Consider the following 99,054-nt stretch of genomic DNA (forward strand, 5'->3'; position numbering starts at 1 on the left):
GGTGTCGGAGTCGGCGTGGGAGTCGGCGTTGGTGTCGGTGTCGGTGTTGGCGTGGGCGTGGGCGTCGGCGTTTCGGTCGTCGGCGTCGACAGCGTAATCGAGCCGGTCGCCGAATCTCCGGTGAGCGATTCGGTGGCGACGATCGGATGCGTCCCGTCGGGAAGCGCGGCCAGCGTCTCGTCGTCGAACGAGACCGAGACGGACCGCGAATCACCGACGGCGAGGCCTTCGAGTCCGGTGACGGTTCGAGTGACCGTTCCCGACCCGACGTCGACGGTCACGTCGAACGGGTCCGATCCATCGGTCTCCCCGACGTTCGTCACCGTCCCCGCGATCGACACCGATCCCGAGTCGGTCCGTTCGTAGGTGTAGTCGGACGGATCGAGCGCCACCGAATACTGCGGCGGCTCGACGATCGTGACCGTCCCGGTCGCACGGTCGTGATCGCCGCGTATCGTGACGGAGCGCTCGTCGCCGGCCGACGCGTTCTCGAGGTCGTGTGTGAGCGTCGTGGTCACCGTCGATCCGGAGTCGACCGTCACCGACTGCGTCTCGACGACCGTCCCGTTGACCAGCAGTTCGATCGTGTCGGTGTACGTCGATCCGCCCGTGTTGGTGAGGTTAACAGACGAATTAAATTGACTGGAAGAAGATACCGATGAAGGAATATTTGATGAGATATTTATACCAGATATAGAATATTTTTGTGGGCCTATATCTGATTCATTTATGAGATCGGTGGATTCAAGCAATTGATTTTCTCCGACTGCAGCATAAACTGTATGATTTATTGAAGGATATGTGTTAATATTGTGGTTATCTAAATTAAGATTAGTATCTGAATCAATTCCGATAGAGAATGAGGTTGTGGTTGATTGAGGATGAATATTTATATGCGCCTGTTCAGATACCTCGTTTTCTTCGGTAACTGCGATTGATACTGGCTCATTGAGATCTGGTCCGTGTTCTATCGTTGGTTGAATATTGTTCTTCTTTTCTGTAAGATCAATATGTCCGGATATGGAGATGGAGTCTATAGAATCGTCTATGATATCAAATTCCTTGCTTTGAACAGCATTACCCGTGCTTGAATCAGGAGAATCAGATGATCCATTTAGATGCGGATTTTGATACGATTTATTAGATTGAAACTCGGCAGCAACATCATATGATAGGTTATCTTTCGAAACAGCATCTTCGAGAGATATGTCCTTCAACGAAAATCCAGTATTAAACCGATCATATTCTGTATATGTTTCTAAGTCTCCTGTAATTTCATATACTAGACTAACCGTTGAATGATTTATTTCCCATTCACCAGTATATTTAACGTCAGAACGTGCGTTATCTATGTTTAATACATACACATCATCAACAGTAGAATCATTAAACTCAACACCAGATGCTACTGAGGGTGTTAAATTATAATAAACTCGAACATATTTCTCGTCTGCATTACCTAGATTGATTTTTGTTGATTCGATTGGTTGTGTATCTGATGAATCATTAGTATATAAGTCACCAATAGAGGGTGATATATCTATTTCCGCGGAAGTTTCCGCAGAAACTGTATTGACCGTTCCACCTGGAACCACACCCGCAGTACCGACGAGCGCGACGAGGAAAACGGTACGAAGCATCGATCGTGTCGGAAACGGCTCTCTTGTCATAGGGGACGAACCCACACCGGAACACGGTATACGCGATCGAGGGGCCGCTCACCATTTCGGCCTCCCCGACGGTATATCACTTCACTCGATAGAGTTCAATTAACTCTATTAGTTAGTTAATAAAGTATATATTCACAACGTCTATATTTGCAAAAAGGTAGCCGTCGGAGCGTCGTCGAATGTCACTCAAAAATGTATTCGTGCGTGAGTGTCCGCGATCCGGCATCGATCGGGACGGCGATGTCGGGTGTGAGAGAGACGCTACTCTCGGTTCAGGATCTCGATCTCGTGGCCGTCCTGATCGGTGGTGAACGCGTACCGGTTGTTGCAGGATTCGGGATCGCGGTCGTCGGCGGCGCCGCGCTCCATCAGCGTCTCCCAGTCGCCCTCGAGGTCGTCGGTCCGGACACAGAGGTGGCCCCAGGCGTCGCCCATCTCGTAGGTGCGACCGTCGTAGTTGTAGGTGAGCTCGACGGACATCGCCTCCTCGGCGGCGTCGGCGGGCTCCATGAAGTAGTTCGCGAACGTGTCGGCCTCCCAGCGGCCCGCGGGCTCGTACTCGAACTTGCGGGTCCAGAAGCCGATCGCCTCGTCGGCGTCCTCGACGCGGATCATCGTGTGGTCGAGGCTCCACTTTGCGCCGTGGTCGCGTTTCACGATCTCGATCTCGTGGCCGTCGGGGTCCGTCACGAACGCGTACCGGTTGTTGCAGGATTCGGGATCGCGGTAGTCGTCGACGCCGTTGGCCAGCAACTCGTCGTAGGCGTCCTGCAGGCCGTCCTCCGGCACACGAACCGCGATGTGGCCCCAGGCGTCGCCCATCTCGTAGGACCGGTCGTCGTGGTTGTAGGTGAGCTCCAGGAGCGCGCCGTCCGCGTGGACGTCCTCCGGACCGAGGTAGACGTTCGTGAACGTGTCGGCCTCCCAGCGGCCCTTCTCCTCGTAGCCGAAGTTGGACTGGTACCACTCGAGGCTCTCCTCGAGATCCTCGACGCGGATCATCACGTGATCGAGTAGGGGATTCATCCGGATCGATGTTGGGCGAAGACGTGGAAAAACGTACCGTCCTCGGCTCTCCCGGCCGTTGGTCGGTCCCGCCACCGATCCGGATCGCGGGCGATGTCGGCAGCTCCCGGAGACGCCTGCCGGCGGCCGAAACGCCTTAGGTATCACCGGGGAAGGAGTGATGTCTCCCGTGTTCCGCCCCCCGAATCCGGTCCGGCTCCTGATCCTGTGGATCGGGCTCGCGCTCGCTCGTGTCGGCCTCATCGATCGCGATCGGGCGGTGCGGACGACCGAGCTCGCGTGGCCACGCGTGGTGACGGGGATCGCCCGGATGTCGAAGAACGCGGTCGACGTCGCGATGGTCGGCATCGCGGTCGGCTCCGCCGCGATCGCGGGCGTCGGGTTCGCCGGCCCCTTCTGGGGGCTCGCGTTCGCGATCGGCGGCGGGATCGCCGGCGGGACGATCGCGCTCGTCTCCCAGCGCTACGGGGCCGACGCCCACGAGGACCTCGGGCAGGCCGTCCGCGGCAGCGTCCTCCTCGTGGTCGTCGTCACGCTCCCGGTCGCGGCGACCTTCTGGCTCGTTCCGACGGACCTGATCGGACTCCTGTCGAGTGACGCCCGGGCGATCGAACTCGGCTCGCGGTATCTCCGGATCGTCGGGGTCGGGATCCCCTTCGCCGCGCTCAACCTCGTCGGCAGTCGCGTTCTCGTCGGCAGCGACGACGCATACACGGCGATGCAGCTCCGTGCCGGCGGCGCGATCGCGAACGTCCTCATCAACGCCGTCCTCATCTTCGGTCTCGACCTCGGCGTCGTCGGCGCGGCGATCGGGACGGTGCTCTCGAATGTCGTGGTCGCGACGGCCTTCGCGGTCGGGCTCGTCCGCGGCGGGTTGCCCGGGATCGGCGCGTTTCCGGTGCGGATCTCGCCGATCGGTGCGTACGCGGACCCGGGAACCCTCGCGGATCTCGTCTCCATCGGCGCGCCGGTCGGCGCGCGTAACCTCGTGTGGACGGCCGCCGAGTTCCCGATGCTCGGGATCCTCGACGTCTTCGGCCGCGACGTCGTCGCCGCGTTCGTCATCGCCAGGCGGATCTGGGGGATCATGAACACGCCCGGCTGGGGCTTCGGGTTGGCTGCCTCGAGTCTGGTCGGCCAGGAGCTCGGAACCGGCGCGGAGGACGCCGCCGAGCGATACGGCCGGGACATCATCCGATTCGCGGTGGCGACGTATCTCGTCTCGGCCGTCCTCGTCGCGGCCTTCGCCGAGCCCATCGTCGGCCTGTTCGTCGACGACCCCGGCGATCCCGCGATCCCGATCGCGGTCACGCTCGTGTACGCCGCCTGCGTCGCGATCGTGTTTCAGGGCGTGGCCGGCGGCGCCGCGGGGCCGCTCGACGCGAGCGGCGACACAACCGTGCCGTTCCTCAGCCAGTTTCTCGGGATGTTCTGCGTCTCGATCCCGCTTGCGTACATCGGGGCGACGACGCCGCTCGGTCTGTGGGGCGTCTACCTCGGGTTCCTCGCGGAGACGGGCGTCCCAGCCGCGATCAACTACTGGCGGTTCGATTCCGGAACCTGGAAGTCGGTCAGCCGGGGCTATCGGCCAGGAAACGAGGCCGGAAGCGACAGCGGGAGCGAGAGCGGACGCACCGATTGATCGTCAACGCTTGTGGAACGGCCACGATTCCCGACAGCGGGTCGTCGCCGGCGGTTCGTCGGCGATGGTTCTCAGCGGCATCCGGCTCATCGGTCGAGAGGTCACCGATCGAGAAGTCCTCGAAGTGGCGGCCCGTACAGGACGGCCGCACACGCCCACGCACAGATGGTCGCGATCGGGACGACCAGGGTGGAGACGGTGGGTCCGGCGAGGCCGTATCGGGACCCGAGTCCGATCGCCACCGAGAGGCTGGCGACCCCGGCAAGCACGAGCAAGCCGCCGGTAACACGGGGATCTTCCCGATCCACGACGACGCCGGCCGCAGCGCTTCCGGCGGCAAGCAGGTGGAACACGAGCGCGACCGGCCACGCCTGGATCGACGACGGAAGCGCCCCGAACGGAAGCGGATGGGCGAGAACGTATCGCCAGATCGGGTAGCCGCTGACGGCGAGATCGCCGCCGGCGCCGGGAACAATGGTGACGAGCCCCCAGAGCGAGACGACGGTATACGTCGCGCCGTCGACGATGACGGTGACGGGAACGACGAGTAAGCCGACGATCACGAGAAGCGCTCGTCGGCCGGCTCTCGACTCCGATCCGGCGGACGTGGCGTTCGGTCCATCGGACCGAGGGCGCGACCGATCGGCGCGGTCGACGGAGGGGCCGGGGGCGTCGGAACGGGGATCGGACCGGTCGGCGGACGCGTCAGTCACGGCGTCACTTCCGGGCGACGATCCGGAGTTCGTCCTCGTCGGCGAGTTCGTGGTCCCGGCCGACCTGCTGTTCGTCGTGTTTCGCGCTCGGTCCGGAGACGCGGGCGAACTTGAAGCGGTCGTCGAACTCGCCGCCGATCTTCTCGCAGGCGTCGTCGACGGTATCCCCCTCGAAGAGGACCAGCGGTTCCTCGTAATCGACGCCGCGGCCCGGTTTGTCCATATAGACCCGGATCAGGCCGAGTTCCTCCCAGACGCGGTCGGTAAAGCCATCGAGGCCACGATCCTCCTCGGCGGAGATGAACACGACCTCCTCGGGATCGAGGTCCCGATCGCGAAGCTCCCGCTTGACCGTCGGGAGGTAGTCAGCATCGATCAGGTCCGCCTTGTTGACGGCGACCATCGAGGGGAGATACACGCGGTTGTCCATCACGCCGTCGACGAGCTCGTCGATGGTGAGGTCGTGTGGGATCGTCACCTGCGCGTTGACGTACCCGTACTCGCGAAGGACCTGCTTGATCGTCTCCTCCTCGAGGCTCACCTCGTCGCTCGTGGTCACCTGGATGCCGTCCTTGTGCGTCTTGCGAACGTTGATGTTGGGTGGCTCGGTGTCGAGTCGGATGTTCGTGTCGTACAACTCCTCGCGGAGCCGGTCGTACTGTTCGATCTCGAACACCGAGAGCAGAAACACGACCAGATCCGCGGTCCGGACGACCGACAGCACCTCCTTGCCGCCGCCGCGCCCGCCCGCGGCGCCCTCGATCAGTCCCGGGACGTCGAGGATCTGTATCTGTGCACCCCGGTACTGGAGCATTCCGGGGTTGACGTCGAGGGTGGTGAACTCGTAGGAGCCGACCTCGCTGTCGGCGTTGGTGAGGGCGTTGATCAGCGTGGACTTCCCGACGCTGGGGAAGCCGACGAGCGCGACGGTGGCATCGCCGTGCTTTTCGACGGCATAGCCGTGACCGCCGCCGGCGGAGGACTGGTTTTCCAGCTTCTCCTTCTTCTCCGCGAGCTTCGCCTTGAGACGACCGATATGGGCCTCGGTGGACTTGTTGTAGGGCGTCTCGGCGATCTCCTCGCGGAGGTCCTCGATCTCCTCTTCCAGTCCCATCAGGGGCAACTCAGCCGCTCAGTTCGTTAAACCTGTTCCTTCGGTGGGCGGGAGGTGTGGGCGCTCGTGGGATCGGCGGAACGGCGTCGACGACGGCGGTGGCAACCCGGATCACGATCCGACGTCCCCAACGGCGGCGACAACCCGGATCACGATCCGACGTCCCCGACGGCGCCGGTACTCGCCAGTTTCGTCACGATTATTTAGGGCCTGTGAGAGGATGCGAGTGTCGAATGCCGGATCCGGCTCGCCTCAGAGACAGCACCCAGATCGTCCTCCCCTGTCGATCGCTCGATGGGATCCGGGACCGTCTGGAGGCGGAGTTCACCGTAACGATCGTCGAATCGGAGGGACAGTGCCGGATCATCGGAAGCCCAGTCGTGATAAAGTCGGTCAGCGAGTTTCTCGGCCGGTCCGGAATCCCGGTCGCGTGACCGGGATGGACCGATGGTGGACGTTGATCAGCCGGCGAAGCCGACGACGAGCTGGATGGCGATGACGAGCATCAGGACCATCCCGAGCGCGATCGACCCGGCGGCGACGCCCTGAGCGTTGCCGAGGCCGCGCTCGCGTGTCGCCGCGTACGCGCCGAGGAACACGAACCCGGCGATGAGGAGGCCGACGAGACCGTAGACGACGTTCAGAATGGTCCCGGGAAGCCCCTCCGGAAGCCCGAAGCTCCCGACCGCAAGCACGGTCAACAGCCCGAGCCCGACCGCGAAGGCGATGAACGTCACGGTCCAGACCGCCGGCGAGTGAGCGATCGCTCGGAGCCGGGAGACGGCTCGATCGTACCGGTCGCCGTCGCCGTCGTCGGCGGCGAACTCCCGCTTGCGGCCGACCCGACCGACAGCGATGAAGGTGGCGATCACGAGCAACCCCATCAGTACCGTGCTCAAAAGCGTTAATGAGACCATAACTGTCTGTGTGTCCTCGTTGTACTGACGGTCCGGTCGTGTATACAAATAGCCTTCGTATATGATCGGGCCCGCCCGGTCGTGTCCCGACGGAGAACCCCCGATCGTCATCCGAACGGCCACCCGCTGACGACCGCGCTACAAAAGAGATAAGTGCGGCATCACCAACTCACAGGCAAGGGCCGAGAAAAGAACATGATAGCGTCAGTATTACTGCAACAGACCGATGGTCTCCGGGCGCAGGCCGAGATCTTCAACGAGATCTTCTCCGTCTTCCTCGGGCTCGGGACGCTCATCGGGATCATTGTCGTCTCGTATATGCTCTGGAACGCATACAAATACCGGGACGACGGAAGCGAACCGAAAGAGAGCTTCGATCCGCCCGTTCTCGGCGAGCTGCCGACCGGGAAGGGTGGTCCGAAGGCCAAGAAACTCTTCCTGTCGTTCGGGCTCAGTGCCATCGTGGTCATCAGCCTCGTCGTCTACGCGTACGGCCTGCTGTTGGTCGTCGAGGAGGGGCCGGAGGCACCGGGTGTCGAGTCGGCGGATATGGAGGTCGAGGTCGTTGGGTACCAGTTCGGCTGGGAGTTCCAGTACCCCAACGGCGTCACCACCCAGAACACGCTGTACGTCCCGGAGGATTCGGCGATCGAGTTACGGGTGACATCACGGGACGTCTGGCACACCTTCGGCGTCCCCGAGTTACGCATCAAATCGGACTCGATCCCCGGCCAATACTCCGAAACGTGGTTCACCACTGAGGGTGGCCTCGATGCCGGCCAGGAGCAAACCTACGAGGTCGAATGCTTCGAGCTGTGCGGGTCCGGTCATTCCTTTATGAACGGTGAGATCGTGGTTATGGACGACACCGAATTCAACGATTGGTACGACGAACAGGCCGCGGCGCTTGCGGAGGAGAACGACTCCGGTGCCGCAGCCGGCAACGCCACCGCAACCGGCAACGCCACCGCGGAGGGTGAGGCATAATGTCCGAACTACCGCCGAAGACCTCAGTCCGCCGCTGGCTGGTGACGACGAACCACAAGGACGTCGGGATCCTGTACACGGTCACGGCGCTGTTCTTCCTGATCATGGGTGGGATGCTCGCGTTGCTCATCCGACTCCAGATGTGGGAACCCGGCGCCCAGGTCCTCTCAGGGATCGCCTACAATGAGGCGGTCACCACGCACGGCCTCATCATGGTCTTCTGGTTCCTCTCGCCGTTCGGGTTCGGGTTCGCAAACTACTTCGTCCCGCTACAGATCGGCGCCGACGATCTCGCGTTCCCGCGGCTGAACGCGCTGTCCTATTGGATGTTCTCCCTCTCCGGGATACTGATGGGAATCAGCTACTTCCAGGGCGGAACGCTCAGCACGGGCTGGACGATGTACGCCCCGCTGAACGTGCCGATGTATACGCCGAGTCTGGGATCCACGGGCGCGATCCTCGCGCTCGCGATGTTCGTGATCGGGATCACCGCCTCGACGGTGAACTTCCTCACGACGATCCACCACTCGCGTGCCGAAGGGATGGGCCTGATGGATATGCCGCTTTTCACCTGGTCCATGCTTGCGACGGTCTACATGATGCTGTTCGCGTTCGCGGCGCTGCTGGCGGTCGCGCTCATCCTGTTGTCCGACCGCATCCTCGGGAGCATCTACTTCTCCGCGACCGAGGGTGGCGCGCTATTGTGGGGACACCTCTTCTGGTTCTTCGGCCATCCGGAGGTGTACATCGTCTTCTTCCCGGCGCTGGGTGTAATGCTCGAGCTGTTCCAGTCGTTCTCCGGCAACCGGCTCGTCGGGCGGAAGTGGGTCATCATCGCGATCTGTCTCATCTCGATCCAGTCGTTCCTGGTGTGGACCCACCACATGTTCCTCACCACGATCAATCTGGAGGTCAAAACGCTGATGATGGCGACGTCGATCGGGATATCGTTACCGTTCGACCTCGTCGTCTTCTCGCTCATCTACACGCTCATCAAGGGGCGGATCAGGTTCACGACGCCGTTCCTGTTCGCCTTCGGCGCGCTGTTGTTGTTCATCCTCGGCGGCATCACCGGCGTCTTCCTGGGTGCGATCGTCCTCGACTACGAGTTCCGCGGCACCTACTGGGTCGTCGCCCACTTCCACTACGTGATGTTCGGCGGCGCGACGGCGCTGTTCGGCGGGATCTACTACTGGTTCCCGAAGATGACCGGAAAGATGTACGACGAGTTCCTCGGAAAGGTTCACTTCGTCGTCTTCTTCATCGGGTTCAACGCGGTGTACTTCTCCATGTTCCTCGCCTGGGAGACGCCGCGGCGCGTCTTCGATTACGACCCGGCCTTCCAGAGCATGCACCGGTTCGGGACGATCGGCGCGTTCGTCCTCGGGCTGTCGTTCTTCATCATGTTCTACAACTTCGCGAAGTCCTACGTGTCCGGGCCCGACGCTCCCGACAACCCGTGGGAGTACACCCGGACCGCCGAATGGGCGGTTCCCTCGCCGCCGCCGCTCGAGAACTGGGGCGGACGCCCCTCCTACGCCTCCGGCAAGCTCGAGTTCGTCTCCGAGGCGCTCACCACGCCCGATGACGATCACGACGGACCGGCCGCGGCGACCGACGGCGGCCACGGTGAGGGCCACGGCGAGGACCACATCGAGAGCTACCCCTACTGGGATAAACACGCGAGCCACGCCAGCATCTGGCCGTTTGCGCTCTCGTTGGCCACGGGGATCTTCTTCTTCGGGCTGTCCGGAGTCGCCTCGTCGTTCGACGTCACGACCGCGGAGACGCTGGCGGGGACCGGCATCACGGTGAGCAATCCGGTGTACCCGATCTTCACCGCCATCGGCCTCGTCGGCCTGATCTGGACGGCCGTGAAGTGGGGTCTCGAGGACTTCTATGCCCCGCCGATGGAGATCGCCGAGCGGTGGCCCTTCGAGGGCGTCGAGAAGGTAAAACTCGGGATGTGGTTCTTCCTGGCCTCCGACGTGATCGTCTTCGGGGCGTTCATCTCCGCCGCGGTCTTCATTCGCGTGGCTGCGGGCTGGTACACCTGGGAGCCGCTGACGGACTCCCTGCCGGGGCTCATCAACACCTTCGTACTGTTGACGTCCTCGTTCACGGTCATCCTCGCGCTCGTGTACGCCCGGCGCAAGAGCCGGGCCGGTCTGATCGCCAATCTGGTCGCGACGATGCTGCTCGGGCTCACCTTCCTGTCGATCAAGCTCTGGGAGTGGCACCACGAGATCTATGACGTCGGCGTCACGCTCACCCAGAACTCCCACGGTGACCCGGTACAGGCGACGATCTACTACGTCACGACGGGGCTCCACGGGATCCACGTCGTGATCGGCCTGCTGATCGCCGGCTTCCTGCTCGTGCGGGCGTGGAACGGCGCCTACCAGGAGGACTCCCGACCGGTCGAGTACTTCGGCCTCTACTGGCACTTCGTCGACATCGTTTGGGTCATCCTCTTCCCGCTGTTCTACCTCTTTTGAGGTTCACGTCTCGTTTTTGACGTTCGGAAATCCGGACACGTCGTCTCGGAAACCCGGACACGTCGTCTCGGAAACCCGGAATACGCCGTCGACGATGAGGCCGCTTGCGCGGATATTTACGTCTCGATAGTCGAGCATCGATATGGTTCCGGACGTGCTCACCGACCCGCGGCTGCTCAGCGGGATCTTCTGGACGCTCGTCGGCGTCTCGTTTTGGGTCGTCGGCCCGTTCGTCGGGTACTACCTGTGGAAACGATGGCGGGGCCCCGACGACGAGGATGGGTAAACCTATAAGGACGCACACCCAGATTTCGCGTGAACAATGGCGTCGGATTCGATCAAGCTCTACGCGCTGGTGTACGTCGCGCTCGTGGGGTTGGCGACCTCGAAGTTCGTCTTCTTCGAGTTCGACCAGTTCTTCACCTACGAGCAGGCGTTCGCCGGCACGATGGGGGCCGCCGCGCTGAAGGGGGCGCTCATCGTCGGCTACTACCAACACCTCAAGTGGGAGAACCGATCGCTGACTTACCTGATGGCCGTCGCGCTGGCGTTCGCCCTCCTGCTGATGGCCGCGGCGACCTACTCCATCACGTAACGCATATCGACGCAGCGGGGTTTCAGACGCTCGCGCAGCCTGGTTCTCTCGACTTCGTGTCGCTTCGACCATCGACGTCGTCGCCGCCATCTCGTACGGACGGGGCGCGTCCGGCCGGAGGGGAAACACCAAAACCCCTCCGACCGTATCGGCGGGTATGTACCACGTACTACTTGCCGTGGACGAGGACGAGGGCCGAAGTACCCGGATCGCCGAGACGATCACGTCGCTCCCGAGCGCGAGCACCGACGTGTTCGTGTCCGTCTTCCACTGTTTCGTCGACAACCCCGCCGGCGCCTCGGCGACGCAGGTTGGCAGCGTCCGGGCGGTCCAGGAGATCCTCGAGGAGGCGGGGATCGACAACCAAGTGCTCGAGGCGAGCGGTGACCCCGCCGACACGATCCTCGAGACCGCGACGGAGGAGCAGGCCGACGCCATCTATCTGGGCGGCCGGAAGCGCTCGCCGGCCGGCAAGGCGCTGTTCGGCAGCGTCACGCAGTCGGTGATCCTCGGAGCGGAACTGCCGGTGACGGTTGCCGGGAAGACGCAGACGACCGCCGAGTAGTCGGGGGAAGCCGTCGGACACGGAGTTGCTGGGAGGTCGCCGAGCACCGAGTACCGGCGGTCAATGGCTGACGGCCGACGGTCGATGGCTGACGGCCGACGGTCGACGGTCAATGCCCCACGACGACGACCGATCCGCCGGCTCGTCGATCACTCCTGCGGGCCGACGTCCCCATCGTCGGTTCGGCTCTTCACCACGAACAGCGACGCGTATCCGACAAGCAATCCCGGCCAGTAGGTCGTCAACCGGAAGAGGATTGCGGCGGTCACGGCGGTCGCCAGCCCGATGGGATAGAACAGCGTCACGAGTCCCGAAAACGCCACCTCGTAGGTTCCGGACCCGCCGGGCGTCGGGGAGACCGTCGCGATGACCGAGAGGTTCACGATGAAATACAACGAGACGAAGTCGGGATCGATCCCGAGCGACCGGAACACGAAGTACAACGAGACGACCTGCGCCAGGATCGCGAGGTGTGAACCGACGGCGGTCGTGAGCAGAAAGGACCGATCACTGCCCGCGGTTTGGAAATGCCCCTCGATCCGCTTGATGCGGTCACGGAGGGACTGAAACACGCCCTCCGCCCGGTCGGTTCGCCGCTCGATCGCGTTCACCGTCCCCACCGCGAGGTCGCCGAGGCGTCCATCGTCGGACCACAGCAGGTACGTCACAGCGCCGCCGATCAACAGGAGCGCTACGGCGACCGCCCCGACGGATCGGAGAAACCCGGTCAGCGATCCCACGACGATGAGATAGCACAGCCCGCCGAGCGTGAACGTGAAGAAGGGAGCCGCGTTTAGGATGTCCGCCGAGACCACGGCCGCAAGCGCCTTCTCGTAGTCCGTCTCGAGGGCGTCCGAGACGACGTAGGCCATGATCGGTTCGCCACCGAACTGGCCGAGCGGGGTGATCGAGTTCAGAAAGTGGCCGGTGAGAAAGAGGGAAACCGTGTCCGTCGGCGTCGGATCCATCCCCATGTGTCGGAAGAACCGGTGCCAGACCCACGCCCACAACAGCAGCGACGAGAACCCGATGGCGAGCGCGACCGCGAAGTGGGACCGGTCCGCCCGCACGAGCGCCGACAGTACCTCCCCGACGTCGGCGAGCGCGAGGAGAGCGACGAACAGCACGCCGGTCACGATGAACCAGATCCACTCCCGTCGCCCGGTCGCGATCGGAACCGTCATCGGTAGCCCAACTGTTCGAGCCGGTCCTCGACGGCGTCGTCGACCGGTCGATCATCGTCGCCCGGACGGTCGTTGGCGGCATCGTCGGCGTCCGCATCGACGTCGCCGATCCCGTCGACGGCAGCCTTGAGGTCGGGCGGGACCGGGATCGGCTCGTCCGCCTCGTGGTCGTACGCCTCGTAGGTCGCATCGCCGTCCTCGGTGACCGACTTGACCACCGTCACCCCGTCACGTTTCGCGTAGCGGTGTTTCCGGTAATACTCGTCCCATCGATCGGTCGGGATGTATCCCGTGAAGTTCTGGGGATACTCACACCCGCCCAGTATCGTTTCCGGGAAGACGTCCTCGTGGGTGGGTTCGGGCGCGATGCCGGCGTAATACGGGACGAGTCGGCTAAGCGATCGGAGCTCGATCGGGTCCGTGACCCTGTCGGCCGCCAGATCCGGATGGGAGACGAACAGGACGGTGTTTGTCACCGGTTCCGCGACGGTGAACTGGTGGCCGAACTCGCCGCCGTTCTCGCCGAGCGCCTGGCCGTGGTCCGAGAGCATCACCACCACGGTGTCCTCGCGGAGGCCGTTGTCCTCGAGCGCGGCGACGATCCGTCCCACGAGGTCGTCGGTGTAGTCGACGGAGGCGTCGTAGACGCGCTCGAGCTGGTCGAAATCGATGTCGTCCATCGTGAAGACGTCCTTTTGCCGGTGGGGGATCGCCGCGTCCGGGGCCACACCGTGCCGATCGGCGTATCGATCCGGAGGCCGGTACGGCTCGTGGGGCTCCATCAGGTTGGTGTACAGGAAGAACGGCCGGTCATCGTCCTCGCGGGACGCGAGATACTCGGTCACGGCGTCGACGGTCTCCTCCGACTGCGTGGAGTCGTCGACGTCGAACAGTCGGAAGACGCGGTCGATCTGTCGCCCGAGGATCCGACGCGGCGTCTCACCGAGGGCGTGATAGAACTTCGCGAACGCCTTCGAGAGGCGAACGCTCAGCCGGTTGTCGGCCGTCCCCAGGAAGTTCTCGACGTGGTCGAAGTCCTCCGTCATCCCCTTGTGGGGGGTGATCCAGACGTTCGGCGTTATCGCGGCTGTCTCGTAGCCCGCATCCCGAAACGCGGAGACGAACGTCTCTCGGTCCTCGTCGAAGTAGCTCTTCGCGTGGGTGGTGCCGTGCTCCCAGGGATACTCCCCGGTGAACATTGAGGCGTGCGACGGCAGCGTCCAGGGTGCCTGCGTGACCGCGTTCTCGAAGACGATCGACGAGTCGGCGAGCTGCTGGATGTGGTCGGTGAACTCGACGTCGGCGTTGTACGCGGACACCCGGTCCGTCCGGAGGGAATCCAGAACCAGAAAGACGACGTTCTTCGTCCCCGAAACGGTGTCCTCCATACCCGCCACCCGGACCGCCCGGCAGTTAGGTACGTCGGTTCCGAACGGCATCGGTGGGCCGGTTTGACTGGACCCAACGAGCCGATCCCCGGATCGTCGGGACGGAGCCAGGACCGATTTATAGGGGACGCGACAACGGGGGGTATGGTCGAGAGCGTGGCGATCGTCTACTGGTGTGACGGGGCCGGACACGCGGCCAGGAGCATCCCGGTCGCCAAGGAGTTCGAGTCACGCGGCATCGACGTGTCGATCGCCGGCGGCGGGCAGGGCGCGCGGTTCGTGGAGATGAACGGTTTCGACCAGCCGGACCTCACGACCGTCTCGGTCGAGGGGAGTACGCCGCGTGCCTTCCTTGAGCACACTCTCTTCGATCTCGCACCCTCCGCAGTGAAACGGACGCGGGAGATCCACCAGTGGCTCAAACGGGAGGATCCGGACGTGCTGGTGACCGACGACGTCTTCGCGGGCCTGTCGGCGGCGGCCCAGGGGATCGATTTCTACCGGATCGACCACCTCACGCCGGATCTGTTCGGCCCGGTTTGGGGGACTCCGCTGCGGATCTACAACGCGGCGTCGTTGCTGTTCGGCGAGGGGATCCTCGTGACGTCCCTGTGGCCGGACGAGCCGGACCCGGCGGGAATCACGCGGGTCGGCCCGCTCGCCCAGGAGGGTGACGCCGATGACGAGATCGACGAGTACGACGTGCTCATCAATCCGGGAACACACGGCGAGGGATTCGACGAGATACGGTCCCGACTGGAGGCGGACGGCTACACGGTCAGGACGGTGGGCGACGACGACTGGGAGACGAAGCCGACGATGACTCCGTATACGGAGGCGGCCGACGTCGTGATCTGTACCGGGTTCTCGTCGATCGCGGACACGGTCGTCGCGGGAACGCCCTGCGTGATCTACCCGTTCCTCCCGTTTCAGAAGGCGATCGCGGAGCGCGCCGAACGCGAGGGCATCGGGGGGATCGCCAGGGCCGCCTCGGTGCCCGACGCCGTCCTGAAAGCGAAACGCTTCTGTGAATCCGATGAAAGTCCCGACTACGAGAACGGTGCCCCCGAGTTCGTGGATGCGGTCCTGGATGCGTAGCCGCCCCGACCGTCGACGTCGGACGGTGATGCCGAAGGGCCGGATCGTGGCCCCGCAGGACGGGAGCGTGACACCGCAGGACCGGCCCGTGAGGCTCGCCTCGGGCGCACGCGTCGATCGGAACGAACGGAGGACGGTATGAGGATCGGGTTCTTTACGGACAGCTACTTCCCCGGGATCGACGGCGTCACGTACACGATCCAGGCCTGGCGCGAGCGTCTCGAGGATCGCGGCCACGAGGTATACGTCGTGTATCCGGCAAGCAGCCACGAGCCGGACGACCACGAGCTCCCGGTCCGGTCGCTCCCGAACCCGTTTTACGAGCAGTATCGGTTACCGACCTATCGACGGCTCTCGACGCTGCCGGAGTTGGACGTCGTCCACTGTCACGGACCGGCGTCGACGGGAATCATGGGCCGGCGATACGCGAAGCAGACGGGGGTACAATCGGTCTATACACACCACACGCCGGTCGAGGACTACCTCGAACGCGGTCTCAAGTTCGAGTCGATCGCCGCGGCCGCGTCGAGGCTCTACGTGGCCTACGAGAACCGGTTCCTCCGGTCGTTCGACTGCGTGACCGCCTCGACCTCGCGGATCCGGCGGGACGTGGAGCCGCGACGGCTCCCCGTCGGCATCGAGATGGACACCTTCCGGCCGCAGTCGGACCGGCTGTTCTCGTATCCGGAGCCGGTCATCGGCTACAGCGGTCGGCTGACCGCCAAGAAGAACGTCGACGAGATCCTCCGGCTGGCGGCCCAGACGCCGGAGTATCGGTTCGTGCTCGTCGGCGAGGGACCCGAACGGGACGCACTGGAGCGGACGGCTCCGGAGAACGTGACCTTCAAGGACTTCCTCCCGCGCGAGGATCTTCCCACGTTCTACTCGTCGATCGACGTCTTCCTCACGGCGTCGACGTGTGACACCCTCGGGCTGTCGACGCTCGAGGCGAACGCCTGCGGCACGCCGGTTGCGGCGGCCGACGTCCCGCCGTTCGATGAGACGATCGGAAAGGCGAACGGGGCGCGGTTCGCGTACGGTGATCTCGAGGAGATGAAACGCGCCGTCGAGGACTGCCTGCGCCACGATCGAGACACCCGAAGCGCGGTCGAGCGGTTCTCGGTGACCGAGACGATCGACGAACTCGAACGGATCTACGGAGTGACCGACCGATGACCGACGCGGGGACCGAGCAATGACCGACGGAGACCGGATGACCGACGGAGACCGGATGACCGACGGAGACCGGATGACCGACGCGGGGATCGACTGATGGGCGCGGACAACGTCGACGTCTTCCAGCGGTTGGTGTTCAGCCTGCCGCCGTTGAAGGCACAGATCCCGGCGCTCGTCGTCTTGAGCCTGGTGTACAGTTTCGGGATGCATCTGGCCTTCACGGTCTTCACGCCGATCCGGCTGACCATCCCGCTCGTGCTCGTTGCGGGATCGCTCGTGTTCCTCCTCCCGTTCCTGTTCGCGGGAGAGCTGTTTCACCAGGTGTTGCCCCGCTATCCGCGCTCGTGGAGCTACTTCCTCGCGTTGGTCAACCAGTTCGTCCTGTTCGTCTACGGGCTCATCCTCTCGGGGGCCGACACCACCGGAAACGCCTGGAGTATCGTCTGGCTGGCGTTCATCACGCTCCACGTCAACAACGTCCTCGTCCTGTTGATCTCGACGGGCATCGAGTACTACAAGCGCATCCTCGTGGTCTCCTCCGCACAGACGGGCATACTCATCGCCGTCTTCTACCTGTTCGTCGGCGGCGCGCTGGGGATCGAGACGTACAGACACGTCTTCAGCCTCGCCTCGGTCGCCATCGCGGCCGTCTTCGTCGTGCTCATCCTGCTGGCGGTCGAGTATCTGATCAAGAGCAACACCGACGTGTCGGCGTTCACGCTCACGGCCGGGCTGCTCAGGAACGACCGCGAGACGCTCGATCTGGGCTTTGAGTCCGAGCCCCACGTCCAGACCCTGTCGATCGACAACGGCGACCGGCTGACGCTTGCGGCACCGTGGATCCATCCGGGTCCGCTCGGCGGGTTCGGGGGCGGACAGCTCAGCGGCACCGTCATCTCCGAGCTGAATGCGGAGGGAACGGGCTTCTTCCTGCACGTTCCCTGCACGCACAAGGAGGACCTCGCGAACCCCGACGACGCGGAGAAGGTCCTCGACGCCGTCGCCGACCCCGAGCGAGTCAGCCGCGCGTCACGTCTCGTGAGTAAGGATTACGGTGAGATCGAGTTCTTCGGCCGTCGGTTCAACGGGAAGACGATCGTGTACCTCCACGCCGAACACATCGACGACTACGACATCGGCGTGTTTATGCGGGACGTCGAGGAGTCGTCGGTGCTCCTCGTCGACCTTCACAAACACGACATCCAGGAGGGCCCCGAGAAGGAGGTCCAGTACGGAACCGCCGAGGCGGACCGGCTGAAAGGACACTTCGACGACTTCCTCGAGACGCTGGAGGCGGCCCCGTTACACGAGTACGAGGCAGGGTTCGACGTGCATCTGGACGATCAGGACCTGTTCGCGATGGTCGAGGTCGTCGACGGCGAGCGCACGCTCCTGCTGGGTACCGACACCAACGGCGTCACGGCGGATATGCGGGACCTCGAGGAGGAGTACCGCGAGGAGTTCGATCACGTCCTGCTGTTCTCGACGGACACGCACGCCTCCATTCACGACCTGGCGAACATGAAGCGCTCGAACGTCACGGCGATGCGACGCGCCGTCGAGAACGCGACCGGGAACGTCGCGCCGGCGACGATCGGCCTGACGAGCCGCACCACGCGGCCACTCGATCTCCTCAAGAACCACTACAACGGGCTGGTCTTCAGCGTCAACATCCTCATCCGACTGACGATCATCTCGTTGTTTCTGTTCTACTTCATCCTGATCGTCTGGATGTTCTGACGGGATGTCCTCGTCACGGCCATCACCATCGTCGGCGCCGCTCGTTTACGCACCATCGCCGTCGATTCCCCGACCCTACTTCGGCACGTCCAGGAGGTCCACGTCGGCCGGCCCCACGGCGTCGAAGGCAGCGACCGCACGATCGAGGCGGTCGGGATCGTTGACTGCGGGCAGTTCGCGGTCGGCGGTACGGCAGGGGGCATCCACGCCGAGCCGGTCACAGACGAGATCGGCGGTCGATTCGGCCATCAGTCGATGCGTCGTCAGCTTCCCCCCGACGACGGTAACGAGGTCGTCCACCCCGTCGTCGGCGTGATCCAGGCGCGTGAACCCGCGCGAGATCCCGCGGCCGCCGCGGTCGGCCTCATCGGGGGCGTACAGCGGGCGAACGCCCCACCAGCGTCGGACGATCGGTCGATCGACGAGGTCGGACACCATCGCGGCGCACTCGTCGATCACCGTCTCGATCTCCTCACGGGGCGTGTCGTAGTCGTCGGGGTCACGAACGGGAACGCTCGTGGTCCCGAGGACCGCCTCGGTCCGGTGTGGAACCACGATATCGCCGTCGGCGGGGCTTCGACAGCGGTTCAAGACGGGGCCGATCCCCTCGCTGTCGACGGACACCATCACGCCGCGCGTGGGCTGCATCGCGACGGTCACGCCGGCCATCGCCGCGACCTCGCCGGCCCACGCACCCGCCGCGTTCACGACGACGTCGGGACGAAACACGTCGTCGAGCCGTCCGCCGACACGGGCGGTCGTCACTCGCCCGCCGCGGACGGTCAGCGACTCGAGCGGTGCGTGTGGGTGGATCGTGGCGCCGTGTCGGTCCGCGTCGAGGGCGGTCGCCGCGATCAGACGAGAGGGGGAGACGACCGCGTCCGGGACCGACATCGCGCGTTCGACGTCTGCCGACAGGCCGGGAGCGCGATCACGTGCAGTCGCGGGATCGACGGTTTCGACCGGGATCCCGACCGAGTCACAGGCGTCCCGTTTCGCGTCGAAATAGGCGTCGTCGTCGCCATCGAGGGCGAGGAACAGGCCGCCGGTCTCGCGGACACAGACGCCGGCGATCCGGCGAAGGATCCGGTTCTCCGCGAGACACTCCGCCGCCCCCTCGGGATCGGTGTCGGCGTAGCGCGCGCCGCTGTGTAACAGGCCGTGGGATCGTCCCGTGGTCCCGCCACAGAGGCCGTCCCGGTCGATGAGGGCCACGTCCACGCCACGCAGCGCGAGGTCGCGTGCGACGCCCACGCCGGTCGCACCACCCCCGATCACGAGTACCTCCGGTTCACGCGCCATACCCGTGGTTCGTGCGGCGACGGATGAATATGTCCGGGTCGTCCGGACGCGATTCGCGCGCGAGGCTTTTTGTGACTGGCCGTGGACCGTGACCGTATGGACCTTCGAGCGGCCACACCGAACGACGTCGAGGCGATCCGGTCGGTCGCACGCGCATCGATGAACGACTCCTACGGCCACGCGGTCTCGGAGTCGGTCCTCTCGGGGTCGATCGACGAGTGGTACGACCCCTCGGAGTTGGCCGCGGACGTCGACTCCAGCCGAACGGTGTTCCCGGTCGCGGTGGACGACGGCGAGGTCGTGGGGTTCGCGGAGAGCTACGTCGTCGACCGCCGGGAGCGTGTCGGGGAGATCGACTGGCTCCACGTGCACCCCGATCACCGCGGTGCCGGGATCGGCCACCGGCTGCTCGCCCGCGTCGAGGAGACGCTCCGGGACCGGGACGTCGACCGGATCGAGGGACGGGTGCTCGCGGCGAACGAGTCCGGGACGCGGTTTTACGAGGAGGAGGGGTACGACCACACCGGAACCGAGGAGATCACGATCGACCGGGAGACGTTCCGTGAGCTGATCTACACGAAACGACTCGACGAGACCCACCCGACCCTCGAGTCGGAACCGTACACCGACGCCGACGGCGAGACGGTGTACGTCGACTTCGAGGACAGCGAGCGTGGATCGACGGGCCCGTTCTTCGCGGCGTATCGCGATCCGGACCACGAGGACCGGTACGGGTACCTCTGTGGGAACTGTGAGGGACTCGACGTCACGGTCGACACGTTGGACCGGCTCGAGTGCGCCGACTGCGGCAACCGGCGCAAACCCACGCGCTGGGACGCCGCCTACCTGTGAATCGCTGCGGTGACCGTGGTGGAACCCGCCGATCGCCGCGAGATCCGGGGCTGTCGTAACGCCTAAGAACGAAACGGCCATGGTCTCGGACAATGAATACCGAATTTCGCGATCGATCTCCGAACCGACGCCGGGGGCCCGACCGTGGGCGTTGAAATAAAGGAATCCCGGGTTCCGGACGACGAGTTCGAGGAGATGGCGGCATTCGTCCACGACTACCTCGCCGCCAGCGTCGAAAGCGAGGACGACGGCGGCCGGATGCGGTGGTATCCCTGGCACTCCGCGGAGTACCGGTTCAACCACATTCTCAACGTCGTCGACCTCGCGACGCAGATCGCCCGAGCGGAGGGCGCCGACCTCGACGTCATTCGCGTGGCGGCGCTGTTTCACGACGTGGCCAAACTCGAGGTCGATCAGGACGTCCACGCCGAGGAGGGTGCCCGGATCGCCCGCGAATACCTCCGGAACCGGGGCGAGTACCCCGAGTCGTTCATCGACGAAGTCGCCCAGTCGATCGTCGACCACTCCTACCAGGGGGACCTCTCGAACGTCTCGTTGGAGTCACGATGTCTGATGGAGGCGGACCTGCTCGACAAGGTCGGCGCGAACGGGGCCGCGCTGATGCTGTTGCGGATGGGCTATGAGGCCCGGACCCATATGGATGCGGCCAAGATGGTTGACCGCGTGCTTGAGCGCGGCCGCGACCACGCCGAGCGCGTGCGGTCGGACACCGCCGAGAGCATCGCCCACCAGCGGCTCAAACGCGTCAAGTGGTTCCGCGAGTGGCTCGAAGCCGAGGTGACGGAGATGGATCCCGAGGGCGTCACCGATCGGTGACGCGTCGATCACGTCGATCGTGTCGAGCGCCTCGATCGGGGCGGACCGGCGCGACGGGGCTTCGGTCGGTTTAAGTCCCGCACGGCGGATCCACGATGTAATGACCGACGACGAGCAGGAACTCGGGATCACCGAGTCCAAATCACACGACACCGGCGACTGGTACGCCGAGGTCGTCCGGAAGGCTGGGCTCGCGAGCTACGGGCCGGAGGGAATGAGCGGATTCATCGTGACGCGACCGCGTGGATACGCGCTCTGGGAGGCGGTTCAGAACGCGCTCGACGCGGAGTTCAAGGACACGGGCGTGCAGAACGCCTACTTCCCGATGTTTATCCCCGAGTCGTACCTCGAGCGCGAGAAGGAGGTCGTCGAGGGGTTCGACCCCGAGGTCGCCTGGGTCACCCAGGGCGGTCACGAGCAGCTCGAGGAACGGCTCGCGGTGCGGCCGACCTCCGAGTCGATCATCGCACCCTACATCGCCCAGTGGGTCCGGAGCCACCGCGACCTGCCGATGCGCGTCAACCAGTGGTGCTCGGTCGTTCGGTGGGAGGCTACCGAGACGAAGCCGTTCTTCCGCACCAAGGAGTTCCTCTGGCAGGAGGGTCACACGGCCCACGAGACGAGTGAGGGGGCGTGGGAGGAGACGATGCTGCGGCTCGACCAGTACGAGTCGCTCTACGAGGACGTCCTCGCGATCCCCGTGTTGCGCGGCCAGAAGCCGCCACACGACACCTTCCCCGGCGCCAAGACGACGACGACCGTCGAGGCGCTGATGCCGGACGGCAAGTCGGTCCAGGGCGCGACCTCCCACCACCTCGGGCAGTCGTTCGCGGAGGCGTTCGACATCACGTTCTCGGACGCCGACGAGGAGGAGCGGGTCGCACACACCACCTCCTGGGGCGTCTCCTGGCGGTGTCTCGGGGCGCTGATTATGACCCACTCGGACGAGCAGGGGCTCGTGTTGCCGCCGACCGTGGCGCCCACGCAGGTCGTGATCGTCCCGATCTGGCAGTCGGACACGCACGAGGAGGTCCTCGAGTACGCCGAGGGCGTCGCCGACGACCTGGAGGACGCCGGGGTCAGCGTCGACCTCGACGATCGGGACGAGCGCAATCCCGGCTTCAAGTTCAACGAACACGAGCTCAACGGCGTCCCGCTCCGGATCGAGATCGGCCCGAACGAGGTCGAGGACGGGGAACTGACGCTCGTTCATCGGCCGGACGGCGAGAGCATCGTCGAGGACCGCGAGGACGTGTCGGACACCGTCGAGAGCCACTTCGACGAGGTCTACGCCAAGCTGTACGCCGCCGCCGAGGAGACCCTCGACGGTGCGGTCCGGGAGGCCGACGACCGCGCGGAGATCCTGGGGACGCTCGGCCGCCACGGTGGCTACGTCGAGACGCCGTGGTGTGGCGAGGAGGACTGCGAGGCGGAGATCAAAGAGCAGATCGCCGCCGAGATCGTGATGGTGCCGTTCGAGGACGACGACGAGCTCCTCGGGACCGACCACGAGGAGACCTGCGGCGTCTGCGGCGATCCCGCCGAGCGGACCGCCTACTTCGCGAAGTCGTACTGATCGCTCCACCCGTCGGACGCACCAGTTCGCCGACCTATCCGTCCGGTCGCCATCGAGGCGGTCGTCGTCGGACGAGAATTTGAAATACGTGTTCCAGAGCGGTTGATTATGGGACATATTTGGTTTAAAAACCCAGTATATGTTTTCCTATTTTGAGAAAATGCAGGTTTATATTGTGATTATAAATCTGTGGTATTGGGTCACAGGCCCTGTAGAATAATGACCTTATATTCCCTAATGGGTGGGTAAGGCACCCTACGTGTATCAGGGTTAGCCCTTTAAGATGGAGACGGGTTCGGTACGGTATGACCAAGCCACACAGTATCACCCCCGAGCCGAGCGATGGCGCGGCGGGCTCCGGGCGAGACGGAGACGAGGAGAACGCCGGCGATGGCCTCGCGGATCCGACCGACGAGCGTTCGAACTGCGGCGTCGGCGCCGTCGTCGATCTCGACGGCACACCGAGCCACGAGACCGTCGCCGATGCCGTCCGTCTGCTCGAGAACCTCGAACACCGGGGAACGACGGGTGCCGAGACGAACACCGGCGACGGCGCGGGCATCATGGTCCAGCGGCCGGACCCGTTCTTCCGATCGGTCGTCGACGTCGATCTCCCCGCGGAGTACGCGGTCGGCTCGCTGTTCCTCCCCCGGAACGACCGTGCTCGCGAGGAGCTGTTCGACGTCGTCGCCGAAACGCTCGCGGAGTACGATCTCGAGGTTCTCACCTGGCGGTCGGTTCCGACCGAGAACGACGACCTCGGCGCGACGGCGCTCGAGTCGGAGCCGGACCACTGGCAGGTCTTCGTGGCGCCGACCGACGAGGCCGCCCTCGCCGACCGGTTCGTGGACGCCGACGCCGATGCCGACGCTGACCGGGACCCGGCGCTGCTCGGGTTCGACCGCGCGCTCTACGTCGCCCGGAAGGCGATCGAGACCGCCGCCGCGGACGTCGATAGGAGCGGCCGATTCTACGTCGCCTCGCTGGATCGCCGCCGCGTCGTTTATAAGGGGCTCCTGAAGGGCGAGCAGCTCGCCGACTACTTCCCGGATCTCAATGACGACCGGTTCGCCTCCCGGGCCGCGCTCGTTCACGCCCGGTTCTCGACGAACACTCTCGGCGCGTGGCATCTGGCCCACCCGTACCGCAACATCGTCCACAACGGCGAGTTCAACACGATCCAGGGGAACATCAACTGGATGCGGGCGCGGGAGACCGACGTCTCCCATCCCGGATTCGGCGCCGACCTCGAGACGGTCAAACCGGTCATCGACGACCCCAACCAATCGGACACCGCCTCCGTCGACAACGCGCTCGAGCTGCTCATCCAGAGCGGTCGGGAACTCCCACACGCCCTCCGAATGCTGATCCCCGAGGCGTTCCGCGACGACCACCTGATGGACGAGGATCGGGCCGACTGGTACGACTACCACGCCTCGCTGGTCGAACCATGGGACGGCCCCGCGCTCGTGCTCGGGTTCGACGGCGACCATGTCGCCGGCGTCCTGGACCGCAACGGCCTCCGCCCGTGTCGCTACGAGGTCACGACCGACGACCGCCTGATCGTCGGCAGCGAGGTCGGCGCGTTGCCGACCGATCCCGCCGACGTCGAGCGGCGCGGTCGGCTCCAGCCCGGCGAGATCTTCGTCGCCGACCTGGAGTCGGGCCGGGTCGTCCCCGACGAGGAGGTCTTCGCGGAGTTGACCGACGACCGCTACGGCGACTGGGTCGCCGAGGAGCAGGTCGACCTCTCGGAGATCCGTGAGACGGACGACCCGACGAGCGCCGGCATCGACGCCGGCGACGAGGAGGCGGCTTCGGACGAGGACGTCGACGCTGGCGGAGACGCGGACGACGTCGAGGGAACCTCGCCGCTGCGCGCCCGCCAGGCGGCCTTCGGCTACACGACCGACTCGATGAACCACCTCGTTGAGCCGATGGCCGAGACCGGGTCCGACCCGGTCGGGTCCATGGGTGACGACACCCCGCTGTCGGTGCTTTCGGACGTCGACCGGCCGCTGTTCACCTACTTCAAGCAGCTGTTCGCGCAGGTGTCGAACCCGCCGATCGACTACATCCGCGAGGAACTCGTCACCTCCCTCGAGACGCGGCTCGGCTTCCAGCGCAACCTGCTCGACGAGTCGCCCGAGCACGCGCGCCAGCTCGTGTCAGAGACGCCGATCCTTACCGACGCCGAGACCGAGGCGATCAAGGCGCTCGGCGAGGAGACGGCCGCCGACGCGGCCGGCACGAACGCCGCGGACGCCGCCCTCGAATCCCGGGTCCTCGATACGACCTTCGAGGCGGGGACGGACCTCGAGAACGCGGTGTCGCGGCTCTGCGACGACGCCGCAGCCGCGATCGAGGACGGTGCGGACGTGATCGTCCTGTCGGATCGCGCGCTCGGACCCGAGCGGATCGCGATCCCAAGCCTGCTCGCGACCGGAGCGGTTCACCATCATCTGGTCCGCAACGGGCTCCGGAACCACGCCGGGCTCGTGGTCGAATCCGGCGAACCGCACGAGGTACACCACGTTGCGACCCTCGTCGGCTACGGCGCGGGCGCGGTAAACCCCTACCTCGCGTACGCCTCCATCGCCGACGTCGTCGCGGGCCCCGACGGCGCCGACGAGGCCAAGGCGATCGCCGCCTATCGCGGCGCGCTCGAGGACGGTCTGCTCAAGACGATGGCGAAGATGGGCATCTCGACGATGGAGAGCTACCAGGGCGCCCAGATCTTCGAGGCGGTCGGCCTCGACTCCGGGTTCGTCGCCGAGTACTTCTCGGGCACGGAGATCCGCACCGAGGGGATCGGCATCGACGAGATCGAGGGAGACGTCCGGACGCGGCACGCGATGGCGTTCGGGGCCGACCCACAGCTGGAGACCGTCGGGGAGTACGAACACCGCTCGTCGGGGATCAAACACGGCTGGAACCCGCAGACGGTGGGGACGCTCCAGCAGGCGGTTCGGTCGGGCGAGTACGACCAGTACCGGGAGTTCGCCGAGGCGGTCAACGACCAGGAAGACTCGCCGCACACGCTGCGGGGACTCCTGGAGTTCGACGCCGACCGCGATCCGGTGCCGATCGACGAGGTGGAGCCGGTCGAGGAGATCGTGAAACGGTTCTCGACCGCGGCGATGTCGCTGGGCAGCATCTCGCCGGAGGCCCACGAGAACAACTCGATCGCGATGAACCGGATCGGCGCGAAATCCAACACCGGCGAGGGCGGCGAGCCGCCCGAGCGATTCGGCACAGAGCGCGAATGCACCGTCAAGCAGGTTGCCTCGGGCCGGTTCGGGGTCACCGCGGAGTACCTCGCCTCGGCTGACGAGCTCCAGATCAAGATGGCACAGGGGTCGAAGCCGGGCGAGGGCGGCCACCTCCCCGGCAAAAAGGTCAACGAGATGATCGCCCACGTCCGGTGCTCGACGCCGGGGGTCGGGCTCATCTCGCCGCCGCCCCAACACGACATCTACTCGATCGAGGACCTCAAACAGCTCATCTACGACCTGAAGTCGGCCAACCCGGACGCGGACATCAACGTCAAGCTCGTCTCGGAGGCGGGCATCGGGACGATCGCGGCCGGCGTCGCGAAGGCGAACGCCGACGTCGTTCACGTCTCGGGCCACTCCGGCGGGACGGGCGCGTCCCCGAAAACGTCGATCAAGAACGCGGGGCTCCCGTGGGAGCTCGGCCTCGCGGAGACGAACCAGATGTTGCGGGCGACCGGGCTGCGCGACCGCATCCGGGTGTCGGCCGACGGCGGGATGCGGACCGGCCGCGACGTCGCCGTCGCCGCTCTGTTGGGCGCCGAGGAGTACGTCTTCGGGACGGCCTCGCTGGTCACCTCCGGCTGCGTGATGGCCCGGCAGTGCCACGAGAACACCTGTCCGGTCGGCGTCGCGACCCAGCGTGAGGACCTGCGACAGCGGTTCCCCGGCGAGCCCGACCACGTCATCAACTACATGACCTTCATCGCCGAGGAACTTCGTGAGATCATGGCCGAACTCGGGTTCCGGACGGTCGAGGAGCTGATCGGCCGCCCGGAGCTGCTCGCACAGCGCGAGACGGACCACGAGAAGGCGAAACACCTCGACCTCTCGGGCGTCATCGCGGAGCCGACCGGGTCGATCCGGACGAAGGTCCGCGCACAGGACCACGGGATCGACGACCGGCTCGACTGGGACCTCATCGACGACGCTGCCGACGCCATCGCCGACGGCGCGCCGGTCTCGATCAACGAGGACGTCACCAACGTCGACCGCGCGGTCGGCGCGACCCTCTCGAACCGCGTCGTGAGCGCACACGGCGGCGAGGGGCTGGCCGACGACACGATCGCCGTCGACTTCGACGGCTACGCCGGCCAGAGCTTCGGCGCGTTCCTCGCGGAGGGCGTCACCTTCTCGCTGACCGGCGCGGCCAACGACTACGTCGGCAAGGGGCTCTCCGGCGGGAAGCTGATCGTGAACACGCCCGCGGATGCGGGCTACGAGGCGAGCGAGAACGTCGTCGTCGGCAACGTCTGTCTGTACGGCGCGACCGCGGGCGAGGTCTACGTCAACGGCGTCGCCGGCGAGCGCTTCGGCGTCCGCAACTCCGGGGCCAGGGCGGTCGTGGAGGGCGTCGGCGACCACGGCTGTGAGTATATGACCGGCGGCGTCGTGGCCGTCCTCGGCGAGACCGGCCGGAACTTCGCGGCCGGGATGTCGGGCGGTGTCGCCTACGTCCACGACCCCGATGGCCGCCTCGCCGAACGGGCCAATACGGGGATGGTGTCGCTCTCACGGGACCTCTCCGAGCGCGACGAGGCAATGTTGCGCCGGCTCGTCGAGAACCACGCGGCCTACACGGAAAGCGACCGGGCCCACGAGCTGCTCGACGACTGGGAGGCGACCTGCGAATCGTTCGTCCGCGTGTTCCCCGACGCCTACGCCGACGTCATCGCGGAGGGAATCGGCGAGGACGTCCGTGACGCACGACCCCCGGCCGCGACGGCGGAGGCGCTTCCGGAGGCGGACGCGAACGCGGTCTCGAGCGACGACTGACCGGCCGCGATGGCCGGTTGATGCGGTAACGGTTCGATCGACGTCCGGGTTCGCGCCTCAGCCATCCACGTCGACGCCGAAGGGGCTCGGCTCCTCGCGCCACGTCCAGCCCGGCAGTCGCGTCTGGAACCCGGCCGCGAGGGCGGCATCGAGATCGTCGAGTCCGGCGGGATCGGCCTCCGCTGCTTCATCGTCCGTGTGAATGTCCGCGAAGTGGAACGTCGCCGCGGCAAGTATGGAAAGCGGCTGCCCGCCGGCGATCGTCTCCGCGAGCGCGCGACCCAGCACCTCGTCGACGACGAACCCGGGATAGTCGTTCGCGACGTCCAGATCCCGGAGGATCGAGACGTAGCCGGCGACGTTGACCGCCATCTCGCCGTCGGCGAAGACGTCGTCGACGGCCCCCCTGTAGGCAGCCGGCGAGACGGACGCGACGTCCGTGTCGAACCGGTCACCCAGAGCATCGCGCGTCTCGTTGATCAGCGCCACGACGGTCGGTTCGCGAGCGCGAACCCACTCGTACTCGGCCGCGACGCGATCGGGCGTGAGTCGCATCGTGGCTCACTACGGTGGCAGCGGGTCAAGTACGTTCCCCCGATCGCCGGCGTATTTTTCCGGTCGCCGGCTTGTTTCCCTGATCGCCGGCTTGTTTCCCCGATCGCCGGTACATCTCCCCGATCGCCGGTCGTGATCGTCATGGAGGGCCGCCATCGGCGGTGCGACGATCGAGGGGTGGTTTGCGAAGGCTTTTATAACGGGTGGCGTCTATGTGCGAATAAGCGGGTTTTCACCGTCTCTTCCCGCAGACGAAGCTACGGACAGTACTCGCCATTATGCCTCCCTCGTCACCACTGACGACACAGCAGTCGTCGGACCTCGAACCCGAACGTCCCCATCCGAGCAGCCGGAGACGGACGTCCTCGGCGTCGGTTACCGCGGGGGATTTGTACCTATGAGCCAAGTCGATACCCAACTCGAAGACATCAGATCCCAGATCGAACAGGAGATCCCCAACGACGTCACGATCACGGACGTAAAATACGAAGGCCCGGAGCTGGTCGTCTACACCCGCGACCCCAAGCGGTTCGCGGGCGACGGCGACCTGATCCGCCGGCTCGCCTCCCAGCTGCGCAAGCGGATCACGGTGCGGCCGGACCCGAGCACGCTGTCGCCGCCCAGCGAGGCCCGCCAGCAGGTCCTCGACGTCGTCCCCGAGGAGGCGGGGATCAGCGACCTCGACTTCCACGCCGACACCGGCGAGGTCGTCATCGAGGCCCAGAAGCCGGGGATGGTGATCGGCCGTCGCGGCTCGACGCTGCGTGAGATAACCCAGGAGGTCGGCTGGACCCCGGAGGTCGTCCGGACCCCGCCGATCGAGTCCTCGACGGTCTCGAACGTCCGCAACTTCCTGAAACAGGAGCGCGAGGAACGTCGCGACATCCTCGAACGTGTGGGGCGACAGATCCACCGCGAGGAGCTCTCCGACGACGAGTGGGTCCGGATCACCACGCTCGGCTGCTGTCGCGAGGTCGGCCGTGCCGCCTTCATCCTCAACACGCCCGAAACGCGGATCCTGATCGACTGTGGCGACAAGCCCGGCGCCGAGGGCGAGGTCCCGTATCTACAGGTGCCGGAGGCGCTCGGCGCGGGCGCACAGAACATCGACGCCGTGGTCCTCACCCACGCACACCTGGACCACTCGGCGCTCATCCCGTTGCTGTTCAAGTACGGCTACGACGGGCCCATCTACACGACCGAGCCCTCGCGGGACCTGATGGGGCTGCTCCAGCTCGACTACCTCGACGTCGCCGCCAAGGAGGGTCGCACGCCACCCTACGAGTCGGCGCAGGTCCGGGAGGCGATCAAACACACGATCCCGCTGGAGTACGGCGACGTCACCGACATCGCGCCCGACGTGAAGATCACCTTCCACAACGCGGGCCACATCCTGGGGTCGGCGGTCACGCACTTCCACATCGGCGACGGCCTCTACAACGTCGCCTTCTCCGGCGACATCCACTACGACGACACCCGGCTGTTCAACGGGGCGGTCAACGACTTCCCGCGCGTGGAGACGCTGGTGTTGGAGTCCACCTACGGCGGTCGCAACGACTACCAGACGGACCAGGAGGACTCCGAACAAAAGCTCAAGGAGGTCATCAACGAGACCTACGACCGCGGCGGCAAGGTCGTGATTCCGGCCTTCGCGGTGGGTCGCTCCCAGGAGCTGATGCTCGTCCTGGAGGAGGCGATGCGGAACGGCGATATTCCGGAGATGCCGGTCCACCTCGACGGGATGATCTGGGAGGCGACGGCGATCCACACGACCTACCCCGAGTATCTGCGCGACGACCTCCGTGACCGGATCTTCCACGAGGACGAGAACCCGTTCCTCGCGGACCAGTTCAACCACATCGACGGCGGCGAGGACGAACGACAGGAGGTCGCCGACGGCGACCAGTGCATCATCCTGTCAACCTCCGGGATGATCGAGGGTGGACCCATTATGTCGTGGCTGCGCCACATCGGTCCCGAGTCGGACTCGACGCTGACCTTCGTCGGCTACCAGGCGCAGGGGACGCTCGGTCGACGGATCCAGAACGGCTGGGACGAGATCCCGGTCGACGGCTGGGGCGGCGGCGGGCGCGGCGACACGCTCACGCTGAACATGCAGACCGAAACCGTCGACGGGTTCTCCGGGCACGCCGACAGACAGGGGCTCGAGAACTTCGTGAAGACGATGAACCCCCGTCCAGAGAAGGTGCTCTGTGTCCACGGCGACGAGAGCTCGGTTCAGGACCTCTCCTCGGCGCTGTATCACGACTACAACATGCGGACGTTCGCGCCGAAGAACCTCGAAACGTTCCGGTTTAAGTGACACACCCGTCGGTCCATCGTCGTCGACGACGCCTCCGCTCCCCGAATGGGAATCAGTCACACACGCGTCTGACACACATTTATACGTCTCGGCCGACCGAACACACGTATGAGTAATCGGGTGACGGAACTCGAACGCCAGGTCTCGGAGCTTCAGGCGGCGGTCAACGGACTCACCGAGGAGCTCGTCGAGACCAAAGAACGCGTTCGACAGCTGGAGGCGGGTGACGCGTCCGGGTCGACCGGGACGACGGCCGACGAGACGTCAGAAACGGCCGCGAACCGCAGCGGGAGCGACCAGCCGGGTGCCGGACCGACGCCGGAGGCTCCCGAACCGACGGAACGGACGACGAAGAGCGACGATCACGTGAACGTGGTCGAGCAGACCGAGTCGGACGGGGACGCCGATGCAACCGCTGCAGCCGCGGAAGCGGCGGAAGCCGCAGCCGACGCGGCGGCGGACGACGCCGACGCGGACACGGACGAAGACACGACGGGCGGCCTCGAGGAAAGCGACATCATCGTCGCGTAAGCTCGCGGCCCCCTCGCGAGCCCACCAATGCACATCACAGAAGTCGTTCTGGACGATTTCAAGAGCTTCGGGCGGACGACGAGGATCCCCTTCTACGAGGATTTCACGGTCATCACGGGTCCGAACGGGTCCGGAAAGTCGAACATCATCGACGGGATCCTCTTCGCGCTCGGGCTCGCACGGACCCGCGGGATCCGCGCGGAGAAGCTGACCGACCTGATCTACAACCCCGGCCACGACGGCGCGGAGTCCGGCGACGGTCCCGACGAGGCCGCCGTCACGGTCGTGCTCGATAACGCTGACGGCACCCTCGATCGCGGACAGGTCGTCTCGGCGGCCGGCTCCGAGAACGTCGGCGACGTCGAGGAGATAACGGTCAAGCGACGCGTCAAGCGAACCGACGACAACTACTACTCCTACTACTACCTCAACGGCCGCTCCGTCAACCTCTCGGACATCCAGGACCTGCTCGCGCAGGCCGGGGTCACGCCGGAGGGATACAACGTCGTGATGCAGGGCGACGTCACGGAGATCATCAACATGACGGCCTACCAGCGCCGTGGGATCATCGACGAGATCGCCGGCGTGGCCGAGTTCGACGACAAGAAGGAGGCCGCCTTCGAGGAACTGGAAGCCGTCGAGGACCGGATCGGGGAGGCCGACCTCCGGATCGGGGAGAAGGAGGACCGCCTCGACCGACTCGCCGACGAGCGCGAGACCGCCCTGGAGTACCAGTCCTACCGCGAGGAGCAGGAGGAGTACCGCGGCTACCGCAAGGCCGCCGAACTCGAGGAGAAGCGCGACACCCGCGAGGAGGTACTCACGGAGATCGATGAGACCGAGGCCGAACTGGCCGACCGGCAGGCTGAACTCGACACGCGCCAGGGGCGCGTCACGCGTCTCGAGTCGGATCTGTCGGACCTCAACGACGAGATCGAGCGGACGGGCGAGGACGAACAGCTCGCGATCAAAGCCGAGATCGAGGAGATCAAAGGCGACATCTCGCGTCTCGAGGGACAGATCGAGAACGCCGAGAGTCGCCTGGAGGAGGCCGAGACCGACCGCCGCGACGCGTTCGTCCAGATCGACCGCAAACAGGAGACGATCGACGACCTCGAGGCGGACGCCAAGGAGATCAAAGTCGAGAAGGCATCGGTCAAAGCCGACGTCGCCGACAAGCGGTCGGAACTCGCGGAGATCGAAGCGGAGATCGACGGGATCGACACCCAGTACGACGAACTCAAGGCCGATCTCGCCGAGAACAAAGAGCGGCTCGAGGAGCTCAAGGCCGACAAAAACGACGTCCAGCGCGAGAAGGACCGGCTGCTCGATGAGGCGCGGCGACGATCGAACGAGATCAGCGAGGCGCAGTCCGATCTGGAGGAGGCCCACGAGCGGATCCCGGACCTGAAAGCCCGGATCTCGGAGCTGCACGGCGAACTCGACACGGCGGAGACGAACCGCGACGCGATCGAGGAGACGATCGCGGACCTGTTCGCCGAGAAGACGGAGCGACAGGAGCGGCTCGACGCCCTCGAGGACGACCTCCGGGAGAAGCAAAGCGAATACGCCACCCTCGAGGCGGACGCGAAGAACCGCGGCGACACCTCCTGGCCGCGAGCGGTGACGACGATCCGAAACGCCGGCATCGACGGGGTCCACGGCCCGGTCGGCGAACTGGCGTCGGTGGACCCGACGTACGCGGAGGCGTGTGAGACCGCGGCCGGCGGCCGGATCGCGAACGTCGTCGTCGACGACGACGGGGTCGGCGAGACGTGCATCGATCACCTCAAGAGCCGCAACGCGGGCCGGGCGACGTTCCTGCCGATCACGGAGCTCGACGACCGCGGCCTCCCGAACGCGCCGACGATGCCGGGCGTGGTCGACTTCGCGCGGAACCTCGTCGAGTACGACGCCCGCTACGATCCGGTCTTCTCGTACGTTCTCGGGTCGACACTCGTCGTCGAGGACATGGCGACGGCTCGCGATCTGATGGGCGACTACCGGATGGTGACCCTGGAGGGCGACCTCGTCGAAACCTCGGGCGCGATGACCGGCGGCTCCGGCGGCGGATCCAGATACTCCTTCAGCACCGCCGGCGGCGGCAAGCTCCAGCGGCTGGCCGAGGAGATCGAGGAGCTCGAGGACGACCGACAGTCTCTCGAGTCCGAGATCGACGAGCTCGACGCGGAGATCGACGACGCACGCGAGCGAAAGGCCGACGCGGAGGAGCGCGTCCGGTCGGTTGAAGCCGACATCGACCGGGCCGAAACGGAGCTGGACGACCAGCACGACCGGATCGAGGAGCTGGAGTCGACGCTGGAGACGCTCCGCACCGAGCGCGAGGAGGTCGACGAGCGGATGACCGAGCTCGACGCGGAGATCGAGGAGTTGGCGGGCGAGCAGGCGGCGGTCGAGGACCGGATCGCGGAGATCGAGGCCGAGCTCGCGGACTCACGGATCCCGGAGCTGACGAGTCGGGCCGACGACGTGCGCGAGGAGATCGAGGACCTCGAGTCGCGGATGGATGACCTCGACGGCCGACTCAACGAGGTGCAACTCGAGAAGGAGTACGCCGAGGACGCCGTCGAGGAGCTCCACGACCGCATCGAGGCGGCCCAGAACAAGAAGGCCGAGGCCGAGGAGACGATCGCCGACCACGAGGCCGCCATCGAGGAGAAGCGGGAACTGCTCGCCGAGAAGCGCGAGGCGATCGAGGACCTCGAGGAGGAACTGGCCGAGCTCAAGGCGGAGCGGTCGGAGCTCCGGGAGACGCTGTCGGCCGCGACCGAGGAGCGCGACGAGCAGCGGCAGCGCGTCTCCGAGGTGGAATCGACGCTCTCGGACCTGCGCGACCGGTCGGAGCGGCTGGAGTGGGAGATCGACGAACTCGAGTCGCAGGTCGGCGACTACGACCCCGAGTCGATCCCCGACCACGACGAGGTGGAGCGTCGCATCGAGGAGCTCGACGCCGAGATGGAGGCGTTGGAGCCGGTCAACATGCGCGCGATCGACGAGTACGACGAGGTCGAAGCAGCGCTCGACCAGCTTCAGGAACGGCGTGACGTCCTCGTGACCGAACGCGACGGGATCGAGGAGCGAATCACGGAGTACGAGTCACAGAAGAAACGGACGTTCATGGACGCCTTCGAGTCGATCAACGACCACTTCGAGGACATCTTCGAGCGCCTCTCCGCCGGGACCGGCGAACTCGTCTTAGAGAACCCCGAGGACCCCTTCGAGGAGGGACTCACGATGAAGGCCCAGCCGGCCGACAAGCCGGTCCAGCGGCTCGACGCGATGTCCGGCGGCGAGAAGTCGCTGACCGCGCTGGCGTTCATCTTCGCCATCCAGCGACACAACCCGGCACCCTTCTACGCACTCGACGAGGTCGACGCCTTCCTCGACGCGGTCAACGCCGAACGGGTCGGCGAGATGGTCCACGACCTGGCCGGCGAGGCGCAGTTCGTCGTGGTCTCACACCGCTCGGCCCTCCTCGAGCGCTCCGAGCGGGCGATCGGCGTGACGATGCAGGAGGACAACGTCTCCGCGGTGACGGGGATGCAGTTCGGCGCCGAGGGCGAGGAAGCCGACGGGGACGAGGAGGTGCCCGCGGATGACTGACGACGAGGAGGAAACCGACGGCGGATACGTCCCCGAGATCGACCTCGCCGGCGGAGCCGATGTTGACACGTCCGTGGCTGGACCGCCCACGGTCGGCGACGGGACGTCATTGGCCAACGACGCCACGGACGCCACGGACGGCGACGCCACGACCGGCGACGCCACGGACGACGAGGTCGAACCGGTGGAGCTGCTCGTCCAGCTGGCCGAGGAGGGCGAGATCGAGCCGTGGGACATCGACATCGTGCAGGTGACGGACGCGTTCCTGGCCGAACTCGACGCCCGGGACCTGCGGACGACCGGACGAGCGCTGTTCTACGCCAGCGTTCTGTTGCGGATGAAAAGCGACGCGATGCTCTCCGACGACGAGGAGGACGACGCCGACGAGCCGGAGTTGGAGCCCTGGGAGGCCGCGATGCGCGGCGAGGGACGCCCGGGCGTCGACGCCGGCGACGGGGACGGGGATCCGACCGACGGCGACGGGTTCGATCCGGTCGACCACCTCGAGGCGGAGATGGACCGCCGGCTGGATCGCAAGAACACCCGGGGGTCGCCCGAGACGCTCGACGAGCTGGTCCGCGAGCTCCGGGAGGCCGAGCGCGGCTCGTGGTGGAAGCGATCGCGGGAGTACGACACCTCGGAATCGCCGCGAGGGCACGACCGCGGGACGCAGACGCTCGACTACCGCGCCGCCGGCGACGTCCGCCGGGAGGGCGAGCCGACCGAGGGCGACGTCACCGGTGGGACCCACGACGAGGACATCGAGGAGGTCATCGACGACGTCCGGGCCGCAGTGCGGACCCAGTACGACCAGGGCCGCACGGAGGTGCTGTTCGCGGAGATCGAGACGATCGGCGGGCGGCCCTTCATGACCTACCTCGCGCTGTTGTTCCTCGCGCACCGCGGCGGCGTCCGGCTCCAGCAGGACGACCTCTTCGGTGACCTGTGGATCCGGGACCCGACCGCGGCCACCGTCGAGGCGGAAGCGATCGCGGACTAACTGCGACCGTCGAACGCCGCCATCGGCAGCACCTCGGCGCCGTCACGCGGGATCGTCGTGATCGCGGGCCGTGACGTATCGATCGTGGATGCGGTCGAGAAGGGCACGCCCCGTCTCCGTCGACACGCTTCGACGAGCCGTCACGAAGAACTCGTCGAGCGCGTCGTACTCGGCGAACGCGTCCGCCGTCGGAGCGCCCGCCGCCGGATCGTCCGTCGTCGGATCGGCGGCCGATGAGTCGGCCTGGTCGTATCGATCCGCACGCTCGTAGACGAGCGCTTGGAGGCACATGTCCACCACGTCGAGATCCTTGACGACCCGCGCCTCGGGACGGTCCCGGCGTTCGTAGGTTTCCCAGTCCGAACGGAGTCGCTCGGCGGCGTCGAGGGACGCGGTCAGGTCGGTCACCGCATCGCGTTCGGCGGCCGCCTGCTCGTCCGCGTCGGGAAGCGATTCGGCGGCTTCGGGATCGGCGCGGGTGGGGACGTCGCCGGTTTCGGCCTCGCCGAGGTCGTGGACCACCGCCATTCGGAGGGCGGCATCGAGGTCCAGATCGGGGAACTCGTCGGTGAATGTCTCGCCGATCGCGACGACGAGATAGGCGACTCCCCACGAGTGGGCAGCGACCGACTCCGGATCGTGGACGCCCCGCAGTGCCCAGCCCGTTCGCGTCTCGTCCTTCAGCGCGAGCGCGTCACACAGCGCCTCGATCGCCGATTCGCTGACCGTCGTCGCCCGAGAGTCATCGGCGTCGAAGTCGGTATCGGCGTCGGCGTCGAGGTCGCCATCGGCCGCGGGGTCGTCCGTCATCGGATCACTGGACCAGCCGCCACTCGCCGTCGCCCGCCATCTCGATCACGTCCCGACGCTCCATCTCGGTGAGCACTTCCGCGAGGCGGTCGGGTTGGGCGATCTCCATCTCGATGCGGTCGATCCCGTGGTACTCGGCGAGCACGGCGCGGACGTCGGCCTCGGAGAACGTCGTCTCCGGAGCACGCTCCATCGCGCCGGCGATCAGGTCGATCATGTCCTCGATGAAGTTCCACGGGTAGACGACCCACGTCCACTCCGCGAGGCGCTCGCCGACGAAGTCGGGATCGAACTCCGAGGTGCCGAGCAGCTGGAGGGTCGCCGTTCGGACGGTTCCGGCGTCGCGGTCGGTGACGTACTCCTCGGCACGTCGGATGGATCCGCCGGTGTCGGCGATGTCGTCGATGATCAGCACGTCCTTGTTCGCGACGCTGCCCTCCGGCATCGGGTAGCGGACCTGTGGTTCGTCGGCCTTCTCGCCGGTGCCGACGTAATGTTCCATCTTCAGGCTGGTGAGGTCGTCGAGCCCGAGGAAATCGCAGGTACACCGGCCGGCGAACCAGCCGCCGCGGGCGAGCGCGACGACGACGTCCGGCTCGAAGGACGCGCGTTTGACCTGGTTCGAGACGGTCCGACAGAGCCCGTAGATGTACTCCCAGTTGGTGATCGTGCAGTCGAAATCGTCCGGGAGGTCGCTCATTCGTGTGCGGAACTGGCGGGCCGGTCCTCATAAGCGTATCCGACGAGTCGCGGCAGTCGTCGACGGGTGATCCCATCCCCCGATCGCTTTTCGGGCGGGACCGCGAACGACGGTCGATGACCGACGCTGATGACCACGCGGATGGGATCGCTCCCGAGAGATCCGGGAGCGATTCGGCCGGGACCGACGCATCCGAACCCGATACATCCGAACTCGATACGTTCGATCACGAGACGCATCTCCGTCGGGCGATCGAGCTGGCCCGGGTGGCTGCCGACCGCGGCGACGAGCCGTTCGGATCGGTGCTCGTCCGCGACGACCGGATCGTCGCCGAGGCGTCGAACCGGGTCCACACTGCCGACGACGTCCGACGCCATCCCGAACTCGATCTCGCCGCGCGCGCCGTCCGCGACGCCACGCCGGCCGAACGCGCACGGACCGTGATGTACACGAGTACCGAACCCTGTCCGATGTGCTCGGGCGGGATCCGGTCGGCGGGGCTCGGTCGCGTCGTCTACGCCGTCGGGAGCGATGAGATCGCCGAGTTTCAGGGTGAACCGATGCCGCCAGTTCGGTCACGGGACGTGCTCGCAGGCGTCACCGAGGTCGTCGGACCGGTGTCGAACGCGGCCGGCCGCGCCGTCCATACGGAATACGGGTGGGACGGCCGGCGTGACGACTAGCGGGATCGGCGGCTGATCGAAGGGAAAAAGACGGCTCGAAAACACGGGACCGCCGGAACGCCTGAACGCGGGACCGCCGGAACGTGCGACCGCCGGGTCGCTGAACTACTCGATGTGGCCTTCGCGGCGGAGCTGGTCGGCCGCCGAGTCGTCGTAGCGCCACTCGATGTTCGCCTTCTCGTCCTGGAAGCTCCAGGGCTCGGCGAGGACGACGTCGTCCCGGTTGATCCAGTTTCGGTACTTCATTCGACCCGGAATCCGTCCCATCCGCTCGACACCGTCGGCGCATCGCAGCCGCACGCGGCTGTGGCCGAGCATCTCGGTCACAACGGCGAATACCTGATCGTCGTTGGGCATTCGGAGGTCCCGACGCCCGCTTTGTTCGCTCACACACTTGATACGCTCCGGTCACGTATAAGGGGTTGGATCGTGAGACCGACTGCCACGTGCTTCGTCGGGTGGATATTCGGGCCGAACACGGCGACCGCGAGAACCGACACGACGGTGACACGATCGGCTATTCCGGCGTAAAAAACGCGATCTCGAGAAACGATTGGGAGTAGCGGGAAGTGGATTTGAACCACCGATCTCCGGGTTATGAGCCCGGCGGAATCTCCTGGCTATCCCATCCCGCTACTGGAACGAAAACGAGTCCAACGGTTAAGGGTTGTGATTCGACTGCCGTATGCGAGTTAACCGCGTGCGAAACGTCCCATCATTTATAAATGGTTCGTGCGGCTGAAACGGTCGTCTCACCGGGTAGCGGCCACGCGCCAGGTGAACAGGCTCTCGGTGACGTAGTTGACGACGAAGGAGACGCCGATGGCGATGGGCATCGTCACCACCGCCCAGACGTCGGTGCCCGCCACGAGCACTTCGACGTCGAGGCCGGTCAGCGACCACACGACGAGGAACTGCACGGCGAGTCCCCCGGATCGGACGACGTTCGACCGGATCAGCCGGCGGAGCTTCGCGGCGCGGCCGGGTGCGCCCTGGCCGTCGAAGGTCCAGGCATCGTTTATCAGGAACATCACGATGATCGCGAACTCGGTTCCGACCACCTTCGCCCACTGCGGCTCCAGCAGGGCCGTGAGGGTGAGCGCCGAGCTGATCGGGAGGTCGATCATCGCGCCGAGCGCACCCACCGAGAGGAACCTCCCGAACCGGGCGCCGGTCGCGAGCTCGTCGAGGGCGTCCTCGAGCAGACTCACGTCGGATCCCTCCGTCCATCGCGTCCGGCCGCCCCGTGCAGCCGGTCCAACAGTGACGGTCCGGGATCGATCGGGAGCAGTCGGTGGAGCCGGCTCCCGGAGACGACCGCGGACCGATGGTGGGCCACCGCGAGCCCGCGAAACATCCGGACGGTGTCACGGACCGGATCGACCGTCGATCCGGGCTGGTCCTCCCAGCTGATCGGGACCTCACGGATACGGGCGCCGTACGCGCCCGCAAGCGCGACGAGTTCGATGTCCCAGGCGAATCCCGGTTCGTAGACGTCGTCCCGCACTCGACGCCACGTCTCGGCGGTCATCGCCTTCGCGCCACACTGGTAGTCGTACAGCGATGGACCGAGAACGCGGCGGGCGAGCCACGCGAACCCGTCGCCGAGCGCACGCCGGAGCACGGTCTGGTGGGACTGAACGACCGCCTCCGGGTGTCGCCTGGAGCCGACCGCGAGGTCGGCCGTGCCGTCGAGAACGGGATCGATGACGGCTGCGGCCGCGTCGGCGTCGGTCGCCCCGTCGGCGTCGAAAAAGGCGAGGACGTCGGTCTCGAGCGCCTCGAACCCCGCCGTTATCGCGGTGCCCTTCCCGCGGCGACGATCGACGGCGTTGACGTGGGCGGGGAGGTCGGATGCGTCCTGAAGCGCGTCGCGAACGGCCGGCTCGGGATCGTCGAGTTCGATCCGGATCGTCTCCGGGTCGAGCCCGTCGTCGAGCGACCGGACGTACGCCATCAGTCGGTCGACGTCGGGGCGAAACGCGGGGACGACGATCCCGAGCGTCGCGGACATACCGGTCGATACCCGGCCACCGCTAAAAAACGCCGTGACTCGTCACGCGGACACGCAACCACGCCGGGCGGCGTGAACCGTCGTGGGATCACGGGTACCACACCGGCCCGACCCGAAACCACACCGGCCCGACCCGAAGGGATTACACCGTGGCCGGGTCTTCCCGGGATATGGAGGTCCTGCTGGTCGGACGGTGGCTTCTCACGGTCGCGGTCCTCGCGGTGCTTGCGACCCCGATCGCGAGGCGGCTGTTTCGGTGGACGCCCGGCCGTGGCATCGGGCTCGCGCCGATCCTCGCGGTCGCCATCCTCACGACCATTGGCTATTGGGTCGGTCGGGTCAGCTTCGGCGTCGAGGCCCTTGCCGCCGGACTCCTCGTCCTCGGCGTCGGCTCGTTGGGTGCGACGATCGACCTCGAGGCGGCTCGGCGGGGATCGCTCGCGCTTTCGGCCGATGCGTTCCCGTCCGACCGGCGAGCAGCCGGATCTGCGATCGTCGTGTTTCTCTGTGCGTTCGCGCTCGTTCTGCTCATCCGTGCTGCGGACCCGGCGGTCGTCGCCGTCGGCGGGGAGAAGTTCCTCGACTACAGCCTGCTGCGGAGCCTGCTCAGGGCCGAGACGCTGCCGCCGCTTGACCCCTGGTTCGCCGGCGAGACGGTGAACTACTACTACGGCGGTCATCTCGCCGTCGCGCTCGTGACGATGCTCTCGGGAGTGGCGCCCGCGTACGCGTACAACCTCGCGCTGGCGACCGTCTACGCCTGTCTGATCGCCGCCGTCTTCGAGCTCGCCCGCGGGATCGCCGCGGACCGGATCGACGCCGACCCGGCAACCGATCGGAACACCGACGGTCCGGAGGCAACCGACCGGATCGCCACCGGTGCCGGCGTCGCCGCGGCCGTGGCCGTCGGGCTGGCAAGCAATCTCGCCACGGTGCGGTCGCTGCTCGCACGCGTTGCTTCGGGAGCGACCGCCGAGGCGGAGCCGTTCCACTACTGGGACGCGAGCCGGGTCATCGAGGGAACGATAAACGAGTTCCCGTTCTTCGCGTTCCTCAACGGCGACCTTCACGCACACATGATGGGCGCACCGTTCCTCGTGTTCGGGGCGGCGCTCGCCTACGCCTATTGGCGGACCCCCGAATCGGCGCTGCGCCGTCGCCGACTGCTCGTCTTCGGCGCGATCCCCGTCCTCGGCGGGACCATCGCGGTGGTTCACACCTGGGACCTGGCGACGCTTTTCGGCGTCCTCTGGCTGGCCGTGACGTTCGCGCCCGCCCGCCCGCTCACGCTGTTTCCGGTCGGCGACGTCCTGCCGACCGGCGATGGTCCACCGATCGGCGACGTCTCCCCGGATGGCGCCGAATCCGGCGTCGGTGTTGGGCTCCCTCGGTCAGTTCTCCGGACCGAGGTCGAACGAACCGGCGGCGCGATCGCGGTGACGGTGGTCGCAGCCGGGATCGCCGGAGTCCTCGCCGCACCGTTCCTGCTCGGCGCGAGCAGCGGCCAGGAGCCGGCGCTCGTTCCTCCCGATCAGCGATCGGGACTCGGGGGGCTGCTCACGGTCCACGGCGCGTTTCTCGCGGCGTTTCTCGCGTTCCTCGTCGGCCGCCTGATCGGCGCTGGGGCGGCGGCGCGAACGAGGGTGTTGACGGCCGGTGACGCTCCCTCGCGGTTGGCCGGGTGCGGCCCGCTCCTCGTCGGGGTCGTCGCGGTCGCGGCGATCGGCCTCCTCATCGGCGTTCCCGCGATCGCGGTCGTCGCACCACTGCTCGTTCTCGGCTGGGTCGCGCTGCGGGCTGACCGCGGTGCGAGCTTCGAAACGGTCCTGATCGTCGGCGGCGCCGGGCTCGTCGGGCTCGTCGAGATCGTCCATCTGGCCGAACAGGCCGGACCGGGACGGCTCAACACCGTGTTCAAGACGTACTTTCAGGTCTGGACGCTGTGGGGGATCGCCGCCGGCGTCGTCCTTGCGGACCTCTGGGCGGGCGGGATCGCCGGGGTCGAGCGCGTCCGGAAGGCGGGCGAGCGCGAGGGACGCAGCCGCGAAACGAGCGTCCGCCGGACGGCGTCCGCGATCCTGCCCCGGGGGCGTACCCTCGCGCGCGTTCTCGTCGCCCTGCTCGTCGTCTCGACGCTTCCGTACGCCGCGCTCGCGCTCGACGCACACTTCGACCGGCACGACGTCGGGACCCTCGACGCGACCGCCTTCGTCGCCACCGAACACCCAGAGGAAGCACCGGCGATCGCGTGGCTCGATGAGCACGCGACGCGCGAGGACGTGCTGTTGGAGGCACCTGGAACGACGCGGTCGCCGGAGGGCCTCGCGCGAGCGGCCGAACCCGGGATGTACACCTGGCGGGCGAATCCGGCCTCCTCGTTGACCGGGATTCCGACCGTCGCCGGGTGGGACCACGAGGTCGGTTACCGCGGCGTCGAGCCCTACGAGCGCCGCGTTGCGGTCGTCGACCGGGCGTATGCCGGGACGACGGTCGAGCGCGTCCGAACGCTCGACGCCTACAATGTGACCTACGTGTGGGTTGGGCCAACGGAGCGCGAGCGGTACGGGGAGGACGTCGCGTTCGACCACCTCGAGGGCGTCTCGGTCGCCACCGAGACCGATCGCGTGACGGTCTACCGGGTCGATCAGGACGCGTTGCCGGGGTGAACCGGCAGGGAAGTCCGCGGGAGTGACGTGTATCCACCGCGCCGTCACCATTCGGACACCGATCGACTTCGAACCGTTCAACCCGGCGCGGCGGATCGGGATCGGTATGGGAACCAGACGGGAGACGCGCGAGGCGCAGGCCCGCGAGGTGATCGACCGGCTCGAGGAGGAGTACCCCGACTCGACGATCTCGCTCCGATATTCGAACCGGCTCGAGCTGTTGATCGCGGTCGTGTTGTCGGCGCAGTGTACCGACGAACGCGTCAACACGGTCTGTGCGGACCTCTTCGAGAAGTACGAGACGGCCGAGGACTACGCGGCCGCCGACCAGGAGGAACTGGCCGAGGACATCTCCTCGATCACCTACTACAACAACAAGGCGAAATACATCCGGTCGGCCGCACGGGACATCATCGAGAAGCACGACGGCGAGGTTCCCGACACGATGGACGAGCTGACGGAGCTGGCCGGCGTCGGCCGGAAAACGGCCAACGTCGTCCTTCAACACGGTCACGACGTCGTCGAGGGAATCGTCGTCGATACCCACGTTCAGCGCCTCTCCAGACGGCTCGGGCTGACCGAGGAAACGTCCCCGAAGCGGATCGAGGCGGACCTGACCGGGATCGTTCCGCAAGCGAAGTGGCAGGAGTTCACACACTTGTTCATCGACCACGGACGAGCGACCTGCACCGCGCGGAACCCGGACTGTGGGGACTGCGTGCTCGAGGGCGTCTGTCCGTCCTCGAAGGCGGATCACGACGTCGATCTGGCCAGCGGCGAATCCTGGGAGTAACGATCACGCCACGACGTCGGTCGGACGATCCCGACACCGGCTTACAGTAAGTGTAGGTTCAGCAGCCGGTAGAGCCCGGTGAGCCACGCGAGGATCCACAGGATCGTGTAGCCGAACACGCCGACGCGAAGTCGCGTTCGCCAGTGGCCCATGTCCTCGTGTAGCTCGTCGATGTCGACGTCCTGGTCGGGGTCCTGATAGAGGTCGGCGTTTCGCTTCGCCCGGAGGATGTGGACGATGCCGGTGAGCGCGAAGGTCAACAGCGCGTACGCCTGGACCCCGAAGAAGGCGTGCACGACGGCAGTTCCCGACAGCTGGTTGAACAGTCGAGGGATCATCCAGCCGACCATCGGGACCGTGGTCAACACGAGCCCGACGCCGACGAACTTCAAGTGGTAGACGAGAAGCTCCCACGTGACGATCTCGGCGTCGATCATCACCCACGCGCCGTAGAGGAAACACGGGAGGCTCGCCGTGACCGTGATGGCGACCGCGATCGCCACGAGTGACTCCTCGACCATACCGTTCGTTCGACGTACGGCGCGTAAAGGTTCCCGATCCGCCGACGGCGACCGCGTCACGATCGATCCCCATCGTTGCTGCGATCGGCATTGACGACGCGGGTCCCGTCCGTTTCGAGGGGTCGATCGACGCCTGGGACGAAAGCGGTAACATCCCCGGCGACCGTACCGATCGACGATGACGGAGCCTGCCGGTCCGATCGACGAGGGACCCGACGAGAGCTCGTCCGCGGACCCGGAGACCCACGCGGACGGGACGACCCTCCGTGAGGAGGTCGAACGGAAGTACGACTTCGACAACTTCGGGCCGGCGGATATGGCGAAGATGACCGTCGAGGAGTGGGAGGCGGCCTTCGACCCCGAGACGTGGATCACCGGTAGCGAACTGCTCGACCGCGTCGAGGCCGAACTCAAAAACCGGATCGCGAGCCGCGACGTCTTCGCGACGTTTGAGCGGGACGTCGTGGACGGATCCGAACGCCTCGTTGTCTACTCCGATGAGGGTTACGCGGTCGTCTCCGAATCCGGCGACGTGCGGGGGCGGGGGACGGTGCTTCGCGACCTCGAGCCGATCGTCGCGCTCTGCTCGATGGACGACTATGACGTTCCTGAGCCGCCGGCGAACTGGGCGCTTCCGGACCCCGAGGACGTCTCGGAGGGCTCGAACGAGCTCGGGAACCTGATGATGCAGGTCGTCGCGGGTGTCCAGTTGGTCGCCGGATTCGCCCTGTTGGGCGCGTGGATATTTGCCGGCGTCGAAACGCTCGTGGCGCCCGCACTGGGAGTTCTCTTTCTGCTCGGGTCACTGTTCTTCTTCTCGACGGTCGCGAACGCCCGACTCTCGGACCGATTCCGGTCGGCGGAGTACCGTGATCGACTCCGCGCGCTGCAGGCAGCGCGAACCCGACCCGACGTGCCGCCGGCCGCGGACGATGCGGAGACCGACGACGCCGGGACCGACGAGGCGGTGGTCGACGAGGCGGTGGTCGACGACGCGTCGGCCGGTGACGAATCGGTTGGCGACTCGATGACCACGAGTGGAACGGCCGCTGATACGAACGGGAGCGACGCCGCCGATCCGGGCGAGAACGCCCGATGAACCGCCGAACACGCGCTCCAGCCGATCGACGATAGTCGGTGGGTTTAAGCGCGCGCCGATCCGACTCGGATCCGTATGAAACGGCGGGAGTTTATGCGTACGGCCGGCGGGTCAGCGGCCGCGGTCGCCGCCACGAGCGCGGCGGCCGGCACGGCCGCGGCCCAGGAGGTGCGACCCGTGTGGCCCTCCGAGGTCGAGGGGAACGTGAACAGCTACACGGACGCCCGCGGACAGGACGAGGTAACGATCTCGGTCGGCGCGGGCGACGGCCTCGCGTTCGACCCCACGAAGGTCTGGGTCGACCCCGGAACCACCATCGTCTGGGAGTGGACGGGTAACGGCGGCGACCACAACGTCCACGCGGTCGACGGCCCCGCCTCCTTCGAAACCGAGATCACCGGCGAGGAAGGGTTCACCTTCGAGTACGAAACCTCCGAGGAGGACGCCGGCATCACCCACTACCAATGTGACCCACACGCCCAGGTCGGTATGCACGGTGGCCTCGCCGTCGGCGAGGACATCGAAACCGAGGAGGTCGGTGGAGCGAACACGGGCTGGCCGGAGAACGTCCACGACATCGGCGTGCCGCTGCACGCACACTGGGTCGGGCTGATCACCGCTGTCGGCATCACGTTGACGTGTATCTTCACGTTCTACGTACTCAAGTACGGTGAGTCCGCACACACGGGACACGGTGACCGATAATGAGCTCGAGTGAATCCTCCTACGGCGACATTCACCGATACGAACCGGCACGCGAGAGCACCGCGGCCGCGATCGCGATCGTCCTCTTGACGATCATCGAGGTCGTGTTCGTGTTCCTGTTCGTCTACGGGTTGATGTTCGGCTGGGCGACGACCGAAACTGGGAACATGTTCCTCGGTGCCCTGCTCGCGCTGGTGTTCATCGACCTCGCGTTCATCCTCGCGCTGTATCGAAAGGAGTTCCTCCCGGACGTGATGGTCGTCAAGAAGCGCCGGCGGAAGTGGGAGGACCTGTACGTGCGTGAGGAGGATATGGAGGGCGAATCCTTCGCGGACCCGGAGGACGCCTGGGAAACGGTGAAACGCGCCGTCTACCCCTACTACAAGCGGTAACTACGAACAATGAGCCTCGAAAAGAAAGACGAATTCGACCACGACGCCTGGCTCAAACGGAAGGACCTGACTGCGGTTGAGACGGTCTTTCTGACCACGTTGATCTGGATCGACAAACGGCTCCGGATCGTGGATTATCTGGAGCTGCTGGAGACGCTGTATTACCGGATCAACCTCCAGATGCCGAAGAGCCACACCGAGCAGTACGACCTCGACAACAAGTTCTGGTACTGGTACCCCCTCTACTCGCTGGGGTCATTGTCCGTCATCGCGTACCTCGTGGCCGCAGTCTCGGGCGCGCTGTTGGGCTTTTATTACTCCCCATCGACCGCCGGCGCCGCAGCGACCGGCGATCCGACGGCCGCGTGGCTATCCATCGAGATGATCATCAAGGACCTCCAGTTCGGGTTTATGCTGCGGTCGATCCACCGCTGGGCGGCGCAGTTCATGATGGCGGCCGTCTTCCTCCATATGCTCCGGGTCTACTTCACCGGGGCGTATAAGGAACCGCGCGAGGGCAACTGGATCCTCGGCGTCATTCTCATCCTGTTGACGCTGCTGTTCGGATACTCCGGATACGTCCTCCCCTGGAAGCAGCTGTCCTTCTGGGCGGCACAGATCGGCGTCGAGATGGCGCTTGCGACCCCGATCGTCGGGGAGTGGGCGGCACAGCTTATGTTCGGCGGGTTCACCCTCGGACAGGCGACGCTCGTTCGGATGTACATACTGCACGTGTTCCTGTTGCCCTTCGTGGTAACGGCGCTCATCGCCTTGCACATCGGCATCGTGTGGGTACAGGGCATCGCGGAGCCACACTAGTCCAGACCAATGACCACCCAGCACACATCCACAGACCGAACCGACGACACCGATCGCAAACCGATGACCGACGGCGGCACCGACGATGCGGCACGAACCGACGGCGGCCCGCCGGCGACGATTCCGCCGGACGACGAGACGCCGACGTGGAGCGAGCGGAAGGAACGGAGTCAGGGCCTCTCACGGCTGACCTACGAGTACTTCGAGCGGGCGCGCCGTGAGGATCAGGACCTCCGACAGGAGTCGACGTACGTCGAACGCGACGTGCTCGGGTTCCCGGCCTGGCCCCACGAAACGATCCGCAACCTGGCCATCACCAGCTTCTTCGTCGGGATCATCATCCTCATCTCGGCGACGATCCCGATGTACTTCGAGAATCCGGCCAACCCCAGTTCGACGCCGTCGATCATCCTCCCGGACTGGTACCTCTACTGGTCGTTCGGCCTGCTGAAGCTCAACCCGATCAATCCGGAGCTGTCGGTTCTGGGCGGCAACCTCGTGGTCTCCCACGAGTTCTACGGCGTGCTCGCACACGGCCTCATCATCGGCGTGGTCGCGCTCGTGCCGTTCCTCAACAAGGGGAACGCACGTCGCCCCGTCGAGCAGCCGTTCTGGTCCGCCGTCGGCGTGATGGGCGTTCTGTTGTCCATCACGCTGGCCGCGCTGGCGATCCAGAACTTCTTCCCCTTCGAGCTGGAGCTGCTGTTCAGTATGTCGTTCCTTCTGCCCGCCCTCGGCGGCGCCGTCACCTACGCCGTCCTGAAGACGATGCGGGAGGGCTATATGTACGACCTGAACAAGCGGTACTACCGGCTTCGGCCGCCGAAGTAACGTTTCTCCGGGCCCGTCCCCGATCGACTTCGAACCACCTGCGGGGGAGCAGGCCTGCCGTATCCGCACCATCACCGATGACTGTCATAAACCACGATTCCGCCGACGCATCGGATGCCGATCCACGCAGCGATCGATACCGAACCGACGGCGGTGGTCCCGACGACGACCGGCCCGAGAGCGGCCGGGACGTGGATTCGACAGGTGATGCCGTTCCGAAAGCTGATCGGGAGCCGGAGACCGCTCCCGAGCCAACGGGACCGACGCAGGGACCTGGCGGCCGCGAGATCGTCGTCCCGTTGCGGTTGTACAAAACCGTCATCGTGTTCTCGACCCTGATCGCGATCGTCACGTTCGTCGGCGGATTCGTGCTCATCGATGCCGCAACGCTACAGGTGAGCCTCCTCCGGTCGGCGGTGACGAGCCTTCTCCGGGGCATCGGGATCACGCCGGACCCCGACGTGCTCACCGCGGTATTGGCGCTTGCCGGGCTGGCGTCGATCGTGTTCGGTTCGACCGTCTACGTCTATGGAACCCGGTTCCGGGCGCAGGGAATGGGAAAGTCTCAAGAGGACTCCGACGAAGGATGAACCAATGGCCGACGAGTTCATCAAAGGACTGGCTCTGTCGATGGTCGGCGCCCTCGGGTGGTTCATTTTCGGCGGCTGGTATCGAACCCCCGGCTACTACGTCATCGAACAGTTGACCGCGGCAGCACCCGAACCGAGCAACGTCTATCACGCGGTCGGCATCTTCGCCGGCGACGTCTCCTACTGGTTGATGCTGCTCGGTCCGTTCGTGTACTGGGTCGTGATCCCCGCATTGCGGGAACTCGGTCGAAGCGCCACCGAATCAGCGAACTGACGCATCTGCGTTTCTCTTTTTCGCCCGGTTGGTACGTCGAGCCACTCGTCTGTACCGAGATCGGTGGTTCCGTCTGTCGGGTGCAGAACGGAAACACCGAACCGCCAGCCGGATTGCTGGACGCGTGACGGTCGTGAGTGCCCTCGTGGCTCCGGGACTCACGAACGGGACGAGGACGCAGAAAGCGATCGGAGACGACACGTTCCGTCGGCAGTGCGGAGGTGGGACAGCCGTGAGCGATCGAGCGCCGAGCGGACGGCGCGGCGGCCGGGCACCACGACGAGGTCAAACGAGCGCTCGAAACGGCTCAGGCGAAGAGCCCGGACCAGAACGTCGCATCGAGCGCGACCAGCGAGTAATACAGCGCAAAGACGATGACGATCGGGACGATCGCGATCGAACTCTTCGGCCGTTCGATCTCGAGTTCGTTACGTGCCTCGACGTTACGCGCCTCGAACTCGAAGGCGTCGGTGAGAAGCACCGTCGCAGCAACCATCGAGATGATCGCGCCGCCGGTCGGCTGGACGAGGGTAAACAGGAAGCTCACCAACACGAGACCGATCGTCGTGAAGACGTGTGGGAAATACCGGTCGACGCTGTCGCCGTCGGCCGCCTGTTCGACGTGTTTGGTGTGCGCTCGACGGCGCGTCGCGACGTTGGCCAGCGACAACACGAGGATGGCGAACGGAAGCGCCGGTCCCACGACGGCGAGCCAGTCCAGGGGAACGAGGAACTGCAGTGGGTCCATACACGTACCTGGGAACACGACTCATTAGAGTTTTTCCAATCGGGCGCGGTTTCGATGTCGTTTCGTGGTCGAGGAGACGGTGGGTTCGACGTCACGTCGGGGTCGGCGTCACTTCGGGGCCGACGATCGACGGTGAAGTGGTGACACGACCGACGCGTGGTCGACGACCGAGATCTCGATCGGCGCGTGTGCCGGAACGGGCCCCCGGTCGTTCCCGTCGACGACGATCGAGACGGGTTCATCGTCGCGTTCGACGGAGAGCGTCACCGAGTCGGGAAGGACCACGGTGTCAGTGTGGGTGGTAAACGGCGCGATCGGAACGACGACCAGACCCGTGCCCGGGCGCACGACCGGGCCGCCGGCAGCGCGAGCGTATCCGGTACTCCCAGCCGGCGTCGCGACCGTGACGGCGTCCGCACGAAACGTTTGCAGCGTTTCGCCGCCGTGTGTGACCCCGTACTCGGAGATCCGTGCCGGTTCACTCGTGAGGAGGGTGACGTCCAGCAGGGCCAGGTCGCGCCGGTCGCCGTCCACCGTCACCGCGACGATCGGATGATCGATGACGCGCGAGCGGTCGATATGGGCAGGGTGGTCGGCGTCGGACGAGGTATCGACGGGCGACGGTCGATCGGTTTCGGGTGCGGAGAGAAGGGCCTGAATCGCCACCTCGGCGTCCTCGAACGCGACGGCATAGTACGCGTCGGGGACGCCGACGACGAGTATGGGGACCGTCGAGTCCCCCCGGGCGGCGTCCCGAAAGGCGTCCTCGCCGACGGCGACGACGAGGTCGGCCGCGGCGGGTTCGACGACCGATCCGCCGAGCCGGCGGACGGTTTCAGGCAGCCCCCGATCCGCCCCGACGATCGCCACCTCTCGACCCGTTCGGCTCATACCACCGGTTGGGAGAGGCGGCGGCAAAAACCCCCCGACACGGTCGGGCGGCTCGACGTGCTCGCGGGGAGGGAGCGCCGGCAGCCCCGTCCGGGATACGATCGCTTTTCCCGGTCGCGGCAAACCGTGTGTTCGAATGTCGACGCTGTATTTCGAGGACCTCGAGAACGGGGCCGAACGCGATCTGGGAACGTACACGGTCCCCCGATCGGAGATGGTCGAGTTCGCACGGCAGTACGACCCACAGCCGATTCACGTCGACGAGGCCGTCGCCGAGGAGACGATCTACGACGGGCTGATCGCCAGCGGCTGGTACACCGCCGGCGTCTGTATGCGACTGCTCGTCGACGGCTTCCTGAACGAGACCGCGAGCATCGGGTCGTTCGGGCTCGAGGAGCTCCGCTGGCGGACGCCCGTCCGCGCCGGCGACACGATCCACGCGTACCACCGGATCGCCGAGAAGACCCCCTCGAGCTCGCGGGACGATCGCGGTTACATCGAGAACGAGGTCCGGGCGGAAAACGACGACGGCGAGGAGGTCGTCTTCTGGCAGGCGACGAACATCTTCGCGCGGAAACCGTCGGACGGCTAACGACGAGCCGATCGACGGCGGTCGGCCCGTGTCCGTCAGTACGTATACGAATAGACGTGGTTCAACAGGAGGTACGTGATGACCCCAAGCACCAGCGAGAGGAGCCACGACCCGGCGGCGATCCGACCGACGCGGGCGTGTGGGGTCTCGGTGCGGAGCTCACGCTCGGAGTGTGTGAGCCCCAACACGATGGCGTAGAGGACGATCGGAACCGCGAGTATCGATAGTAGGATGTGGACCGCAAGCATCACGAAGTAGGCATAGGTGACGAGCTCGGGGCCCTCGAAATGCTTCGTGCCGCCGCCGGCGACTCGGGGGACGTAGATCCCGAGGAACGTCACGATCAGGACGAAGGAGGTCCCCATCGCCGCTCGGTGTTTCTCGACGTCGCCGGTTCGGATGAAGTACCACCCGAGCGCCAGCGTCACGATCGTGACCGAGTTCACCACGGCGATCGCGTGGGTGAGGAGGTCGATCGTCGATCGTGAGAGGTCCGGGAACAGTGCCTGAAACGACGGGACGAGAAAGACGCCGAGGACGACGCCGTACCCGACGACGGAGAGGATCCCGGTGAGGGCTGCCGGGTGGCGCTTCGCCCACTGACGGAGACCGTCGGCTACCATACGTGGTGGTTGGGACACGCGCGTAATGCGTCCTTTGGTTCCCAGCCCGCGGGGGATTTGGTTCCCGGCCGGAGGGAGGGGTCGTCGACGTCGAGGATTCGCGCGCGTGGGTTGTGTCCGCCGTTCGCGTCCGGACTAGATCACGTCGGTCGCGGTCGCGACCTCGATCGCCGCCGCCTCGGTAATTCCCCCGGCGAGGATCGTGTAGCGGTCGCGGATCTCGTGGGCGGTGGTGAGCGCCCGGATCAGCTCCTCGTCGTCGATGCCGAGCCCGGCCGCCGTCGTCGGCGCGTCGATGCTCGCGAGCGCGTCGCGGATGGACCGCCATTCCCCGTCCTCGCCGCTGTGGAGATACTCAGTCAGGATCGAGCCGACGCCGACCTGGTGGCCGTGGAGCGCCTTGCCGGGGGCGATCCGGTCGAGCTGGTGGGAGATGAGGTGTTCGGCGCCCGAGGCCGGCCGCGAGGACCCGGCGATCGACATCGCGACGCCCGAGGAGACGAGTGCCTTCGCGACGAGCCAGGAGGACTCCTCGAGACCCGGTTTGATCGAGTCGGCGCTCGCGACGAGCAGCTCGGCGGTCATCTCCGAGAGCGCGCCCGCGTATTCGGAGTATTCGACGTTCCGCAGCCGGCGCGCGAGCCGCCAGTCCTTGACCGCGGTGTAGTTGGAGATGATGTCCGCACAGCCGGCGGTGGTCAGTTCCCAGGGGGCGTCGGCGAGGAGTTCGGTGTCCGCCACGACCGCAAGCGGCGGGTCGGCCGCCACCGAGTGGCGCGTGTCACCCTCGGGGATCGACGACCGGCCGGAGACGATGCCGTCGTGGGAGGCCGCGGTCGGCACCGAGACGAACCCGACGCCGAGCCGATGGGCGGCCATCTTCGCGGTGTCGATCGGCTTGCCGCCGCCGAGCGCGACGAGATAGCCGGGATCGACCGCCTCGGCGACGTCGACGACCTCCTCGACGGCCGAGAAGGAGGCGTCGTCCACGACGGCCGTCTCGGGATCCGTCAGCTGTGCGCGGACCCGGTCGCCGGCCAACTCGTTCGGTGTCGGGCTCGTGACGACGAGCGGTCGGCCGGTGAGATACAGGTCCTCGAGGGCCGCACCGAGGTCCGCGAGGACGCCGTGGCCGAGCAACACGTTCCGCGGAAGCGTGATCCACGTCGACTTCTCGAACATACCGGACGTCTCACGGCCGAGTCCAAAGGCGTTGCCGCTTCGGTGTGGGTCGTCGACGGTGGAAGGCGGTCGACGGAACGGCCCTCCGCGAGGCTCACGCGATCGCCGCGTACACGAACGATCCGGCGTCGTACAGGAAGTAGACCCCGAAGCCGGCCAGCACGACCGCCGAAAGGGCGGCGATGACCGGAGCGAACCTCTCGATCCGGCGCTCCGCGAGGACGATCGATGCCGGGAAGCCGGCGATCCAGACGCCGATCCCGGCGAAGAAGCCGACGATGAGCGCCGGCGAGCCGGTGGCCACGACGAACGTCCCCGCCAGGTCGGCGCCGACGAGCGGGACCCACGAGAGGACGTCGAGCGTGCCCGGGCGCAGCAGTCCGACTCCGACGGTGAGCCAGAAGAGGACCTGATACGGGTTCGTCAACGCGAGCACGAACGCCTTGCGAAAGCCCTTGCTCTTCTCGGCGACGGCGCGCGAGCCGCTGCCCGGCCGGAAGGACGCCCGAACGCCGTTCGCGGCGCCGTAGGCGAAATAGAGCATCAGGACGCCCCCGATTCCCACCATCGTAGCCCGCAGCGCGGGTCGCGACTCGACCATCGAGACGACGCCGAGGTACGCGAGGACGAAGAAGACGGCGTCGGCGCTCGCCGCACCCAGTCCCGCGACGAGCCCCGCGAGCCAGCCGCGCCAGGCGGCCTCCTCGGCGATGATCGCGTTCATCGGGCCGGGCGGCGCCGCAAGCGCCAGCCCGAACACCACGCCCGCCAGGAGACTCACGAGGCCGTTCACGGCGAATGGGACGCCGGCTGCCGTGAAAAGTTCGACGATGGCGGCCGGTCGGCCGCGCGCCAGCCGCCGACGGTGACCGCTGTCGAACGATGAACCGTCACGTCTTATTGGGCCCGTCGCGTCGATCCGGCAATGACCGTTCCCTGCGTCGGCGTGGATCGCGAGCGCGGCGAGGCCGTTCGCCGCCGGTTGGCGGAGGCGGACGCGCTCGCGGGCGAGTACGATATTGACGTCGATGACGGCACGATCTACCTGCCGGTGACCGATCGAGACGCCGTTCCGGAGCCGCTGCGTGAGTCGGTCGTGGATCGGGACCCGGAGCCGCGGGAAACGCCGACGACGCCGGCGGACCTGCTCGGGTATGACCCCTCGATCGAGCGGCTCGGCGACGTGGTCATCGTCGACGAGGCGGACGCCGACCGTGCCGCCGAGATCGCCGAGGCGGTGATGAACTCGGACGTTCCCTGCGAGACGGTGGTAAACCGTGCCTCGCCGATCGAGGGCGAACTCCGGGTCCGCCGGTGGGACGTCCTCACCGGGGACGGGACCGAGACGGTCCACCGGGAGTACGGCCACGAGTTCCTGCTCGACATCGCCGAGGTCTACTTCTCCCCGCGGCTGGCGACCGAACGGCACCGCGTCGTCGAGCAGGTGGAGCCGGACGAACACGCGTTCGATATGTTCGCCGGTGTCGGGCCCTACGCGGTCCCGATGGCCGATGCCGGCGCCGCGGTCGTCGCCTGCGACCTGAACGAGCGTGCGATCGAGTACCTCCGGGAAAACGCGCGACGAAACGGCGTCGATGACCGGATCACCGCCATCCACGGCGACGTCCGCGAGGTCGGGGACGACTGGGCCGGCTGGGCCGATCGGATCGTGATGAACCTCCCGCACTCGGCCGACGAGTTCCTCGAGACGGCGGTGGCGATCGCCGGCGACGACTGCGTGATCCACTACTATGACATTCAACACGAGGACGACCCCTTCGGCCCCGGTCGAACCGCGATCGAGCGTGCGGCCGGCGACGCCTACGACGTGACCGTCGAGACGGAGCGAGTCGTTCGGTCGTACGCGCCCCACGAACTGAACGTCTGTCTCGACGTCCGGCTCACGAGCCGGTGAGCCGGAGCATCGTTGCAGCCACGGCGTGTGGGACGTGCTCTCCCGCGCCGTCGTGGTGCGGTTTCGGAAGTCTTATTTCCTTCATCCGGGTAGACGGGAGTGCACGCGCCGGAGTAGCTCAGCTGGCAGAGCGATTCCTTCGTAAGGAATAGGTCGAGGGTTCAAATCCCTCCTCCGGCTTGCAGTCGCCGCAACGTCGTAATTCGCTAGTTCTGTTTGCTTTAACCAGGGTTTTTTCCTGTCGTACTAGCGTTGGAGAAAGGTGTAATCCCGCTGTGAGGGGAATACACATACGCCTGTATAGTCCCAGTTCACGGTTCTAGATGATCGTACTCGTGGTAGGCGTACTCGCCCTTCTGAACCACCCAGTACTTCGAGTCCGCTTCGAGGATGAGGTCTCACTTAAGCCTGCCTCGAGTAGCTTCTGTGTCCAATCCGGAGCGATTCTCTTCCCATCTACGATGTCCGCAAGGGCGTCAGCTGTACGCCAGGGTGCTCGACGACCAGCTTGTGGGTGCGGTGGATCTATCCTCTCGTGAAGCGGACTGAAGAGCGGCGGGACTGAGAACGAGATACATCGAGGCTACCAACAAACAAAAAATGACCTCGATCGAGTGGTTGAACCGGAGTCTCTTCTCGTGTTGATAACCTTTAGTAATTAGTAAGCATTTTCAACGAGTACCACGAAGTACCGCTTGCAAAGGGTGCGCCACGCATCACCACCACCCCACCTTGCCTCGCCGCTGTAACGGCGAGTAAGCCAGCTCCTGTGAGGGAGCTAAATCCCAGACTATCCATCCTTTCACTGCAAATGAGTAGTGCCACCAGCGATTAGCTGGCGGCCTTTTTCAGTTCACGTATGACCACGCGATGAGTCCGGCGAGGGCGAACCCCGCTCCGACCATCACGGCGCCTCCGTGAACGAGCCATGCTCCTGCAAGAACTGCAAACCCTGGTGCTGTAACACCGGGTAGAAGCGAAATCCCAGACATAAATCCATCCTCTGCGTGGTGTTTCATCCACACAGATCGCCGGTCTACGCCGACTTGCGATCGCTTTGACACGACCGCTATTACCGGAAAAACGAGGAGAAAGCCCCGTGCTTTAGCGCGGGGATGAATCCGACAAACCCTACGCAACCGACATTATCAAGTAGCCCGGCGTCGTATCGTGCGGTAAGACAACTCGCGTAAACTCTCAATCGGAAGAACCGGGGTCGCTTCCCGCTGATACGGACGGTTCCACGCCCACCACCGGCAAACCCGGTGGGGAGTACGTGGTTGAGATTCGTTCGCCGTCCTCACAGTACCCCTACCCGTCACTGGAGACGGTCGGCAACGACCGCGCAAACGAGGGGGCGACAGCATACCAAAACACGCCCCGTTCGCGGTTGCACTCCGCCCTTGTCGGCGGAGTACGGTCGATGGCACGACCCGTGTCCGCCCACTGTCCAAAGGTGGGTGGTTGCCCGGTATTCGGACGCCTCGGTGCGATGGGCGGTATCGGGTACGGCACAAGCGGATACCGCGTCCACCTCGGACGCCGAATACGCCATACCCTCGTTTCGGGGGCCGACGTGTAGCGCACGAACCCGGTACTCATCCGCCGTGGATGGGGAAGTTGCCTTCGGGGTAGCGTCGGACGGCCCGACGCCCCACGAAGGAATCCTCGCGCTTCAGCGCGGGGAGGATGTCAATGGACTGGACGTAATATGTTAAAAAGGGCCGTCATTCGATAGATCTTGACCGAGAGATGGTTCGGATGGATCGTTTTCGATCATCCGTCATAGGCCCGTCTCAAGCCTGTGCTGACGCCGCTCAACCTTTTAGTACTGGAATCCGGAGTTGATCGACGACCTCCGTGAGCAGGCCGTCGTCGATCGCGTCGCGGTCGCCGACGGCCTCGGACAGCTCCTCGCCGACGAGTCGCTGATCCAGATGCCGGCAGGAACAGCGGTGCTCGATGACGCAGCCTGAGCTCGACACGCGATCACCCGTCGATGCCGTCCGGACGCAGCACGGCAGGTTTATACACCGTAATGTGGTACCAGTACACATATGTCGACGACCGATGTCCACCTGTACTGGGCGACCGGCTGTACCAGCTGTCTGCGGGCCAAGGAGTTTCTGGAGCGAAACGACGTCCCGTTCGTCTCCCACAACGTGGTGCAAAGCGACGAGTCGAACGCGGACCCCGCCGATCCAGGTCGGATCGGGGTGCAGGGTGCGGATCCGGCGATGATCGACGAGATGGCCGAGTTGGGACTTCCGGATCACGTGCCCATCGTGCGGGTCGACGACGACCACGCCGACGCGAAGGACCTGCAGGCGGTCGCGGACCTCGTGGGAATCGACCACGCGGCCGACCCGCTTCCGGTCGAGGAGCTGTACGACCGGCTGGGGACCATTCTCGAGGCGACTCAGGAGTACCTACAGCTGATCCCGGAGTCGGAACTCGACACCGACATCCCGAACCGGCCGCGGAGTTACGCGGAACTCGTTCGACACGTCTTCGCGCTGCCGGACGTCTTTTTGATGCGTGAAGCCGGGACGCCGATGGATAGCGTGCCGCGGATGGAACACGACTGGGACCCGAACTCGACGGTCGCGCTCGCGACGTACGGCGCCTCCGTGCAGGGGCGATTCGACGATTGGTTCGCGGCGGCTGCGGACACGACGGACTGGTCGGCGACGGTCTCCGTCTTCTGGGGACAGCCCACGAGACACGAGTTCTTCGAGCGAACGGTCTGGCACGCCGGCCAGCACACGCGACAGCTCGAGTGGATCCTCGAACACGAACTCGGCGAGGACATCGATCCGATCGACTCCGCCGTGTGGGAGGGCCTGCCGATGCCCGAAAAGGTCTGGAACGAGTGATCGGCGGCGTCGCCGGACGCCGGCCGGGGTGAGAAGTTGTGTGGGCGATGGCGACGCTGGGTGTCGTGTTCGTGTGTTCGGTCAGTCGTCGCCATCCTCATCGTGATCATCGCCACTGTCGTCGTCACTATCGCCGTCACCATCGTCGTCCGCCGGGGATTCGCCGCCGACCGTGTTACCCTCGATCGTGACCTCGCCGCCGCCGAGAACCTGGGCGGTCGTAGCGTCGATATCGCTTCCGACGTCGTTCTCGCTGATCGTAAGGCCGCTGTTGAGCGCTCCGATCGTCGCCAGAACGTCGTCGCTCACGTCGTTCTCGCTGACCGTCACGTCACCGTTCGTCGTTCCGTCCACGGTCACGTCCACGGAGCCGTCGACTTCGGACCCCTCGACGGTGATATCGCCGTTGCTGTTCCCAGCGATAGCGACCTCAATGTCACCGCTCACGTCGACGTCCTCGATCGACAGGTCGTCGTTCAAGTTTCCGTCGATCACGATCCGGAGATCCCCGTTCACCGTCGTCTCGGACAGCTTGACGCTGTGGGCGTTCGATCCGATCCGGATCTCGGTATCGCCCCCGAACGTCGACGATTCAACCGAGACATCGCCGTTGAGGTTGCGCCCGGCCTCGATCGTCGTCGGGCCGCCGAACGAGGTTGACTCAATATCGACCGACTGCACGTTGTTCTGAACCAAGACGGTCGTCACGCCGCCGATGTCGCTTTCTGAGACGGCGAACGTGCGATGACCGTTTGCCGTGAGGTCGAAGTCACCGGCGATCGTGGTCTCCTCTAGTCCGACTCGATACTGGTTTGCGTCGATCTCGATCGAACATTCGAAGAACTCCTCCTCGACTATGAACTCCCGGTCGCCGATACGGTCGTCATCACTCGGGGTACAGACCGGACCGCCGGTGGCACAGTCGATGGAGATCGGTCGGGTGAGTTCGACGCTGCCGAAGGACCCCTCGGCGGTGATAGCGATCACGACCGTCCCGCTCGACTGCGGGCCACAGACGATGCGGCCGTGGACGTCAGCGGATTCGCCGGGGGCTAGCGAGTCCGGCGTTCCGGCGATCCGTACCCGATTGAACCCGCCATCGTCGGCGACCTGCACCGAGAGGGACTCTATGTCGGTGTCGAACCGGTTCGTGAGAGTAGCAAGCACGACCTCCTGGTTGGTTCGGATCGACCGGTCTTCGATATCGATGCCGAGCAGGGCGGACTCGTCGCTCGCCGCGTCGATCTCGCCGATCCGGTCGGCGGTCACGGCGGAGAAGGCGCCGGTTCCGAACACGATGGCCGAGAGGCTGGTGACGATCACCAGGAGACTCAGCCATTTGACCAGTGTTGGCATTGGTTGAACTTTTTCGGGGATCGCCCGAAATTATGTAACCCCGTTTACACTACACGATCATACAAACGGCCCCGATCGGCTTGAGCGTATCGGTCGGAACGACACGTGGCTGTAGCGCCCGACGATCGGGACGAAACGGTCAAGACACGACGCACGAGGATCGACGTGGAGGGACGGACGCTCAGAGGACCCCGATCGCGATGATCCAGAGGTTCCAGATCGTCACGAGAACACCCAGTGTGCAGAGCCCGAGGGGAATCCCGGTGTTGTGGGGTCGCGGGACGCAGACCCACAGGGCGAAAAAGTACGCGATCAGAAGCACCTTGATCGGGGCGATCGACCACAACCCGAGGGACCGAACGATTCGAACCCCGACGGGGCTCGCCTCGACCACGGTGGGGAGATACAACCCGATCAACGTCGTGAGGACGTCCCCGGCCCCGAAGAAGGCGAGCGCGCCGCCCCACCACCACGGCGTCATCCCGGTGAGAACGTCGATCGATCTCGGCGACGCGGTCGTTCGGGGCGTCGGCGTCGCTTCCGACAGCCGATCGTCGGTCCGTGTTCGGGGACCCGAAGCATCCCCCGTCATACGCGAACATATATATTGTAGCTATAATTAATTAATTGAAGTATTCGGAGGGGTTACAGGTAAACGGTGCGACGGGACACGCCAGCAGTTCGGGGGAACACCTTCATCCGCGACGAACGCGTATCGAACACCGAAACGCCGCCCGTGAGATAGATGAACCCGACACGCCTCCTGACCGGTCTCCTCACGATCATTGCCGTGCTCATCGCCGTCTCGATACTGGCGGGTGCGGTCCTCGGGCAGCCGATCGGCATCAGTTACGTGGAAACCGGCAGCATGTCGCCGACGCTGGAGCCCGGGGACGGGTTCATCGCCGTTCCGACGGCGGTGGCGGGGCCGATCGAACCCGGCGACGTGATCGTCTTCGACGCGGTCAACATCCACGACGGGGGGCTCGTGACACACCGGGTGGTCGGCGAGACCGAGTCGGGATACATCACCCGCGGCGACGCGAACCCGGTCACCGACCAGGACGGCGAGGAACCGCCGGTCGATCCGGGGCGGGTCGAAGCGACGGCGCTTCAGGTCGGCGGCGACGTCGTCGTGATCCCGGGCTTCGGCACCGTGGTTTCGGGCGCAAGCGGACTGATCGAGTCCCTGCAGCAGTTCCTGGCGTCCACGCTCGGAACGCGAGCGCTCCTGGGTACCCAGGGCGCCGCCTATCTCGTGTTCGGCTTCGGCGTGGTCACCTACGTGCTCGCCTCGCTGGCGGAGACGGCCGGGTCACGGCGCCGCGATCGACGGACCTCACGGTGGTCGGGGTACGTCACTCCACAGACCGTTATTGGGGCGATGGCGGTCGTGTTGATCCTCGCGGTGACCGCCAGTATGGTCGTTCCCGCCGGCGTCCACACCTTCCAGTTCGTGAGCTCCGAGGTCGCCTCCGGGAACCCGAGCGTCATTCAACAGGGAACGGCGTCGAACGTCACCTACGTCGTGCCCTCGAACGGACCGATCCCGGTCGTGGGGGTGATCGAGCCGGCAAGTAGCGGGGTGTCGGTGTCCCCGCAAACCGTCACCGTTCCCGGCGGCGAGACGGCGAACGTCACCGTCACGATCCAGGCGCCGCCCGAAACCGGCGTGTACACCGAATCCATTCGTGAACACCGATACCTCGCGCTGCTCCCGACCGGCGTCATTCTGACGCTGTACGCCGTTCACCCCTGGCTCCCGATCGTGGTCACCGACGTCCTCCTCGGGGTCGGATTCATCGTGGTCGCGGTCGCGCTGATCGGGATCGACCCGATCCGACTCGACCGACGACGGCGAGCCCCGCTCCGCGTCCGGATCCGCCGCTGGTTCAAGTGAGCGGGGGCCTCACCGACGGGAGACCTACCGACGGGAGACTATCGACCGGAGTCCCACCGACGGGAGTACCGATCGGAGTCCCGCCGGTCGGAGTCCCACCGGTGGTCCGACCGCCGTCGCCATCACTGACTCCCCGAGAGCCCGACCCAGGAGTCGATCTGTGTGGGATCGGCGGCGTGATAGTAGATCAGGTCGTCGTCGACGACGCTGTAGGTCTCCAGGTCGGGATCGTAGATGACGCGTTTGTTCGTGTCGATCGCGACGTCGACGAGGTCCTCGAGGGTCGTGATGTAGATGTACTGCTTGTCGGAGTCCGCCGGGAACTCCCCGGTCGAGATCCACTCGTCGTACTTCGATCGGACGATCTCCATCTCCAGCTCGTGCACGTCCTGTCCCCGGACGTTCCAGACGATGAGTCCCGTCCCCACCAGGATGAGGACGACCCCGATCCCGAGACCGCCGTAGACCGTCGACATATCGGGTGATAGCTGGCGCGTTCCTCGCTGTCTCGTTCGACTCTCGGTCGTCGTCGCCGAGAGGTCGCCGTCGAGCCAGTAGGCGTCGTTGCCGACCTCGAAGGGAACCGTCCCGGAGAGCGATCCCTCGTAGGTTTCCCCGCCCTGGGCCGGGGCGGCGTAGGTCGTCTCCAGCCGAAGCTCCGTCGAGACGCTGCCCACGCCGGCCATCGCGCTCTCGTAGGCGGTCACCCGCTCGACGACGTCGGGAACGTCGACCGACGCCGTCGTCTCGTGTGTGCCGTCGGATATCGACGCCTCCTCGGCGATCACCGTCTCCTCGCGTTCCCACACCACGTCGTCGTTGAACGTTCCCCGATGAACGAGGACGAGCCGGTGGGTGAGGTCGACGGTGCGGTCGTCCGGAACGCTCGTCTCGACCGTGAGGTCGAGTTCCGGCGTCGAGTTGGTGAAGTACACCGGCTTGTTCTCGATCGTCTCTCCCTCCGCGTACAGCGGCGTCTCTCCGGTGACCGTCGCGGCGTGGGTAACCGTCACGCCGAACTCCTGCACGTCGTACTCCTCGGGTGGAAGGTCCTCGACCGGCGGGTTGGTGTAGGCGTATCCCGCGCCGCCGACGGCGAGCAGTCCAGCAAGGACGAGCGCGATACCGAGTATCCCGCCGTATATCGCGAGCTCACGTTTGATCCGGGCGGTCGTGGACATCGTTAGGTGCCGTCGCGGGGAAGCGGTCGACCGGTGGCGGTCGACGTGTTGGGTGCCCCGAACCGTCTCCCGATCGTCGTGGGTGGTTCCACGACGCGTCGATCGGCGGTTCGATTCGAACGACCGATGGCCATCCGCATCACTGTTCAGGCGGTGACCCGCGAGTCTCTTAACAGTTTGTGGTGCCGGCTCGTTCGGACCGGTGGCCGGTCCCGCGCGTTTCGAGTACCCGCGATCGGAACCAGTGGTTCACATGTTTCACTGAACATGGTGAAATGACCGGAGGCAAAACCACCGTCGGCCGATATCGACCGTTCCATCCCGGCGACGCGTTCCGTCCACCGATCAGCTTATGGTTCTGCCTCGTAACCTCTCGGCCGATGCGCGAAATATTCACGATGTGGCGCGACACACGGATGATCATGCTCGTCGCCGTGGTCGCGGCGGTGTACGCGGCGGTGCTCATCCCGTTTCAGGCCTTTCAGATCATTCCCGGCATCACCAGCATCAGGCCGGCGAACGTCTTCCCGGTCATCTTCGGGATCATGTTCGGCCCCGCGGCGGCGTGGGGATCGGCGATCGGCAACCTGATCGGCGACATCTTCGGCGGCACCTTCGGTCCCGGGAGCGTCGGCGGGTTCGTCGGAAACTTCACGTTCGGCCTGGTCGGTTACAAGCTGTGGGGGAACCTCTCCCCGCTGTCCTCGCGAGTGGAACCCGACTTCCGCGAGAACGCCGGCGTCCAGCTGGCCGAATACGTTGTTATCGCGGTCGCCGCCTCCGCGGCGTGTGCAGTCATCATCGCGTGGGTCGTGGACCTTCTGGGGCTGGTTCCCTTCGCCGTCCTGGGTCCGACGATCCTGATCAACAACTCGATCGCGGCGGTCGTGCTCGGCCCGCCGCTGTTGTACCTGACGTACCCGCGGCTCAAGGAGATGGGTCTGCTCTATCCCGATCTGCTCCGCGCTGAGGACCTCTCGAGCGCCGGTTCGAACCTGAACCCCATCGCGGCGTGGGGACTGGTCGTGGTTCCGCTGGTCTGGCTCGGTGTCGGGTTCTTCCTCAGCACCGGCGCCGGCGCCGGCCTCACGAGCGTCACCGCACTCGGGGCCGTCGGCATCGTGATCCTTGCCGCCTGCGCGGTCATCGTCGGCGAGCGCCTCTCGTCGATCGTCGGTCGCGTCTGATTCGGACGCCATCGAGAGCCCGATCACCACGAGTCGAAACAGCTACCCGGGCGGCCTCGTTTTGGACAGATATCCAATGACGGACGAGGAAGACGGTATCGCGGCCCGACTCCGAAACGTCGTCTTCTCCTACGATCGGGACGAGACGCTGCCCAACCCCGAGACCCTCGAGACCACCGACGTCGATCCCGACGATCGCGAGGGGCCCGTCCTCCGGGGCGTCGATCTGGACGTCCCCGCCGGCTCCTTCACCGTCGTGATGGGCGCCTCCGGCGGCGGCAAGTCGACGCTGCTCCGGACGCTCAACGCGATCATCCCGGACTTCATCACCGGTTCCTTCGACGGCGAGGTCGACGTGCTCGAGCGCGACGCCACCGCCACGCGCGTCAGCGAGATGGCCACCGACGTCGGGATGCTCCTCCAGGACTACGAGGCCCAACTGTTCGGCACCAGCGTCGCCGCCGAAGTGGCCTTCGGTCCCGAGAACCTCGCGGTCCCGCCCGCGGAGATCGGCGACCGGATCGACGACACGCTCCGGCTTGCCGGTCTCGAGTCGCTCGACCGCCGACGGGAGCCATCCGGACTGTCGGGCGGCCAGAAACAGCGGCTCGTCTTCGCGGGCGTGGCGGCGATGCACCCGCGACTGCTGGTCCTCGACGAGCCGACGAGCGATCTCGACCCCTCCGGCACCCGCGAGCTGCTCTCGGCGATCGGCTCGCTGGCCGGCGCGAACCTCGACCGAAGTCCCGGTGCCTCCGAGACGGCCGTCGCCGCCGAGGCGGACTGGGACGGCCCCGAGACGATCGTGATGGTGACCCACAAGATCGAGGAGGCGCTGCTCGCCGACCACGCGGTCCTCCTCCAGGGTGGCACCGTCTACCGGGAGGGGCCGGCCCGCGAGGTGTTCACCGACGTCGAATCGCTGCGTGCCTCGCGGGTGGCGATCCCCCCGCTCGTGGAGGCGTTCGATCGCCTCGGCGTGTCGAACGAGGACCTCCCGCTGGTCCCCGAGGAGGTCCCCGCGGCCGCCGACGAGCACGGCTTGCGGTGGACGCCGCCGGGGCGGGTCGATACGGAGCAATCCGAATCCGGTAGTCCGGGAGCCCCGGCCGACACGGGGACGGATCTCGGCGGCCCCGTCTTCGAGCTCGAGGACGTGGTGTACGAGTACGACACCGACCGGGGGCCGGTCCGCGCCGTCGACGGGATCTCGCTGACGGTCCGGGAGGGTGAGGTGCTCGCGCTCGTGGGCCACAACGGATCGGGGAAGACGACGCTGGCGAAACACTTCAACGGGCTCCACGAGCCCGACACCGGCAGCGTCCGGTACGACGGCCGGGAGGTCGCGGACTACTCGATGTCCGGGATCGGCCGCGACGTCGGCTACGTCTTCCAGAACCCCGACCACCAGATCTTCGCGGACACGGTGCGCGAGGAGGTCGCCTTCGGTCCGGAGAACTTCGGGCTCGAGGGCGAGGAGCTCGATCGACGCGTCCGCGAGGCGCTCGAGACCGTCGAGCTCGACGGGCTCGAGGACGCCGACCCGTTCGCGTTCTCGAAGGGCCAGCGCCAGCGGGTCGCGCTCGCGGGCATCCTCGCGACTGATCCCGAGGTGATCGTCTTCGACGAGCCGACGACCGGCCTCGATGCGACCCAGCAGGAGCGATTCATGCAGCTCGTCGCGACACTCAATCGCGAGGAGTCGGTCACCGTCGTGATGGTCACCCACTCGATGGACACGGTCGCGCGGTACGCGCCGCGCACCGCCGTCCTCAAGAACGGGCAGGTCGTCTTCGACGGGAGCACGCGCGAGCTGTTCGCCGACGCCGATATGTTGGCCGACAACGACCTCCAGCCGCCCCACGTCGTCGAGGCCTCCCACGAACTGGCGGCCGCGGCCGGGATCGATGACGCGCTGCCCGCGCTGTCGATCGATGAGCTCGTGGCCGGGTTGGGTACCGAGACAGAGACGAACTCGGAGGCGGATGTGGGTTTGGTGGCGGATGCAGATGCGGACGCGGACGCAGATGCGGACGCGGAGGTGGACCGATGAGCGCGACCTCGCTGTACGTCGACCGCGGGACGTGGATCCACCGGTTGGACGCGCGCAGCACCCTCGCGTTCGTGCTGGCGATCTTCGTCTCGGGGTACATCTTCGACGACCCGCGATTTGCCGCGGTCCCGCTCGTCATCGCCTTCGTCTCCCTGCTCGCCGTCGGCGGGTGGCCCAACTTCAAGCGGCTCTCGCCGATCGTCGCCGCGCTGTTCGTCGTCGGACTGGTCGTCTGGCCGCTGTTCACCGGGCCGGGCGGCCCGACCGTGATCGACGTCGGTCCGCTCGTGCTCTCCGAGCGCGAGCTGCTGTTCGCGCTCGGGCGCTCCGAGCGCATCGCCGTCTTCATCGTCGGCGGGCTGCTGTTCGTGACGACGACGTCGAACGAGGAGATCGTCAGCGGGATGCGCCAGGTCGGGATCCCGTTCGCGTTCTGTTTCGCGGTCGGGACCGCGCTCCGGCTGTTCCCGACGTTCATCGACGCCGCCGGGACGGTCAAACAGGCCCAGGAGGCCCGCGGGCTCGACCTCTCGGACGGCAACCTGATCGAACGGCTCCGCAGCTTCGTTCCCCTGCTCGTGCCGGTGTTTATGACCGCCTTCCGGAACGTCAACACCCAGTCGATGGCGCTCGAGGCCCGGGGCTTCGACACCCGCCGCGACCGGACCTTCTACGGTGCCAGCTCGATGGGTGGCGTCGACTGGGCGGTCACGGTCGCCTCCCTGGTCGTGATCGTCGGCGTCGTCGGGCTACGGCTCGCCGGCTACGGCACCCTTTAAACGCGATCCCCGGATTCGGGGTCCGACTCGGCCGGTTCGTCCGCGGTTTCCTCCCCGGTCGTCGTCTCCTGCGGGAGCTCGTGCCGCCGGGAGAGGTATACCGGGATAACGATCAGGCCGCCGGTCGGGATCAGGATCCCCAGCCAGTATGTCTCGGGGTTCTTCAGCCCGAGTCGGCGGGCATCCAGGTAGACGATCGCCGCGATCGGGATCTGCACGGCGAGGAGGGCGACGAGGATGAGGGGGACGAGGTCGGGCATACCCGGAAAGAGGGGTTCGAGGCTCAAAACGTCGGGCGTCGATCCCGAAGCACCGACCGCTGGGTGAGACCATCGTGTCACTGCGTGTCGTGGGATTCGGGTGTTTTCGTATCAAGCCGATCGAGCGTTCCATAGAGCTCTTCGTTTTGGATATGCGTACAGAACTGTGCACAGAGTCGACAGCAATCCTCGGCGTCGGTGAACGTTCGAACGCTCGCGTCCCAGCGCGCGTTCACCGCACCGAGCATTGCGCTTCGAACCGTCGGCTCGGACGCGACCATCATTCGGCGTGCACGTGACGGCGGCGTTGCGTCGGGTGCTGATTTCATCATCCCAGGAGTGGAGTATACGTCCTCGAGGACGCTTCCGATCTCGATTCCGACACCGAGGTTATCTCCGACCTGTGGCGCGATGAATACGGTCACGTTGCTTGCCTTCGCGAAGGCGATGCTTTGGGTTGCTGCGTCCATCTCCTCGAGATCGATTCCGACATCGATCGCGAGGAACGCATTGAACCCTCGTTTTCGGAGACAGTCACGCGTCTCCTCCAACAGACGGAGCACGTCGTCCTCGGCATACTCCCCGGCTGATGCGTCCCAGGTTGCAAACGAGGGGACGTCCGACTCGACGTCGGCATCGTCTCCAACCAGAGCCGAGACGTCGAACGTTCGATACGGTCCCATCAGATACACGAGAAACCGCTCCCGACGGACTTCGGGGAGAGCTGTCGAGTTCCCCACGGATCGTGGAAGCATTTCGATGATCCGGTCTCGCATTCCGCACGTCAGTTTCGTATATTAGTATATAAATACTGGCGTTATTGAGAATCATCTAGTAGAGAACAGCTAAGTACGTCGCACCCTGATCCTCGGACGAGGAACGCCATATGGTTGAAGCCGATCGTCACACCGCGACGGACGTTCGACGACCCGATCCGCCGCTCCCTGAGGAAAGCGGGCTCACGCTTGAGGAGTACCTCGCGATGCAGCAAGCGATCGGCCATCCGACACGGTTTCGAATTCTCCGAACGCTGCAAGCCAACGAGGAACTGAGCACCAGCGATCTGAAGGAGGCGGTCGACGTCGAGGCGCATAACCTCCATTACCATCTGGATGAGCTCGTCGATGTGGGTCTCGTCGATAAACGCCAGCGACGAACTGCCGATAGCCAGGGGTTTTATACCTACTATCGGCCAACCGCGATGGGACGAGGAATACTCAACTATGGGGTCGAAGAGCTGATGCGACGGGAACGGGAGTTCTCCGAGGCGTACTCGCGGTCGTCCCGTTCGTGAGTTTCAGTTCGAGAGCGTCCGGCGTTCGATCGCCTCAGAAGCTGCTGCCCTCGTGGCGCCAGTCGGTGGCGTACTCGCGCTGGGACTCGATCATCTCGTCGATCGAGACGTCGAGCGTCTCGAGTTTGCGCTCGGCGACCTCCCGATCGAGGCGGTCCGGGATCGCGTAGGCGCCGGGCGTGAGGTCGCGGTTCTCGACGATCAGGTCGTAGGCGGCGACGAACATCATCGAGTGGGTCGTGTCGATCACCTCGGCGGGATGACCCTGGCTGTAGGGGCCGGTGAGGTTCACGAGCCGGCCGTCCGCGAGCAGGTTGATGTCGCGGCCGTCGGGCAGGTGGTACCGGGTGACGCCCTCCTTGGGTGTCGAGGTATCGCTCGCGAGGCTTTCGAGCGCGTCGACGTCGATCTCGACGTCGAAGTGACCGGCGTTGGCGAGCTGGACGCCGTCGGCCATCGCCTCGAAGTGCTCCTCGCGGATGACGTCGCGGTTGCCGGTCGTCGTGATGAACAGGTCGCCGACCTCGGCGGCCTCGGCCATCGACATCACGCGGTGGCCGTCCATGTGCGCCTCGAGGGCCTTTCGCGGGTCGACCTCGGTAACGATCGTCTGTGCGCCCATCCCGCGCGCCTTGCGCGCGATTCCGCGGCCGCAGTAGCCGTAGCCGGCGACGACGACGTCCTTGCCCGAAATGATCGTGTTCGAGGTGATGGCGATGTTCGTGAGCGCGGACTCGCCGGTCCCGTGGACGTTATCGAAGAAGTGCTTCATCGGCGTGTCGTTCACGGTGTAGACCGGGAACTCCAAAACGCCCTCCTCCTCCATCGCCTCCACTCGGGTGATGCCCGCGGTCGTCTGCTCGCCGCCGCCGATCACGTTCGCCGCGACGTCGGGATGGTCGGCGTGGGCCTTCGAGATGAGCTCACAGCCGTCGTCGAGGATGAAGTCGGGCTCGTTCTCGAGCAGCTCGTGTTGTTGGGCGTCGAACTCCTCGTCGCTCATTCCCTCCCAGGCGAAGGCGGTGACGCCGTCGATCGCGTCGAGCGCCTCGACGACGTCGCCGTGGGTCGACTGGGGCTCGCTGGGTGCAAAGAGCACGTCCGCGCCCGCTTCGTGCAGCGTCTCGATCAGGATCCCGCTCTTCGCCTCGAGGTGTGTCGCGACGGCCACGGTGTGGCCCGCGAGGGGCTCCTCGTCGCCGTACTCGTCCTGAAACGATCGGAGGATCGGACAGTAATCGCGCGCCCACGTCAGGGGGTCGGTCTCCTGGCTCATACCCGAGCCATTCGCGCCGGCGGGCAAATAGCTGGCCACTCTCGGCGGCAGGTCACTCCCCGGCGAGGTCATCCTCGCCGCGGGATCACTCCTGGTCGGCCCATTCCTCGGCGGCGTCGACGACCTCGTAGCTCACGTTGCTCTCGCGGAGCTCGTCCGTGTGTGCCGACAGACGCGGGGCCGTGGCTACGAGCAGTACGTCGAGGCCCTTGGTGGCGGCCTCCCGGACCGCCGCCGTGCTCCCGAACCTGACGTCGGGATCGAGATTCGCGTCGGTTGCGGCGACGAACGCCTCCACGCCGGCGACGGCGAGTAGGTCGTGGTCGGCGGCGACCCGCCGAAGCCGGTCGGGATCGACCGCCCGACTCCCGCCGTCGCGGACGTGCGGGACCGAGACGGCGGTGACGGTGCCCAGATCGTACTCCACGACCCCCTGGAAGTTCGTGATCCCGACGTCGCTGCCGGCCTCGGCGTCGGTCACCGCGACCGCCGTCGCGCCGCCGGTGTCGCCGGCCATCGCCCGGAGCACGCCCTCCCGCATCGTCAACGAAACCGTCTCGCCCTCCGCGATGGCGGTGGTCGCGAGGGCCGTCTCCACCTCGACCTGTCCGATCACGTCCTCGGAGACGTGCGTGATGATCCCACGGAGTTCCTCGGTTCGCGAGATCAACCAGTCGACGCCCTCCTTGGTGACCTCATAGCGTCCCCGACCGTGCTTCTCGACGTAACCCTGCTCGATCAGGTCACGGAGGTAGTCGCTGACCGCCTGCGCGGTGACGCCGATCGCGTCGGCGATCTCCCGCTGGTTGACCGCCGGCTGGCGCTCGGCGATCTCCACCAGGATCTGATACCGGGTGGCATCGCGCTTGCTCCGGAGGACGCCGAACGCCTCGGACTCGTCCGCGTTTCCCGCCATTACCGAATCTGTGACCGTGCAACTCAAATACCTTTGGCTTACTCCGCCGTGAGTTGTGCTGTCTCGGCGGAAACGCGGCATTTAGACAATTCAATTGGCACTAATTCAACCAAAATTGTTTTAGGTCCTACGCGAGTTGTTCACCTCGATGGCGAACGTCTCGCTTCCCCACGACGCGAAGGCCGGGCCGACGAAACCCGAGGTTCGGGCCGTCCTGTTGTCGAAACTCGACCTCGACCGGTCCGATCACTTCGTGGAGGTCGGATCCTGTACCGGCGCGGTCACGATCGAGGCGGCCCGCCGGGCCGGCCGCGTGACCGCGATCGAACGGAAACCCGATCGACTGACCGTGACCGAGCGCAACCTCGCGGCCAACGGGATCGGCGTTGACGACCGTTCCGGGCTCGCAGCCGCGGATCCGACGGATTCGGTGGATCCGGCGTCTCCGGTGACTCCGGTGGATCTGGGAAGTTCCACGGACGGCGGTCGTGGCCCGGCCACGGTCACCCTCCGGGAGGCTGAAGCGCCCGCGGGGCTCCCCGACGACGCCGACGCGCTGTTCCTCGGCGGCAGCCGCAACTACGAGGCGGTGCTCGACCACGCCGCCGCGACCGGCGTGGATCGCGTGGTGATGAACGTCTCCCGGCTGGAGGTCGCCGGCGCCGCGACCAAGGCGTTCCGCGATCGCGATCTCCTCGAGGACGTCGTGCAGTTCCAGGTCAGCCACGGCTACGAGCTGGCCGGCGCGACGAGCTTCGACTCGGACAATCCGGTGTACATGCTCGTCGGCGGCGTCGACGGGGAGGACGACGATCCGGCGCCCGCCGAGGATGCCGACCGCGCGGAGGCTGCCCGATGACCCTCTACGGCGTCGGACTCGGTCCGGGCGAGGCCGACCTCGTGACCGTCCGTGGGTGGGAGGTCCTCGAGGCCGCGGACGTGGTCTACTCCCCCGGCCGGCTCTCGCGGTCGGTCGCGACCGAACACGTCCCGGACTCGCGAATCGGCGACCTCGAGTTCCCGATGACCCGCGACGAGGACGAACTCCGGGACGCCTGGCGGGATGCGGCCGCCGAGATCGCGCCGCGAGCACGCGACGGGACGGCCGCGTTCGTCACGCTCGGCGACCCCAACGTCTACTCGACGTTCGGACACCTCCGGCGAACGCTCGCGGCGTTTCACCCCGACGTCGACCTCGAGGTGGTGCCCGGCGTGAGCGCCGTCACCGCCTTCACGACCGCGCTCGGGGTCGAGGTGGCCGCGGGCTCGAGCCTGGCGCTTCGGGAGGCCGCCCGCGGCGCAGCCCCGACCGGCCCCGACCGGATGGTGCTGTTCAAGGTCACCGACGTCGAGGCGACCCACGGTAAACTGGCCGATGCGGGCTACGACGTCGTCTACGGTCGGCGCCTCTTCATGGAACAGGGCGAGACCGTCGTCACCGACGATCCCGCGGAACTCGCCGACCGGGATTACTACACGCTCGCGTACGCGGAACGACGCGACGCCGATTTCGACCAACCGGCGACCGCGGCCTTCGAGTCGACGCCTGACGCCGTCTCCGCGGACGGGATGGCGACCGACGGTGGCGTCGACGCCCTCGCACGTACCGAACTGGCGGAGGGAGAGGCCTGCGGCGACCGCCCGGTGGAAGCGTCCGGGTTCGGCCGGGATGGCGGTTCGGCCGACGTCGCTGGGGGAACCGGAGAGACCGGCGGAACCGGAGGGACTGGACAGAACGGGGGGACTGGACAGAACGGGGGGACTGGACGGTCCGGAGAGGCCGGAGGGGCTGGAGGGGACCGTCGATGACCGATCCGCAGACGGAGACCGATCCGCAGACGGAGACTGGCCCACAGGCGGGGACCGACCCGCAGGACGCGATCGACGCGGCGGCCGCCGCGTCGGAGACCGATCGTGACCCCCGCATTCACGAGCGGACAGCCGGCGAGGTCCCCGATCCCGGCGACGCCATCCCCTTCATCGGAGCCGGTCCGGGCGATCCGGGGCTGCTCACGGTAACCGGTCGCGAGCTCGTCGAGGCCGCCGACCTCGTCGTCCACGCGGGGTCGCTCGTCAACAGCGAGCTGCTTGAGGCGTACTGCGCCGACGCCGAACGGGTCTCGAGCGTGGGCAAGGACCTCGAGGAGCTGGTCCCGTTGATGCGGGACGCCCACGAGGCGGGCCGGAACGTGGTCCGGCTCCACAGCGGCGATCCGGCGATCTACGGCGCGGCGCTCGAACAGATGGATGCCCTCGAACACGAGGGCGTCCCGACCACCATCGTGCCGGGCGTCACGTCGGCGTTCGCGGCCAGCGCGACCCTCCGGACCCAGCTGACGCTCAACGGCGTGGCCAACCACGTCGCGTTCACGCGCCCGCAGGGAACGACCCTCGATCCCGAGGACGACCACATCGGCGAGTTCGTCGGGATGGGCGACGTGACGACCTGCATCTACCTCGGGACGCACGCGATCCCCGAGACGATGGACCGACTGCTCGAGGACGGACACGACCCCGAAACGCCCGTGACGGTCGTCTACCACGCCTCCTGGCCCGACGAGGACGTGATCGAGGGCACGATCGCGACGATCGGCGAGGCGGTCACGGACGCGGGCTACCGCGCCTCGGCGCTCGTGGTCATCGGCGACGCGGCCCGGAAGACCGGGTACGAGCGGTCCTACCTCTACGGCGACTGGGCAAACCGCGGCGCTGCCGGCGATGAGTCCCCCGAGGTCGACGCGGGCGAGGCGGACGACTAGTTCGACTGATTCGACTGACCCACTGATGAGCACCGACACCGACGCCACACCGGACGACGCATCGACCGACGCAAACACCGACGCAGCGACCGATTCCGGCGGCCACTGTTCGACGCCCGATTCGGACGGCGAGGTCGCCGAGGAGATCGCGATCGTGAGCTTCGAGCGGAAGCTCGATACCGCCGAGGAGATCGTCGCGGAACTCACGGACGACTACGAGCGCATCGACGTCCTCGAGTACCACGGCGACGTCTTCGCGGAGCACTGGGGCGAGTACGACTGCTTCCTGGGGCTCATGGCCTCGGGGATCGCGATGCGCAAGACCGCCCCCTTGCTCGACGACAAGTGGGACGACCCCGCGATCGTCGTCGTCGACGAGGCGCTCACCTGGGCGATCCCGATCACGGGGGGCCACCACGGCGCGAACCAGGTCGCCCACGACCTCTCGCGGCTGGGTGCGGTCCCGGCGATGACCACCGCCAGCGAGGCCGCCGGCAAGCAGGGCGTCGAGAGCCAGGCGAAGGCGCTCGACAGCCACGTCGTCAACGGCGACTCGACGGTGGCGACCAACCTGGCCGTCCTGAACGACGAGCTGGGGCCGGTCGCCCGCCTCGACGGGCCGGCGGCGGTCCTCGTCGACGACGGCGTGACCGTCCTCAAGCGGAACGGCGGGAGCCACTCCGACGCGAACGAGTCGGCCGATCGCGTCGTCCTCGGCACCGGAACCGTCTCGGGCGTCCGGACGGAGCAGGTCCTCGAGGCCTGGGAGACCGCCCTCGACGACCTCGATCTGACGGTCGACGACGTCGACTTCGTCGCGACCGGGACCCGAAAGGAGGACGAGGAGGGACTCTACGAGGCCGCGAAGGCGATCGACGCCGGCGTCGTCCTCTTCGAGAAGGAGACGCTCCTGGAGTTCGAGGGCCCCTCCCCGTCCCGCTCGAAGGAGCTGATCGGCTGGCCGGGGATCGCGGAGGCATCCGCGATCGCCGGCGGCCGCGAGCACGAGCTCGCCCGCGAGAAGGAGCGGTTCGACGACGCCGTGACCGTGGCGGTGGGTCGGTAGGATGGCGGGTGCCGACTCCGGCTCCGCGCCGGCTGTTCCGGACGCCGAGACGACCGATCCCGAGACGTCCGCAGCGGAGACGACCGACGCCGAGACGACCGACTACGGAACCCTCTACGTCGTGGGGATCGGCCCCGGCCTGCCGCACGCGATGACCCAGCGGGCCCGGGACGTGATCGCCACCGCCGACTGCGTGATCGCCTCGAACCTCTACCAGGAGTTCCTGCGCCGTGACGGCACCCTCCCGCCGGAGAGCGCGGCGGTCGAGGAGACGGAGGCGGGGGCGGGGGCCGAGACGGAGGCGGGAACGGAGGCTGAAACGGAGACGGGAGCGGGGACCGGGACGGAGGCGGCGGACTCAACGGTCACCGACGGCGGCGCTGCGACCGAGGACTCCGGGACCGTCCTGGAGCGCCCGAACGGGAGTCGCCAGACACTCGTCCGGTCCTCGATGGGCCGACAGGTCGAGTTGGCTCGCGAGGCCTTCGAGCGCGTCCGCGCCGGCCAGGACGTCGCACACGTCTCCGGCGGCGACCCCAACGTCTACGGGAAAAGCGACCTCCTGTACACGATGGCCGACGCCGACGACGCCCGCGACGTGCCGATCGAGATCATCCCCGGCGTGACCGCGGCGCTCGGCTGTGCGGCCAACCTCGGTGCGCCCCTCTCGAACGACTTCTGTACGATCTCTCTGTCCGACAAGTGGCGCGGGTGGGATGAGATCGCGGAGAAGCTGCGCGCGGCCGCGATCAGCGGCTTCGTGATCGTCTTATACAACTGCTGGCGCGATTACGAGCGCGCGATCGCGGTGATCCGCGAGGAGCGGTCCGACGACGTCCCGGTCGGCATCGTCAACGACGCCGGCCGCGGCGACGCGGGACGCAACCTGGAGGACGAGACGCACACGATCACCACCCTCGGCGAGGCGACCGACCACGACGAGGAGGTCGGCGGGATGGGGACCTCCATCCTCGTCGGCACCCACGAGACGACCGTCTGGGAGAACGACCAGGGCGCCCACCTCGTCACCCCGCGCGGCGGGCGTGACGTCGACGACTTCTAACCACACCAATGAGCACGAACGACACCACCGAGACGACGGAATCGAACGCCACGACCACCGAGACGAACGCCACCGCCGAAACGGCTGACGCTGTCGAGGCAAACGCCACCGAGACGAACGCTGCCGCCGAAACGACCGACGCGACCGAATCGGACGCGGTCGCCGACACGACGGCGTCGGCGTCGAGTTCCGCCTGCGGCGCCGGGAGTTCCGTGGACGACTCGGCGGCGGACGGAAGCTCCGGACGGAGCTGTGGCGGCTCCGAAACGGACGCCGCGGCGGCCAAGAAGGCCGCGACCGACGAGCAGGTCGGATCGACCGCCGACGACTTCGCGGCCGACCCCGGCCGCCTCGTCGCGGTGGGGCTCGGGCCGGGCCAACCGGACGGAATGACCGCGCGCGCTCGCGCGGCCCTCGCCGACGCCGAACACATCGTGGGGTACACGACCTACGTCGAGCTGCTTCCCGGGGAGATCACCGACTCGGCCGAGGAGATCTACGACACGCCGATGTGCGGGGAGGTCTCCCGCACCGAGGAGGCGATCGACCGGGCGCTTTCGGGCAACGACGTCGCGATCATCGGCAGCGGCGACCCGAACGTCTACGCGCTCTCGGGGCTGGCGCTGGAGATCCTCGAATCGAAGGGCGCGACCGCCGAGGCCGTCGACTTCGAGGTAGTTCCCGGAGTGCCCGCCGCCCAGTCCTGTGGCGCCCGTCTGGGCGCGCCGCTGGTCAACGACACCGTCAGCGTCTCCCTCTCGGACCACCTCACGCCGATGGACGAGATCGAGTCCCGGCTCCACGCGGTCGCACCCGAGGGATTCACGATCGCGATCTACAACCCCTGGAGCCGCAAGCGCCGCGAGAACTTCGAGACCTGCTGTGAAATTCTGCTTGAACACCGCGACCCCGAGACGCCGGTTGGGATCGTCCACGCGGCGGGTCGGGAGGACGAACGCGTCGAGATCGTCGACCTCGGCGAGCTCGCGGACCTCGGCGAGACCGATCTGATAGACATGACGACCACGATCCTGGTCGGCAACGAGGAGACGTACGTCTGGGACGACCGGATGGTGACGCCGCGGGGGTACGAGTCCAAGTATGACTACTGACTCCGCCCACGGTGACGGGGCCTACCGGGTGACCCTCGACCGGGACGCCTGTGAGGGCGTCTTCGCCTGCCTCGTTCGCGACGAGCGGTTTCGGGAGGCCGCGGACGGACTGGCGACGATCGACGATGGAGGGGCCGACCACGCTGGCGCGCCATCGGCGGGGGAACCCGGTGACGGGGACGTTCCTGGTGACGGGGACGTTCCTGGTGACGCGGACGTCCTGGTTGCCCGGTTCGACGATGACCGGATCGCGGAGGCTCGCCAGGCGGCCACGGCCTGTCCGGTGGACGCGATCACGGTCGAGTCGGAGGTGGCTCCCGATGAGTGATGCGGCCCCGAACCACGAGACCGGGATCGAACCCGCGGCCGACCTGCTCGATGCGACTCCGGAAACGGCGTACTTCTGGGGCCGCGTGGCGGGCGACGGCGAGGTGACGGCGGACGGCGTCACGACCCGCGCCGGCGACGAGACGGCCGCCGAGGCGCTCGCGGCGATCGCGGGCACGAGCCGGACCGGGACCGACCATCGGGTCGAAGCTCGCGAGTCGGCACACGACGCCTCGATCGTCCGGTTCGAGGACGAGTACGAGATCCAGGTGATCGGCGCGCCGGCCGAGCGCGCGAGCGCGGCCTTCGGCCTCCCGATCGACGGCCAGCCGGGGGGCTACCGGTTCGACGCGTTCTCGGACCACCGCGTCCAACTGATCCGCGGGCTGCTTGAGGCCTGCGGGACGGTCTGTTTCCGGGAGTCGGCCGGCTCCGTCGGCGTCTCGTTCGTCCACGAGGACCGCGCGCTGCTCGACACGATCCGCTCGCAGCTGTCGGCGGCCACGCCCCACGTCCCGACTGACGACCTCGCCGAGACGTCGTCGGGCGGCTACTGGTTCGGGCTCGCGGACGACGCCGACGTTGCCACGTTCGCCGAGTGGGTCTACGCCGGCAGCGCGGCGTCCGGCCTCTATGCGGACGACCGACGCGCGAAGCTCCGGCGGAGTGTGGAGCGAGCGACCGGCGCCGACGTGGGCACGCTGGAGGGCGAGTGATGGCGGGAGCGGAATCGCCGGGGACGGCGGACGCGGTTCCGACCACGCTCGACGACGAGGCGGTGCTGTTGGTCGGCCACGGCTCCCGCCGTGAGCGGTCGAACGAGCAGGTTCGCGAGCTGGCGGCCGGGCTCGAGGACCGACTCGGGATCCCGGTCGACGCCGGCTTCATCGAGCTGGCGTCACCGTCGATCGACGAGGCGATCGCCGGGCTCGCGGCGTCGGTCTCGCGGGTCACCGTCGTCCAGCTCTCGCTGTTTGCCGCCAGCCACGTGAAGGCGGACGTCCCGCTCGCGGTCCAAGAGGCTCGGTCGGCACACCCCGAGCTCACGATCCACAACGGCTCGCATCTGGGGATCCATCCGGCCATCCTCGACCTGCTCGAGGACCGGGCGGCGACCGTCGAGGCCGAGTTGGACGTTGATCGGGAGACGGACGACGTCGCGGTCGTGCTCTGTGCCCGCGGGTCGAGCGACCCGGACGCCAACGGCGACGTCCACAAGCTCGCTCGGCTGCTTCAGGAGGGGCGCGTCTTCGACCGCGTCGCGGCGTCGTTCATCGGCGTCACGGAGCCGCGGCTTGCGGAGACGCTCCACCGGATCGCGACCGACCGACCGGACGCCGTGGTCGTGCTCCCGTACATGCTCGGCGACGGCGTCCTGACGGAGCGGATCCGCGAGGGGGCCGCGACCTTCGACGCGGAGTACCCCTACGTCGACGCCGCGGCGGGGGATCCGCTCGGAACCGATCCACGGCTGCTCGACGTCCTCAGTGATCGCTGGCAGGAGGCCCGAACCGACAGCGTGGAGATGTCCTGTGACACCTGCACGTACAAGGTCGAACTGGACGGCTACGAGGAGGACGTCGGCGGCGCCAGGGCGATGTTGCGCGCGCTCACCCACCGCGAGTCACACGCCGACCGCGACGACGTCGACGACGAGCCCCATACTCACGACGCGCCGGCCCACCACGTGGCCGTCTGCACGAATCGGACCTGCGCGGCGGACGGCTCCGCGGCAGTTCTCGAGCGGCTGCGGCAGGCCGCCCGGGACTCCGAGGCCTGCGACGCGCGCATCACGCGGTCGTCGTGTCTCGGTCGCTGTGGCGACGGGCCGATGGTGGCCGTCTCCCCCGACGGCGTCTGGTACGGCGACGTCGACGAGGCCGACGCCGAACGCATCGTCTCGTCCCACCTCGACCGCGGCCGGATCGTCTCCGACCTCGTCGACGTCACGCTGTGATCCCACTGGTGACTGGCCGATCATCGGTCGACCCGACTCGAACCGCTCGACCCGAACCGACTCGAATCGAACCGAACCAGACACACCCGAACGATACCCAACACCACACGATCCACGATGAGCTGTCACGAACTCGAAGCGCTCCGACTCGCGCTGTTGAACGTCCTCGGAACCGGGGACCGAACCGCCCGCGAACACGCCGAGGCCGAACTCGAGGGCCACCTCGAGGGGCCGATCGCGGCGCTCGCGAACGCCGAGACGCTCGACGCGATCGAGCGTCACCTCGACGCCGCGCTCGTTGACCTGGAGGCCGAGGTCGCCGCGACCGACGCCGATGACCCCGAATACGACTACCTCCGCGGTCGTCTGGTCGCCGTTCGCGACGCCGAACGTGCGGTGCACCGACTGACCGCCCAGGGCGAGAGCGTCCTCGACGGGCTCGCGGACGCCCACGACGTGCTCCACGAGACGTTCCCGGTCGAGGGGTGATCGATAGCGAGTCCCGTGGTATCGCACCACGGGATAGGTAGACTTTTGTTCCACATCTCGTCTGTACGAACGTGACAGATATCCACACACACTCGGCGACCCGGATCGCGCGGGAGATCCGCGCCGGTGACCGGTCGCCGGTCGACGTCGTCGACGCGACGCTCGACCGAATCGAGGAGCGAAACGACCGCACGAACGCCTTCGTGACCGTCACCGCCGATGCCGCCCGCGAGGCCGCCCGCGAGGCCGAACGGGCCGTCGAGCGGGGCGACGATCTCGGACCGCTGCACGGCGTCCCCGTCGCGATCAAGGACCTCGACGACGTCGCGGGCGTCAAAACGACCTTCGGGTCGAAGCTGTTCGCGGACAACGTCGCCGACGCCGACGACGAGTTCGTCCGTCGGCTCAAAGCAGCCGGCGCCATCGTGGTCGGCAAGACGAACACGCCGGAGTTCGGCCTCGGGTGTACCACGGACAACCGCGTTGCGGGGCCGACCGGGACGCCGTTCGATCCGGACCGGATCTCCGGTGGCTCCTCGGGCGGCGCCGGCGCCGCGCTCGGGGACCGGCTCGTGCCGATCGCGCAGGGCTCGGATACGGGCGGATCGATCCGAACTCCGTCCTCGTGTTGTCACGTGTTCGGGCTCAAACCCTCATTCGGACGCGTTCCGCGCGTGGACCGTCCGAACGCCTTCTCGGACCAGACGCCGTTCTCCCACACCGGTCCGATGGCCCGCACCGTCGCGGACGCGGCGCTGATGCTCGAGGTGATGGCGGGACCGGACCCGGGCGATCCCTTCAGCCTACCGGCCGACGACACGGACTACCTGGCGGCGACCGATCGGCCCGTGGACGACCTCCGGGTCGCCTATAGTCCCGACCTGGACACTTATCCCGTCGAGCCAACCGTCCGGGCGGTCGTCGACGACGCGGTCGACGCCTTCGAGGACGCCGGCGCGACGGTCGAGCGTGCCGATCCCGATCTCGGTCACGACCAGGGTGAGATCCTGGGTGCGTACTACACGATGGCCAAGATCCTCTGGGAATCGCTCTTCGACGGTCTCGAGCGTGATCACGGGCTCGACCCGCGCGGGGCGGACCGCGACCGACTCCGTCCCGTGACCGTCGAGACGATCCTCGAGGCTGCCGACGTCTCCACGCGGGAGTACACGCGGGCACAGATGGTCCGGAGCGACGTCTACGACGGGATCGTCGACCTCCTGGCGGAGTACGACGTTCTCGTGACCCCGACGCTGGGCGTCACCCCGTTCGAACACGGTGAGCACCCCGAATCGGTCGACGGAACGCCGGTCGACCGGCTGCGCGGCTGGCTCCTCACGCAGCCGTTCAACTTTTCGGGCCATCCCGTCGGGGCGGTCCCGGCCGGACTCACTGATGAAGGGCTCCCCGTCGGGATGCAGGTGGTCGGGCGGCGCCACGCCGACGACGTCGTGCTGGCCGCCAGCGCCGCGGTCGAACGGGAGCGACCGTGGCACGACGCGTATCCCGCCTGACGGCGTCGGTCCGGAGTCCGATTCGGTTCCAGCGGCGATCGGTTGGAGCGGCGATCGGTTGGAGCGGCGGTCGACTCTCGTCGGCGCCGCCGCCACGTGTGGTTCACTATCAAACCGGTAGCGTCTAGAGTGTATACTACTAACCCCCGCTATTCGATCCGATCCCCGTGATTGCGGGACGATCACACCGTTGCCACCTATGACACCCACTACAGCACCCCTCGATTCGGCTCACGTCGTGGTCGCCGGCGACACCGCGGCGATCGATGACTACGCCGACGCGCTGGCCGCCGCGGGCGCCGACGTGCGGCGTCCCGACACTGTGGCCGCGGCCCTTGAGACCGTTCGATCGGAACCGATCGACTGCCTCGTGACCGAGATCACCCTCACGGACGCGACCGCCGTCGAGATCCTCGAGGGAGTCCGGAACGAGTCGTCGACGCTGCCCGTGATCGCCGCCACCGCCGATGGCGACGAGGCGGTCGCGAGCGAGTTGATCGGCGCCGGCGTCACGGACTATCTGGCGCTTCCCGGACCGGACGCGGGATCGGACGCACGGGACGGTCGACTGAAGGAGTCCATCGAGCGGTCGGTCGAGGAGCTGGTGGACCGCACCGAGCGCGCCATCGAGAGGGTGCAACGGGCCGAGACGCGCCGCGAACGGGCCCGGCGGTTCGACGCCGTTCTCGAGGACACGCGAACCGCGACGTGGGTGCTCGACGCCGACGGCACCCTCGAGCGCGCCAATCGGACGGCGCGGGACCTGATCGACGACGACGTCGACGTGCTCGTCGGCGATCCCTTCTGGACGCTCCCCTGGTGGTCGGCCGCCGAGGGGACGATGGCCGACGTACGCCGACTCGTGGAGATGGCGCAGTCGGGATCGTTCGGCAACGCGGTCGTCTCGCGATCGGCGTCGCTGGCGGATCCCGACGTCATCGACCTGTCGGTCCGGCCCGTCCGGGACGACGGCGGGACGGTCACCTCGATCGTCGTCGAGGGGGTCGACATCACCGACCGCGTCTCACTCGAGCGCGACCTCCGTCGGTCCGAGGAGCTGCATCGGGTCACGCTCAACAACATGACCGATACCGTCCTCATCACGAACGAGGCGGGCGAGTACACCTACGTCTGCCCGAACGTCCACTTCATCTTCGGATACACCGCCGCGGAGATCGAGGACCTGGGGACGATCGACGACCTCCTCGGCGCGGACCTCTTCGACCGCGAGGAGCTGGCCGAGAACGGCGTCCTCAAGAACATCGAGTGCACCGCGACCGACAAGGCGGGACGGGAACACACCCTGCTCGTCAACGTCCGCGAGGTCGCGATCCAGGACGGAACGCTGCTGTACAGCTGCCGGGACGTCACGAAGCGGAAACAGCGCGAAGAGGCGCTGGCGACCCTGCAGGAGACCGCGCGTGATTTCCTCTACGCGGAGACCCACGAGGAGATCGCGAGCCACGTCGTCGACGACACGCCGGGCGTGCTCGATCTGGACGCGAGCGCGGTCTACCTGTTCGACGACGACGCCACCGAGCTGCGCCCGGCTGCGCGTTCACGGCGGATGCGGGATCGACACGGACCGCTGCCGGCCGTCGGCGCCGACGACACGACGCTCGTGGGTCACAGCTTCGTCGCGGACGACGCGCTGTTCCTCGACGACGCCCACGGTGACGACCGGCTCGGAAACCGGGCGAGCGACCTCCGAAGCATGGCGGCCATTCCGCTCGGATCACACGGCGTCTTCCTCATCGGGTCCACGACGGTCGGCGCCTTCGACGCCGTCACCCGGGAGCTTGCGGACCTGCTTGCTGCGACCGCGGAGGCGGCGCTCGACCGCGTCTCCCGTGAATCACGACTCCGGAAACAGGAGCGGACGCTCCAGCGTCGCAACGAGGAGTTGACCGAACTGAACCGGGTCAACGAGACCATTCGGGCGATCGACCGGGCCGTCGTCCGCGCTGAGACGGGCGAGGAGATCGACCACTCCGTCTGTGAGCATCTCACCGACGACGACCGGTTCCGGTTCGCGTGGATCGGAACGATCGACGAGCGATCCGGCACGGTCGAACCGCGGGCGTGGGCGGGTGAGGCACACGGCTACCTGGACGCACGACCGTTCACGATCGACGCCGACGGGGGCGATCCGGCCGGCCGAGCCGCGGCGACCGGGGAGACGACGGTCGTCGAGAACGTCGCCGAGAGGGTGCGTGAGGAGTCCTGGCGCCGGGATGCCCTCTCCCGAGAGTACCGATCCGCGGTGAGCATTCCGCTCGTGTACAACGACCTCTCTCACGGGATCCTCACGGTGTATACGACGACCCGGAACGCCGTCGACGACACGACGCGGGCGGTTCTGGGCGAACTGGGGGAGACGATCGCCGCCGGACTCAGCGCCAACGAGCGCAAGAAGGCGCTGCTCACGACCTCGCTGACCCGCGTCGAGTTCGCGGTCGACGACCCGACGTTCGTCCTGTCGCGGCTCGCCCGCCGGGCGGACTGTACGATCGCCTACCACGGCGGCGTTCGACAGACCGACGAGGGACGATACGTGTTCGTCACCGTCCAGGACGCGCCGCTCGATGCGGTGGCGGACGCGGCCGCCGATCTCGTCGCGATCGACGACGTCCGCCGGATCAACGGGGGACGCTCGAACGGCGCCGGAACTTCCGGTGATGCCGACGGTGCTGCCGGGACGGGCGGCGTGTTGCGGCTCCGTCTCACCAGTCCCTTCCTCGCGTTGGACCTCGCCGACCACGGCGCCGTCGTTCGAGAGGCGACCGCCGATCCCGATTCGGCGACGCTCGTGGTGGCGGTTCCCGACGGGATCGGCCTCCGGCGGGTCACGGAACTCGTGCGGGAGACGTTTTCGGACGTCGAACTTCGGTCCAAGCGAACCCTGGATCGATCGCCCGACCACGACCGGTCCGCGCGCGTGCTTGCGGACGTGACCGACCGCCAGCTGGAGGTCGTGCAGACGGCCTACTACAGCGGCTTCTTCGAGTCACCCCGAGAACACACCGGGGAGGAGGTCGCGGACACGCTTGACATCTCCCCGCCGGCGTTCTACCGACACGTTCGGACGGTTCAACGGAAGGTGTTCACGGCGCTCTTTGAGGAAGGAACCGTCCCGCTCGCTGCTCGCGAGTAGGTTTTCGGGCACGACGACGCCGGGTTGCAGCCGTCCGCTCTCGAAGGTGGTTACATAACGAACACCCTTCCCAGGGCTATGTTCACTACTTAATGATCACTCATACCCTTATACGCCTATTATCCCCTGGTAGAGCGTGCTGCGGACGACGCTCACGAACCCATGAAGGACGCAACCCTATCCACCGAGGACCGAACGCAGTACGAGTGTTTCGAGTGCGGAACGACCGTTGTGGCCGCTGATCCGCCGGGAGAATGTTCCGAGTGTGGCGGCGAGCTCCGGAACCGCGGGACACCGATCGAATAATGGCGGCGGGATCGGACGCAGATCACGTCGTCGACGCCACCGATACCGACGCCGTCGACGACGTCGCTGACGTCGATGCCGACGCGGAACCGGAACCGGAATCCGCCCTGGAGACGGCGCGCCGCCAGCTGCATCACGCCGCCGATCGGCTCGACATCGACCCGAACATCGTCGAGCGACTCGCCCATCCCAAGGCGGTCCACGAGGTGACGGTTCCGGTCGAACGTGACGACGGGAGCGTCGAGGTGTTCACCGGCTATCGCGCCCAGCACGACAGCGTCCGCGGACCGTACAAGGGCGGGCTGCGGTATCACCCCGAGGTCACCCGCGACGAGTGCGTCGGGCTCGGGATGTGGATGACCTGGAAGTGCGCCGTGATGGACCTGCCCTTCGGCGGGGCCAAGGGCGGCGTCGCGGTGAACCCCAAGGACCTGAGCGAGGCCGAGACGGAGCGGCTGACCCGCCGGTTCGCCGGGGAGATCCGCGACGAGATCGGCCCGACGATCGACATTCCGGCCCCCGACATGGGGACCGACCCGCAGACGATGGCGTGGCTGATGGACGCCTACTCGATGCAGGAGGGCGAGACAGTTCCCGGCGTGGTCACCGGCAAGCCGCCCGTGATCGGCGGGAGCAAGGGCCGCGCCGAGGCGCCCGGTCGTAGCGTCGCGATCATCGCCAGAGAGGCGATCGACTACTACGGGAAGCCGATCGACGAGACGTCGGTCGCGATCCAGGGGTACGGCAGCGTCGGCGCGAACGCCGCCCGACTGCTCGACGACTGGGGCGCCAACGTGGTCGCGGTCAGCGACGTCAACGGCGCCGTCTACGACGTGAACGGTCTGGACACGCACGCGATCCCCGCCCACGAGGAGGAGCCCGAGGCCGTGATGGACCACGCCGCCCCCGAGACGCTCACGAACGACGAGCTGCTCGAGCTCGACGTCGACGTCCTGATCCCCGCCGCGCTCGGAAACGTGCTCACCGCCGAGAACGCCGGGCGCGTTTCGGCGGATATGGTCGTCGAGGGCGCGAACGGCCCGACGACGAGTGCCGCCGATCGGATCCTCGCGGACCGGGACGTCCCCGTCATCCCCGACATCCTTGCGAACGCCGGCGGCGTCACCGTCTCCTACTTCGAGTGGCTCCAGGACATCAACCGCCGGTCGTGGTCGCTCGAGCGGGTTCGCGGGGAACTCGAGGACGAGATGCTCGAGGCCTGGAACGCCGTCCGAAGCGAACACGAGTCGCGCGGGGTGACCTGGCGGGATGCCGCCTACGTCGTCGCCCTCTCGCGCGTCGCCGAGGCGCACGACGCCCGCGGACTCTGGCCGTAGTTCGAGAGAGTTCTCCCTCGTCCGAGATATCTGACCCTCGCTCGTGGCTTCCGCCGACGAAACCGATCCTGACGATCGATACCTCCGTATCCCCGCCGCCCGAATACGTCGTCGATGACCGACCGGACCATCCGATCGAAGTGGGAGCGGCGGTTTCGCGAGGGATCGTACCCGACGAATCCCGACCCGTCGCCGGTGCTGCGTCGATATATGTCCGCGGCGCCCGACGGGCGGGCGCTCGACGTCGCAACCGGAACCGGCCGCAACGCGATCGCCCTCGCCGAGGCGGGATACACGGTCGACGCGGTCGATCTGGCGCGGACCGGCCTCGCGATCGCCCGGGGAAACGCGGCCGACGTCGGGGTCGACGACCGGATCAACTGGATACAGGGCGACCTGTCGACCTACGGACTCCCGGCCGAGCGGTACGCACTGGTGACGGTGAGCTTCTTCCGGTGTCTCGACCGCTTTACGGACCTGATCGAGGCGATCACGCCCGGCGGCTACCTCTTCGTCGAACATCACCTGCGGTCGACCGATCCGACGCCGGGCGGGTCGAGCGATCCACGCTATCGACTGGCCGCGAACGAGCTGCTCCGGGCGTCGCTCGGGTTGACCGTCCTCCACTACGACGAGGGAACCGAGCGGCCGCCGGACGGGAAGTCACGCGCGACCGCCCGCGTCGTTGCGCGAAAGTCGACCGGATCGCGGCAGTCATACCCCACCCGAACCGTCGGCGTCGACGCGGACGACGAGGGCACGGGACCGAGTCGACGCGGCGGCGAGCGCTCGTGATCGGGATGGCCGGCGAACACGTTCCCCCGAGACGGTATCCGCGGAGCCCCCGAACCACGGATCGATCCCTCCCGTGACCGGACGCTCGCGCGGTTTGCGTCGGTGGACCCCTGCTCGGCGTTCGGTTCCTGCAGGACTAGTTCTCGTCCGAACCTGTGCCCGGGCCCTCGTCGACGTCCTCCGGTCCGAACTCCCGGGACAGCAGTTCGGGAACGTCCTCGGGCGTCACGTCCGCGTACCATCGTCCGCGCGGATGGATCACGACTGCCGCCCCGTCCGCGCTACAGAGCCCGAGACAGCTCGTCTCGGCGACGGCGACGCCGGACCAGAACAGGTCACGATCGCGGAGCCACGTCCGGACAGCGTCCAGCACCGCCTCGCCGCCCGCACCGGCACAACAGGCGTATTCCGAATCGCGATCGTGTGTACAGACGAGCACGTGGTCCGTGAGGCCGCGATCGCGGACCGCGTCGGTTCGATCGCGCATTAGTCCGCGCTCCGCGGGCGGTTCGATCCCGTCCCCGGATCGTCATCGAGGGTGCGTCCGGCGTCAGCCTCGCTGTTGACCGCGTCGATTGGCCGACCGGTTCCGCGTCGCCGACGCACCAGCCACGCGTGTGCACCGGCCAGGGTCGCCCACAGCAGGAGCTGCCCGAAGACGGTTATTCCGACGACCCCGGTCGAGAGGCTCGCGGGGAGCGTGCTCTCGATCGCGGCGGTCGGGGCGAGGAACGCCGCGACGCCGAGGAGTCCGAACGGCGCCAGCGCACCGGCCGCCGCCAGCGCGAGCGAGCGACCGTGTCCGTCACGTCCGTCGTCGTCGACACGCCCGTCGACATCGGCGCGTGCGGCGACGCCGGCACTCTCGGCGGGACGAAGCCGATCGAACGTCCACAGCGCGAGCAGGCCGCAGATCGCGCCCAGAACCATCATCCCGCCGTACAGCCACAGACGCGTCGGGATGGCCAGCGACGCCTCGACGCCCGGCGGCCGTGGCGGCAGAACGAGCCAGGGCGCACCCGAGACGGTGATGAACCCGATCCCGGCCAGGACCGCCTGTTTGATCCCCGACCCCGGTGCGCCGGGGAGCAGCGGCTCGAGCAGGTAGAACCCGGCCCCGAAGATGACGGCGCCGAGGAGCACCCCCCAGAGCGCGCTCGAGGCGATGCTCACCACGGTCGTGACCGGTCCGGAGACGGCGGCGTCGTGGGTATCGCCGCCGTCCTCAGCGTGGGCCTGGCCGCCATCGTCTCCGTGAGTATGGTCGCCGTCCTCTCCGTGCGTGTGGTCTCCCTCGTCGTCGGCGTGATCGGCCCCCGTCGCGTCCGTGCCACCTGCCTCGATCACGGCGTCGTCGTGGCCGAGTTCGTCGGCGAACGCGACGGTCGGCGCCGCGACGAGCGCGACGAACAGGCCGAACACGAGGCCCGCGACGGCACCGGCCTTCACGCCGCGGGTGAGGTACTCGGCGAGCATCCTCAGTGGCAGGTGACGCCGGCGGCGTGTCGGAAGTGGTGAAGCGAGTCGTGGACCATCGGTTCCTGCACGAACAGCAGCGCGAACCCGAGCGCCGCGACGAGCGCGAACGCGGTCGCGATCTGCGCCGGCGTCGCCTCCCGTCGCGCGATATCGAGCCGCCCCTGTACGGTGTCCCCCGCGTTTCCGGTCGGGATCGTCGGTGCACTATCGGCCGTGACGTCGGTGGTCGGCGCCATTGTAAATACAAATTGTATAAAATCAAGTTAAGTTGTAAAACTTACGGGTGGGGTCGACTCCGTCAGTTCGGTCGAACTGATCACCCCGATCGAACCGATCAAGTCGGATCGGCTACGATATATAAATCCCACCGGACACCGGCCGCTAGAGCTTATAAACTATCGGATGGTGTCGTCGTGATGGCTTATAAACACGACGTGACGTCGGCGACGGCGGTCAGTCCCGATCGACCCGTGCGACCTGCCCGTCGATCCGGTCCGCCGACAGCGCCGACAGCGGGATCCGCTCGCCGCCGGTCGTCCGGAGGAGGGGGCCGATGAGGCTCGACCGGTTTCGGTCCGAACGACGACTCCCGCCGCCACGGTCCGACCCCGACGGCTTCTCTGCACCGTCGTATCCGGGGTCGCCGCGTCCGGGATCGCCGTGTCCGGAGCCGCCGTTTTCGGGCTCGGCCCCGGCGTCGACGACCACCACGTGCGCGCCCGTCTCAGCGAGCTCCCGGCCCGCGGCGCGCGTCTCCGCGCTCGGACTCCCGTCGGCGACGTTCGCGCGCCCGTCGGTGACGACCACGACGACGCCGGCTGCGGGATCGGCCCGCCGAACGACCGTCGCCGCGGTCCGCAGGCCGGCGGGCAGCGGCGTCCGGTCGCCCGTCGGGAGGTCCTTTAAGTGCCGAGCCGCCATCCCGACGCTGTCCGTCGGCGGGAGCAGCACGTCGGCGTCCGTCCCGGCGAAAGCGACGAACGCCACCTCCTCCCGGCCCTCGTAGGCGTCCCGCAGCAGCTCCAGCACGACCCCTTTGGCTGCCCGCATCGCCGGCCGCATCGAGGCGCTGGCGTCGACGACGAAGGTCACGAGCGTGTCGGCGTCCCCGCGCCGCACCGACCGCCTGAGGTCCCGTGATTCGATCGACGATGCCCCCCGACGTGTCGCCGCACGGAGGGACGCGCCGACGTCGACGTCCGCGCTCGCCGCGGTCGTGTCGGCCCGCTCCGACCGGACGCGGGGTCCGGCCACGTCGCCCTCCGCGGACGGCCGCGTCCCGGATCCGGACCGGAGGTCGGCTGCGTCGTGTGCGTCCGGACCGGCGTCCTTGGCGTCCGGGACCGAGATCTCGGGCGCACGGCTCCGGCCGACGGAGGCGCGTGACTGGCCGGGAACGATCGGGGTTCGCTCCTCCCGATCGCTGTTATTTGCGTCTCCGTCGATCGCGTCCCCGTCGGTTGCATCGTCTCCATTCGCATCGTCTCCGTCCGTCTCCCCCTCGTTCGCCCCACCTTCGTTCATCGCTCCCTCGTTCACATCGTCCTCGTCCGTGTCACCCTCGTCGTCCGCATGCTCGCCAGCCGGTTCCGGATCGCTGCCGCGACCGGGTGCATCGCGATCGACCTCGGACCCGGCTTCGGTGTCCGCGTCGCGTTCGACGCCGTCCGCGGGCTCCGCGTCCGCGCCGTCGGCGCCCTCCGGATCGCCGGCCGTGGCGTTCGGCGTCGCGCCCCCGTTGCGCCGACCGTCCTCATCCTCCGATGTTGCACCCTCCGTGTCCTCCGGAACGTCCCCGTCGCCGTCGGACGCGAAGTGCTCGTCGATGCGATCCTCCGGTTCGGGGGCCGAGTCGAACGGGTCCGACCGCAGCCGGTGGGCGAGCGCGAACGACGCGGCCTCGCGGACGTCCGACTCGAGCACGCGCCCGCGGTCCTCCAGGGCGGCGAAGGTACGCGCGGCGCGGGCGGTCGCGATGTCGCCACGGTGGCCCTCCACGCCGGCGTCGCGGCACAGCTCGGCGATCTCCTCGCGGAACGACCGCGGCAGCGTGACGTCCGGGAGGCGCCGACGGGCCCGCCGAAGGCGCTCGCGATACGCGTCCGTGTCGGGGTCGTTCGCGTTCGCTTCCCCCTGTCCGTCCTCCCGTCCCCGCTCCTCCCCGTCATCACCGAGCGCGCGATCGATGATCGCCACTCGGTCGTCGATCGAGTCACAGCCCGTCACGGTCGTTTGGAGGGCGAACCGGTCGCGCAGCTGTGGTCGGAGGTCGCCCTCCTCCGGGTTCATCGTTCCGACGAGGGTGAACGACGCCGGGTGGGTGACGCTCACGCCGTCGCGCTCGACGCGATTGACGCCGCTTGCGGCGGCGTCCAACAGCGTATCGACCAGGTGGTCCCCGAGGAGGTTCACCTCGTCGACGTAGAGGATCCCCCGGTTGGCCCGCGCGAGCACGCCGGGATCGAACTCGTACTCGCCCGCCAGCGCGTCGGCCACCGAGAGCGTTCCGACCACGCGCTCGCGGGTCGCGCTCAGCGGGAGCGTGACCACCGGCACCGGCCGTTCGGTCGTCTCAATCTCCGCCGCCGGACGGGATCGGCAGTCCGCACACTGCCGGCCGGGATCGTCCGGCGGACAGCCGTACGGACACCCCTCGACCACGGTCTGGGTCGGCAGCAGGCCGGCGAGGCCACGCACCGCCGTGGACTTCGCCGTCCCCTTCGCGCCGCGTATCAGGAGCCCGTCGAGATCGTCGTTGGCCGCGACGGCGAGGAGCCCCCGTTTGAGGTCATCCTGGCCGACGATCGCCCCGAACGGGAGCGCTCCCTCCCGCTCGCGTCCACGAGCTACCTCCCGGTCTCGTTCCCGATCGCTCCCCCGGCCGCGTTCCCGAGCGTCCCCCCGGCCGCGTTCCTGCTCCGATCTCCGAGACCGCTCCGCCCCTCGATCGTGCGAAGCCTTTTTGTCCGATCCTAATTCAACCATACTTGTCTTAGACACAAGGAGATTTAACAACCTTATGCCAACCATCGGGATCTACACCGCGACCGAGAACGAACTGGGGGCGATCCAGCGCGCGGCGGCCGACGTCGACGCCGAGCTGGTCGTCCGGTCCGCGAGCGACCTCGACGACGAGGCCGACGCCGCCGCGTTCGTCGACGAGCTGACCGACGTGACCGCCGTGATCTGCTGGCTGCACGGCTCCGAGGCGAGTATGCCGGGCTACGAGCCGGCGGTCGACCGGCTGACCGAGGCGGGCGTCCCGCTGGTGGTGAAATCGACCGGCGACGCCTACGCGCTCGAGGACACGACCGTCGACGCCGCCGTCCGCGATCGCGTGTACGAGTACCTCGATCGGGGCGGCACCGTCAACGTGGCCAACTGCCTCCGCTTCCTCGCGCACGAATACGGCGGCACGAATGGAGGGGAAGAGTCGCCGGACGAGGACGTGTCCCCTGACGACCCAACCTCGGACGACCGTCCGTACGACGACCCCGTCGCCCTGCCAACCGAGGGCGTCTACCACCCGGACCATCCGGGCGCGAGTTACGAGGAGCTGTTGGCGACCCTCGATCCCGACGCGCCGACGGTCGCCGTCTGGTTCTACGAGTCCCACTGGACCCACGAGAACCTCCGGTACGTCGACGCGCAGGTCCGGGCGATCGAGGCCCAGGGGGCGAACGCGCTGCCCGTCTTCTGCAACCCGGCCTCCGAGGAAGACGGCGGCTGGGACGCCGAGCGCGTCACCGACGAGTGGCTCACCGACGCGTCGGGGGAGCCGATCGTCGACGCCGTCTGCTCGTCGTTCATGTTCTCCCTCTCGATGGACGAGCGGGGCCGCGAGGCGAGCGACGAGGGCGAGTCGGCCGAGGACGTCTTCCTCGATCGCCTCGGCGTGCCCGTCATCCAGACCGTCACCACGATGCGCTCGCGGTCGCGGTACGCCGCCAGCGACACGGGCGTGATGGGCTTCGAACTCGCCCTCTCGGTCGCACTCCCGGAGTTCGACGGCAACGTGATCACGCACCCGATAAGCGGGAAGGAGCGGACCGACGACGACGCCGACATCGGCACCGCGCCCAAGCAGCACTTCCCGATCGACGACCGCGTCGACCACGCGGCCCGGCTCGCGGTCAACTGGGCCCGGCTCCGACACATCCCCAATCCCGACACGCGCGTCGCGGTCGTCCTGCACAACTACCCGCCGAGCGACGACGGGATCGGAACCGCCTTCGGACTCGATACGCCCGCGAGCACCGTCAACCTCCTGGAGGAGTTGGCCGACCGCGGCTACGACCTCGGCACCGGCGCGGGAGCCGACGACCCGTCGACTCAGGGCTCCCCGGTCGACGACCCCTCCACCGGGGGCCCACCGGTCGACGGCGCCGACCTGATCGATCAGCTGACGAGCCAGCTGACGCTCGACGACCGGTGGGTCGTGCCCGAGGACGTCCGCGAGGCGAGCGTCGACGTCGTCGAGCCCGACCGGTATCGCGAGTGGTTCGATGCGCTCGACGACGACCTCGTCGAGGCCGTGCGTGAGGAGTGGGGCGATCCGCCGGACCGGCCGTTCGCGATCCCCGGCGTCGAGTTCGGGAACGTCCTCGTCACCGTCCAGCCGCCCCGCGGGTTCGGGATGGATCCCTCGAAGGTGTATCACGACTCCGATCTCCAGCCGCCACACGACTACGTGGCCTTCTACGCCTGGCTGCGAAACACCTTCGCGGCGGATGCGGTCGTTCACCTCGGCACCCACGGGAGCCTCGAGTGGCTCCCCGGGAAGACGGTCGGACTCGACGGGTCGAGCGCGCCGGACGGGTTGGTGGACGATCTCCCGAACGTCTATCCCTACATCATCAACAATCCCGGCGAGGGGACGCAGGCGAAGCGTCGCTCGTACGCGGCGATCGTCGACCATCTCACGCCCGTGATGGGCACCGCCGGCACCTACGACGAGCTCGCCGAGCTGGAGGAGCTCGCCGACCGCTATCGCGAGGCCGGGATGGCGGACGCCCGGACCGACGACGGCGAACGCCTCGAGCGGCAGCTTCGCGAGACGGTCGACGACCTCGATCTGGCGGTCGAACTCGGGATCGAGGGCGCGATCGACGAGCGCGCCGACGTTCGCGGTCCCGACGCGGCGGGGTCCACGCTGGCCGAGGGAGACGTCGAGGGCGACGTCGTCGGCGTCGACGAGCTGGTCGAACGCGTTCACGAGTACCTCACGGACGTGAAGACGACACAGATCCGGTACGGCCTCCACACGATGGGCGAGCCGCCGGCCGACGATCGGCTCGTGCAGTACCTCGTGGCGCTCACGCGCCTCGAGAACCCCGGCGGCCCGAGCCTGCGGGAGAGCGTCGCCGGCGTCCTCGGCGTCGACCACGACCGGATGGTGAACGAGCCCGGCGTCTACGACGAGGACCTCGGGATGACGCTGTCGGCGGCGGCCGACGTCGTCCACGAGACGAGCCTGGAGCTCGTCACCGCCCTCGCCGAGCACGACTTCGACGTGCCGGCGTCCGAACTCGCCGACCCCGACAGCGAGGTGAATATGAACCTCCTCGTGGTCGACCTCGACCCGATCGGCGACGCACGCGCGCAACCGGGCGCCCACGAGGACCTGCGGGAGGCGCTCGCGTTCGTCTGCGAGGAGGCTGCGCCCCGCGTCCGGGGCGCCAGCGAGGAGATCCCCAGAACGGCCGACGCGCTGGCAGGGGAGTACGTCCCGCCGGGCGGTAGCGGCGCGCCCACGCGCGGCGGCGTCGACCTGCTGCCGACCGGGCGCAACTTCTACACGCTCGATCCCCGGAAGGTGCCGGCCAGGAGCGCCTGGGCGGTCGGCCGGGAGGTCGCAGCGGGCGTCGCCGAACGCCACCGTGACGAGCACGGCGAGTATCCCGAGGAGATCGGCGTCGTCGCCTGGGGGACCCCGACCGTCCGCACCCGAGGGGAGACGATCGCGCAGGTTCTCGCGCTGATGGGCGTCGAGCCGGAGTGGACCGACGCCGGTCGGGTGGACGGCGTGGATCCGGTCCCGCTCGAGGAGCTCGGTCGGCCCCGGATCGACGTGACGACGCGCGTCTCGGGGCTCTTCCGCGACGCGTTCCCGCAGGCGGCCGGCGTGATCCACGACGCGGTCGAGGCGGTCGTCGCGCTCGACGAGCCGCACGACCGGAACTACGTGAAGAAACACGTCGAGGCGGAGACCGACCGCCTCCGCGAGGCCGGCCTTGAGGACCCCGAGGCGGCCGCGACCCATCGCGTGTTCACGACGAAACCGGGCGGCTACGGCGCCGGCACGAACAAGGCCGTCGACGAGGGGAACTGGGAGGACCGCTCCGACCTCGCCGACGTCTACACCCAGTGGGGCGGCTACGCGCTGGGGTCGCGGGGCCGGGTGACCGAGGCCCACGAGGCCTTCGAGCGCCGGCTCGGGAGCGTCGAGGCGACCGTGAAGATCGAGGACACCGCCGAGCAGGACGAGTTCGACAGCTCCGACTGGTACGCCTTCCACGGCGGGTTCATCACCGCCGTCACGGAGATCGCGGGCGAGGAGCCGGCGTCCTACGTCGGCGACTCGAGCGACCCGGACGCGGTCTCGGTGTACACGAACGAGCAGAAGGTCCGGAAGGCGATGCGCGCCCGCGTGCTCAACCCCGAATGGATCGACAGCATGACCGAGCACGGCTACAAGGGTGCCGGCGACCTCTCCACCACGGTCGACGTCGTTCTCGGGTGGGACGCGACGACCGGCGTCGTGAGCGACGCCCTCTGGAGCGAGGTCGCCGGGAAGTACGCCCTGGATGCGGACCGCCGCGAGTGGCTCCGCGAGGTGAACCCTTGGGCGCTCGAGAGCATCGCCGACACCCTGCTCGAGGCGATCGACCGCGGTCTGTGGGACGCCGACGCCGCCGTCGAGGACCGGCTTCGCGACGTTCTCCTGCAGGCCGACGGCGACCTGGAGGCCCGGGCCGGCGACTCGGAGACACGTGCCGGCGACCGGCGGGTTTCGGAGGTGTCGAGCGATGACGACTGAGAACGCCGCCGATACTGACGGTCCGGATCAGGAGTACGCCGACCTCGGCGCCACCACCGAGAACGCGATGGCGATCGCCGAGACGAGCATGGACCGGGTCCGCGAGATCGTCCCCCACGAGACGCTCGCCGACCGGATCCGGGGGAAGTCCGTCCACGCGACCGGCGACCCGGAGTTCCAGCACCTGATCCGGTTTACGGGCGCAACTGATGACGACGGACCGACCGCCGACGAGGGGAGTGACGACGGACTGACCCACGAAGACGACGAACCGGTCCGTGCCGGCGCGCGCGCGGTCCTCGACTCGCGGCCGATCGTGACCGACATCACGATGGTGAAGGCCGGGATCACCGGCCGCGGCCACGACTGTCCGGTTCGAAAGGCGATCGGGAACGGATCCGAGCTGGCCGAGCAAACCGGGATGACCCGCACCGCGGCCTCGGTCCTCGAACTCGATCGGGATGGCGTCTACGACGACGCGATCGCGGTGGTCGGAAACGCGCCGACCGCCGCGCTCGCGCTCGCCGACTGCATTGAAGACGGGACTCGCCCTGCGGTCGTCGTCGCCACGCCGGTCGGGTTCGTCAAGGCCGCCGAGAGTCGGGCCCGCCTGCGCGAGGTCGCCGCCGAACACGGTGTTCCGACGATCACGAACGTCGGGCGCCGCGGCGGCAGCGGGCTCGCCGCCGGCCTCACGAACGAGCTGATCCACGTCGCGAGCGACGTCCGCCAGGGGGAGATCGACGCCGAGTGGGTGCCGGAGTCGCCGGGGTCATCGTGAGCGATACGTACGACCTCGAGACCGGTCCGGATCCGGCGGCGCTGGCGGCTGCCGAACCGGAGTCCGACGGGGCCGACGGGGCCGACATCCCCCCGGTCTACGCCGTCGGGATCGGTCCGGGAAATCCGGAGTACCTGACCCCCCGAGCGCGCCGAGCGGTCCGGGAGGCCGACGTCGTCGTCGGCTTCGAAACGGTCTGTTCGTTCCTGACCGACGCGATGTCGGTCGACGCCGAGGTCCTGGCCTGCGGCTACCGCGACGAGGCCGACACGCTGGCAGCGTTCGCCGATCGCGTCGCCGACGGTGCGGCCGGAACGGCCGTCCTGATGGGCGATCCGAACCACTCCGGCTACCAGTTCGTCGGGAAGGTCCAGTCGGCCGTCGATCGACCGGTGCGGGTGATCCCCGGGATCTCCTCGTTGCAGGTCGCGGCGAGTCGGGCACGGACGCCGATGGAGACGACGACGTTCGTGACGCTACACAAGAGCGGCGACGTTGACGATGATCTCGCGCGGTTGCGGGACGACGTCGGCGACCGACATCTGCTGGTGCTTCCCCGCCCGTTCGATCTGATGCCCGAGGACGTTGCGGCGGACCTCCTCGAGACGACCGACGCCGATCCGTCGCTTGAGGCTCTCGTCCTCGAGCGACTCACGCACGAGGACGAGCAGATCACTCGATCGACGCTCGGGGAACTCGCCGCCGCCCGAACTGATGGGAGCGCAGCGAGTGAAACCGGGGAGGAGGGAAGCGCCACCTCCACGTTCTCCGATCTCTCCGTCCTCGCGGTCCGGGCGCCGATCCAGTGATGGCCTCCTTCGAGCGTGGACCGTCGTCCGGTTGATCCGTTCGGTCACCCCGTCCGGCTGACCGGTCCGGCCGATCTGCTCGGCGCGACCACAACCTATTTGGGATCCGTGACCCTCGCCTTTAGCAAGTTAAATTGGTGTAGATAAAGTGAGTTTGTAGAAACCAATGAGATCTGAAACACTCCTGCTCATCGGTCGTGACACACGCGGCGCCCGCGAGACCTTCCACGTGCACGCCGATCGGCTCGCCGATCGCACCGGTATCGACGTCGAGATCGCCCGTTACGCCGAGGAACCCGGGCGGGAACTCCGCGATCGGTTTCGCGACATCGACGCCGACGTCACGTACGCGGTCCCGATGTGTGCCGCTCACGGCTACGACACCGTCGACGCCATCCCGGCGGCGCTGTCCGCGATCCCCGGCGACGTGAGGTACTGTGACCCCGTCGGAACGAGCTCGGCGACGACGGACGTGATCGCGGCGCGCGCCGACGCGGCACGATCGCGGGCGGGGGCATCGACCGCTGCAGGTCGCGGTTCCACGGACGCGGATTCGGACGCGGATGCGGACCCGGACGTCTCGCTGGTGCTCGTGGCGTTCGGCAGCAGCTCGAAGCCGCACGGACGCCGGATGGCGGAGTATCACGCGGACCGACTCCGCTCCCGGTCGGCGTACGCCGAGGTCGTTCCCTGCTACCTCCTGCAGAACCCCGCCGTCGAGTGCGTGCGGTACGCCGTGACCGGCGACCGCATCGTCGCCGTCCCGCTGTTCGTGAGCCGGTCGGCAGCGACCGAGGACCGGATCCCGGCCGAGCTCGAACTCGATCGCGGCGGGATCGACTACGGCGACCCCTTCGGCGACCATTCCCGACTCACCGACGCGATCCACGCCGAGGTCGAGAGACAGCGCGCGCTCACGGCGCAGGACTCGGACGAAGAGTCCACCGACCACCCTACCACCGAGCCCAACGGATCGTCGCTGCCCCGATCCTCGACGCCGAAACGGGCGATCGTCACCGACGGTGAGGGTACACGGGACTCCCGAACGGGCTCCGACTCCGGAGCATCATCGCGTTCCGGACCGGTCGATCGACGGTAACGGTCGTCGCGGGCGTCGCGGTCGTCGCGCTCCGGATCCAGCTGGGGCATTCATAGGGTCGACATCGAGGAGCGGCTAGAGAGCGCCCTCGCCGCCGCCGACGCGGAACGGCCGTACTTCCTGAACCTGACCGCGCGGCTGCTCGACGGCTCCGACGTGACGCGAACCGGCGCCGTGTACTCCTGGATGGCAGCCGACGGACGTCGGTAACCGGCGCCGGCGAGGTGGCGGTCCTGCCGGTGCCGACGTCGTCTCTGGAGGGCACCAACCACCAAGTCGCACGTGGTTGACCCGGAAAGGAACGTCGTATAGTCTCGGATGCTACAGGGAGAGACGGTCACCGAGGCCACGGTAGCGGTCCCCAGCCACCACGGAGGGATATCACGTCGGTGCTGTGGCGTTCCGACGTCACCCTCCTGTGCGCCGGCGTATAAGGAGTCCCGCGATGAGGAGCGACAGCACCCCCACGCCGACACCGAACCCGGGAACGCCGCTGGCGCTGGACGCCTGTCGAAGGACGAGGGTGACCTCCGATCCACTCCGCGAGCGGTTCTCGACGGTGTAGGTGTCACTGATTTCGAACGTGGGACGACCCGCGATCTCGATCCGGGTTGTGTTCCCGACTTCGAGCCGTCCGTTCGCGGTGGTCTCGCCGCGGAGGGTCACCCCGTCGCTCCCGACGTTGACCGCGATATCGCTGACCGGGGCGCCGGTGGTGTTGACTACCGTAACGGTCACGCGATCCGCATTCGGAACGGTAACGCGTCCGATAGAGCGGTTGTCGGGAACGGTGACGTTCTCGAGACCCGCGGCGTCCGGGACGCCGTCGCGCGGACTGCCAGTCTGGACGACGCCAAGCACGTAGGTGTTGCTCGGGAGGTCGGAGTCCCCTTGCCAAGACGTGAACGCGAACCCGCCGGTCGCGTTCAGCGGCTCCCGCGTGTGGTTCCCGTCGGGGCCGACGAGCACCGCCGACGCGTTCGTCACGGGAGTGCCGTCGCCGCGAACGAGCCGGCCAATGACGGCCGGCCGGAGAACAGTCAGATTGAGCCGATACGTCTTCGAAAGATAGGTGCTCCCTTGTCGGTCGTACCTGAAGTCCATCTCGAGGGGGTGAGAAGTCTCCGGGGCGGCCGACGCCGACGCGTTGACGGTGAACGTCAGGTTCCGTGTCTCTCCAGGGGCCAACGAATCGAGACGGGCCGTGTCGTTGCTCGCGTCGAACGGATCATCGATGAACAGTTTGGCAGCCACGTTTCGGACCGGCTCGTTGCCGTGGTTCGTCACGTGAATCGTGACATCTCGCTCGGCTCCTTGGGTGATCGCCCCTCCTTCGACGATCGAGACGGAGAAACGGTCGGGATTCGATTGCTGTGGCGTATCAGACACATTCGTCGGTGCCGGGATCGTTTGGCCCCCCTCAATAGCGATACCGTTCCCGGCGGCTGCTCCAGTCGCTCCAGTACCCGCTCCGATCCCGGTGAGCGAACTCAAGACGACGAGCACAGCAACCCCGAGTACGCGACGCCACGCCGTCACTATCTCCGAACCCTCCCGCCTTTCGCCACGTGATGACAGACAGAGGACAGAAATCATCATTCGGTAGTCAAGAGTAAACCTGTTATTGGTTACGGTAGATTAGCTCTGTTGAAATCCTATCCAACAGACATAATCGGCGCTGGGACGGCGAGTCTCGGATTCACAGACTCAGAATGACATCAGAGCCGTGCTTGCGTCTGTTTTTGACATCGGTTCCGGGTACACAAATGACGGCTCCCTCGACTGTCGCTCCGAACCCGTAGCAGATGGCTGGTGACTACGCGAGTGACAGCAACCAGATGAGACCCACTACGGCTCCGGCAGTGACTGTTGCTGTACCGCTTGTCAATCTCTGTTTGCGCTGGAGTCCGAACCGGTGAACTACCCCACCCTACTCACTCGCCGCTGACGCGGCTCGTTCCTTGAGGGTGGGGCTTCCTGTTTCCACGACGCGCTTTGCAGATACGGGTGTATCCACAGGGAGCGCAGTCTCCACAGGCGTTGCTTCGGAGTGTCCCACTCCTAGTTTGGAGAGTCCGCGA

Annotated in this window: 87 protein-coding genes, 2 tRNA genes and 2 pseudogenes; 57 read left to right on the top strand and 34 right to left on the bottom strand. The window is 66.9% G+C overall.

The window, feature by feature from the left end; all coding sequences use genetic code 11:
* Together OQF70_RS08620 and OQF70_RS08625 are read right to left on the bottom strand one after the other, a co-directional pair.
* On the bottom strand, nt 1-1,670 hold a 1,670-nt coding region (locus tag OQF70_RS08620), incomplete at its 3' end, for a hypothetical protein (protein ID WP_280537025.1).
* A gap of 261 nt (nt 1,671-1,931) precedes the next feature.
* Nucleotides 1,932-2,696: a VOC family protein gene (locus OQF70_RS08625; RefSeq protein ID WP_280537027.1), complete on the bottom strand. Its 765-nt coding sequence runs from the start codon at nt 2,694-2,696 to the stop codon at nt 1,932-1,934.
* A gap of 169 nt (nt 2,697-2,865) precedes the next feature.
* Between OQF70_RS08625 and OQF70_RS08630 the strand changes: the two genes are divergently transcribed.
* Nucleotides 2,866-4,338 (top strand): MATE family efflux transporter, encoded by a 1,473-nt coding sequence (locus tag OQF70_RS08630; RefSeq protein ID WP_280537135.1) that lies wholly within the window; start codon nt 2,866-2,868, stop codon nt 4,336-4,338.
* 101 nt (nt 4,339-4,439) lie between these two features.
* Here the strand turns inward: OQF70_RS08630 and OQF70_RS08635 are convergent, their stop codons facing one another.
* Together OQF70_RS08635 and OQF70_RS08640 are read right to left on the bottom strand one after the other, a co-directional pair.
* A complete protein-coding gene (locus tag OQF70_RS08635) occupies nt 4,440-5,051 on the bottom strand; it encodes a TIGR04206 family protein (RefSeq protein WP_280537028.1) in 612 nt (203 codons plus the stop codon).
* 4 nt (nt 5,052-5,055) lie between these two features.
* Nucleotides 5,056-6,165: a GTPase gene (locus OQF70_RS08640; protein ID WP_280537029.1), complete on the bottom strand. Its 1,110-nt coding sequence runs from the start codon at nt 6,163-6,165 to the stop codon at nt 5,056-5,058.
* 233 nt (nt 6,166-6,398) lie between these two features.
* On the opposite strand from OQF70_RS08640, the gene OQF70_RS08645 reads away from it, so the two are divergent.
* A complete protein-coding gene (locus OQF70_RS08645) occupies nt 6,399-6,599 on the top strand; it encodes a hypothetical protein (RefSeq protein WP_280537031.1) in 201 nt (66 codons plus the stop codon).
* 27 nt (nt 6,600-6,626) lie between these two features.
* Here OQF70_RS08645 and OQF70_RS08650 read toward each other — a convergent pair whose 3' ends face one another.
* Nucleotides 6,627-7,049: a hypothetical protein gene (locus OQF70_RS08650; RefSeq protein WP_280537032.1), complete on the bottom strand. Its 423-nt coding sequence runs from the start codon at nt 7,047-7,049 to the stop codon at nt 6,627-6,629.
* Between the two features lie 228 nt (nt 7,050-7,277).
* Between OQF70_RS08650 and coxB the strand changes: the two genes are divergently transcribed.
* From coxB to OQF70_RS08675, 5 genes are all read left to right on the top strand, one after another.
* Entirely contained in the window at nt 7,278-8,069 is a 792-nt protein-coding gene (coxB, locus tag OQF70_RS08655; protein WP_280537034.1) for a cytochrome c oxidase subunit II, read from the top strand.
* Nucleotides 8,069-10,567, top strand: a complete 2,499-nt coding sequence (locus OQF70_RS08660) for a cbb3-type cytochrome c oxidase subunit I (protein ID WP_280537035.1) — start codon at nt 8,069-8,071, stop codon at nt 10,565-10,567. Before coxB ends, OQF70_RS08660 begins: the two co-directional genes overlap by 1 nt.
* 142 nt (nt 10,568-10,709) lie before the next feature.
* Nucleotides 10,710-10,853 (top strand): hypothetical protein, encoded by a 144-nt coding sequence (locus tag OQF70_RS08665; RefSeq protein WP_021074467.1) that lies wholly within the window; start codon nt 10,710-10,712, stop codon nt 10,851-10,853.
* A 36-nt stretch (nt 10,854-10,889) separates the two neighbouring features.
* Nucleotides 10,890-11,162, top strand: coding sequence for a cytochrome C oxidase subunit IV family protein (locus OQF70_RS08670; RefSeq protein ID WP_021074466.1), 273 nt, complete (start codon nt 10,890-10,892; stop codon nt 11,160-11,162).
* A 157-nt stretch (nt 11,163-11,319) separates the two neighbouring features.
* Complete coding sequence (locus OQF70_RS08675) at nt 11,320-11,727, top strand: universal stress protein (protein ID WP_280537036.1); 408 nt, start codon at nt 11,320-11,322, stop codon at nt 11,725-11,727.
* Nucleotides 11,728-11,876: 149 nt separating this feature from the next.
* Here OQF70_RS08675 and OQF70_RS08680 read toward each other — a convergent pair whose 3' ends face one another.
* Both OQF70_RS08680 and OQF70_RS08685 read right to left on the bottom strand, forming a co-directional pair.
* Entirely contained in the window at nt 11,877-12,911 is a 1,035-nt protein-coding gene (locus tag OQF70_RS08680) for a lysylphosphatidylglycerol synthase transmembrane domain-containing protein (protein ID WP_280537037.1), read from the bottom strand.
* Nucleotides 12,908-14,299 (bottom strand): sulfatase, encoded by a 1,392-nt coding sequence (locus OQF70_RS08685; protein WP_280537038.1) that lies wholly within the window; start codon nt 14,297-14,299, stop codon nt 12,908-12,910. Before OQF70_RS08685 ends, OQF70_RS08680 begins: the two co-directional genes overlap by 4 nt.
* Before the next feature lie 144 nt (nt 14,300-14,443).
* On the opposite strand from OQF70_RS08685, the gene OQF70_RS08690 reads away from it, so the two are divergent.
* From OQF70_RS08690 to OQF70_RS08700, 3 genes are all read left to right on the top strand, one after another.
* The gene (locus OQF70_RS08690; protein ID WP_280537039.1) at nt 14,444-15,397 is read left to right on the top strand and encodes a hypothetical protein; all 954 of its coding nucleotides are present in this window, start codon (nt 14,444-14,446) and stop codon (nt 15,395-15,397) included.
* A gap of 138 nt (nt 15,398-15,535) precedes the next feature.
* Nucleotides 15,536-16,573, top strand: a complete 1,038-nt coding sequence (locus OQF70_RS08695) for a glycosyltransferase (protein ID WP_280537040.1) — start codon at nt 15,536-15,538, stop codon at nt 16,571-16,573.
* A 96-nt stretch (nt 16,574-16,669) separates the two neighbouring features.
* Nucleotides 16,670-18,313 carry a DUF2070 family protein gene (locus OQF70_RS08700; protein WP_280537041.1) on the top strand — a complete coding sequence of 548 codons (1,644 nt, stop codon included), beginning with the start codon at nt 16,670-16,672 and terminating at the stop codon, nt 18,311-18,313.
* 75 nt (nt 18,314-18,388) lie between these two features.
* Here OQF70_RS08700 and OQF70_RS08705 read toward each other — a convergent pair whose 3' ends face one another.
* Nucleotides 18,389-19,615 (bottom strand): FAD-dependent oxidoreductase, encoded by a 1,227-nt coding sequence (locus tag OQF70_RS08705; protein ID WP_280537043.1) that lies wholly within the window; start codon nt 19,613-19,615, stop codon nt 18,389-18,391.
* A gap of 96 nt (nt 19,616-19,711) precedes the next feature.
* Here OQF70_RS08705 and OQF70_RS08710 point away from each other — a divergent pair, with 96 nt between their 5' ends.
* The 4 genes from OQF70_RS08710 to gltB all read left to right on the top strand — a co-directional run bounded on the left by OQF70_RS08710 (nt 19,712) and on the right by gltB (nt 27,928).
* Nucleotides 19,712-20,467 (top strand): GNAT family N-acetyltransferase, encoded by a 756-nt coding sequence (locus OQF70_RS08710; protein ID WP_280537044.1) that lies wholly within the window; start codon nt 19,712-19,714, stop codon nt 20,465-20,467.
* Between the two features lie 144 nt (nt 20,468-20,611).
* Nucleotides 20,612-21,304: an HD domain-containing protein gene (locus OQF70_RS08715; protein ID WP_280537045.1), complete on the top strand. Its 693-nt coding sequence runs from the start codon at nt 20,612-20,614 to the stop codon at nt 21,302-21,304.
* Between the two features lie 100 nt (nt 21,305-21,404).
* Nucleotides 21,405-22,880: a proline--tRNA ligase gene (gene proS / locus OQF70_RS08720; RefSeq protein ID WP_280537046.1), complete on the top strand. Its 1,476-nt coding sequence runs from the start codon at nt 21,405-21,407 to the stop codon at nt 22,878-22,880.
* A 305-nt stretch (nt 22,881-23,185) separates the two neighbouring features.
* A complete protein-coding gene (gene gltB, locus OQF70_RS08725; protein WP_280537047.1) occupies nt 23,186-27,928 on the top strand; it encodes a glutamate synthase large subunit in 4,743 nt (1,580 codons plus the stop codon).
* A 57-nt stretch (nt 27,929-27,985) separates the two neighbouring features.
* Here gltB and OQF70_RS08730 read toward each other — a convergent pair whose 3' ends face one another.
* Nucleotides 27,986-28,483: a hypothetical protein gene (locus OQF70_RS08730; RefSeq protein WP_280537049.1), complete on the bottom strand. Its 498-nt coding sequence runs from the start codon at nt 28,481-28,483 to the stop codon at nt 27,986-27,988.
* A gap of 397 nt (nt 28,484-28,880) precedes the next feature.
* On the opposite strand from OQF70_RS08730, the gene OQF70_RS08735 reads away from it, so the two are divergent.
* The 4 genes from OQF70_RS08735 (at nt 28,881) to OQF70_RS08750 (ending at nt 35,961) form a co-directional block, all read left to right on the top strand.
* Complete coding sequence (locus OQF70_RS08735; RefSeq protein ID WP_280537051.1) at nt 28,881-30,806, top strand: beta-CASP ribonuclease aCPSF1; 1,926 nt, start codon at nt 28,881-28,883, stop codon at nt 30,804-30,806.
* A 108-nt stretch (nt 30,807-30,914) separates the two neighbouring features.
* On the top strand, nt 30,915-31,337 hold the full coding sequence (locus OQF70_RS08740) for a bZIP transcription factor (protein WP_280537053.1): 423 nt from the start codon (nt 30,915-30,917) through the stop codon (nt 31,335-31,337).
* A 27-nt stretch (nt 31,338-31,364) separates the two neighbouring features.
* Entirely contained in the window at nt 31,365-34,961 is a 3,597-nt protein-coding gene (gene smc, locus OQF70_RS08745; protein WP_280537055.1) for a chromosome segregation protein SMC, read from the top strand.
* On the top strand, nt 34,954-35,961 hold the full coding sequence (locus OQF70_RS08750; RefSeq protein ID WP_280537057.1) for a ScpA family protein: 1,008 nt from the start codon (nt 34,954-34,956) through the stop codon (nt 35,959-35,961). Before smc ends, OQF70_RS08750 begins: the two co-directional genes overlap by 8 nt.
* Before the next feature lie 42 nt (nt 35,962-36,003).
* On the opposite strand, the gene OQF70_RS08755 is transcribed toward OQF70_RS08750, so the two are convergent.
* Together OQF70_RS08755 and OQF70_RS08760 are read right to left on the bottom strand one after the other, a co-directional pair.
* Nucleotides 36,004-36,771 (bottom strand): HD domain-containing protein, encoded by a 768-nt coding sequence (locus OQF70_RS08755; RefSeq protein ID WP_280537059.1) that lies wholly within the window; start codon nt 36,769-36,771, stop codon nt 36,004-36,006.
* 4 nt (nt 36,772-36,775) lie between these two features.
* Nucleotides 36,776-37,471 carry a phosphoribosyltransferase gene (locus OQF70_RS08760; protein WP_280537061.1) on the bottom strand — a complete coding sequence of 232 codons (696 nt, stop codon included), beginning with the start codon at nt 37,469-37,471 and terminating at the stop codon, nt 36,776-36,778.
* 116 nt (nt 37,472-37,587) lie between these two features.
* Between OQF70_RS08760 and OQF70_RS08765 the strand changes: the two genes are divergently transcribed.
* The gene (locus OQF70_RS08765; protein WP_303651062.1) at nt 37,588-38,154 is read left to right on the top strand and encodes a nucleoside deaminase; all 567 of its coding nucleotides are present in this window, start codon (nt 37,588-37,590) and stop codon (nt 38,152-38,154) included.
* Nucleotides 38,155-38,259: 105 nt separating this feature from the next.
* Here the strand turns inward: OQF70_RS08765 and eif1A are convergent, their stop codons facing one another.
* From eif1A to OQF70_RS08785, 4 genes are all read right to left on the bottom strand, one after another.
* Nucleotides 38,260-38,544 (bottom strand): translation initiation factor eIF-1A, encoded by a 285-nt coding sequence (gene eif1A / locus OQF70_RS08770; RefSeq protein ID WP_092813984.1) that lies wholly within the window; start codon nt 38,542-38,544, stop codon nt 38,260-38,262.
* A gap of 170 nt (nt 38,545-38,714) precedes the next feature.
* Nucleotides 38,715-38,789 (bottom strand) — tRNA-Met (locus tag OQF70_RS08775).
* Between the two features lie 117 nt (nt 38,790-38,906).
* Nucleotides 38,907-39,365 carry a GtrA family protein gene (locus OQF70_RS08780; RefSeq protein ID WP_280537063.1) on the bottom strand — a complete coding sequence of 153 codons (459 nt, stop codon included), beginning with the start codon at nt 39,363-39,365 and terminating at the stop codon, nt 38,907-38,909.
* The gene (locus tag OQF70_RS08785) at nt 39,362-40,168 is read right to left on the bottom strand and encodes a glycosyltransferase (protein WP_280537065.1); all 807 of its coding nucleotides are present in this window, start codon (nt 40,166-40,168) and stop codon (nt 39,362-39,364) included. The genes OQF70_RS08780 and OQF70_RS08785 overlap by 4 nt, the downstream gene beginning before the upstream one ends.
* 170 nt (nt 40,169-40,338) lie before the next feature.
* On the opposite strand from OQF70_RS08785, the gene OQF70_RS08790 reads away from it, so the two are divergent.
* A complete protein-coding gene (locus tag OQF70_RS08790; RefSeq protein WP_280537067.1) occupies nt 40,339-42,834 on the top strand; it encodes a DUF2298 domain-containing protein in 2,496 nt (831 codons plus the stop codon).
* Nucleotides 42,835-42,940: 106 nt separating this feature from the next.
* Entirely contained in the window at nt 42,941-43,627 is a 687-nt protein-coding gene (nth, locus tag OQF70_RS08795) for an endonuclease III (RefSeq protein ID WP_280537068.1), read from the top strand.
* Nucleotides 43,628-43,668: 41 nt separating this feature from the next.
* Here nth and OQF70_RS08800 read toward each other — a convergent pair whose 3' ends face one another.
* Nucleotides 43,669-44,148, bottom strand: a complete 480-nt coding sequence (locus OQF70_RS08800) for a hypothetical protein (protein ID WP_280537069.1) — start codon at nt 44,146-44,148, stop codon at nt 43,669-43,671.
* Nucleotides 44,149-44,326: 178 nt separating this feature from the next.
* Here OQF70_RS08800 and OQF70_RS08805 point away from each other — a divergent pair, with 178 nt between their 5' ends.
* The 7 genes from OQF70_RS08805 (at nt 44,327) to OQF70_RS08835 (ending at nt 48,858) form a co-directional block, all read left to right on the top strand.
* Nucleotides 44,327-45,247, top strand: coding sequence for a hypothetical protein (locus OQF70_RS08805; RefSeq protein WP_280537071.1), 921 nt, complete (start codon nt 44,327-44,329; stop codon nt 45,245-45,247).
* A gap of 75 nt (nt 45,248-45,322) precedes the next feature.
* On the top strand, nt 45,323-45,952 hold the full coding sequence (locus tag OQF70_RS08810; protein WP_280537073.1) for a halocyanin domain-containing protein: 630 nt from the start codon (nt 45,323-45,325) through the stop codon (nt 45,950-45,952).
* A complete protein-coding gene (locus OQF70_RS08815; RefSeq protein WP_092814000.1) occupies nt 45,952-46,344 on the top strand; it encodes a hypothetical protein in 393 nt (130 codons plus the stop codon). The genes OQF70_RS08810 and OQF70_RS08815 overlap by 1 nt, the downstream gene beginning before the upstream one ends.
* Before the next feature lie 9 nt (nt 46,345-46,353).
* A complete protein-coding gene (locus OQF70_RS08820; RefSeq protein ID WP_092814002.1) occupies nt 46,354-47,163 on the top strand; it encodes a cytochrome bc complex cytochrome b subunit in 810 nt (269 codons plus the stop codon).
* 63 nt (nt 47,164-47,226) lie between these two features.
* A complete protein-coding gene (locus tag OQF70_RS08825; RefSeq protein ID WP_280537137.1) occupies nt 47,227-47,994 on the top strand; it encodes a cytochrome bc complex cytochrome b subunit in 768 nt (255 codons plus the stop codon).
* A gap of 77 nt (nt 47,995-48,071) precedes the next feature.
* Complete coding sequence (locus OQF70_RS08830; RefSeq protein WP_303651063.1) at nt 48,072-48,584, top strand: hypothetical protein; 513 nt, start codon at nt 48,072-48,074, stop codon at nt 48,582-48,584.
* 4 nt (nt 48,585-48,588) lie between these two features.
* Nucleotides 48,589-48,858, top strand: a complete 270-nt coding sequence (locus OQF70_RS08835; protein WP_280537076.1) for a hypothetical protein — start codon at nt 48,589-48,591, stop codon at nt 48,856-48,858.
* A gap of 307 nt (nt 48,859-49,165) precedes the next feature.
* Here the strand turns inward: OQF70_RS08835 and OQF70_RS08840 are convergent, their stop codons facing one another.
* Both OQF70_RS08840 and OQF70_RS08845 read right to left on the bottom strand, forming a co-directional pair.
* Nucleotides 49,166-49,606 carry a hypothetical protein gene (locus tag OQF70_RS08840; RefSeq protein WP_280537077.1) on the bottom strand — a complete coding sequence of 147 codons (441 nt, stop codon included), beginning with the start codon at nt 49,604-49,606 and terminating at the stop codon, nt 49,166-49,168.
* A gap of 108 nt (nt 49,607-49,714) precedes the next feature.
* Entirely contained in the window at nt 49,715-50,497 is a 783-nt protein-coding gene (locus tag OQF70_RS08845; protein WP_280537078.1) for a hypothetical protein, read from the bottom strand.
* A gap of 136 nt (nt 50,498-50,633) precedes the next feature.
* On the opposite strand from OQF70_RS08845, the gene OQF70_RS08850 reads away from it, so the two are divergent.
* A complete protein-coding gene (locus tag OQF70_RS08850) occupies nt 50,634-51,089 on the top strand; it encodes a MaoC family dehydratase (RefSeq protein WP_280537079.1) in 456 nt (151 codons plus the stop codon).
* Nucleotides 51,090-51,124: 35 nt separating this feature from the next.
* On the opposite strand, the gene OQF70_RS08855 is transcribed toward OQF70_RS08850, so the two are convergent.
* The 3 genes from OQF70_RS08855 to OQF70_RS08865 form a co-directional block, all read right to left on the bottom strand.
* Nucleotides 51,125-51,712, bottom strand: coding sequence for a DUF420 domain-containing protein (locus tag OQF70_RS08855; protein WP_280537080.1), 588 nt, complete (start codon nt 51,710-51,712; stop codon nt 51,125-51,127).
* A 135-nt stretch (nt 51,713-51,847) separates the two neighbouring features.
* Nucleotides 51,848-52,894, bottom strand: a complete 1,047-nt coding sequence (locus OQF70_RS08860; RefSeq protein ID WP_280537082.1) for an NAD(P)-dependent glycerol-1-phosphate dehydrogenase — start codon at nt 52,892-52,894, stop codon at nt 51,848-51,850.
* A gap of 94 nt (nt 52,895-52,988) precedes the next feature.
* A complete protein-coding gene (locus OQF70_RS08865; protein ID WP_280537083.1) occupies nt 52,989-53,687 on the bottom strand; it encodes a LysE family translocator in 699 nt (232 codons plus the stop codon).
* Between the two features lie 132 nt (nt 53,688-53,819).
* Here OQF70_RS08865 and OQF70_RS08870 point away from each other — a divergent pair, with 132 nt between their 5' ends.
* From OQF70_RS08870 to OQF70_RS08885, 4 genes are all read left to right on the top strand, one after another.
* Nucleotides 53,820-54,809 carry a class I SAM-dependent methyltransferase family protein gene (locus OQF70_RS08870; RefSeq protein ID WP_280537084.1) on the top strand — a complete coding sequence of 330 codons (990 nt, stop codon included), beginning with the start codon at nt 53,820-53,822 and terminating at the stop codon, nt 54,807-54,809.
* 107 nt (nt 54,810-54,916) lie between these two features.
* Nucleotides 54,917-54,989 (top strand) — tRNA-Thr (locus tag OQF70_RS08875).
* Between the two features lie 1,664 nt (nt 54,990-56,653).
* A complete protein-coding gene (locus OQF70_RS08880) occupies nt 56,654-56,785 on the top strand; it encodes a hypothetical protein (RefSeq protein ID WP_280537086.1) in 132 nt (43 codons plus the stop codon).
* An 81-nt stretch (nt 56,786-56,866) separates the two neighbouring features.
* Nucleotides 56,867-57,685, top strand: a complete 819-nt coding sequence (locus OQF70_RS08885; protein ID WP_092814031.1) for a DinB family protein — start codon at nt 56,867-56,869, stop codon at nt 57,683-57,685.
* Nucleotides 57,686-57,766: 81 nt separating this feature from the next.
* Here OQF70_RS08885 and OQF70_RS08890 read toward each other — a convergent pair whose 3' ends face one another.
* Nucleotides 57,767-59,041 (bottom strand): hypothetical protein, encoded by a 1,275-nt coding sequence (locus OQF70_RS08890; RefSeq protein ID WP_280537087.1) that lies wholly within the window; start codon nt 59,039-59,041, stop codon nt 57,767-57,769.
* 181 nt (nt 59,042-59,222) lie between these two features.
* Nucleotides 59,223-59,633, bottom strand: a complete 411-nt coding sequence (locus OQF70_RS08895) for a hypothetical protein (protein WP_092814035.1) — start codon at nt 59,631-59,633, stop codon at nt 59,223-59,225.
* 153 nt (nt 59,634-59,786) lie between these two features.
* Here OQF70_RS08895 and OQF70_RS08900 point away from each other — a divergent pair, with 153 nt between their 5' ends.
* On the top strand, nt 59,787-60,941 hold the full coding sequence (locus tag OQF70_RS08900; RefSeq protein ID WP_280537089.1) for a signal peptidase I: 1,155 nt from the start codon (nt 59,787-59,789) through the stop codon (nt 60,939-60,941).
* Between the two features lie 122 nt (nt 60,942-61,063).
* Here the strand turns inward: OQF70_RS08900 and OQF70_RS08905 are convergent, their stop codons facing one another.
* The gene (locus tag OQF70_RS08905; protein ID WP_280537090.1) at nt 61,064-62,122 is read right to left on the bottom strand and encodes a DUF5305 domain-containing protein; all 1,059 of its coding nucleotides are present in this window, start codon (nt 62,120-62,122) and stop codon (nt 61,064-61,066) included.
* 380 nt (nt 62,123-62,502) lie between these two features.
* On the opposite strand from OQF70_RS08905, the gene OQF70_RS08910 reads away from it, so the two are divergent.
* The 3 genes from OQF70_RS08910 to OQF70_RS08920 all read left to right on the top strand — a co-directional run bounded on the left by OQF70_RS08910 (nt 62,503) and on the right by OQF70_RS08920 (nt 66,141).
* Complete coding sequence (locus tag OQF70_RS08910; RefSeq protein ID WP_280537093.1) at nt 62,503-63,309, top strand: QueT transporter family protein; 807 nt, start codon at nt 62,503-62,505, stop codon at nt 63,307-63,309.
* A 76-nt stretch (nt 63,310-63,385) separates the two neighbouring features.
* On the top strand, nt 63,386-65,362 hold the full coding sequence (locus OQF70_RS08915; RefSeq protein ID WP_280537094.1) for an energy-coupling factor transporter ATPase: 1,977 nt from the start codon (nt 63,386-63,388) through the stop codon (nt 65,360-65,362).
* Complete coding sequence (locus OQF70_RS08920; RefSeq protein ID WP_280537095.1) at nt 65,359-66,141, top strand: energy-coupling factor transporter transmembrane component T; 783 nt, start codon at nt 65,359-65,361, stop codon at nt 66,139-66,141. The genes OQF70_RS08915 and OQF70_RS08920 overlap by 4 nt, the downstream gene beginning before the upstream one ends.
* Here the strand turns inward: OQF70_RS08920 and OQF70_RS08925 are convergent.
* Together OQF70_RS08925 and OQF70_RS08930 are read right to left on the bottom strand one after the other, a co-directional pair.
* Nucleotides 66,138-66,401: a hypothetical protein gene (locus OQF70_RS08925; protein WP_280537096.1), complete on the bottom strand. Its 264-nt coding sequence runs from the start codon at nt 66,399-66,401 to the stop codon at nt 66,138-66,140. The two genes, OQF70_RS08920 and OQF70_RS08925, sit on opposite strands and share 4 nt — an antisense overlap.
* 77 nt (nt 66,402-66,478) lie before the next feature.
* The gene (locus OQF70_RS08930) at nt 66,479-67,084 is read right to left on the bottom strand and encodes a hypothetical protein (RefSeq protein WP_280537098.1); all 606 of its coding nucleotides are present in this window, start codon (nt 67,082-67,084) and stop codon (nt 66,479-66,481) included.
* Between the two features lie 203 nt (nt 67,085-67,287).
* On the opposite strand from OQF70_RS08930, the gene OQF70_RS08935 reads away from it, so the two are divergent.
* A complete protein-coding gene (locus OQF70_RS08935; protein ID WP_280537099.1) occupies nt 67,288-67,695 on the top strand; it encodes a helix-turn-helix domain-containing protein in 408 nt (135 codons plus the stop codon).
* Nucleotides 67,696-67,729: 34 nt separating this feature from the next.
* On the opposite strand, the gene OQF70_RS08940 is transcribed toward OQF70_RS08935, so the two are convergent.
* The gene (locus OQF70_RS08940) at nt 67,730-68,971 is read right to left on the bottom strand and encodes an adenosylhomocysteinase (RefSeq protein WP_280537101.1); all 1,242 of its coding nucleotides are present in this window, start codon (nt 68,969-68,971) and stop codon (nt 67,730-67,732) included.
* Nucleotides 68,972-69,056: 85 nt separating this feature from the next.
* Entirely contained in the window at nt 69,057-69,887 is an 831-nt protein-coding gene (locus tag OQF70_RS08945) for a MarR family transcriptional regulator (protein WP_280537103.1), read from the bottom strand.
* Between the two features lie 148 nt (nt 69,888-70,035).
* Between OQF70_RS08945 and OQF70_RS08950 the strand changes: the two genes are divergently transcribed.
* The 15 genes and pseudogenes from OQF70_RS08950 to OQF70_RS09020 all read left to right on the top strand — a co-directional run bounded on the left by OQF70_RS08950 (nt 70,036) and on the right by OQF70_RS09020 (nt 85,766).
* A complete protein-coding gene (locus OQF70_RS08950; RefSeq protein WP_280537104.1) occupies nt 70,036-70,746 on the top strand; it encodes a precorrin-6Y C5,15-methyltransferase (decarboxylating) subunit CbiT in 711 nt (236 codons plus the stop codon).
* Nucleotides 70,743-71,426: pseudogene (locus tag OQF70_RS08955) on the top strand (cobalt-factor II C(20)-methyltransferase); the annotation flags it as partial. The gene OQF70_RS08950 and the pseudogene OQF70_RS08955, both read left to right, overlap by 4 nt.
* Before the next feature lie 266 nt (nt 71,427-71,692).
* Entirely contained in the window at nt 71,693-72,646 is a 954-nt protein-coding gene (locus tag OQF70_RS08960; RefSeq protein WP_280537106.1) for a cobalt-precorrin-4/precorrin-4 C(11)-methyltransferase, read from the top strand.
* 25 nt (nt 72,647-72,671) lie between these two features.
* On the top strand, nt 72,672-73,712 hold the full coding sequence (gene cbiG / locus OQF70_RS08965; RefSeq protein ID WP_280537108.1) for a cobalt-precorrin 5A hydrolase: 1,041 nt from the start codon (nt 72,672-72,674) through the stop codon (nt 73,710-73,712).
* Nucleotide 73,713: 1 nt separating this feature from the next.
* A complete protein-coding gene (locus OQF70_RS08970; RefSeq protein WP_280537110.1) occupies nt 73,714-74,775 on the top strand; it encodes an SAM-dependent methyltransferase in 1,062 nt (353 codons plus the stop codon).
* Nucleotides 74,776-74,783: 8 nt separating this feature from the next.
* Nucleotides 74,784-75,887 carry a precorrin-3B C(17)-methyltransferase gene (cobJ, locus tag OQF70_RS08975; protein WP_280537111.1) on the top strand — a complete coding sequence of 368 codons (1,104 nt, stop codon included), beginning with the start codon at nt 74,784-74,786 and terminating at the stop codon, nt 75,885-75,887.
* Nucleotides 75,877-76,215 (top strand): ferredoxin, encoded by a 339-nt coding sequence (locus tag OQF70_RS08980; protein WP_280537112.1) that lies wholly within the window; start codon nt 75,877-75,879, stop codon nt 76,213-76,215. Before cobJ ends, OQF70_RS08980 begins: the two co-directional genes overlap by 11 nt.
* Entirely contained in the window at nt 76,208-76,930 is a 723-nt protein-coding gene (locus tag OQF70_RS08985) for a cobalamin biosynthesis protein (protein ID WP_280537113.1), read from the top strand. Before OQF70_RS08980 ends, OQF70_RS08985 begins: the two co-directional genes overlap by 8 nt.
* Nucleotides 76,930-78,171: a CbiX/SirB N-terminal domain-containing protein gene (locus OQF70_RS08990; RefSeq protein ID WP_280537114.1), complete on the top strand. Its 1,242-nt coding sequence runs from the start codon at nt 76,930-76,932 to the stop codon at nt 78,169-78,171. Before OQF70_RS08985 ends, OQF70_RS08990 begins: the two co-directional genes overlap by 1 nt.
* A 117-nt stretch (nt 78,172-78,288) precedes the next feature.
* Complete coding sequence (locus OQF70_RS08995) at nt 78,289-78,660, top strand: DUF3209 family protein (RefSeq protein ID WP_280537116.1); 372 nt, start codon at nt 78,289-78,291, stop codon at nt 78,658-78,660.
* A gap of 71 nt (nt 78,661-78,731) precedes the next feature.
* Nucleotides 78,732-80,174, top strand: coding sequence for an amidase (locus tag OQF70_RS09000; RefSeq protein WP_280537117.1), 1,443 nt, complete (start codon nt 78,732-78,734; stop codon nt 80,172-80,174).
* 199 nt (nt 80,175-80,373) lie between these two features.
* On the top strand, nt 80,374-83,328 hold the full coding sequence (locus tag OQF70_RS09005; protein WP_280537119.1) for a bacterio-opsin activator domain-containing protein: 2,955 nt from the start codon (nt 80,374-80,376) through the stop codon (nt 83,326-83,328).
* Between the two features lie 162 nt (nt 83,329-83,490).
* Nucleotides 83,491-83,634, top strand: coding sequence for a rubrerythrin-like domain-containing protein (locus OQF70_RS09010; protein ID WP_280537121.1), 144 nt, complete (start codon nt 83,491-83,493; stop codon nt 83,632-83,634).
* Nucleotides 83,634-84,971 (top strand): glutamate dehydrogenase GdhB, encoded by a 1,338-nt coding sequence (gdhB, locus tag OQF70_RS09015; RefSeq protein ID WP_280537123.1) that lies wholly within the window; start codon nt 83,634-83,636, stop codon nt 84,969-84,971. Before OQF70_RS09010 ends, gdhB begins: the two co-directional genes overlap by 1 nt.
* 114 nt (nt 84,972-85,085) lie before the next feature.
* Nucleotides 85,086-85,766, top strand: coding sequence for a class I SAM-dependent methyltransferase (locus OQF70_RS09020; protein WP_280537124.1), 681 nt, complete (start codon nt 85,086-85,088; stop codon nt 85,764-85,766).
* 136 nt (nt 85,767-85,902) lie between these two features.
* Here OQF70_RS09020 and OQF70_RS09025 read toward each other — a convergent pair whose 3' ends face one another.
* The 4 genes from OQF70_RS09025 to OQF70_RS09040 form a co-directional block, all read right to left on the bottom strand.
* A complete protein-coding gene (locus OQF70_RS09025) occupies nt 85,903-86,253 on the bottom strand; it encodes a (2Fe-2S) ferredoxin domain-containing protein (RefSeq protein ID WP_280537125.1) in 351 nt (116 codons plus the stop codon).
* On the bottom strand, nt 86,253-87,242 hold the full coding sequence (locus OQF70_RS09030; protein WP_280537126.1) for a CbtA family protein: 990 nt from the start codon (nt 87,240-87,242) through the stop codon (nt 86,253-86,255). Before OQF70_RS09030 ends, OQF70_RS09025 begins: the two co-directional genes overlap by 1 nt.
* A 2-nt stretch (nt 87,243-87,244) precedes the next feature.
* Nucleotides 87,245-87,394: a CbtB domain-containing protein gene (locus OQF70_RS13445; RefSeq protein ID WP_321169494.1), complete on the bottom strand. Its 150-nt coding sequence runs from the start codon at nt 87,392-87,394 to the stop codon at nt 87,245-87,247.
* 304 nt (nt 87,395-87,698) lie between these two features.
* Nucleotides 87,699-90,230, bottom strand: a complete 2,532-nt coding sequence (locus OQF70_RS09040; protein ID WP_280537128.1) for a VWA domain-containing protein — start codon at nt 90,228-90,230, stop codon at nt 87,699-87,701.
* 34 nt (nt 90,231-90,264) lie between these two features.
* Between OQF70_RS09040 and cobN the strand changes: the two genes are divergently transcribed.
* From cobN to OQF70_RS09060, 4 genes are all read left to right on the top strand, one after another.
* Nucleotides 90,265-94,284, top strand: a complete 4,020-nt coding sequence (cobN, locus tag OQF70_RS09045; protein WP_280537129.1) for a cobaltochelatase subunit CobN — start codon at nt 90,265-90,267, stop codon at nt 94,282-94,284.
* Complete coding sequence (locus tag OQF70_RS09050) at nt 94,274-95,065, top strand: precorrin-8X methylmutase (RefSeq protein ID WP_280537130.1); 792 nt, start codon at nt 94,274-94,276, stop codon at nt 95,063-95,065. The genes cobN and OQF70_RS09050 overlap by 11 nt, the downstream gene beginning before the upstream one ends.
* Complete coding sequence (locus tag OQF70_RS09055) at nt 95,062-95,874, top strand: cobalt-precorrin-7 (C(5))-methyltransferase (protein ID WP_280537131.1); 813 nt, start codon at nt 95,062-95,064, stop codon at nt 95,872-95,874. Before OQF70_RS09050 ends, OQF70_RS09055 begins: the two co-directional genes overlap by 4 nt.
* A gap of 166 nt (nt 95,875-96,040) precedes the next feature.
* Nucleotides 96,041-96,973 carry a CbiX/SirB N-terminal domain-containing protein gene (locus OQF70_RS09060; RefSeq protein ID WP_280537132.1) on the top strand — a complete coding sequence of 311 codons (933 nt, stop codon included), beginning with the start codon at nt 96,041-96,043 and terminating at the stop codon, nt 96,971-96,973.
* Nucleotides 96,974-97,381: 408 nt separating this feature from the next.
* Here OQF70_RS09060 and OQF70_RS09065 read toward each other — a convergent pair whose 3' ends face one another.
* Nucleotides 97,382-98,572: a CARDB domain-containing protein gene (locus OQF70_RS09065; protein WP_321169493.1), complete on the bottom strand. Its 1,191-nt coding sequence runs from the start codon at nt 98,570-98,572 to the stop codon at nt 97,382-97,384.
* Between the two features lie 331 nt (nt 98,573-98,903).
* Nucleotides 98,904-99,054 (bottom strand): annotated as a pseudogene (locus OQF70_RS09070) (RNA-guided endonuclease TnpB family protein); the annotation flags it as partial.

The organism is Halopenitus sp. POP-27, assembly GCF_029889855.1.
GTDB lineage: Archaea > Halobacteriota > Halobacteria > Halobacteriales > Haloferacaceae > Halopenitus > Halopenitus malekzadehii.

Coding starts and splice junctions, on each gene's coding strand:
- gdhB (WP_280537123.1), top strand. CDS start 83,634: ATGGCGGCGGGATCGGACGCAGATCACGTCGTCGACGCCACCGATACC.
- OQF70_RS08660 (WP_280537035.1), top strand. CDS start 8,069: ATGTCCGAACTACCGCCGAAGACCTCAGTCCGCCGCTGGCTGGTGACG.
- OQF70_RS08850 (WP_280537079.1), top strand. CDS start 50,634: ATGTCGACGCTGTATTTCGAGGACCTCGAGAACGGGGCCGAACGCGAT.
- OQF70_RS08740 (WP_280537053.1), top strand. CDS start 30,915: ATGAGTAATCGGGTGACGGAACTCGAACGCCAGGTCTCGGAGCTTCAG.
- OQF70_RS08700 (WP_280537041.1), top strand. CDS start 16,670: ATGGGCGCGGACAACGTCGACGTCTTCCAGCGGTTGGTGTTCAGCCTG.
- OQF70_RS08980 (WP_280537112.1), top strand. CDS start 75,877: ATGACTACTGACTCCGCCCACGGTGACGGGGCCTACCGGGTGACCCTC.
- OQF70_RS08650 (WP_280537032.1), bottom strand. CDS start 7,049: ATGGGGTTGCTCGTGATCGCCACCTTCATCGCTGTCGGTCGGGTCGGC.
- OQF70_RS08870 (WP_280537084.1), top strand. CDS start 53,820: ATGACCGTTCCCTGCGTCGGCGTGGATCGCGAGCGCGGCGAGGCCGTT.
- OQF70_RS08830 (WP_303651063.1), top strand. CDS start 48,072: ATGACTGTCATAAACCACGATTCCGCCGACGCATCGGATGCCGATCCA.
- OQF70_RS08730 (WP_280537049.1), bottom strand. CDS start 28,483: ATGCGACTCACGCCCGATCGCGTCGCGGCCGAGTACGAGTGGGTTCGC.
- nth (WP_280537068.1), top strand. CDS start 42,941: ATGGGAACCAGACGGGAGACGCGCGAGGCGCAGGCCCGCGAGGTGATC.
- OQF70_RS09040 (WP_280537128.1), bottom strand. CDS start 90,230: ATGGTTGAATTAGGATCGGACAAAAAGGCTTCGCACGATCGAGGGGCG.
- OQF70_RS09010 (WP_280537121.1), top strand. CDS start 83,491: ATGAAGGACGCAACCCTATCCACCGAGGACCGAACGCAGTACGAGTGT.
- OQF70_RS08665 (WP_021074467.1), top strand. CDS start 10,710: ATGGTTCCGGACGTGCTCACCGACCCGCGGCTGCTCAGCGGGATCTTC.
- OQF70_RS08680 (WP_280537037.1), bottom strand. CDS start 12,911: ATGACGGTTCCGATCGCGACCGGGCGACGGGAGTGGATCTGGTTCATC.
- OQF70_RS08710 (WP_280537044.1), top strand. CDS start 19,712: ATGGACCTTCGAGCGGCCACACCGAACGACGTCGAGGCGATCCGGTCG.
- OQF70_RS08885 (WP_092814031.1), top strand. CDS start 56,867: ATGTCGACGACCGATGTCCACCTGTACTGGGCGACCGGCTGTACCAGC.
- OQF70_RS09020 (WP_280537124.1), top strand. CDS start 85,086: ATGACCGACCGGACCATCCGATCGAAGTGGGAGCGGCGGTTTCGCGAG.
- OQF70_RS08825 (WP_280537137.1), top strand. CDS start 47,227: ATGACCGACGGCGGCACCGACGATGCGGCACGAACCGACGGCGGCCCG.
- OQF70_RS08760 (WP_280537061.1), bottom strand. CDS start 37,471: ATGAGCGACCTCCCGGACGATTTCGACTGCACGATCACCAACTGGGAG.
- OQF70_RS08800 (WP_280537069.1), bottom strand. CDS start 44,148: ATGGTCGAGGAGTCACTCGTGGCGATCGCGGTCGCCATCACGGTCACG.
- OQF70_RS08910 (WP_280537093.1), top strand. CDS start 62,503: ATGCGCGAAATATTCACGATGTGGCGCGACACACGGATGATCATGCTC.
- OQF70_RS08820 (WP_092814002.1), top strand. CDS start 46,354: ATGAGCCTCGAAAAGAAAGACGAATTCGACCACGACGCCTGGCTCAAA.
- cobN (WP_280537129.1), top strand. CDS start 90,265: ATGCCAACCATCGGGATCTACACCGCGACCGAGAACGAACTGGGGGCG.
- OQF70_RS08845 (WP_280537078.1), bottom strand. CDS start 50,497: ATGAGCCGAACGGGTCGAGAGGTGGCGATCGTCGGGGCGGATCGGGGG.
- OQF70_RS09065 (WP_321169493.1), bottom strand. CDS start 98,572: ATGATGATTTCTGTCCTCTGTCTGTCATCACGTGGCGAAAGGCGGGAG.
- OQF70_RS08755 (WP_280537059.1), bottom strand. CDS start 36,771: ATGACGGACGACCCCGCGGCCGATGGCGACCTCGACGCCGACGCCGAT.
- OQF70_RS08735 (WP_280537051.1), top strand. CDS start 28,881: ATGAGCCAAGTCGATACCCAACTCGAAGACATCAGATCCCAGATCGAA.
- OQF70_RS08990 (WP_280537114.1), top strand. CDS start 76,930: ATGGCGGGAGCGGAATCGCCGGGGACGGCGGACGCGGTTCCGACCACG.
- OQF70_RS08920 (WP_280537095.1), top strand. CDS start 65,359: ATGAGCGCGACCTCGCTGTACGTCGACCGCGGGACGTGGATCCACCGG.
- OQF70_RS08855 (WP_280537080.1), bottom strand. CDS start 51,712: ATGGTAGCCGACGGTCTCCGTCAGTGGGCGAAGCGCCACCCGGCAGCC.
- OQF70_RS08750 (WP_280537057.1), top strand. CDS start 34,954: ATGACTGACGACGAGGAGGAAACCGACGGCGGATACGTCCCCGAGATC.
- OQF70_RS09060 (WP_280537132.1), top strand. CDS start 96,041: ATGAGATCTGAAACACTCCTGCTCATCGGTCGTGACACACGCGGCGCC.
- OQF70_RS08860 (WP_280537082.1), bottom strand. CDS start 52,894: ATGTTCGAGAAGTCGACGTGGATCACGCTTCCGCGGAACGTGTTGCTC.
- OQF70_RS08835 (WP_280537076.1), top strand. CDS start 48,589: ATGGCCGACGAGTTCATCAAAGGACTGGCTCTGTCGATGGTCGGCGCC.
- OQF70_RS08925 (WP_280537096.1), bottom strand. CDS start 66,401: ATGCCCGACCTCGTCCCCCTCATCCTCGTCGCCCTCCTCGCCGTGCAG.
- OQF70_RS08890 (WP_280537087.1), bottom strand. CDS start 59,041: ATGCCAACACTGGTCAAATGGCTGAGTCTCCTGGTGATCGTCACCAGC.
- OQF70_RS08695 (WP_280537040.1), top strand. CDS start 15,536: ATGAGGATCGGGTTCTTTACGGACAGCTACTTCCCCGGGATCGACGGC.
- OQF70_RS08945 (WP_280537103.1), bottom strand. CDS start 69,887: ATGGCGGGAAACGCGGACGAGTCCGAGGCGTTCGGCGTCCTCCGGAGC.
- OQF70_RS09050 (WP_280537130.1), top strand. CDS start 94,274: ATGACGACTGAGAACGCCGCCGATACTGACGGTCCGGATCAGGAGTAC.
- OQF70_RS08640 (WP_280537029.1), bottom strand. CDS start 6,165: ATGGGACTGGAAGAGGAGATCGAGGACCTCCGCGAGGAGATCGCCGAG.
- OQF70_RS08815 (WP_092814000.1), top strand. CDS start 45,952: ATGAGCTCGAGTGAATCCTCCTACGGCGACATTCACCGATACGAACCG.
- OQF70_RS09025 (WP_280537125.1), bottom strand. CDS start 86,253: ATGCGCGATCGAACCGACGCGGTCCGCGATCGCGGCCTCACGGACCAC.
- OQF70_RS08995 (WP_280537116.1), top strand. CDS start 78,289: ATGAGCTGTCACGAACTCGAAGCGCTCCGACTCGCGCTGTTGAACGTC.
- OQF70_RS08930 (WP_280537098.1), bottom strand. CDS start 67,084: ATGGGACCGTATCGAACGTTCGACGTCTCGGCTCTGGTTGGAGACGAT.
- OQF70_RS08970 (WP_280537110.1), top strand. CDS start 73,714: ATGGCGGGTGCCGACTCCGGCTCCGCGCCGGCTGTTCCGGACGCCGAG.
- coxB (WP_280537034.1), top strand. CDS start 7,278: ATGATAGCGTCAGTATTACTGCAACAGACCGATGGTCTCCGGGCGCAG.
- OQF70_RS08900 (WP_280537089.1), top strand. CDS start 59,787: ATGAACCCGACACGCCTCCTGACCGGTCTCCTCACGATCATTGCCGTG.
- OQF70_RS08940 (WP_280537101.1), bottom strand. CDS start 68,971: ATGAGCCAGGAGACCGACCCCCTGACGTGGGCGCGCGATTACTGTCCG.
- OQF70_RS09005 (WP_280537119.1), top strand. CDS start 80,374: ATGACACCCACTACAGCACCCCTCGATTCGGCTCACGTCGTGGTCGCC.
- OQF70_RS08915 (WP_280537094.1), top strand. CDS start 63,386: ATGACGGACGAGGAAGACGGTATCGCGGCCCGACTCCGAAACGTCGTC.
- OQF70_RS08950 (WP_280537104.1), top strand. CDS start 70,036: ATGGCGAACGTCTCGCTTCCCCACGACGCGAAGGCCGGGCCGACGAAA.
- OQF70_RS08765 (WP_303651062.1), top strand. CDS start 37,588: ATGACCGACGCTGATGACCACGCGGATGGGATCGCTCCCGAGAGATCC.
- OQF70_RS08985 (WP_280537113.1), top strand. CDS start 76,208: ATGAGTGATGCGGCCCCGAACCACGAGACCGGGATCGAACCCGCGGCC.
- OQF70_RS08645 (WP_280537031.1), top strand. CDS start 6,399: ATGCCGGATCCGGCTCGCCTCAGAGACAGCACCCAGATCGTCCTCCCC.
- cobJ (WP_280537111.1), top strand. CDS start 74,784: ATGAGCACGAACGACACCACCGAGACGACGGAATCGAACGCCACGACC.
- OQF70_RS08805 (WP_280537071.1), top strand. CDS start 44,327: ATGACGGAGCCTGCCGGTCCGATCGACGAGGGACCCGACGAGAGCTCG.
- OQF70_RS08895 (WP_092814035.1), bottom strand. CDS start 59,633: ATGACGGGGGATGCTTCGGGTCCCCGAACACGGACCGACGATCGGCTG.
- OQF70_RS08810 (WP_280537073.1), top strand. CDS start 45,323: ATGAAACGGCGGGAGTTTATGCGTACGGCCGGCGGGTCAGCGGCCGCG.
- OQF70_RS08905 (WP_280537090.1), bottom strand. CDS start 62,122: ATGTCCACGACCGCCCGGATCAAACGTGAGCTCGCGATATACGGCGGG.
- OQF70_RS08625 (WP_280537027.1), bottom strand. CDS start 2,696: ATGAATCCCCTACTCGATCACGTGATGATCCGCGTCGAGGATCTCGAG.
- smc (WP_280537055.1), top strand. CDS start 31,365: ATGCACATCACAGAAGTCGTTCTGGACGATTTCAAGAGCTTCGGGCGG.
- cbiG (WP_280537108.1), top strand. CDS start 72,672: ATGAGCACCGACACCGACGCCACACCGGACGACGCATCGACCGACGCA.
- OQF70_RS08685 (WP_280537038.1), bottom strand. CDS start 14,299: ATGGAGGACACCGTTTCGGGGACGAAGAACGTCGTCTTTCTGGTTCTG.
- OQF70_RS08790 (WP_280537067.1), top strand. CDS start 40,339: ATGGAGGTCCTGCTGGTCGGACGGTGGCTTCTCACGGTCGCGGTCCTC.
- OQF70_RS08690 (WP_280537039.1), top strand. CDS start 14,444: ATGGTCGAGAGCGTGGCGATCGTCTACTGGTGTGACGGGGCCGGACAC.
- proS (WP_280537046.1), top strand. CDS start 21,405: ATGACCGACGACGAGCAGGAACTCGGGATCACCGAGTCCAAATCACAC.
- OQF70_RS08840 (WP_280537077.1), bottom strand. CDS start 49,606: ATGGACCCACTGCAGTTCCTCGTTCCCCTGGACTGGCTCGCCGTCGTG.
- OQF70_RS08670 (WP_021074466.1), top strand. CDS start 10,890: ATGGCGTCGGATTCGATCAAGCTCTACGCGCTGGTGTACGTCGCGCTC.
- OQF70_RS08960 (WP_280537106.1), top strand. CDS start 71,693: ATGACCGATCCGCAGACGGAGACCGATCCGCAGACGGAGACTGGCCCA.
- OQF70_RS08785 (WP_280537065.1), bottom strand. CDS start 40,168: ATGTCCGCGACGCTCGGGATCGTCGTCCCCGCGTTTCGCCCCGACGTC.
- gltB (WP_280537047.1), top strand. CDS start 23,186: ATGACCAAGCCACACAGTATCACCCCCGAGCCGAGCGATGGCGCGGCG.
- OQF70_RS08705 (WP_280537043.1), bottom strand. CDS start 19,615: ATGGCGCGTGAACCGGAGGTACTCGTGATCGGGGGTGGTGCGACCGGC.
- OQF70_RS08675 (WP_280537036.1), top strand. CDS start 11,320: ATGTACCACGTACTACTTGCCGTGGACGAGGACGAGGGCCGAAGTACC.
- OQF70_RS08935 (WP_280537099.1), top strand. CDS start 67,288: ATGGTTGAAGCCGATCGTCACACCGCGACGGACGTTCGACGACCCGAT.
- OQF70_RS09030 (WP_280537126.1), bottom strand. CDS start 87,242: ATGCTCGCCGAGTACCTCACCCGCGGCGTGAAGGCCGGTGCCGTCGCG.